Annotated in this window: 109 protein-coding genes, 1 tRNA gene, 1 pseudogene and 2 riboswitches (2 of these 113 cut by a window edge); of the genes and pseudogenes, 64 read left to right on the forward strand and 47 right to left on the reverse strand. The window is 69.2% G+C overall.

What is annotated here, in order from left to right:
- From GSE44_RS02720 to GSE44_RS02760, 9 genes are all read right to left on the reverse strand, one after another.
- Positions 1-1,062, reverse strand: partial view of an ABC transporter substrate-binding protein gene (locus GSE44_RS02720; RefSeq protein ID WP_201305905.1) — the 5' portion only. The gene continues 87 nt to the left of window position 1, outside the view; only the first 1,062 of its 1,149 coding nucleotides appear in the window; its start codon is at positions 1,060-1,062; its stop codon lies off the left edge, out of view.
- Positions 1,063-1,153: 91 nt separating this feature from the next.
- Entirely contained in the window at positions 1,154-2,221 is a 1,068-nt protein-coding gene (locus GSE44_RS02725; RefSeq protein WP_159347077.1) for an SDR family oxidoreductase, read from the reverse strand.
- Between the two features lie 9 nt (positions 2,222-2,230).
- Positions 2,231-3,205 carry a Bug family tripartite tricarboxylate transporter substrate binding protein gene (locus GSE44_RS02730; protein WP_159347079.1) on the reverse strand — a complete coding sequence of 325 codons (975 nt, stop codon included), beginning with the start codon at positions 3,203-3,205 and terminating at the stop codon, positions 2,231-2,233.
- Between the two features lie 46 nt (positions 3,206-3,251).
- Positions 3,252-4,025, reverse strand: a complete 774-nt coding sequence (locus GSE44_RS02735; RefSeq protein ID WP_159347081.1) for a tyrosine-protein phosphatase — start codon at positions 4,023-4,025, stop codon at positions 3,252-3,254.
- A gap of 2 nt (positions 4,026-4,027) precedes the next feature.
- Complete coding sequence (locus tag GSE44_RS02740; RefSeq protein WP_159347083.1) at positions 4,028-4,822, reverse strand: crotonase/enoyl-CoA hydratase family protein; 795 nt, start codon at positions 4,820-4,822, stop codon at positions 4,028-4,030.
- Positions 4,819-5,820, reverse strand: coding sequence for an acyl-CoA dehydrogenase family protein (locus tag GSE44_RS02745; protein WP_159347085.1), 1,002 nt, complete (start codon positions 5,818-5,820; stop codon positions 4,819-4,821). Before GSE44_RS02745 ends, GSE44_RS02740 begins: the two co-directional genes overlap by 4 nt.
- Positions 5,820-6,965 (reverse strand): acyl-CoA dehydrogenase family protein, encoded by a 1,146-nt coding sequence (locus GSE44_RS02750; RefSeq protein WP_159347087.1) that lies wholly within the window; start codon positions 6,963-6,965, stop codon positions 5,820-5,822. The genes GSE44_RS02745 and GSE44_RS02750 overlap by 1 nt, the downstream gene beginning before the upstream one ends.
- A gap of 4 nt (positions 6,966-6,969) precedes the next feature.
- A complete protein-coding gene (locus GSE44_RS02755) occupies positions 6,970-7,947 on the reverse strand; it encodes a tripartite tricarboxylate transporter substrate binding protein (protein ID WP_159347089.1) in 978 nt (325 codons plus the stop codon).
- Positions 7,944-9,239, reverse strand: coding sequence for a CaiB/BaiF CoA transferase family protein (locus GSE44_RS02760; protein ID WP_201305906.1), 1,296 nt, complete (start codon positions 9,237-9,239; stop codon positions 7,944-7,946). The genes GSE44_RS02755 and GSE44_RS02760 overlap by 4 nt, the downstream gene beginning before the upstream one ends.
- A 244-nt stretch (positions 9,240-9,483) precedes the next feature.
- On the opposite strand from GSE44_RS02760, the gene GSE44_RS02765 reads away from it, so the two are divergent.
- Entirely contained in the window at positions 9,484-10,275 is a 792-nt protein-coding gene (locus GSE44_RS02765; RefSeq protein ID WP_159347091.1) for an IclR family transcriptional regulator domain-containing protein, read from the forward strand.
- 693 nt (positions 10,276-10,968) lie between these two features.
- Positions 10,969-11,262 carry a hypothetical protein gene (locus tag GSE44_RS02775; RefSeq protein ID WP_159347095.1) on the forward strand — a complete coding sequence of 98 codons (294 nt, stop codon included), beginning with the start codon at positions 10,969-10,971 and terminating at the stop codon, positions 11,260-11,262.
- A gap of 64 nt (positions 11,263-11,326) precedes the next feature.
- Here GSE44_RS02775 and GSE44_RS02780 read toward each other — a convergent pair whose 3' ends face one another.
- Positions 11,327-11,650 (reverse strand): NIPSNAP family protein, encoded by a 324-nt coding sequence (locus GSE44_RS02780; RefSeq protein ID WP_159347097.1) that lies wholly within the window; start codon positions 11,648-11,650, stop codon positions 11,327-11,329.
- A 57-nt stretch (positions 11,651-11,707) separates the two neighbouring features.
- On the opposite strand from GSE44_RS02780, the gene GSE44_RS02785 reads away from it, so the two are divergent.
- Genes GSE44_RS02785 through GSE44_RS02810 form a run of 6 tightly spaced genes read left to right on the forward strand, consistent with a single transcriptional unit; the run spans position 11,708 to position 17,996 of the window.
- Entirely contained in the window at positions 11,708-12,463 is a 756-nt protein-coding gene (locus GSE44_RS02785; RefSeq protein ID WP_159347099.1) for a FadR/GntR family transcriptional regulator, read from the forward strand.
- A 30-nt stretch (positions 12,464-12,493) separates the two neighbouring features.
- Positions 12,494-13,633: a mandelate racemase/muconate lactonizing enzyme family protein gene (locus tag GSE44_RS02790; protein ID WP_159347101.1), complete on the forward strand. Its 1,140-nt coding sequence runs from the start codon at positions 12,494-12,496 to the stop codon at positions 13,631-13,633.
- A gap of 2 nt (positions 13,634-13,635) precedes the next feature.
- Positions 13,636-14,634, forward strand: a complete 999-nt coding sequence (locus tag GSE44_RS02795; RefSeq protein ID WP_159347103.1) for a hydroxyacid dehydrogenase — start codon at positions 13,636-13,638, stop codon at positions 14,632-14,634.
- Positions 14,631-15,806: a mandelate racemase/muconate lactonizing enzyme family protein gene (locus tag GSE44_RS02800; protein WP_159347105.1), complete on the forward strand. Its 1,176-nt coding sequence runs from the start codon at positions 14,631-14,633 to the stop codon at positions 15,804-15,806. The genes GSE44_RS02795 and GSE44_RS02800 overlap by 4 nt, the downstream gene beginning before the upstream one ends.
- The gene (locus GSE44_RS02805) at positions 15,803-16,942 is read left to right on the forward strand and encodes a mandelate racemase/muconate lactonizing enzyme family protein (RefSeq protein WP_159347108.1); all 1,140 of its coding nucleotides are present in this window, start codon (positions 15,803-15,805) and stop codon (positions 16,940-16,942) included. Before GSE44_RS02800 ends, GSE44_RS02805 begins: the two co-directional genes overlap by 4 nt.
- 58 nt (positions 16,943-17,000) lie before the next feature.
- A complete protein-coding gene (locus GSE44_RS02810; RefSeq protein WP_159347110.1) occupies positions 17,001-17,996 on the forward strand; it encodes a Bug family tripartite tricarboxylate transporter substrate binding protein in 996 nt (331 codons plus the stop codon).
- A 72-nt stretch (positions 17,997-18,068) separates the two neighbouring features.
- Here the strand turns inward: GSE44_RS02810 and GSE44_RS02815 are convergent, their stop codons facing one another.
- A complete protein-coding gene (locus tag GSE44_RS02815; protein WP_159347112.1) occupies positions 18,069-19,013 on the reverse strand; it encodes a 3-hydroxyacyl-CoA dehydrogenase in 945 nt (314 codons plus the stop codon).
- Positions 19,014-19,233: 220 nt separating this feature from the next.
- Between GSE44_RS02815 and ltnD the strand changes: the two genes are divergently transcribed.
- The 4 genes from ltnD to otnC all read left to right on the forward strand — a co-directional run bounded on the left by ltnD (position 19,234) and on the right by otnC (position 23,132).
- Positions 19,234-20,142: an L-threonate dehydrogenase gene (gene ltnD / locus GSE44_RS02820; RefSeq protein ID WP_159347114.1), complete on the forward strand. Its 909-nt coding sequence runs from the start codon at positions 19,234-19,236 to the stop codon at positions 20,140-20,142.
- A gap of 2 nt (positions 20,143-20,144) precedes the next feature.
- Entirely contained in the window at positions 20,145-21,398 is a 1,254-nt protein-coding gene (gene otnK / locus GSE44_RS02825) for a 3-oxo-tetronate kinase (protein ID WP_159347116.1), read from the forward strand.
- Between the two features lie 139 nt (positions 21,399-21,537).
- On the forward strand, positions 21,538-22,485 hold the full coding sequence (gene denD, locus GSE44_RS02830; protein ID WP_159347118.1) for a D-erythronate dehydrogenase: 948 nt from the start codon (positions 21,538-21,540) through the stop codon (positions 22,483-22,485).
- Between the two features lie 14 nt (positions 22,486-22,499).
- Positions 22,500-23,132: a 3-oxo-tetronate 4-phosphate decarboxylase gene (gene otnC / locus GSE44_RS02835; RefSeq protein WP_159347120.1), complete on the forward strand. Its 633-nt coding sequence runs from the start codon at positions 22,500-22,502 to the stop codon at positions 23,130-23,132.
- Between the two features lie 406 nt (positions 23,133-23,538).
- Here otnC and GSE44_RS02840 read toward each other — a convergent pair whose 3' ends face one another.
- Genes GSE44_RS02840 through GSE44_RS02855 form a run of 4 tightly spaced genes read right to left on the reverse strand, consistent with a single transcriptional unit; the run spans position 23,539 to position 27,186 of the window.
- A complete protein-coding gene (locus tag GSE44_RS02840; protein WP_159347122.1) occupies positions 23,539-24,210 on the reverse strand; it encodes an orotate phosphoribosyltransferase in 672 nt (223 codons plus the stop codon).
- The gene (locus GSE44_RS02845; protein ID WP_159347124.1) at positions 24,207-25,478 is read right to left on the reverse strand and encodes a Zn-dependent hydrolase; all 1,272 of its coding nucleotides are present in this window, start codon (positions 25,476-25,478) and stop codon (positions 24,207-24,209) included. The genes GSE44_RS02840 and GSE44_RS02845 overlap by 4 nt, the downstream gene beginning before the upstream one ends.
- On the reverse strand, positions 25,475-26,422 hold the full coding sequence (locus tag GSE44_RS02850; protein WP_159347126.1) for a dihydroorotate dehydrogenase: 948 nt from the start codon (positions 26,420-26,422) through the stop codon (positions 25,475-25,477). Before GSE44_RS02850 ends, GSE44_RS02845 begins: the two co-directional genes overlap by 4 nt.
- Positions 26,419-27,186 (reverse strand): dihydroorotate dehydrogenase electron transfer subunit, encoded by a 768-nt coding sequence (locus GSE44_RS02855; RefSeq protein WP_235924520.1) that lies wholly within the window; start codon positions 27,184-27,186, stop codon positions 26,419-26,421. Before GSE44_RS02855 ends, GSE44_RS02850 begins: the two co-directional genes overlap by 4 nt.
- Before the next feature lie 146 nt (positions 27,187-27,332).
- Between GSE44_RS02855 and GSE44_RS02860 the strand changes: the two genes are divergently transcribed.
- From GSE44_RS02860 to GSE44_RS02870, 3 genes are all read left to right on the forward strand, one after another.
- Positions 27,333-28,316, forward strand: a complete 984-nt coding sequence (locus GSE44_RS02860) for a LysR family transcriptional regulator (RefSeq protein WP_159347130.1) — start codon at positions 27,333-27,335, stop codon at positions 28,314-28,316.
- Between the two features lie 174 nt (positions 28,317-28,490).
- A complete protein-coding gene (locus GSE44_RS02865) occupies positions 28,491-28,814 on the forward strand; it encodes a hypothetical protein (protein ID WP_159347132.1) in 324 nt (107 codons plus the stop codon).
- A 16-nt stretch (positions 28,815-28,830) separates the two neighbouring features.
- Entirely contained in the window at positions 28,831-29,139 is a 309-nt protein-coding gene (locus GSE44_RS02870) for a winged helix-turn-helix domain-containing protein (RefSeq protein WP_328799051.1), read from the forward strand.
- Between the two features lie 147 nt (positions 29,140-29,286).
- Here GSE44_RS02870 and GSE44_RS02875 read toward each other — a convergent pair whose 3' ends face one another.
- Complete coding sequence (locus tag GSE44_RS02875; RefSeq protein WP_235924521.1) at positions 29,287-30,189, reverse strand: LysR family transcriptional regulator; 903 nt, start codon at positions 30,187-30,189, stop codon at positions 29,287-29,289.
- Positions 30,190-30,305: 116 nt separating this feature from the next.
- On the opposite strand from GSE44_RS02875, the gene GSE44_RS02880 reads away from it, so the two are divergent.
- The 6 genes from GSE44_RS02880 to GSE44_RS02905 all read left to right on the forward strand — a co-directional run bounded on the left by GSE44_RS02880 (position 30,306) and on the right by GSE44_RS02905 (position 35,174).
- Positions 30,306-31,073: a glucose 1-dehydrogenase gene (locus tag GSE44_RS02880; RefSeq protein WP_235924522.1), complete on the forward strand. Its 768-nt coding sequence runs from the start codon at positions 30,306-30,308 to the stop codon at positions 31,071-31,073.
- The gene (locus GSE44_RS02885; RefSeq protein WP_159347134.1) at positions 31,070-32,338 is read left to right on the forward strand and encodes an MFS transporter; all 1,269 of its coding nucleotides are present in this window, start codon (positions 31,070-31,072) and stop codon (positions 32,336-32,338) included. The genes GSE44_RS02880 and GSE44_RS02885 overlap by 4 nt, the downstream gene beginning before the upstream one ends.
- Positions 32,339-32,394: 56 nt before the next feature.
- Positions 32,395-32,886, forward strand: a complete 492-nt coding sequence (locus GSE44_RS02890; protein ID WP_235924523.1) for a cupin domain-containing protein — start codon at positions 32,395-32,397, stop codon at positions 32,884-32,886.
- A 66-nt stretch (positions 32,887-32,952) separates the two neighbouring features.
- Positions 32,953-33,852, forward strand: a complete 900-nt coding sequence (locus tag GSE44_RS02895; RefSeq protein WP_159347136.1) for an alpha/beta hydrolase family protein — start codon at positions 32,953-32,955, stop codon at positions 33,850-33,852.
- A 497-nt stretch (positions 33,853-34,349) separates the two neighbouring features.
- Positions 34,350-34,739 (forward strand): DUF202 domain-containing protein, encoded by a 390-nt coding sequence (locus GSE44_RS02900; protein WP_159347138.1) that lies wholly within the window; start codon positions 34,350-34,352, stop codon positions 34,737-34,739.
- Between the two features lie 99 nt (positions 34,740-34,838).
- A complete protein-coding gene (locus tag GSE44_RS02905; RefSeq protein WP_159347140.1) occupies positions 34,839-35,174 on the forward strand; it encodes a hypothetical protein in 336 nt (111 codons plus the stop codon).
- A gap of 67 nt (positions 35,175-35,241) precedes the next feature.
- On the opposite strand, the gene GSE44_RS02910 is transcribed toward GSE44_RS02905, so the two are convergent.
- The 8 genes from GSE44_RS02910 to cobD form a co-directional block, all read right to left on the reverse strand.
- Complete coding sequence (locus GSE44_RS02910) at positions 35,242-35,985, reverse strand: hypothetical protein (protein WP_159347142.1); 744 nt, start codon at positions 35,983-35,985, stop codon at positions 35,242-35,244.
- A 158-nt stretch (positions 35,986-36,143) separates the two neighbouring features.
- Complete coding sequence (locus tag GSE44_RS02915; protein WP_159347144.1) at positions 36,144-36,938, reverse strand: trypsin-like serine peptidase; 795 nt, start codon at positions 36,936-36,938, stop codon at positions 36,144-36,146.
- A 148-nt stretch (positions 36,939-37,086) separates the two neighbouring features.
- Positions 37,087-37,347: a hypothetical protein gene (locus GSE44_RS02920; protein ID WP_159347146.1), complete on the reverse strand. Its 261-nt coding sequence runs from the start codon at positions 37,345-37,347 to the stop codon at positions 37,087-37,089.
- 226 nt (positions 37,348-37,573) lie between these two features.
- On the reverse strand, positions 37,574-38,332 hold the full coding sequence (locus GSE44_RS02925) for an ABC transporter ATP-binding protein (protein WP_159347148.1): 759 nt from the start codon (positions 38,330-38,332) through the stop codon (positions 37,574-37,576).
- Positions 38,329-39,297, reverse strand: a complete 969-nt coding sequence (locus tag GSE44_RS02930) for a FecCD family ABC transporter permease (protein WP_159347150.1) — start codon at positions 39,295-39,297, stop codon at positions 38,329-38,331. Before GSE44_RS02930 ends, GSE44_RS02925 begins: the two co-directional genes overlap by 4 nt.
- On the reverse strand, positions 39,294-40,214 hold the full coding sequence (locus GSE44_RS02935) for an ABC transporter substrate-binding protein (RefSeq protein WP_201305907.1): 921 nt from the start codon (positions 40,212-40,214) through the stop codon (positions 39,294-39,296). The genes GSE44_RS02930 and GSE44_RS02935 overlap by 4 nt, the downstream gene beginning before the upstream one ends.
- Positions 40,211-43,102, reverse strand: a complete 2,892-nt coding sequence (locus GSE44_RS02940; RefSeq protein WP_201305908.1) for a TonB-dependent receptor domain-containing protein — start codon at positions 43,100-43,102, stop codon at positions 40,211-40,213. Before GSE44_RS02940 ends, GSE44_RS02935 begins: the two co-directional genes overlap by 4 nt.
- A 204-nt stretch (positions 43,103-43,306) precedes the next feature.
- Positions 43,307-43,555: riboswitch (cobalamin riboswitch) on the reverse strand.
- The gene (cobD, locus tag GSE44_RS02945) at positions 43,552-44,577 is read right to left on the reverse strand and encodes a threonine-phosphate decarboxylase CobD (protein WP_201305917.1); all 1,026 of its coding nucleotides are present in this window, start codon (positions 44,575-44,577) and stop codon (positions 43,552-43,554) included. Its footprint overlaps the riboswitch before it by 4 nt.
- Between cobD and cbiB the strand changes: the two genes are divergently transcribed.
- On the forward strand, positions 44,576-45,535 hold the full coding sequence (cbiB, locus tag GSE44_RS02950; RefSeq protein ID WP_159347152.1) for an adenosylcobinamide-phosphate synthase CbiB: 960 nt from the start codon (positions 44,576-44,578) through the stop codon (positions 45,533-45,535). The two genes, cobD and cbiB, sit on opposite strands and share 2 nt — an antisense overlap.
- A 9-nt stretch (positions 45,536-45,544) precedes the next feature.
- On the opposite strand, the gene GSE44_RS02955 is transcribed toward cbiB, so the two are convergent.
- The 3 genes from GSE44_RS02955 to cobU are packed head-to-tail and all read right to left on the reverse strand — an operon-like array spanning position 45,545 to position 48,131.
- Complete coding sequence (locus tag GSE44_RS02955) at positions 45,545-46,984, reverse strand: cobyric acid synthase (protein ID WP_159347154.1); 1,440 nt, start codon at positions 46,982-46,984, stop codon at positions 45,545-45,547.
- A gap of 17 nt (positions 46,985-47,001) precedes the next feature.
- Positions 47,002-47,607, reverse strand: a complete 606-nt coding sequence (cobO, locus tag GSE44_RS02960) for a cob(I)yrinic acid a,c-diamide adenosyltransferase (protein WP_159347156.1) — start codon at positions 47,605-47,607, stop codon at positions 47,002-47,004.
- Positions 47,604-48,131 carry a bifunctional adenosylcobinamide kinase/adenosylcobinamide-phosphate guanylyltransferase gene (gene cobU / locus GSE44_RS02965; protein ID WP_159347354.1) on the reverse strand — a complete coding sequence of 176 codons (528 nt, stop codon included), beginning with the start codon at positions 48,129-48,131 and terminating at the stop codon, positions 47,604-47,606. The genes cobO and cobU overlap by 4 nt, the downstream gene beginning before the upstream one ends.
- Before the next feature lie 81 nt (positions 48,132-48,212).
- A riboswitch (cobalamin riboswitch) is annotated at positions 48,213-48,413 on the forward strand.
- A gap of 103 nt (positions 48,414-48,516) precedes the next feature.
- Between cobU and GSE44_RS02970 the strand changes: the two genes are divergently transcribed.
- From GSE44_RS02970 to GSE44_RS03000, 7 genes are read left to right on the forward strand one after another with little or no spacing between them, the layout of a single operon-like run.
- Entirely contained in the window at positions 48,517-48,921 is a 405-nt protein-coding gene (locus GSE44_RS02970) for a DUF1636 family protein (RefSeq protein WP_159347158.1), read from the forward strand.
- Complete coding sequence (cobW, locus tag GSE44_RS02975) at positions 48,918-49,955, forward strand: cobalamin biosynthesis protein CobW (protein WP_159347160.1); 1,038 nt, start codon at positions 48,918-48,920, stop codon at positions 49,953-49,955. The genes GSE44_RS02970 and cobW overlap by 4 nt, the downstream gene beginning before the upstream one ends.
- Positions 49,956-49,958: 3 nt before the next feature.
- Positions 49,959-53,237, forward strand: a complete 3,279-nt coding sequence (gene cobN, locus GSE44_RS02980) for a cobaltochelatase subunit CobN (protein ID WP_159347355.1) — start codon at positions 49,959-49,961, stop codon at positions 53,235-53,237.
- Positions 53,234-54,454, forward strand: coding sequence for a precorrin-3B synthase (locus GSE44_RS02985; protein WP_159347162.1), 1,221 nt, complete (start codon positions 53,234-53,236; stop codon positions 54,452-54,454). Before cobN ends, GSE44_RS02985 begins: the two co-directional genes overlap by 4 nt.
- Positions 54,451-55,077 (forward strand): precorrin-8X methylmutase, encoded by a 627-nt coding sequence (locus GSE44_RS02990; RefSeq protein WP_159347164.1) that lies wholly within the window; start codon positions 54,451-54,453, stop codon positions 55,075-55,077. The genes GSE44_RS02985 and GSE44_RS02990 overlap by 4 nt, the downstream gene beginning before the upstream one ends.
- Complete coding sequence (locus GSE44_RS02995; RefSeq protein WP_159347166.1) at positions 55,074-55,808, forward strand: precorrin-2 C(20)-methyltransferase; 735 nt, start codon at positions 55,074-55,076, stop codon at positions 55,806-55,808. The genes GSE44_RS02990 and GSE44_RS02995 overlap by 4 nt, the downstream gene beginning before the upstream one ends.
- On the forward strand, positions 55,805-56,560 hold the full coding sequence (locus tag GSE44_RS03000; protein ID WP_159347168.1) for a precorrin-3B C(17)-methyltransferase: 756 nt from the start codon (positions 55,805-55,807) through the stop codon (positions 56,558-56,560). The genes GSE44_RS02995 and GSE44_RS03000 overlap by 4 nt, the downstream gene beginning before the upstream one ends.
- On the opposite strand, the gene GSE44_RS03005 is transcribed toward GSE44_RS03000, so the two are convergent.
- Positions 56,533-57,312, reverse strand: coding sequence for a cobalt-precorrin-6A reductase (locus GSE44_RS03005; protein ID WP_235924524.1), 780 nt, complete (start codon positions 57,310-57,312; stop codon positions 56,533-56,535). The two genes, GSE44_RS03000 and GSE44_RS03005, sit on opposite strands and share 28 nt — an antisense overlap.
- Here GSE44_RS03005 and cbiE point away from each other — a divergent pair.
- Genes cbiE through cobM form a run of 3 tightly spaced genes read left to right on the forward strand, consistent with a single transcriptional unit; the run spans position 57,311 to position 59,681 of the window.
- Positions 57,311-58,534, forward strand: a complete 1,224-nt coding sequence (cbiE, locus tag GSE44_RS03010) for a precorrin-6y C5,15-methyltransferase (decarboxylating) subunit CbiE (protein ID WP_201305909.1) — start codon at positions 57,311-57,313, stop codon at positions 58,532-58,534. The genes GSE44_RS03005 and cbiE overlap by 2 nt on opposite strands.
- Positions 58,531-58,929: a cobalamin biosynthesis protein gene (locus GSE44_RS03015; RefSeq protein WP_159347172.1), complete on the forward strand. Its 399-nt coding sequence runs from the start codon at positions 58,531-58,533 to the stop codon at positions 58,927-58,929. The genes cbiE and GSE44_RS03015 overlap by 4 nt, the downstream gene beginning before the upstream one ends.
- The gene (gene cobM / locus GSE44_RS03020) at positions 58,926-59,681 is read left to right on the forward strand and encodes a precorrin-4 C(11)-methyltransferase (protein ID WP_159347174.1); all 756 of its coding nucleotides are present in this window, start codon (positions 58,926-58,928) and stop codon (positions 59,679-59,681) included. Before GSE44_RS03015 ends, cobM begins: the two co-directional genes overlap by 4 nt.
- On the opposite strand, the gene GSE44_RS03025 is transcribed toward cobM, so the two are convergent.
- Positions 59,660-60,793 (reverse strand): cobalt-precorrin-5B (C(1))-methyltransferase, encoded by a 1,134-nt coding sequence (locus GSE44_RS03025; RefSeq protein WP_159347176.1) that lies wholly within the window; start codon positions 60,791-60,793, stop codon positions 59,660-59,662. The two genes, cobM and GSE44_RS03025, sit on opposite strands and share 22 nt — an antisense overlap.
- A 50-nt stretch (positions 60,794-60,843) precedes the next feature.
- Between GSE44_RS03025 and GSE44_RS03030 the strand changes: the two genes are divergently transcribed.
- From GSE44_RS03030 to GSE44_RS03045, 4 genes are read left to right on the forward strand one after another with little or no spacing between them, the layout of a single operon-like run.
- The gene (locus tag GSE44_RS03030) at positions 60,844-62,160 is read left to right on the forward strand and encodes a cobyrinate a,c-diamide synthase (RefSeq protein ID WP_159347178.1); all 1,317 of its coding nucleotides are present in this window, start codon (positions 60,844-60,846) and stop codon (positions 62,158-62,160) included.
- Positions 62,157-63,149 carry a nicotinate-nucleotide--dimethylbenzimidazole phosphoribosyltransferase gene (gene cobT, locus GSE44_RS03035; protein WP_159347180.1) on the forward strand — a complete coding sequence of 331 codons (993 nt, stop codon included), beginning with the start codon at positions 62,157-62,159 and terminating at the stop codon, positions 63,147-63,149. The genes GSE44_RS03030 and cobT overlap by 4 nt, the downstream gene beginning before the upstream one ends.
- Positions 63,146-63,913 (forward strand): adenosylcobinamide-GDP ribazoletransferase, encoded by a 768-nt coding sequence (locus GSE44_RS03040; RefSeq protein WP_159347182.1) that lies wholly within the window; start codon positions 63,146-63,148, stop codon positions 63,911-63,913. Before cobT ends, GSE44_RS03040 begins: the two co-directional genes overlap by 4 nt.
- Before the next feature lie 3 nt (positions 63,914-63,916).
- Positions 63,917-64,507, forward strand: a complete 591-nt coding sequence (locus GSE44_RS03045; RefSeq protein WP_159347184.1) for a histidine phosphatase family protein — start codon at positions 63,917-63,919, stop codon at positions 64,505-64,507.
- Here the strand turns inward: GSE44_RS03045 and cysG are convergent.
- Positions 64,479-65,819 carry a siroheme synthase CysG gene (gene cysG / locus GSE44_RS03050; protein ID WP_159347185.1) on the reverse strand — a complete coding sequence of 447 codons (1,341 nt, stop codon included), beginning with the start codon at positions 65,817-65,819 and terminating at the stop codon, positions 64,479-64,481. The genes GSE44_RS03045 and cysG overlap by 29 nt on opposite strands.
- 263 nt (positions 65,820-66,082) lie before the next feature.
- On the opposite strand from cysG, the gene GSE44_RS03055 reads away from it, so the two are divergent.
- Both GSE44_RS03055 and GSE44_RS26135 read left to right on the forward strand, forming a co-directional pair.
- On the forward strand, positions 66,083-66,406 hold the full coding sequence (locus tag GSE44_RS03055) for a hypothetical protein (RefSeq protein ID WP_159347187.1): 324 nt from the start codon (positions 66,083-66,085) through the stop codon (positions 66,404-66,406).
- Between the two features lie 155 nt (positions 66,407-66,561).
- Positions 66,562-66,696, forward strand: coding sequence for a hypothetical protein (locus GSE44_RS26135; protein WP_268893617.1), 135 nt, complete (start codon positions 66,562-66,564; stop codon positions 66,694-66,696).
- A gap of 67 nt (positions 66,697-66,763) precedes the next feature.
- On the opposite strand, the gene GSE44_RS03060 is transcribed toward GSE44_RS26135, so the two are convergent.
- The 3 genes from GSE44_RS03060 to GSE44_RS03070 all read right to left on the reverse strand — a co-directional run bounded on the left by GSE44_RS03060 (position 66,764) and on the right by GSE44_RS03070 (position 71,337).
- A complete protein-coding gene (locus GSE44_RS03060) occupies positions 66,764-68,593 on the reverse strand; it encodes a CocE/NonD family hydrolase (protein WP_159347189.1) in 1,830 nt (609 codons plus the stop codon).
- A gap of 69 nt (positions 68,594-68,662) precedes the next feature.
- Entirely contained in the window at positions 68,663-69,634 is a 972-nt protein-coding gene (locus GSE44_RS03065) for a Bug family tripartite tricarboxylate transporter substrate binding protein (protein ID WP_159347191.1), read from the reverse strand.
- Positions 69,631-71,337, reverse strand: coding sequence for an acyl-CoA dehydrogenase family protein (locus GSE44_RS03070; RefSeq protein WP_159347193.1), 1,707 nt, complete (start codon positions 71,335-71,337; stop codon positions 69,631-69,633). Before GSE44_RS03070 ends, GSE44_RS03065 begins: the two co-directional genes overlap by 4 nt.
- Before the next feature lie 119 nt (positions 71,338-71,456).
- Here GSE44_RS03070 and GSE44_RS03075 point away from each other — a divergent pair, with 119 nt between their 5' ends.
- A complete protein-coding gene (locus GSE44_RS03075; RefSeq protein WP_159347195.1) occupies positions 71,457-72,410 on the forward strand; it encodes a LysR substrate-binding domain-containing protein in 954 nt (317 codons plus the stop codon).
- Here the strand turns inward: GSE44_RS03075 and GSE44_RS03080 are convergent.
- The 3 genes from GSE44_RS03080 to GSE44_RS03090 form a co-directional block, all read right to left on the reverse strand.
- Positions 72,334-73,509, reverse strand: a complete 1,176-nt coding sequence (locus GSE44_RS03080) for a M20 aminoacylase family protein (RefSeq protein ID WP_159347197.1) — start codon at positions 73,507-73,509, stop codon at positions 72,334-72,336. The two genes, GSE44_RS03075 and GSE44_RS03080, sit on opposite strands and share 77 nt — an antisense overlap.
- A gap of 75 nt (positions 73,510-73,584) precedes the next feature.
- Positions 73,585-74,439, reverse strand: a complete 855-nt coding sequence (locus GSE44_RS03085) for an NAD(P)H-binding protein (protein ID WP_159347198.1) — start codon at positions 74,437-74,439, stop codon at positions 73,585-73,587.
- Complete coding sequence (locus GSE44_RS03090; protein WP_159347200.1) at positions 74,436-75,131, reverse strand: extensin-like domain-containing protein; 696 nt, start codon at positions 75,129-75,131, stop codon at positions 74,436-74,438. Before GSE44_RS03090 ends, GSE44_RS03085 begins: the two co-directional genes overlap by 4 nt.
- 251 nt (positions 75,132-75,382) lie before the next feature.
- Between GSE44_RS03090 and GSE44_RS03095 the strand changes: the two genes are divergently transcribed.
- From GSE44_RS03095 to GSE44_RS03125, 7 genes are all read left to right on the forward strand, one after another.
- Positions 75,383-75,751, forward strand: a complete 369-nt coding sequence (locus GSE44_RS03095) for a DUF4870 family protein (RefSeq protein ID WP_159347202.1) — start codon at positions 75,383-75,385, stop codon at positions 75,749-75,751.
- 223 nt (positions 75,752-75,974) lie between these two features.
- Positions 75,975-76,457: a 50S ribosomal protein L13 gene (gene rplM, locus GSE44_RS03100; protein ID WP_235924531.1), complete on the forward strand. Its 483-nt coding sequence runs from the start codon at positions 75,975-75,977 to the stop codon at positions 76,455-76,457.
- Between the two features lie 2 nt (positions 76,458-76,459).
- Entirely contained in the window at positions 76,460-76,954 is a 495-nt protein-coding gene (gene rpsI, locus GSE44_RS03105) for a 30S ribosomal protein S9 (protein WP_159347206.1), read from the forward strand.
- 127 nt (positions 76,955-77,081) lie between these two features.
- The gene (gene argC, locus GSE44_RS03110) at positions 77,082-78,050 is read left to right on the forward strand and encodes an N-acetyl-gamma-glutamyl-phosphate reductase (RefSeq protein ID WP_159347208.1); all 969 of its coding nucleotides are present in this window, start codon (positions 77,082-77,084) and stop codon (positions 78,048-78,050) included.
- Positions 78,047-78,568 (forward strand): gamma carbonic anhydrase family protein, encoded by a 522-nt coding sequence (locus GSE44_RS03115; RefSeq protein ID WP_159347210.1) that lies wholly within the window; start codon positions 78,047-78,049, stop codon positions 78,566-78,568. The genes argC and GSE44_RS03115 overlap by 4 nt, the downstream gene beginning before the upstream one ends.
- A 15-nt stretch (positions 78,569-78,583) precedes the next feature.
- On the forward strand, positions 78,584-79,129 hold the full coding sequence (locus GSE44_RS03120) for a hypothetical protein (protein WP_159347212.1): 546 nt from the start codon (positions 78,584-78,586) through the stop codon (positions 79,127-79,129).
- 52 nt (positions 79,130-79,181) lie between these two features.
- Positions 79,182-79,817, forward strand: a complete 636-nt coding sequence (locus GSE44_RS03125) for a hypothetical protein (RefSeq protein ID WP_159347214.1) — start codon at positions 79,182-79,184, stop codon at positions 79,815-79,817.
- 24 nt (positions 79,818-79,841) lie between these two features.
- Here GSE44_RS03125 and phaC read toward each other — a convergent pair whose 3' ends face one another.
- A complete protein-coding gene (phaC, locus tag GSE44_RS03130) occupies positions 79,842-82,082 on the reverse strand; it encodes a class I poly(R)-hydroxyalkanoic acid synthase (RefSeq protein ID WP_457852153.1) in 2,241 nt (746 codons plus the stop codon).
- 119 nt (positions 82,083-82,201) lie between these two features.
- Between phaC and GSE44_RS03135 the strand changes: the two genes are divergently transcribed.
- From GSE44_RS03135 to GSE44_RS03165, 7 genes are all read left to right on the forward strand, one after another.
- Positions 82,202-82,807 (forward strand): hypothetical protein, encoded by a 606-nt coding sequence (locus GSE44_RS03135; protein ID WP_159347215.1) that lies wholly within the window; start codon positions 82,202-82,204, stop codon positions 82,805-82,807.
- A 70-nt stretch (positions 82,808-82,877) separates the two neighbouring features.
- Positions 82,878-84,107: an LL-diaminopimelate aminotransferase gene (locus GSE44_RS03140; protein WP_159347217.1), complete on the forward strand. Its 1,230-nt coding sequence runs from the start codon at positions 82,878-82,880 to the stop codon at positions 84,105-84,107.
- A complete protein-coding gene (locus tag GSE44_RS03145) occupies positions 84,104-85,390 on the forward strand; it encodes a homoserine dehydrogenase (RefSeq protein WP_159347219.1) in 1,287 nt (428 codons plus the stop codon). Before GSE44_RS03140 ends, GSE44_RS03145 begins: the two co-directional genes overlap by 4 nt.
- A complete protein-coding gene (gene glpX / locus GSE44_RS03150) occupies positions 85,387-86,379 on the forward strand; it encodes a class II fructose-bisphosphatase (protein WP_159347221.1) in 993 nt (330 codons plus the stop codon). The genes GSE44_RS03145 and glpX overlap by 4 nt, the downstream gene beginning before the upstream one ends.
- Complete coding sequence (gene recJ / locus GSE44_RS03155) at positions 86,372-88,171, forward strand: single-stranded-DNA-specific exonuclease RecJ (RefSeq protein WP_201305910.1); 1,800 nt, start codon at positions 86,372-86,374, stop codon at positions 88,169-88,171. Before glpX ends, recJ begins: the two co-directional genes overlap by 8 nt.
- Positions 88,172-88,286: 115 nt before the next feature.
- Entirely contained in the window at positions 88,287-88,955 is a 669-nt protein-coding gene (locus tag GSE44_RS03160; RefSeq protein WP_159347223.1) for an outer membrane lipoprotein, read from the forward strand.
- Between the two features lie 73 nt (positions 88,956-89,028).
- A tRNA-Glu gene (locus GSE44_RS03165) sits at positions 89,029-89,104 on the forward strand.
- A gap of 988 nt (positions 89,105-90,092) precedes the next feature.
- Here GSE44_RS03165 and GSE44_RS03170 read toward each other — a convergent pair.
- The gene (locus tag GSE44_RS03170; RefSeq protein WP_159347225.1) at positions 90,093-90,530 is read right to left on the reverse strand and encodes a site-specific integrase; all 438 of its coding nucleotides are present in this window, start codon (positions 90,528-90,530) and stop codon (positions 90,093-90,095) included.
- Positions 90,527-91,420, reverse strand: a complete 894-nt coding sequence (locus tag GSE44_RS03175; RefSeq protein WP_159347227.1) for a tyrosine-type recombinase/integrase — start codon at positions 91,418-91,420, stop codon at positions 90,527-90,529. The genes GSE44_RS03170 and GSE44_RS03175 overlap by 4 nt, the downstream gene beginning before the upstream one ends.
- A 374-nt stretch (positions 91,421-91,794) precedes the next feature.
- Between GSE44_RS03175 and GSE44_RS03180 the strand changes: the two are divergent.
- Positions 91,795-92,545 (forward strand): annotated as a pseudogene (locus GSE44_RS03180) (IS5 family transposase).
- 175 nt (positions 92,546-92,720) lie between these two features.
- On the opposite strand, the gene GSE44_RS03185 reads toward GSE44_RS03180, so the two are convergent.
- The 5 genes from GSE44_RS03185 to leuC all read right to left on the reverse strand — a co-directional run bounded on the left by GSE44_RS03185 (position 92,721) and on the right by leuC (position 98,141).
- The gene (locus tag GSE44_RS03185) at positions 92,721-93,116 is read right to left on the reverse strand and encodes a (R)-mandelonitrile lyase (protein WP_159347229.1); all 396 of its coding nucleotides are present in this window, start codon (positions 93,114-93,116) and stop codon (positions 92,721-92,723) included.
- A gap of 870 nt (positions 93,117-93,986) precedes the next feature.
- A complete protein-coding gene (locus GSE44_RS03190; RefSeq protein WP_159347231.1) occupies positions 93,987-94,961 on the reverse strand; it encodes a Bug family tripartite tricarboxylate transporter substrate binding protein in 975 nt (324 codons plus the stop codon).
- A gap of 46 nt (positions 94,962-95,007) precedes the next feature.
- On the reverse strand, positions 95,008-96,087 hold the full coding sequence (gene leuB, locus GSE44_RS03195) for a 3-isopropylmalate dehydrogenase (RefSeq protein WP_159347233.1): 1,080 nt from the start codon (positions 96,085-96,087) through the stop codon (positions 95,008-95,010).
- 30 nt (positions 96,088-96,117) lie between these two features.
- Positions 96,118-96,717, reverse strand: coding sequence for a 3-isopropylmalate dehydratase small subunit (gene leuD / locus GSE44_RS03200; RefSeq protein ID WP_159347235.1), 600 nt, complete (start codon positions 96,715-96,717; stop codon positions 96,118-96,120).
- Between the two features lie 2 nt (positions 96,718-96,719).
- Entirely contained in the window at positions 96,720-98,141 is a 1,422-nt protein-coding gene (gene leuC / locus GSE44_RS03205; RefSeq protein ID WP_159347237.1) for a 3-isopropylmalate dehydratase large subunit, read from the reverse strand.
- Positions 98,142-98,450: 309 nt separating this feature from the next.
- On the opposite strand from leuC, the gene GSE44_RS03210 reads away from it, so the two are divergent.
- From GSE44_RS03210 to GSE44_RS03240, 7 genes are all read left to right on the forward strand, one after another.
- Complete coding sequence (locus tag GSE44_RS03210) at positions 98,451-99,494, forward strand: LacI family DNA-binding transcriptional regulator (protein ID WP_159347240.1); 1,044 nt, start codon at positions 98,451-98,453, stop codon at positions 99,492-99,494.
- 226 nt (positions 99,495-99,720) lie between these two features.
- Entirely contained in the window at positions 99,721-101,238 is a 1,518-nt protein-coding gene (gene pehA / locus GSE44_RS03215; RefSeq protein WP_235924525.1) for a phosphoric/sulfuric ester hydrolase PehA, read from the forward strand.
- Positions 101,235-102,863: an ABC transporter substrate-binding protein gene (locus tag GSE44_RS03220; protein WP_159347244.1), complete on the forward strand. Its 1,629-nt coding sequence runs from the start codon at positions 101,235-101,237 to the stop codon at positions 102,861-102,863. The genes pehA and GSE44_RS03220 overlap by 4 nt, the downstream gene beginning before the upstream one ends.
- On the forward strand, positions 102,863-103,849 hold the full coding sequence (locus GSE44_RS03225) for an ABC transporter ATP-binding protein (protein ID WP_159347246.1): 987 nt from the start codon (positions 102,863-102,865) through the stop codon (positions 103,847-103,849). The genes GSE44_RS03220 and GSE44_RS03225 overlap by 1 nt, the downstream gene beginning before the upstream one ends.
- Before the next feature lie 17 nt (positions 103,850-103,866).
- The gene (locus GSE44_RS03230; protein ID WP_159347248.1) at positions 103,867-104,895 is read left to right on the forward strand and encodes an ABC transporter ATP-binding protein; all 1,029 of its coding nucleotides are present in this window, start codon (positions 103,867-103,869) and stop codon (positions 104,893-104,895) included.
- On the forward strand, positions 104,895-105,830 hold the full coding sequence (locus tag GSE44_RS03235; protein ID WP_201305912.1) for an ABC transporter permease: 936 nt from the start codon (positions 104,895-104,897) through the stop codon (positions 105,828-105,830). The genes GSE44_RS03230 and GSE44_RS03235 overlap by 1 nt, the downstream gene beginning before the upstream one ends.
- On the forward strand, positions 105,830-106,723 hold the full coding sequence (locus GSE44_RS03240; RefSeq protein WP_159347250.1) for an ABC transporter permease: 894 nt from the start codon (positions 105,830-105,832) through the stop codon (positions 106,721-106,723). Before GSE44_RS03235 ends, GSE44_RS03240 begins: the two co-directional genes overlap by 1 nt.
- Positions 106,724-106,766: 43 nt before the next feature.
- On the opposite strand, the gene GSE44_RS03245 is transcribed toward GSE44_RS03240, so the two are convergent.
- The gene (locus tag GSE44_RS03245; protein ID WP_159347252.1) at positions 106,767-107,447 is read right to left on the reverse strand and encodes an LbetaH domain-containing protein; all 681 of its coding nucleotides are present in this window, start codon (positions 107,445-107,447) and stop codon (positions 106,767-106,769) included.
- Between the two features lie 449 nt (positions 107,448-107,896).
- Here GSE44_RS03245 and GSE44_RS03250 point away from each other — a divergent pair, with 449 nt between their 5' ends.
- Together GSE44_RS03250 and GSE44_RS03255 are read left to right on the forward strand one after the other, a co-directional pair.
- Positions 107,897-108,139, forward strand: coding sequence for a hypothetical protein (locus GSE44_RS03250; RefSeq protein ID WP_159347254.1), 243 nt, complete (start codon positions 107,897-107,899; stop codon positions 108,137-108,139).
- A gap of 468 nt (positions 108,140-108,607) precedes the next feature.
- Entirely contained in the window at positions 108,608-108,976 is a 369-nt protein-coding gene (locus tag GSE44_RS03255) for a hypothetical protein (protein WP_159347256.1), read from the forward strand.
- 56 nt (positions 108,977-109,032) lie between these two features.
- On the opposite strand, the gene GSE44_RS03260 is transcribed toward GSE44_RS03255, so the two are convergent.
- On the reverse strand, positions 109,033-109,272 hold the full coding sequence (locus GSE44_RS03260; protein ID WP_159347257.1) for a hypothetical protein: 240 nt from the start codon (positions 109,270-109,272) through the stop codon (positions 109,033-109,035).
- A gap of 183 nt (positions 109,273-109,455) precedes the next feature.
- Positions 109,456-110,046, reverse strand: a complete 591-nt coding sequence (locus GSE44_RS03265; protein WP_159347259.1) for a helix-turn-helix domain-containing protein — start codon at positions 110,044-110,046, stop codon at positions 109,456-109,458.
- A gap of 788 nt (positions 110,047-110,834) precedes the next feature.
- Between GSE44_RS03265 and GSE44_RS03270 the strand changes: the two genes are divergently transcribed.
- Positions 110,835-111,209 carry the 5' portion of a papain-like cysteine protease family protein gene (locus GSE44_RS03270; RefSeq protein WP_159347262.1) on the forward strand. Its footprint extends 219 nt past the window's final position, so only the first 375 of its 594 coding nucleotides appear in the window; the start codon lies at positions 110,835-110,837; the stop codon falls past the right edge of the window.

The following is a 111,209-nucleotide window of genomic DNA, read 5'->3' on the forward strand; positions in this document are numbered from 1 at the left end:
GCCGAAGACCGTCCCCTTGAACGATCCGCCACGGATGCGATTGGCGATCTTCTCGCGATCCAGCGTCTTCAGCTCATTCGCCGCCATGGCCCAGACCTGCAGCGAGGTGGCGCCGAGGGCCATGAACTTGTCCGGCGTGTAGCGAATCTTCTCCTCCGCCCGGCGCACGAAGTCCTGGTTCACCGGGTTGGAGGCGAAGGGCTCGACCTTCGGGAAATAGATGTCGGCGCCGGTGATGCCATTTGCCGCGTCGCCCGCCACCTGGATGACGCTAGGCGCCACGGTGCCGACCGCGGTCACCAGATCACCGCGAAGTCGCATCTGCCGGGCCTGGCGGAGCAGCGCGGGCAGGCCAGAGCCCTCATTGGCGTTGATTAAGACAATGGCATCGGCATTGGTCGAGCGAATGTTGGTCAGCGCCACGCGGAAGTCGGCCTGGGCGAAGGGGAAGCGCTCCTCCCCCACCTTGGTGTATTCATGGCCGATCGCCTTCAGCTCTGTCTCGATGGAGGCCTGGGCGCCGTTTCCATAGGCGTCGTTCTGGGTCAGGAAGGCGATACGCTTCGCACCCGTAGCCTTCAGGTGATCCGCGATGACACGCCCGTCCTGCGCGTTGGACGAGTTAAGCCGGATGGCGAGCGGATTGCCGCCGCCGGTCAGGATCTGATCGGCCTTGGAAACCGCGGTGATGTCGAGCACACCCGCCCGGGCGATCACCGTTTGCGTGGCCAGCGTCACCGGGCTGTTCCAGCCCTCGATGATGACCGAGACACCCTCACCGATCAGCTCACTGGCGCGGCTCACACCGACGGCAGGGGTCGATTCATCGTCGCGCCTGATCACCTGGATCGATCGGCCGATAACCCCGCCCGCATCATTCACCATGGCCGCGGCGATTTCGACTGCCTCGCAGACATGCTGGCCCTGGACGGCGGTGCCGCCGCTCAGCGGGAACATCGCGCCCACCTTGATCGGGTCGGCCGCCCGCGCGAGCCGCGGGGCCGAGAGTGCGACGGCACCGGCTGCCGTCATCCGCAGGAAGTCTTTGCGCGACATCGTCATCGGGACGTCCTCCATTGCCGCCATGCCTTCATGGTCGGTCGTTCGCCCGTCCGGAATCCGCGCCGGGCCCGCGGGGGAGAAGCGTGTCACATCATGGCGGCAGGATACGCTGGCGCTGCAGGTCGCGGAGCCACCAATCGAGCATGACAGCCGTATCGATGCAGTCGCCGAAGCCAGCCTGGCGGATCTTGATGGTGCTGAGCAGGGAGGCTGCCTGATCGTCACGGCTGAATGCGAAATCGGCAAACTGCCAGGAATCGCCGATCAGTTGCCGCAGGCTGTGGGGCTTCAGCCCGTGCCGCCGCACGATGGCCTGCCACACCGGCTCCTTGTCGACCATGATCGCCGGCAGAGACATGGGATGCGGGGCGCCCTGCTCCATGCCGAAGACGCGTGCGACGACCGGGAACAGCCCGCGCCATGTCATCGTGTCGCCGTTCGTGACATTGAATATCTGGTCCCGAGCGGCAGGCGACTGCCCGGCCCAGGCGATGGCCGATGCGAGCAGTCTGGCATCGGTGACCTCGGTCACGCGGTCACCGCGCCCCGGAAAGACCAGCGGAAGGCCCATGGCGCGGCTGATCGCGGCGTAGGCCCCCATTGCGGCCAGCATGTTCATGGCGCTGCCCAGGGCGAAGCCGACCACCGCCTGGGGGCGCAGCACGGTCCAGTGCCAGCTCCGGTCCCGCTGTCGCTCGCGGAGGTAGTCCTCCTGCAACCAATAGAAGTTCGGATGGATGTGGCGCGGCTCGCTTTCCTTACCTGGGATTGGCATCTGGCCGAGATGCACGCCATAGGCCTTCGTGCCCTGCAGCAGCGTGATGTGCCGGAGCGTGCCGCCCGCCGCATCCAGCGCCTCGACGCAATTCGCCAGCATCGCCCGGTTGGTCTCCATCTGCTCCGTGTCGAGCCATCCGGCACGAAGCTCCGGCTTCTCGAACAGGGCGCTGTAGACGAGATGGGTGGCGCCAAGGCCGGGCAGAGCGGCGCGGCAAGCGACAGCATCGGTCAGATCCACCGAGAGATGGCGTGCACCTGTCTCCTCCGGCGGCGCCCGACGGGACAAGCCCACCACTTCCCAGCCTTCGGCGACGTAGCGGTCGAGCGCCGCCCGCCCGACCAGTCCCAGTGCACCCGCGATGACGACCGTGCCCTTCACCTTCGGACCTCAGGCCTTGGCCAACCTGGCAACCAGATCGCGCCAGCGGTCGGCGTCGGCACGTAGATAGGCGGCATAGTCTTGCGGGGTGCCGCCCCGCACATACTGACCCTCGCTCAGCAGGCGCTGCCGGAGCTCCGGCGCCTCCATGGCCTTCAGTGCCGCCTCGTTCAGCCGCGCGATGGCGGCTGGAGGGGTGCGTGCCGGCGCGAGCAGGCCGAAATGCGTCTGGCACACCATGTTCGGCCCAAGCTCCGAGAAATTCGGGACGTCGGGGGTCACGGCCAGCCTCTCGTTTTCCCCGGTCCAGCCGATAATGGTGCCCCGGCCCGAGCGCATGGCGCCGAGTGCCGAGCTGCCCCCCACGACGATCACGTCGAGGGTGCCGGCCATCAGGTCGGTCAGCTGCTGTGCATCGCCCCGGTAGCCGATCTCCTGCATCTTGATGCCGAGACCCTCCATCACGACGACGGCGGCGATGTTGTTGAAGCTGGTCGGGCCGTTCGAGCCATAGTTGAGTTGGCCACCCCGCGACTTCGCGAGAGCAACGAAGCTCGGGATATCGGTGGCGAGCCCCTTTCTCACCACGACGGCGAAGGGCAGCGTGGTGACCAGCACGACCGGCGTGAAATCCTCGGCCTTGTAGGAGAGCTTCTCCGGCATCAGCGGGTTCAGCGTCATGGTCGTGCCCGACGCCATGAGGAGCGTGTGCCCGTCCGGCGCAGCACGAGCCGCGGCATCGGCACCGATGGACGTCTGGGCGCCCGGCTTATTGTCAACGATCACGGGCTGCCCGAGCAGCGGGCTCATCCGCTCTGCGATCGTGCGGGCTGCGACATCGGTCGCGCCACCTGGCGGGAAGGGCACCACCATGGTCACGGCACGCGTCGGGAACGGATCGGCGGCCCGGGCTATTGCGGGCATGCCGAGCGCGCCGGCGAAGGCCAGGCCCGAAGTGCTGCGCAGGAAGTGTCTTCTCTGCATCGGTGTTCCTCCCAGGTTGCGGCCGTTGGACCCGGCCGTTCGAGCGTTACTCCAGCAGGGCGTCACGCAGCGCGGCGAGCCGCGCCCCATCGAAGCCCAGCGCCCCGGCGAGGAAATCCTCCTCCGTGGCATAGCCGGTCATGGCGATTTCCAGGGCGCTCTCCAGCAGGCGCTGGTGCGCGCGGTTGAGCGTCTCCGCGACCTCGGGGGGCGTGCCTTCGGGCAGAGCGTGCTCGCGCCGCCAGAAGCGGTTCGTCGCGAGGTAATCTGTGACGATCTCATCCCGCTCGACGCCTAGGGCCAGGAGCAGGAGCGCTGTGCCAAAGCCGGTCCGGTCCTTGCCCGCCGTGCAGTGGAAGGCGAGGGGGCGCCGTGCCGGGTCCGCGATCAGCTCCAGCAGGGCACGGAATCGCGGCAGCTTCTCCGAGGCATAAGCGGCATAGGCTTGGCCGAGCAGCGTGAGCACGTCCTCGCCGGTGGCGCGACCCGTTGCGAGGATTTCGCGCAGTGAGCCACCCACCAGGGGCTCGACCGGCAGCGCCAGGACCTCGGGTGCCGGATTCGGCAGGCGGGTGGGGGCGCGGCGGCTCTCCTCCACCCCGCGGAGGTCAACGATGCTGCGCAGGCCCAATGCGCCGAGGGTGACGAGGTCCTCCTCGGTCAGCGAGGCAAGGGAGGCGGCGCGGAAGACCTGACCGAAGCGCAGGCGCCGGCCACCATGGCCGCGATAGCCGCCGAGGTCGCGCATGTTGGTGCAGCCGGCCAGGGCGATGCGGCGCGGCAGCCCGTCCGTCAGCTCGTCAAGCATCGCGGCCTGCATCGTCACCGCCCCTCGAAGACCGGCTTGCGCTTGTCGAACCAGGCGTTGACCGCCTCCTCATGGTCGCGCGTGTTATGTGCCAAGGCTTGGTAGGCCGCCGAAAGCTCGAGCAGCGAGGAGAGCCGCATATGCTGGCCCTCGCGCAGCAGGCGCTTGGTCATGCGCAGCGCCTGGGGCGGGTTGCGCGCGATGCGGCCCGCCAGCGACTGAGCCGCATCCATCAGCTCTCCATCGGGCACGACGCGGGAGATGAGGCCGCAGGCCAGGGCCGCCTGCGCATCGAGCCGGTCCCCTGTGAAGGCCATCTGGGCCGCCATGGACTGCCCGACGGCGCGCGGCAGCAGCCAGGCGCCGCCATCTCCCGGCACGATGCCGACGCTGACGAAGCTCTCGGCATAGGAGGAGCTTTCGCCGCCGATCCGGATATCGCACATGCAGGCCAGGTCCAGCCCCGCCCCGATGGCCGGCCCGTTCACCGCGGCGATGGTCGGCACGTCCAGCTCGTAGAGGGCGAGGGGGATCTTCTGAATCCCGCGGCGGTAGCTGTCCCGGATGTCGGCGGGCTTCATGCCGAACCGTTCCCGCATCGCCTTCAGGTCGCCGCCCGCCGAAAAGGCGCTGCCGGCGCCGGTCAGAATCACCGCGCGCACGTCCTTCTCGGCTGCGATGCGGGCGCAGGCCTCGGTGAAGGCCTCCGTGCTGCCGCCCTCGATGGACAGGGCGTTGCGCCGCTCGGGCGCGTTCATGGTCAGGGTGACGACGGGGCCGTCACGCTCGAAGAGAAGGAAGTCGCTCATGGGGTCGCCTCCGGCGCTACAGGGCCCAGATGCGCACGCACAAAGGCCAGTGTTTCAGTCGCATCGCCCGCCAGGTAGTGCCGGCCGAGCCAGGCAGCCCAATGTGCCTCGCCACCGAAGCGCATCCGCCCGATCCTGAGGAGGCTCGTCAGGAGATGCAGATCCAATTCCTCGGTGATGCCCATGGCGCCATGCACCGCATGGGCGATGACAGCAGCACGAACCGAGGCTTCGCCAATACGCAGCTTCGCCGCCGCGATGCGGGCGGGGTTTAATCCGGCAATGCCCTCGCCATCGGGTACGGAGGCAAGCTGGGCCGCCATGCGGCTGGCGAAGACGTCCTCGGTCAGCACGCTGAGCTGTTGCTGGACCGCCTGGAAGGCAGCGATGGGCCGGCCGAATTGCTGGCGGTCCCGGGCGTGGCGCACCGTGTCCTCCAGTATGCGCTCCATGGCGCCCGCCATGATGGCGGCTTCCGACCAGGCACCGGCGGCCAGGACGTCGGCGGCGGGAAGGGGACGCCCGGCGTGGTTGGGCCAGCGCAGGACATTGGCGAGGGGAGAACTGGCGTCGGCATCAGGCGTGGCGTCGGCGATGGGCAGAAGCACCGCCGCGCTGCCGCGCGACAGCAGAACCCAGTCGGCATGGCATCCTGGGGGCAGCCGCGCCGCGCTATCGCCAGCCGGCTCTCCCAGGGCGATGGCGCCTTCGGGGGCCGCCTCGCCCGCGGCGGCCAGGGCGGCGCGGGCCAACATGGTGTCGCCGATGGGCAGCGGCACGGCGAAGCGGCCCGCCGCTAACAACAGGGGCAGTGCCTCGGCCGGCCCCAGCCCGGCGCCGCCCGTATCCTCGGGCATCAATGCGTCGAGGAAGCCCGATGCCTCGATCTCGCCCCAGAGCAGGGTCGGCGAACCGCCGGCGCGGATGGCGCGCACCGCCTCGGAGGTCGCGTGGCGGGTGAAGAGCTCCTCGGCGGAGCGGACCAGCAGCCCGTCCATCAGCGCAACCCCATGCCGCGGGCGATCATGCCGCGCAGGATTTCCCGCGTGCCGCCCCGTAGCGAAAACGATGGCGCCATGGCAGCCGTATAGGCCAGGGCGCGCATCAGCGGCCCGGGTGCCAGATGGCCAGGCGAGGCCAGGATATTGGCGATTGCCGTCGGGATCAGCTGCTCGAACTCCGTGCCGAGGTCCTTGACCAGCGCTGCCTCGACGACCGGGCTCTCGCCCTCGACCAGCCGGCTGGTAACGGCGACCGACATGGCGCGCAGCACGGCCAGATGCGCGATCAACCGCCCAAGAAGCGCTTCGGCCGCGGTGTCCGCGCCCGCCTCGCGCAGCCATTGCGCCCAGCAATCCAGCAGCACGGCGGAGGAGAGAACGCGCTCCGGCCCACTGCGCTCGAATGCCAGCTCGGCATTCACCTGCATCCAGCCGGAGCCTTCCTCCCCTATCAGGGCGTCGGCGGGGAGCATGACATCCTCGAACACCACTTCTGAGAAGTGCGCGTCCCCGGCCAGATCCCGGATTGGGCTGATGCGGATGCCCGGCGCCTGCAGGCCGACGATGACCTGCGACAGGCCCTTGTGCCGGTCCTGGGGCGTGCCGGAGGTGCGGACCAGCGCGATCATGTATTGCGAGCGATGCGCGTTGGTCGTCCAGATCTTCGCACCGTTCAGCCGCCAGCCATCGCCCTCGCGCACCGCACGCGTCGTGACGCTGGCGAGATCGGAACCGGTATTGGGCTCGCTCATGCCGATGCAGAAGAAGGCCTCGGCGCGGCAGATGCGCGGCAGGTAGAAGCACCGCTGCGCCTCGGTGCCGAAGCGGTGGATCAGTGGGCCGCTCTGCCGGTCCGCGATCCAGTGGGCGGAGACCGGGGCGCCGGCGGCCAGAAGCTCCTCGGCCAGCACATAGCGGGCGAAGGGGCCGCGCCCGGCGCCGCCATATTCCTTGGGAAAGGTCAGGCCCAGCCAGCCCCGCTCGGCCAGCTTCCGGCTGAACTCCGCATCGAAGCCCATCCAGGATCGTGCGCGTCGCTCGGGCGGGATGGAAGGCACGGTCCCGCGCAGGAAGTCGCGGATCTCCGGGCGCAGGGCCTCGTCCTCTGGCGGTATGGCGGCGAGGGGGAGGGTACCGATCATGCGCTCAGTCCAGCTTCACGCCGTTCTCGGCGATCACGCGGCCCCAGCGCACGGTTTCGTCGCGCAGGATGCGCCCGTACTCATCGGGGGTGGAGCCGAGCGGCTCGGTACCCTGCTCGGCGAGCTTCGCCAGCACGGCCAGGTCGGCCAGCGCCTCCATGGCCGCGGCATTCAGCCGGTCGATGACGGCGCGCGGCGTCCGGGCCGGTACCATGATGCCCTGCCAGGCGCCCGCCTCGAAGCCGGGGATCAGCGTCTCGGCAATGGTTGGCACATCCGGCAGCGGGGCAAGGCGCTTGGAGCTGGTAACCGCAAGGGCGCGCAGCTTGCCTTCGCGGATCAGCGGCAGGGCGGAATTCACCGTGTCGGTCACGAACTGCACCTGGCCGGATATCGCGTCGATCAGCGCCGGCGCGCTGCCGCGATAGGGCACATGCACCGCCTCCAGCCTCTGCGAGCGCAGCAGCATGACGGCGGTGAGATGCGTGACATTGCCGGTCCCCGAGGAACCATAGGACAGCGCATTGGGCCGAGCCCGCAGATGCTCGACGAAGCCCCTGACGTCCCGGACGGGCACGGAGGGGTTCACCGCCAGTACCATTGGGATCGTCGCGGTCTGCACCACCGGCGCTAGGTCGCGCTGCGCGTCATAGGGGAGCTTGGCGTAGATCGCCGGGCTCAAGGCGATAGAGGAGGTGTTGTAGAGCACCGTGTAACCATCTGCCTCGGCCTTCGCGACGGCGTCATTGCCGATATTGCCGTTTGCGCCGGGGCGGTTCTCGATGATGAGCGGCTGACCCAGCGTGCGGGACATGCGTTCTGCCAGCACGCGGGCGACGATGTCGGTGGGGCCGCCGGGCGGGAAGGGAATGATGAGGCGGATGGGCCGAACGGGCCAGGGCGCCGCCTGGGCGAATGCAGCGGGTGCGGCCGCGAGGGAGGTGAGGGTCCCCAGCAGCATGCGACGATCCAGGATGCTCATGCTGCCGGCTCCTTTGTCTCGTCCCGTCCGTGCGGATCGGCCATCGCGACCACCCCGGCCGCGAGCAGCCGGTCGATCTCGTCTGCGGCAAGACCCAGTTCCGCCGCCAGCACCGCGCGCGTGTCCTGGCCGAGCCGCGGCGGCGCGAGGCGGTAGGAGGCGGGGCTGCGCGAAAGCCGCGCGGGGAAGGCGATCACCTGCACATTGGTGCCATCGTCCCGCCGCATCACGCGCAGCATCTCCCGCGCGACAATCTGTGGATCCTCGAGCACCTGGTCCACCGAGTTGATCGGCCCGCCCGGCACGCCCGCCTTCTCCATTGCCGCAAGCAAGTCGGCCGCACGCCACGGCGCGATGGAGCGCGCAAGCTCGACCTCCAGGCTGCGGCGGTCCCTGTTCCGGCCGGCATTGGTGCCGAAGCGCGGATCCGTCGCCAGGTCATCCCGGCCAAGCAGGCTACAGAGCGCGCGGAACTGGCTGTCGCTGCCGCAGGCAACCAGGATGTAGTCGTCGCTCGCCGCGAAGTCGCGATAGGGCACCACATTGGGATGCGCATTGCCGAGCCGGCGCGGCACGGCGCCCCCGACCAGGTAGTTCATCGCCTGGTTCACCAGCAGCGCCACCTGGCTGTCGAGAAGCGCACAGTCGATATGCTGCCCCTCGCCGCTGCGGCTGCGGTGGTTCAGCGCGGCCAGGATCGAAACCGTGGCATAGAGGCCGGTGAACAGGTCGCTGACCGGAAGGCCCACCTTCATCGGCCCTTCGCCCGGCTCGCCTTCCGGGCGGCCGGTGATGCTCATCAGCCCGCTCATGCCCTGGATTAGAAAGTCGTAGCCACCGCGTGCCGCATAGGGGCCGGTCTGCCCGAAGCCGGTAATTGAGCAGTAGATCAGCCGCGGATGGGCAGCGAGCAGGGAGGCCGCGTCCAGCCCGTATCTTGCGAGGCCGCCGGTGCGGAAGTTCTCCACAAGGATATCGGCATCCGCGGCCAGCCGGCGCACCAGCGCCGCGCCTTCTGGTCGGGAGAAGTCGATGGCGACCGAGCGCTTGTTGCGGTTGGCGCAGAAATAATAGGCGGCGTCCGGCCGGGCCGACCCGTCCTCGAGGAAGGGCGGGCCCCAGCCGCGGGTGTCGTCGCCATTTCCGGGCTGCTCGATCTTCAGCACTTCCGCACCGAGATCGCCGAGGATCTGCGTTGCCCACGGTGCAGCCAGCACGCGCGACAGGTCGAGCACCTTCAGCCCCGATAGGGAGCCCGCCTGCGCAGGGTCCGGAGGAAACGCCCCGGTCACGTCTGACGGGCGCAGAGCGGCGCCATCAGGGCAGATGCAGTCATTCCGCCGCCTCCTCCAACCTGCTCGGCCTGGCCTGCCCTGTTGTTCTGGCCGCCAATCCGCTCTGGACGTCGATCCATTCGGACCGTATTGCTTGGACGCAATTTCAACTCATGAAATTGCATTTCAACTACACTGTGGCATGGGACTCCGTGGATGAGAACCCGGAAATCGCGTCCACAATCGAAAGAGACAGCGCGCCATGCCCTCCTATGATCCGGTGACGGCACTCATGCGTGGGCTTGACGTGCTGCGTGCGGTCAACCGCCTGCCCTCGGCCGGGGTCAAGGATATCCATCGCCTTACCGGCATTAACCAGCCGACGGTGGTACGCATGCTCGAGACGCTCATCTATGCGGGCTTTGTCATCCGCCACCCGCAGCAGCCGGTCTATCTGCCCACCGGAAAGACGCTGGAGCTTAGCGCCGGCTATGTCCTCCACCGCGAGATCGGCATCCTGGCCACGCCAGTTCTGACGCGGCTACGCGCGGTTGTCGGATGGCCATCTGACGTCGGCGTGTTCGACGGCGATGCCATGGTTGTCGCCCATACCAGCCGCGGCGAGGGGCGCTTCCTTTTCGAACGCCGCACCGGCTTCCGCGCGCCGGTCTTCGCCACCTCGTTGGGCCGCGCCTATCTGGCCTTCTGCGGCGAAGCAGATCGCGAGCGCGCACTGGCCCTTGCGGCCCGCTCGCCGGAGCCGTGGAACGCCCCGGCCCATGACCCTGCCCGGGCAGCGAAGGATTTTGCCGCCATCCGCGCGGCCGGCTATGCCGCGATGGATGAAGCCTATGCATCCCGGGAGTATGGCGGGATGGCCAGCGCCATCGCCGTGCCCGTCCTGGCCAGCGGCGTCGCGGCGGCGTCACTGAACCTGATGTACCTGCGCGATGCGATTGATCAGGCGGCGGTCGTCGAACGGTTGCTGCCGGTGCTGCGCGAGGCGGCCTCCGAACTCGGCGCCGCCGTGGCGGGCCTCAGCCATGCGGCCTAACCTGCTGAGAGCAATCTCCCATCCCGTCCTGATCGTAGCGCCGCGGCCGGCATCGGGAGATCGGCTAAACTCAGCTTCGGCTGGGTCCGTGAGCCGGTCCACCTCGTCGGGCTGGCCCAGCCTGCCGCCCCGTCAGCGATAGCCGAGAGCCAAGGGCAGAGGAGCCCGACGGATCCGCGCCATGTCGAAGGGTGTCGATCGAACATCTGTATCTGTAAGCGTGCGGTCGTCCAGTGCCGCCAACTCGGCCGCGGCCCGCTGGTTCCGCCGATACCTGTCAAGGATGACAATCAGCCTTGTCCATGGCCCCGGCCGCCGACAGGGTGATGGCGCCTGGATGGATTGAGGCGGCATCTGGCCATGGAAGGTCTCTGGTGAGCGGTGCGTGTGAATGTGCATCGCGGTTCCCCGTGTGGACCGCGCCTGGGGGCACCAGTAAGGGCGCAGGTTCAGGCTGCGGCGACATGTCCGAAGGGACGAAAAGGGAAGGGATGAAAAGGGTTGCCCCTGTAAGCGCATCCCAGGAGGGCGATGCAGCTGCCCCGCCGGTCCACGATGCTCCGGCCGCGCAACGCCCTCCTTCTTCTGAGTCGTCGCTGTCACCGCAGGGCAACGCTGGATCACGACAATGCCGTGATGGCTGGCCGAGTCGGTCCGGACGGGCGATGATGCCTACCTCGGGGGGGAGGGCAGATGAGCGACCACACCAGGGTCGAGGTCAGGAACCTCGCAGCTGCCTTCCAGGAGTGGTTTCGCCAGAGCGGGGTGGAATTCTGGGAGGAGTGCGACGCAGCCGAGGAGCTGGCCGCGATCGCTGTCGGCGAGGTGGAGCGGCTGAGGGCCGGAATCCGGGCGTTTCTGGAAGGCGATTACGACAGCCCTGGCTCTTATCGGCCCGATGACTGCCCGCATGGCACGCCTTATGACCAGGGCTGCGCCGCCTGCGACTGCGAACACTTCGAACGGCTGCTTGCGAACGAGGAGTGAGGCAGGCCCCCCACTTCGGGCGCTTGCCAACAGCTCGGCCTAGCTGCAGGACCGTGGGGCGCCGCTACTCCTGCCAGGCGACTCGCATGAACGGCGCCGGCAGCAGAAGCTTGTTCTCCTGCGAAAGCACCATCGGGCGCACCTTGGCGGCATAGGCCCGCCAGGCCGGATCCGCCATTAGCTGAGCGCGGCGCTCGGTGCGTTCCGCCAGGTCCTCATAGGCCCACATATGCACCACCTGGTTCAACGGTCCGAACTCCGTGGCGTAATAGCCCACCATCCGGCCGAGGATGGGCTTCTGGATGGCCATGCCCTCCGCCTCGTAGGCGGCGATATAGGCGCCCGCCTGTCCTGCCTGCAGCGTGTAGATGCGTTCCTCGACGATCATCGATCCTCCCCCGGAAAGGCTCTTGCGCCCCGCCTATTCTGGTAATACCAATCTGGTATGACCAATTCTCGCGGCCGTCAAAGTGACATCTCCGAGGGCGCAGCCCCCGTCCTGGACGAGCGGGCCAATCTGATCGGCCGCCTGCTATCCTTCATTGCGCAGCGCCGCCTCGAGCCCGGGGACCGCCTGCCGTCCGAGCGGGAACTGGCCGAACGCTTTGCCGTCGGCCGAGGTGCCGTGCGGGAGGCACTGGCGGTGCTCGAGACGCTCCGCATGGTCGGGCGGCGCCCGAATTCCGGCATTTATCTGCGCCCTGTCGAGAAGCAGGGCTCCATCGAAGCCATCGTGCTGCAGGCCGAGCTCGGCATTCCGCTCACCGAGGCGGAGGTGCGCGAGGTGGTGGAGCTACGCCGCATCCTCGAGATGCAGGCGATGCGTCTGGCGGCCGAGCGCCGTGACGAGGACGACATCGCCCAACTGGACGCCATTCTGGCCGATGGCGACCGGGCCATCGCCGCCGGGGAGAACCTGGCCGACAATGATGCAGCGTTCCATCTCGCCATGGTGGAAGCCACCGGCAACCACGTCTTCCTGCGCGTGGTGAACGCCTTCTACCTCATGTCCCGCAACCGTCGCCGTCATTACTTCGCCGACGGCACGCGGGCGCCGCATTCCCAGGCCCAGCACAGGGCCATGCGCGATGCGGTGGAGGCTGGTGATTCCGACCGTGCCGAAGCCGCAATGGGCGGGCATCTGCGCGGGGTTGAGAGTTATTGGATCGAATTGCTGGAGCGCCGCGCACGAAGAGAATGACGCGTCGCCCACGAGGGGGAAACAACAAGAATGAAGGTTACCGACGTCATCTGCCATGTGCTGCAATCCAAGGTGGAGCAACCCTTCACCTCGGCGCGCGGCTGGCTCTACACCACGCGCGCGTCCTGCATCGTCGAGGTCAAGACCGATGAGGGCATCACCGGCTGGGGCGAATGCTACGGCCCCGCCGCGGTCAACAAGACCATCATCGAGACCCAGTATCGTCAAAGGGTGATCGGCCGCGACCCCTTCGATGTCGAGGTGGTATGGGAGGACCTGTACAACCGCATCAAGGATTACGGCCTGACCGGCATGACGATCGCCGCGCTGTCGGGTATCGACATCGCGCTGTGGGATATCATGGGCCGCGCTGTTGGCAAGCCGGTCCACAAGCTGATTGGCGGAGCGCATCGCACCGAGGTCACGGCCTATGCCACCGGCCTGTACTTCATCGACATGAACAGGCTGGTCGAGGAAGCGGTGGAGGAAGCGCAGGACTACGCGTCCCAAGGATTCCGCGCCATCAAGATGAAGATCGGGCTGGGCGATCCGAAGCTGGACCTGCGGCGCGTTGCCGCGGTACGCGAGGCGATTGGGCCCGGAGTGAAGCTGGCGGTGGATGCCAACCACTGCTTCACCGTGCCGCAGGCCATTCGCCTGGGCCGTGCCATGGAAGAGCTGGACATCCTCTGGTTCGAGGAGCCCATCAGCCCTGAGGATCATGACGGCTATGTCGAGGTCACGCGCGCGCTCGACATGGCCGTGGCCGGCGGGGAGAACGACTTCACCCGCTGGGGCTTTCGCGACGTGATCGCGCGCAAGGCGATGGACATCGTGCAGCCCGATGTCTGTGCTGCCGGTGGGATCAGCGAATGCCGCAAGATCGCCGCCATGGCATCGGCACATGGGGTGGAATGCGTGCCGCATGCCTGGGGCTCTGCAATCGGGCTGGCGGCGACGGTGCAGTTCCTTGCCGCCCTTCCGGATACGCCTCCAGCCTTCCGGCCGATGCCGCCCATGCTGGAATTCGAGCAGACGCCGAACCCGCTGCGCGATCATCTCGCGAAGGACCCGATCGTCCAGCGCGGTGGCATCGTGCGCGTGCCGGATGGCCCCGGTCTCGGCATCGAGGTCGATCTCGACATCCTCGCGCAATACAAGGTGGCCTGAGCATGCTGGTCGCGCTGACTGACCCCATCGATCCGAGCGGCGAGGCCGTGCTTCGCGCCGCCGGACATCAGGTGGAACTGCCCGGGGCAGACGGTCTTGGGCCTCTGCTCGCTCGCGCGGATGCGGTGGTGGTACGGCGCAAGCTGCCTGACGACCTCTCCGCCCGCGCGCCTCGCCTGCTCGCAGCGGTGCGGCAGGGTGTGGGCGTGGACATGATCCCGGTAGAGGACTGCACGACCCACGGCGTGCTGGTGGCTAATGTGCCGGGCGCCAATGCGGATTCCGTCGCAGAATTCGCCGTGGCGCAGATGCTTGCCATCGCCCGCGGCGCCCAGGCCATGCATGCCGCCCTGCTGACGGATGGCTGGGACCGCGCGCGGACCCGCACCTCCACCGCCTTCGAGCTGCGCGGCCGCACCCTCGGAGTCGTCGGTGTCGGGGCCATCGGGACGAGATTGGGGGAGATTGCAGGGGCGGGCTTCCGCATGCGCGTGCTCGGCTACCGGCGCAATGCGAGCGCGCTCCCCCCCAGCATCGCCTATGCCGATCTCGAAAGCATCTTCGCCGAAAGCGACTTCATCGCCCTGGCTTGTCCGCTGACGCCGGAGACACGAGGCCTCGCCTCGGCCGCTCGGATCGCCCTGATGAAGCCGGGGGCCTGGCTCCTCAACCTCGCGCGTGGGCCGGTGGTCGATGGCACTGCCCTGGTGGATGCCTTGCGCGACGGGCGGATCGGAGGCGCGGCGCTGGATGTGTTCGACGAGCAGCCACTCGCAACGGGCCATCCTCTGCGCAGTCTCCCCAACGTGCTGCTCACTCCGCATGCCGCGGGGCTGAGCGGCGAGGCGGTGGAGCGCATGAGCGTGGGTGCCGCCGAGGAGGTGGTGCGGATCCTGGCCGGCGGGCGCCCCCGGTCCTTCATCAATCCAGAGGCCTGGAAGGCATCGCGCAGGCGTCGCGACCTGCTCGGCCATCCGGTCCAGGAGGTTAATGCCGCATGAGGATTTCCCGTGTCCGCGCCACCTGGTGCCGTGTTCCCATCCCTTATGAGCGTCAGCACACCAGCGACTTCGGCCGCGTCCCCACCTTCGACTCCGTCATCGTGCGGGTGGATACCGAATGCGGCCTGACCGGTTGGGGCGAGGCGAAGGCCGGTGTCGGCAGCGCCGCCGCCTGCGCCGGCCTCGCCGCCATCGTGAATGACGATTACGCGCCGCTGCTGGTGGGGCAGGATCCGCGCGACATCTCCCGCCTTTGGGACGTGATGTACAACACACCGCGCGAAGGATACGCCGTTGCCGGAGGCTATGCGCTGCCTCAGGTCGGGCGTCGCGGACTTTCCATTTCTGCCTTGGCGGGCGTGGATGTCGCCTTATGGGATATCCTGGGCAAGTCGCTCGGCGTGCCAGTCTGGCGGCTGCTGGGTGGCAAGCGGGTCGAGCGCATGCCGGCCTATGCCTCGGGCGGCTGGGCGGATGCCGCGAATATCGGTGCACAGCTTCAAGGCTATTGCGACAAGGCCGGCTTCCGCGCGGTGAAGATGCGGGTCGGTGTGATGGATGGCTCCCCCGCGCGCTCGGCGGCGCGGGTGCGGGCGGCGCGGGTGACGCTCGGGCCTGACATCCGGCTGATGGCGGATGCGCATGGCACCTGGACCGTCGCCGAGGCGCGGGCGTTCGCGCGGATGGTCGAGGACTGCGACCTGTTCTGGTTCGAGGAGCCGGTCAGCGCAGATGACAAGGCCGGCATGGCCGAGGTGCGCCGTTCCTCCGCCGTCCCGATCAGCGCCGGCGAGAGCGAGTTCACTCGCCACGACTTCCGCGAGATTTGCGAGTTGCGGGCAGCTGATGTGCTGCAGCCCGATCTCGCCATCGCGGGGGGGCTGACGGAGGGGCTGCGGATTTCCGCCCTCGCCTCAGCGTTCAACCTGCGGCTGGCCCCACATCTCTGGTCCGGCGCACCCGCCTTCGCGGCGGGGCTGCATCTGGCAGCGACGCAGAGCGCGGGCTTCATCCTGGAATACTCGCTCGGCCATAATCCGATGCTGCACGACCTGATCGAGGAATCCTTCCCGGTGGAGGACGGTCACGTGGCCATCCCGGACCGCCCTGGGCTCGGGATCACCGTACGGGAATCCTTCCTGGAACAGTACGGGCAGGGGAGGGCGGCATGAGGATCGCATCCATCGAGGCCTTCCCGACCTCCTTCCCGGTTCCCGAGGGAGGTGGTGTCTCCCTCGGCGTCGGCCGTGCGGTGAAGCGTGACGCAGTGGTGGTGAAAGTCACCACTGAGAGCGGAATCGTGGGCTGGGGCGAAAGCCATCACGGCCGCGCCCACACGGCCGTCGCTGCGCTGCTGCAAACCACGCTGCGCCGGCTTGTGGTCGGCATGGAGGCCACCGACACGGTGGGCGTGTGGAACCGCATCTATCGCGGCCAGCTCGCCAGCCACGGCATGGGCGCGGGCTGCGCCCTCGCAATGTCCGGGCTCGACATGGCGCTATGGGATATCCGCGGAAAGGCGGTGGGTCTGCCGCTGTATCGCCTGCTCGGCGGCGCCTCCCGGGCTGTGCCAGCCTATGCGGGCGGCGTCGCGCTTGGCTACCAACCGCCTGCGGAGCTGGTGGAGGAGGCGCGGCCGCATATCGAGGCCGGCTACCGCGCCGTGAAGCTCCGGATCGGCGACACGGTGGGAAATGACATCACGCGCATGGAAGCGGTGCGGCACGCCTTCGGCGAGGGCATCGACATCCTGGCCGATGCCAACACGGCCTACAGCCTCGCGGATGTCCGCCGCGTCATGCCGGCGATGGATGCGCTCTCGATGGGCTGGTTGGAGGAGCCCTTTCCCCCGCATGACCACCGCGCCTATCGCGAGGCCCGCAGCTATGGCCGCACGCCGCTGGCGGCGGGGGAAAACCACTTCACCCGCTTCGAATTCGCACCGCTCCTGGCGGATGACAGCATCGGTATCTGGCAGCCGGATCTTTCGAAATGCGGCGGCCTCACCGAGGCGCTGCGGATCGCCGCCATTGCCTCCGCGCACAAGATTCCGGTGCATCCGCACAGCTCGATGACGGGGCTGAACCAGGCCGCGACGATCCACTTTCTCTGCGCGATCGACAATGCCGGTTACTTCGAAGCCGACGTATCGCGCGGAAACCTTTTCCGGGATGCGCTTGTCAGCGAGCCATGGCGGATCGGCGCCGACGGATGCGTTCGCCCGAGCGAGGCGCCCGGTATCGGCATAGAGCTGGATGAAGAATGGCTGCGGGCCCATCCCGCAATCGAGGGCCCCGGCTACGTGTGAGACCTGTTCCCGATGACTGCCCCGGAACGAGGGCGGCGCGAAACACAAGGAGGACTCCATGACCGATACCAACAGGCGCGGCATAGCCCGCAACCTCGCCGCCGCCGCACTCGCCGCCGCGGCCATCTTCGCCCCTGTAGAGTCACGCGCCGCCGACCCGGCCTTTACCCGCGATGTTCGCTTCCTCAACCCCTTCGCCCCGGGCGGTACCTCTGACCTGATCGGCCGCATCCTGGCCGAGCAGCTCGGTAAGCAGATCGGTCAGCAGGTGGTGGTGGAGAACCGCACCGGCGGCGGCGGCGTGGTTGCGGCGCAGGAGCTGGCGCGAAGCGCGCCTGACGGGCACACCATCCTGCTCGCCTCCATGGGCATCCTGACGGTGACGCCGCAGATGCAGCCACTACCCTATGACGTGGACAAGGACCTTGTTCCGGTCGTCAACATCGCTTCCGTCTACAACATCCTCGTCACTGGACCCCGCTCGCCGATCCGCAGCTGGAAGGACTTGGCGCAGCTGTCCAAGGATCGTTCCCGCACCACGACCTGCGCGACGGTTGGCGCAGGCTCTAGCCAGCAGCTCTCCTGCATCCTGTTCGCGGCGCTCACCGGCGGGCAGATCACCCAAGTCCCCTACCGTGGCGGCGCCCCGGCCATCCTCGACATTTCGACCGGCCGCGTGGACGTCATGTTCGGCAACATGCCGGAATTCATGGGCCAGATTCGCGATGGCGGGTTGCGGGCCGTGGCCTATGGCGCGGCCGAGGCCTCACCGCTTGTGCCGAACCTGCCCGTCATCTCGAAGGACGGGCTACCGGGATTCGTCATCCCGAGCTGGTTCGGCGTGGTGGTGCCCGGTCGCACGCCGGAGCCGATGGTGGAGCGATGGAATGCTGAGCTGAACCGCGCCATGCAGACGCCTGAGGTGCAGCGCCGCTTTACGGAGAACGGTCTGCAACGCCTGGGTGGTACGCGGGAGGACTTCCTCCGCCAGATCGGGGCCGATCGCCAACGTTGGGGGGCGGTTATCCGGGAACACAACATCCGGCCCGAATAACCGGTTACGCAGGGGCCGGCTCACCCTGCTGCGGCCGGCCCCCTGCAGCCCGCACCTTTCGCCCCGCACTTTTCAAGCCGTCTGTCCAAGTGCGAGGCGCTTGGCCTTGATCAGGGCAACAAGAATGCGGTCCCGCCAAGCCTTGCGGGCCTCCAGCGCCGCAGCCGGAAGTTGCTCGCGCCGTTGAGCCTCAACCTTCGCCACCAAGGCGTCGCCCCAGGCACGTGGATTCGCCTGCTCCCTGGCCAGATCGTAATACATGGGCCCGAGTTTTGCGCAGTAGTCCGCCAGGCCATCCTTGGCATTGAGGTCGATCGTCTCGAACGGGCCTATGAAGCACCAGCGCAGCCCGAGCCCGTCCGCCATGGCCGCATCCACGGCTGCCGAATCGCATATCCCGTCTTCCACCAGCCGGAAGGCCTCGGCCAGCACGGCGCTCTGCAGGCGGTTCGCGATGAAACCCCGGACCTCGCGGCTCAGGCGGATCGGCGATTGGCCCACCTGGCGCATCAGCGCTTCCGTGCGGTCCACCACCTCCGGACAGGTCCAGGGGGCCGGGACGAGTTCCACCAGCGGGATCAGATGTGGCGGGTTGATCGGATGGGAGACGAGGCAGCGCTCGCGCCCCTCGATATCGGCGGTGAAGGAGGAGGCCGGCAGCCCCGAGGTGGAACTGGCCAGGATCGCCCCTGGCTTCGCCAGCGGGGCAAGCTCCCGGTAAAGAGCCTGCTTGATCGGAAGCCGTTCGGGCGCGCTTTCCTGAACATAATCGGCATCCGCCACCGCCTCGGCCAGGCTTCCGGCGCTGCGCATCCTCCGCAGCACCTGCTCCGGCGTCTGGCCGTTGAGCAAACCCTGGCCGGCCAGCATGGGGGCCGCGGCGCGCGCGAGATCCAGCGCGGCGGTAACCGAAGCGGGCGACGGGTCGTAAAGCACCACATCAAGGCCCGCCCGAGCAAAGACGAGGGCCCAGGAGCCCCCGACCAGGCCACAGCCGACAACGGCGATTCTGTTCATGCGACGGTTCCGTTCCTCCGATTCCGTCCCTGCTCGGAAACCGCCTCAGGCTAGCGTTATCCTCCAGCACCTTCCATCGGCACTGCCGGGCCCGCACTCGCCCAGGGCGGTTCGAGCGGCTGGCGCCAACTGCCGTTTTGGTGTTCCCCTGCGATGACGGCGTGTCGTAGCGGCGGTATCCTCCGTTGACGATAGTGCCGTTCACATCGAGGGCGTTCGCATGAGCAGCAATCGGTACCGTGTCTGCGTGGTCGGTCTCGGTTCCATGGGCATGGGGGCGGCAAGATCCTGCATTGCCGCGGGGCTCGTCACCTATGGCCTGGACCTGAACCCGGTCGCCTGCCGCACCCTGGAGGAGGCGGGGGCGGAGGCCAGCGGGGCGGATGCGGGGGCATTTGCCGGCGAACTGGATGCGGTTCTGCTGCTTGTTGTGAACGCCGCGCAGTGCCGCGATGTGCTGTTCGGGCCGGCCGGGCTGGCGGCGAAGTTGCGGCCTGGCACCGGGGTCATGGTCTCCGCCACAATTTCCGCCTCGGATTCCCGCACCATCGCCGCAGAACTGGAACCAATGGGCCTGCTGATGCTGGATGCACCGGTGTCCGGCGGCGCCGCCAAGGCTGCAGCCGGCGAGATGACCGTCATGGCCGCCGGCCCGCCTGCTGCTTTCGAACGGCTGCGGCCGGTGCTCGATGCCGTGGCAGGCAAGGTCTATGAGATCGGCGGCGAAATCGGTCTCGGCGCCACGGTGAAGATCATCCACCAACTTCTCGCTGGCGTGCACATTGCCGCGGGGGCCGAGGCCATGGCGCTCGCGGCACGCGCCGGCATTCCGCTGGACACCATGTACCAGGTCGTCACGAACGCCGCCGGCAACAGCTGGATGTTCGAGAACCGCATGAAGCACGTGGTCGAAGGCGACTATACGCCGCATTCCGCCGTGGACATCTTCGTGAAGGACCTGCGGCTGGTGACGGAGACGGCACTTTCGCTGAACTTCCCGCTGCCATTGGCGAGTACCGCTTATGCCATGTTCGCCAATGCCAGCAACGCCGGCTTCGGGCGCGAGGACGACGCGGCGGTCATCAAGACCTTTGCCGGCATCGAATTGCCCGGCGTGACGGAGAAATGAGCATGCGCCTGGGCGTCATCGCCGACGATTTCACCGGCGCAACCGACATCGCGGGCTTTCTGGTTGCAAACGGACTGCGCACGGTGCAGCTCAATGGCGTCCCCCGGGCCGAACTGCAGCTGCAGGTGGATGCGGTGGTGATCAGCCTCAAGACCCGTTCCTGCCCGGTGGAGGAGGCGGTCTCGCAAAGCCTGGCCTCGCTCGAATGGCTGCGGGCACGCGGTTGCCCGCAGTACTACTTCAAGTATTGCTCCACTTTCGACAGCACGCCGCGCGGCAACATCGGGCCGGTAACGGATGCGCTTCTGGGGGCGCTGGACGAGGATTTCACCGTTGTGTGCCCAGCCCTGCCGGTGAACGGGCGCACCATCTACAACGGCTATCTCTTCGTGAATGGCGTGCCGCTGGAAGAGTCCGGCATGCGCCACCATCCGGTCACGCCCATGACCGACAGCAACCTCATACGATTGATGGAGGCGCAGTCTCGGGGCAAAGCCGGAAACGTGCCCAGCAACGTCATGGACCAAGGAGCGGAAGCGGTCGGCACGGCGCTCACGGCCTTGCGGAACGAGGGTGTCCGCTATGCCGTGCTCGATGCCCTGAATGATGCTCATCTGTTGGCGATGGGCCAGGCGGTGGCGCGGATGAGGCTGGTCACCGGCGGATCGGGGCTGGCGGACGGCATGGCGCGGGCCTGGGGCAGGGCCGCCGATACCGAGGCGGCCGCCGCCGAAGGCCGGCCGGCCAGGGGCCGCGCGGTGATCCTGTCTGGCTCTTGCTCACAGATGACCAACGCGCAGGTGGCCACCTATCGCGCCGCCGCGCCCGCGGTCGCAGTGGAAGTGGAGCGCTGCCTCTCCGATGCTGGCTATGCCGAGGAGTTGGCCACCTGGACGGCGGCACAGCCTGCCGATGGCCCGGCCCCGCTCGTCTACGCCACGACGGAGCCGGGGCAGTTGAAGGAGCTACAGACCCGCTTTGGCGCTGCCGAGGCGAGCGCGGCGGTGGAACGCCTCTTCGGCACGCTCGCCCTGAGACTGGAGGCGGCGGGCTTCAACCAGTTCATCGTGGCCGGCGGCGAGACCTCCGGTGTCATTACCCAATCCCTCGGGATCGGTGGATTCCATATTGGGCCGCAGATCGCGCCGGGGGTGCCCTGGGTGCGTGCGGTCGACAAGCCGCTGTCACTGGCGCTGAAATCCGGCAATTTCGGGCAGGAGCGCTTCTTCTTCGAGGCGCAGGTCCTGGCCTCCTGAATATGCCTGCCACTGTCGGCAATCTGCCCATGGCGACCTTCGGGCAGCGCTCGCGGTCGTATCGGTCCTTTCAATGCCACGCTGCTCAGGCCGCCATTCGAGATTGCGGCGAGCAGCGAGAGCCAGGGAGCAAACGTGCATGAAGATCATTGTCACTGGCGGGGGCGGCTTCCTTGGCAGCCGTGTCATCCGCGCGTTGTTGGCGCAAAGCGGTGTTCCAGCCTTCGACGGTATCGTCTCCGTGGACCTAGCCCCATGCCCCGTGGAGGATCCGCGCGTCACGTCACTGACCGGGGATATCGCGGATCCTGCTTTCGCGCGGCGTGTCGTGGGACCCGATACGGCTGGCGTTATTCATCTGGCGGCGGTGCTGAGCGGCCAGTCGGAGCAGGATTTCGATCTGGGAATGCGGGTCAATGTCGACGGCACCCGTGCATTGTTGGAGGCAGCACGCGCCACGGGCCATGCGCCGCGCTTCGTCTTCGCCAGTTCCGTCGCCGTCTTCGGCGGCGAGATGCCGGAGGTGGTGCCGGACAGTATGGCAGTGCTTCCCTCTTCCTCCTATGGCGCGGAGAAGGCGATCGGGGAGCTGCTGGTCAACGACTATTCCCGCAAGGGCTTCATCGACGGCCGCGCCTGCCGTCTGCCGACGATCGTGGTGCGACCTGGGAAACCCAATTCTGCAGCCTCATCCTTCGCAAGTGGTATCATCCGCGAACCGCTGGCGGGCGTCCCCGCAAACTGCCCGGTGCCGCCGGAGACGCGGATGTGGCTCGCCTCGCCAGACGTGGTGGTGACGAATCTGGTCCATGCCATCGCGGTGGATGGCGCGCGCATCGGTTCCTGGCGCACGCTGAACCTGCCCGGCATCTGCGTCACCGTGGCCGACATGCTCGCCAGCCTGGAGCGGGTGGGTGGAGCCGCGGCGCGCAAGCTGGTCAGCCTGGAACCGGAGCAGCGGATCATCGACATCGTCTGCTCCTGGCCTGGCGACTTCGATGTCACCCGTACCCTGGCCCTCGGCTTCACCCGCGATGGCGATTTTGATGCGGTGGTGCGGCAGTACAAGGATGAGTTCGTCCGGTGACTGGGAGTGAAGCGATGAATGAATCCGAGCTGCGCGGCCTTCTCGTCGAACTTGGCGCCAGCCTGTTCGCACGGGGATTCTCCGTCGGCAGCGCCGGCAACATCAGCGTCCGCCTGCCGGATGGATATCTGATGACGCCGACGAATTCGTCCTTGGGCCGTTTGCAAGCCGAGCGGATCAGCAAGCTCGACCTGGGCTGGAATCATGTGGGCGGCGACAAGCCCTCGAAAGAGGTCTTCATGCATCGCGCCGTACTGGATGCGCGGCCGGAAGCAGGGGCGGTGGTGCATCTGCATTCCACCCATGCCACCGCCATCGCCTGCTTGGCGGGCACGGAGGACGCCGGGCCGATCCCACCGCTGACGCCCTACTTCGTCATGCGTGTGGGGCGAAGGTTGCCTGTTATCCGCTACTACCGTCCCGGTGACGCGGCAATGGAGCAGGAGATACACGCCGCCGCCAAGCAGGCCCGGGCCATGCTGCTGGCAAACCATGGGCCCGTCGTATCCGGCAAGTCGCTAACGGATGCCGTCTATGCGGCGGAGGAGTTGGAGGAAGCTGCAAAGCTGGCCTTGCTGCTGCGCGGCCAGAGCGCGCGCGAGCTCACGCAGGAGCAGGTGGAAGATCTGCTTCGCACCTTCAGCTGACAATGGCTGCTGCGGTTTGAACGTCGGTGCGGCGCTAACCAGTGAATTCGGCCGCCGCGGTGGAGCCGTTCGGCGTAGAGGTCGCGCGGCGCCCCTCACCACGAAGCCCCTGCCGTCGCGCCAGCTACGGCATTCAGGGGGGGGGGCATGGCCGGCAGCGCTGCGGTCGGCGCGGCTGGCGTGACGGATGGCTCTAGCGGCCCCCGATCAATGCAGGCCGCCATCGTCGAGGCAGAGGCGGTCAATCTCAGGCGTGGTCGGCAGCGCCGCGCAGGAAGGAAGCAGCCGACACCGTCGCAAGCAGGCGCGCCACGATGCGGTGCTTCATCGTGCCATCCTCATGCCAGTGCATCGCGTCGGCCGGTGGAGCGCGGTGAAGCGTGTCTCCTTACACGCCGGGCCCTGCTCACAGGGCAGGCTTGGCGAGGGTGGCGCGGCCCCCATGCGCGGCCGACCAGGTCACGGGATCGGCCAGGAACTGCTCCAACGTCGCGCGCGCCGCCGGCTGTAGGCCGTCTTCCACGGCCAGCACATCGCGCCAGCTCGCCAAGGCGATCAGGGTCAGGCCCAGCTTTTCCATCCGCTCCGCACCGCCGGGGAAGGTGCCGTGGTGGAACAGGCAGAGGGCGTGGTCCACATGTGCCCCGGCCGAGCGCAGCCCGCGTGCGAAGGCGACCTTGCTGCCGCCATCCGTCATCAGGTCGTCCACCAGCAGCACGCGCTGGCCCTCCACCGAGCCGCCCTCCACCTGAGCGTTGCGGCCGATGCCCAGCGGGCGCTTGCGGACATAGCGCAGCGGCAGGTCCAGCGCCTCGGCCAACCAGGCGGCCCAGGGGATGCCGGCGGTCTCCGCCCCTGCGATCGCATCGGGCAAGGCGGCGCCGAAGTCGCGCCGGATGGCCTCGGCGGCCAGCGCGGTGGCGGCGCGGCGCAGGCGCGGCTCACCGATCAGCAGCCGGCAATCGACATAGGCCGGGCTGGCCCAGCCGGCCGCGAGGATGAAGGGCTGGCCGTCGCTCACCTGCACGGCCCCGGCCTGGAGCAGCAGCCGGGCCATGGCTTCGCCGGGCGTGGTCATGCCGCGGCCTCGCGCAGCGTGCGTCGCAGGAGTTCGGCGCCGATGAGGAAGTCCTCCATCTCCATCGCCTCCCGCGGGTTGTGGGAGCCGTGCTGGTTGCGGATGAAGATCATCGCGCTGGGGATGCCCGCCTGCGCAAAGACCGCGGCGTCATGGCCCGCGCCGCTCGGGATCGGCTCGTCCGGCAGGCCCATCTCGCGCAACCCGGCCCGCAAACGTGCGATCCAGCCTTCATCCATCCGCGCGGGCGCGGAATCAAGACGCCGGTCGAGACGGAACTCCACTCCCCGCTCCTCCCCGATGCCGGCGCACTCGGAAAGGAAGAGGTCATAGAAGGCCTCCAGCGTCTCCGGGCTCTGGCTGCGCGCCTCCATGGAGAAGCGGAGTCGGCCCGGGATGCGGGCCAGGGCGTGCTCCGCCGGGTCGGTGCCGATGACTCCGCTGGTCACCACCAGATCGCGCCCGCGTTCCAGCAGGGTCCGCCAGTGGCGGTCCAGCCGGGTGATCAGTTCGGCGGTGGCGAAGACCGAGTCGCGCCGCAGCCAGCGCGGGATGGTGCCGGAATGCCCGGCCTCGCCGATGCATTCGATCGAGCGGTGGCGGATGTTGCCCCGGATGCCGGTGACGATGGCGACCGGCAGGTCCCGCGCCACCAGCACCGGGCCTTGTTCGATATGGATCTCCAGCCAGGCGGCGATCCTGGCCGGATCCAGCAGCTTTTCCGCACGCGCCACGCGTTCCACATCCACCCCGGCATCGCGCATGCAGTCGATCAGCGGGCGGCCGGTAGCAACATGGGGGGTGGCGAGATCCTCCGCCGAAAGACGGCCGAACAGCGCGGCGGAGCCCATATAGGCACGGCCGAACCAGGCGCTCTCCTCGCCGCGAAGGGCCATCAGCGTGATGCCGCGCTTCGGCACGAAGCCTTCAGCCCGGAAGCGGGACAAGGCCATGAGGCCGGCGATCACCCCGGCCGCTCCATCGAAATTGCCGCCTTGAGGCACCGAGTCGAGGTGGGAGCCGCAGGCGATCACGGGCAGGGACGGGTCGCGTCCCGGCAGGGTGACGACCAGGTTGGCGCCGGCGTCGCGCGCGGTGTCCAGCCCCTGGGCGCGTGCTTCCGCCTCGATGATGTCGAGGGCAAGCGATTCACTGGCGCCGTAGCTTTCCCGGGTGATGCCGACGCCATCACCGGTCGCCTCGGCCAGGCGCGAAAAAAGGCGTTCAGCCAAGGCGCGGTCAGGCGCGGGGGCGAGGGTCGCGCTCATGTGGGTGGCTCCGCCCATTCGAGTTCGGCCTCGTCCGTCTCTTCGCGCTTCAGGGCGCCAGTCAGCTCGGCGACCCGAACGATGCCGCGCGCGGCGCAGAAGCGGGAGAGGCCGTCGATCACTGCCTCCATCGCTCCCGGATGCAGGAAGGTGGCGGTGCCCACCTGCACGGCCGTGGCCCCGGCGATCATGTACTCCGCAGCGTCCTCCGCGGTGGAGATGCCGCCGCAGCCGATCACCGGAATGTGGACGGCACGGGCACATTGATAGACCTGACGCAGCACGATCGGCTTGATCGCGGGCCCGGAGAGGCCGCCCATCACATTGCCCAGGCGAGGACGGAAGCTCGCCAGGTCCACGGACATCGCCAGGATGGTGTTGGCAACCACCAATGCATCTGCCCCCGCCGCCTCGGCCGCACGCGCCACCTCCGGCACCTCGCCCGTGTTGGGGGTGAGCTTTGCCCAAAGGGGTAGTGCCGTGGCGGCCCGGATCTGGCGGATCACCGCCTCGGTCGAGCCGGGGCGCATCGCAAAGGCGCGTCCGTCCTCCTCGATGTTCGGGCAGGAAATATTCGCCTCGATCGCCGCCACCCCGGGCACCGACACCTCCGCAGCGAGGCTGGCGAAACCCTCCGCCGTGGGTGCGGAGATGCTGACGACGAGCGGCGGCGCAAAGGCTCCCATCAGCGGCAGCGTATGCTCCAGGAAATAGGGCACGCCCTTGGAGGGGATGCCGATGGCGTTGAGCATCCCGCCCACCGTCTCCGCCACCCGGGGCAGCGGGTTGCCAGCGCGCAACTCCCGCGTGATCGTCTTGGTGACGAGCGCGCCCAGCCGGTTCAGATCCGCCGCGCGGGCCAGCCCTTCCGCGAAGGTGCCGGAGGCCGGCATCACCGGATTGGCCAGGGTCAGGCTGCCGATCCGCACGCTCATCTCGGTCATGCCACCGCCTCCAGCAGATCGAAGACCGGGCCGTCCCAGCAGACGCGCTTGTGGACGATCCCGTCACCCGAATGGAAGTCCCGCACGCAGCAGAAGCACATGCCCAGGCCGCAGGCCATCTGCTGCTCCAGCGCCACTTGGCCAGGGATGCCGAACTCCCGCGCCAGGCGCTGCAGCACGCGCAGGAGCCGGGCGGAGCCGCAGGTGAAGAATGCATCGCACCGCCCTTCGGCGATCAAGCCGCGCAGCAGGCGCTCCACATGGGCGGGTCCGCTCGTGCCCTCCTGGTCCGTAACAGTGAGGACCTGCGCCCCATGTTCGCGGAAAAGCGTGTCGGAGACGACCAGATCCGGCCGGCGCGCGCTGAGGAGGGCCGTTACGCCTATGCCCCTCGTTCCTGCGGCTCCGGCGAGAGGCGCCAGGGTGGCCAGCCCCGCCCCACGTCCGATGGCGACGACATGGTGCCAAGCCGAGTCGATGGTGAAGCCATGGCCAAGCGGACCGAAGACGTCCAAGGCATCACCCGTCGCAAGGATGGCAAGGCCGCGGGTGCCGGCGCCCGTGACCTTGTAGAGAAACTCGACCGTCCCAGCTGCCGCATCGGCCCCGTAGAGGCTCATCGGGCGCCGCAGGAAGGGTGCCTCCCCGGGCGGTGAGGGACAGAGGAGCTGGAAGAACTGGCCGGGCAGGGCGTGGCAGGTCGGCGCGCCGCAGCGGAGGACGAGATGGCGGTACTCGGCATTCACCGCCCGGTGCGACAGCACCTCCGCAAGCTGGGAGGCGGCTCCGGTTTCGGTCGGCTCGGACGGGGAAGCGACTTGGGGAATGGGAGGAATCCTGCGTAAGCGCACAGTGAAGGCCAGCTTGGCCACTCGCAAAAGCAGAGATTTTCGCGCAAGCTGATGCCGATATGGCATCACCCCGGCTTCCCCGCTCCCGCGGCCTGCGCATCCACGCCCCCGGCATCCAGTATTTCGACGCGGTACGCCGCGCAGGCTCCATCCGCGAGGCCGCGCGGCGGCTGAACGTCGCCTCATCCGCCGTGAACCGTCAGGTGCTGAAGATGGAAGAGGAACTCGGCGCCAGGCTATTCGAGCGCCTGCCGGGCGGGTTGCGCCTGACTGCCGTGGGCGAGGTGCTGGCCCAGCATGTCATGACGGTGCTGCAGGATGCGGAGCGTGCGCGGTCCGAGTTGGACGGGCTGCAGGGGCTGCGCACGGGCCATGTAGAGCTGGTGACGCTGGAAGGGCTCTGCCACCGCGTGGTGCCAGAGGCGGCGGCGGCGCTGGGGGCCCGGCGGCCCGGGATTACGCTCAGCACCGGCATCCTGGGCAGCGCGGAAATCCCGGACGCCATCCTGTCCGGCAGTGCCCATCTGGGCCTCGCCTTCGAGGTTCGGCGACGGTCCGGGCTCCGGCAGCTCGCCGTCGTGCGCCTGCGGCTGGGGGCGGTGGTCCCGCCGGATTCCCCCCTGGCCGGGCGGGCCTCGATCGGCCTGGCGGATTGCGCGGGCATGCCGCTGATCCTGCCCCGCGGCAATTTCGCCAATCGCGAGCAGATCGAGGCGCTGCTGGAGCGGAGCGGCACGGGGCTGCACGTGCAGTACGAAGCCGGCTCCGTGGAGCTGCTGAAGCAGATGGTGCTGCGCGGCCTGGGCATCACCTTCATGACCCGGGCAGGGCTGGAAACGGAGCTGGAGGCGGGGCGGCTGATGCATGTGCCCCTCCAGCAGGGCCGCTCCTTCGTGCATAGCGAATTGGGGCTCTATGCCCGGGCCGAAACCACGCTCCCCGCCGCGGCCGCGGCCTTTGCCGAGCAGCTGACGGAGGTGATGGAACACCTGGCCCTGCCGGGCGACAAGCGAGGCGGGGTTGCACGCCGCCTGAGCCGGTAGGGCCCGGCCAGCTGTCATGAAGCCGCTGCCAGCCGGGAGCCTCCGTCAGATGTCGGAAAGCGTGGCCGCGGCGAACTCGGTCGGCATCCACCGGTGCTTATGCGGACCTTCCTGCTGCTGCGCGCGGGAACGCCGAATGAGATGCCGCATGAGCGCGTCCTATGTGCGCTCCGGATGACCGATCTGCAGAACGCATCCTTGCAGCGTGACGCATCGCGGCTGCGATCCGGCCTCCTCACCGATCCCGATGCGCTCTCCTTCACGGCCCACTCCCTGCGCCCGGCCCTGCCCATCATGCTGATGACACGGCCCGAGGGCACCAGCGCCATCCTGCGCAGCAAGTCTAACTTCATTCGCGATGTCCTTCCGAAGCCGCTGCAGTCCAGGCGCCTCGGCGAATCACCGGGCCGGCACCGGGCGGACCGGGTCACGCAGCAGTCAGGAATACAGAGATGCCGACCTCCCACATCCTCGTCGCTGACGACGATGCGTCGATAGGCGCTGCGGCTCACCCGTGGGAAGTTCAACCTTCTCGGGGGCGATGCTGCGCGCCCCGCAGCAGATCCTCAGCCGCGCGCAGCTTCTGGCGGCGACCCGCGGGCATGATCAGGAGGTGTATGACCGGAGCATCGACGTGCTGATCCTCCGCCTGCGCCTAAAGCTCGGGCGTGACGCGTCCCAGCCGATGCTGATCAAGACTAGGCGCGGCCTGAACTACATCCTCACGGAGCCCGCCGAGGTGATCCGGGATACGGGCCAACGGCGAGTGGCGCGCGAGCCGGTGGATGCCGTACCGGAACTGGGGGCAGGCGCCCAGGACTGACGCGGCACCGGCAGTCCAGCCGGTGTGCTCATGCGGGACTGATGACAGGATCCATGCTTCAGCGGCGGCGCCATCATTCGAAGAGGGATGGGCGGACTTCGCACGGCGTCGGCTTGGGCCGCATGGCAGCGCGGTGGGAAGCTCGGTTCAGCGCTCCGCCAGCCGCTCCAGTTCCTCCACCAGCAACCACAGCCCGCGGTCGCGGGTCTTCTCCTTCCGTAAGATGATGCCAAGCCGGCGTGAAAGGCTGGGGCGCAGCGGCCGCCACACGGCTCCCGGCACCGCCGGGCCGGCGGACAAGGCGGGAAGCACCGAGCCGCCGAGGCCGCTTCCGACCAGCCCCTTGATGGCCTCGATGCTGCCCAGTTCCATCGCCAGGCGTGGCGTCACCCCCGCACGGGCGAACCAGGCATCGATCAGGCCGCGCATGGTGCCCCCGGACTCGTAGAGGATGAGCGGCACCCGGGCGAGGGCGGAGGCGCCGATCGCCCCGGTGCCGGGTGGCGCCGCAGCCTCCGGCAGCAGGGCCACCAGCGCATCCGTCAGCAACGGCGTGATGAGCAGCGACCGGCTGCGCGGCACCGGCAGCGTCGCCAGCGCAACGTCGAGGTCGCCATCCTCCATGCGGCGCACGATCTCTGGCGTGTTGCCGGTGGTGACCGTCAGCTCCAGGGCCGGAAGTCGGCGACGTACGGCGGCGAGCACGGGCGGCAGGAGGTGGATGCAGGCCGTCGCACCCGTGCCGAGGCGGACCCGCCCGGCCTGCCCGTCCCGATGCGCCGTGGCCACCGCTTCCACATCCTCCGCCGCGGCCAGGGCGCGGCGCGCGGGCGCGATCACGGCCTGTCCCGCCGCCGTCGGCAGCGAGCGTCCCGCGGCGCGCTCGAGCAGGCGCACGCCGGTGCGGCGTTCCATCTCCCGCAGTTGCTGGCTCGCCGCGGGTTGGGTCATGCCGAGAACACGCGCGGCGGCGGAGACGCTGCCGGTCTCGACCACCGTGAGATAGGTCCGCATCTGCCGCAGTGTGAGGGAAGGGAGAGGCATAGGCATAAGTTATCCGAATGCAGCGCATTGAAAACTTATTCTTCTGCCGGCGCGGCCTATGGCCCCATTGTTGCGCCAGTTTCCGGCGCCTCTCGTGCCGGCCGGGAGAGTTGAGGGCCCTGATGCAAGTACCCCCTGAAATGCCGCGGCGCGCCGTGATCGTCACCGGCGGCAGCCGCGGCATCGGGGCGGCCACGGCCCGGCGCCTGGCGGAGGCCGGCTATGGCGTCTGCATCGGGTACCGGCATGACGCCGAGGCTGCACGGGAGGTGGTGCGGCAGATCGAAGCCGCCGGCGGCCATGCCCTCTGCGTCCCGGCGGATATGTCGGCAGAGGCCGAGTTGCCGCGCCTCTTCGATGCAGCGGAAGCGGCGCTCGGACCGCTCCATGCACTCGTCAACAACGCCGGCATCACCGGCCCGCTTGGCCGCTTCGTGGAGCTGGAGGCAGTGGCGATGCGGCGCGTGGTGGAGGTGAACCTCACCGGCACCATGCTCTGCACGCAGGAGGCCCTGCGGCGTTTCGCCGCACGGCCGGATGCGCCGGGCCGCTCGATCGTCAACATCTCCTCGGTCGCGGCCGTGACCGGCAGCCCGGGGGAATATGTGCATTACGCCGCGACCAAGGCCGCGGTGGAAAGCTTCACCCTGGGCCTCGCACGAGAAGTGGCAGAGCAGGGCATCCGCGTGAACGCCGTGGCGCCGGGCACGGTGCAGACCGGCATTCACGCCGCGGCGGGCGATCCGGACAGGCCGGCCCGCGTCGCCCCGCGCGTGCCGATGCGCCGCGTGGGCCAGCCGGAGGAGGTGGCAGAGGCGGTGCTCTGGCTGCTCTCGGACGCGGCCTCCTACACCACGGGTGCCGTACTTCGGGTGACTGGCGGGCTGTGAGCGTGGAATCGGGGACGCCGGCCCTGCCCTGGCGCGTGGCCGCCGCGCTGGCGGTGACGCAGGTGATCCATTGGGGATCGCTGTTCTACGCCTTCTCCGTGCTGATGCCGGCCATGGTCTCGGAAAGGGGCTGGCGCGTGGAGTTGGTGGTCGGCGCCTTCTCCGCTGGGCTGCTGGCCGAGGCGGGGGCGGCGGTGCTGGTCGGTCTGCTGCTTGACCGGTTGGGCGCGCGGCGCGTGATGACGGCGGGTTCTCTCGCGGCTGGGCTCGGCCTGTGGCTCGCCGGGCGGGTGGAGATGCCGTGGCAGCTCTATGCCGTATGGATCGGCCTGGGTGCGACCATGGCAGCCACGCTCTACCAGGCCGCCTTCGCTGCCATCACGGCGGCTTTCGGTGCCCAGGCGGCGCGGCGCGGCATCGCGGTGGTGGCCTTCGCCGGCGGACTGGCCAGCACGGTGTTCTGGCCGCTGACGAGCCTGCTCGTGCAGAACTTCGGCTGGCGGGAAGCCTGCAGCATCCTCGCCTTGCTGAACCTCGCCTGCATCCTGCCGCACTTCCTCATGCCAACGGCGGTGCCCGCCCCGGCATCACCATGCGCAGCAGCGCCCGCGCCGGAATCACCGGGCGCACCGGCGCCCGCCCGGCTGTCACCGGGCACCCAGCCGGTCGCCAGCGCGGTGGCGCTGCGCATGCTGCTCCGGCAGCCGCGGTTCTGGAGCCTTGTCTTCGTCTATGCCGTCATTGGCGTGGCGAGTTCCACCGTGGCCGTCCATCTGGTGCCCTTTCTGCAGGAGCGCGGGTCGGGTGCTTCGGCTGCGGCCATTGCCTCGCTGGTCGGTGTGGCGCAGGTGGCCGGGCGGGTCGTGGAGTTCACCCTTGGCAGCCGCATGTCACTGCGGACGATCGCGCTCGGCTCGCTCGCCCTGCTCAGCACCGTCTTCGCAATCCTGACCATAGGCGGCGGCGCGGTGTTGCTGGGACTGGCGATGCTGCTCTACGGCGCGGCGAATGGCGTGCTGACCATCATGCGCGGCGCACTGCCCGCCTTCCTGTTCGGCACGGCCGGCTATGGCACGATCACCGGTGTCCTCTCTGCCGCCAGTTCCCTGGCTCGGGCGGCCGGGCCGATCGGGATGGCCTGGATGTGGCAGCGGATGGGTGGCTACGGTCCCGGCATGGCGGCCATCGCCATCCTGTGCCTCACGGCCATTCTCGCCCTCGCGGCCGCAACGCGAAGCACGCATCATGCGGAGGAGCCCCGGTGATGCGGGCACGGATGGCAGCCCGCATTCGGCGTGCACCGGAGAAGGAGCTTCCCATCATGATCGATCGTCCGAAGGGAGAAATGGCCGAGCCTGTTGCCGTCATCGCCGAGGACGTGCCGCCGCGCACCAAGCCCTCGAACTATCCCGCCGTCTTTGCCGAGAGAATGGCGGGGCGGGTGAAGCGCCCGCTCGGCGATGTCTTCGGCCTCCACAACTTCGGCGTGAACCTGACGACGCTGGAGCCTGGCGCTGTCTCCGCCCTTCAGCATTCGCACAGCCGGCAGGATGAGTTCGTCTATGTACTGGAAGGCGAGGTGGTGCTCGTCACGGGAGGGAAGGAGACCATCCTTCACCCGGGAGCCTGCGCCGGTTTCAGGGCAGGGGGCACCGCTCATCATCTGGAGAACCGCTCAGGCGCGCCCGTTCGGTACCTGGAAATCGGCGACCGTAGCGAGGGCGATGAGGTCTCTTATCCGGCGGATGATCTCCAGGCTGTCCGCGAAGACGGCGCCTGGCGCTTCCGGCACAAGGACGGCTCGCCCTATTGAGCCGGATTTGGGGACGCGCAGGATGAACTGGGAAATGCTCATAAGCAATCCGGGCGGATCTCTCCGATGACGGGAGAGCGGGCCGTGGAGATCATCTGCCAGGATGGCGTCCGTCTCGGTGGCCATTTCTGGCCGGCCGCGTCCGGACCCGTCTACGGCGCGGTCGTCGTGAATGCGGCCACCGGCGTCCTCGCCCGCTACTACCACCGCTACGCGCGCTTCCTCGCGCAGCATGGCTTCAATGTGCTCACCTACGACTATCGCGGCATCGGCGCATCGCGCCCATCAAGTCTGCGCGGCTGCAAATTCCGTTGGCGCGATTGGGGCGAGCTGGATTTCGACGCCGCCCTCCGCTTCCTGCAGGGCGAGGCAAGAGGCGGCCCGCTTCTCGCCGTCGGCCACAGTATCGGCGGCTTCCTTCCGGGCCTCGCAGAGAGCGGGTCCTCGCTTTCGCGCATGCTCACCGTTGGGGCGCAATATGCCTATTGGCGGGATTACGCCGCGGACCGGCGCCGGGAGTTGTTCCTGAAGTGGCATGTCGCCATGCCGGCCCTGACTGCCCTCTGCGGCTACTTCCCCGGCCGCCGCCTCGGCTGGCTGGAGGACCTGCCCGCGGGCGTCGCCAATGAATGGAGCTTCAGGCGCGCACGGATGGAACTCAGCCATCCGGCCGAGCGGCGGGACGAGGTTCTCTCCCGTTTCGCGGCCGTCACTGCCCCGATCCTGGCCGTCTCGGTGTCGGACGATGAATTCGGCACGCCGGAGGCGGTCCGTCGGGGCCTCGGCTATTACCGCGCGGCGCGGAAGGAGCAAGTCCTCCTGGCGCCCGACGATCTGGGCCTTCCGGCCATCGGCCATTTCAGCCTGTTCCACGCCAGGCACGAGCACGGCTTCTGGAAGGATACGCTGCTCTGGCTCCGGCAGGGCGTGAATCCCTGGGCAGGGAGGAGCCTCGCTTCGCCATGACCCCGTTGCGTGGGTTCAAGGCCCTGCGATCAGCCGCGGCCAAGTCATATAGGGGAGCGGCCCCTTGGGGACTGGCTTGCGGGGCCCACCTTCGGACCCACCGCGGCAACTGCAGACCACACCCGGTGAATGCCGGATCTGACGATTCTTGTTCTTCCGAACTCCCGCTCCCGGAGGTCGAGGGGAGCGGGAGCCACGATCGGAAGCGGCGCGGTACCCACCCGGCGCCGGGATTAACCTAAGATAACTCTGCTGGCCAGCACAACCCTCACGTGTATGTGTCCGGATAAGTCCTTGGTATCTCGAATGTGTGGCCGGGAAGGTTTGATCCTTCCGCTGCGGCGCCGGCGGAATCGGTGCGTTCCTCTCGGCCGCGAAGGGGAGGCCAACTGCCAATGTCTGGCCATTCGCGAGTTGTGCGGCTGGCGTGGGGCGCCTCTCCCTAAACCCGTCTCCGACAATCCCGTTCCTGCACCACCCGGCCCCGCGGAGACGCCATGCCAGACACAGGATCGCAACAGGCGGAAAGCGCCGATCGCCGGACCGAACTCGCGGCCGACCGGACCGTCCTTGCGGCAGAGCGCACCTATGCGGCCTGGGTCCGCACGGGCCTTGCGGCCCTCGCCGCCGGAGTGGGCGCGAAGAAGGTTTTGGGCGGCGTGATGCAGGAATGGGCCGTGCTCGCCACCGGATCGGTCCTTGTGCTCTTCGGCGCCTTCTGCTTCGTCGCGGCGGTCTGGCGCGAGTTGCGGGCTGGCGCGCCGCCACCGCAGCCCGATATCAGGCGCCTTCCGCGCGCCGCGCTCATCGGCGTCAACGGGTTCCTGGTGCTCGTTTGCCTCGGGGCTTTGCTGGGGGTCTGGTTCGGCGAGACCGGCGGCGAATAAAGGATCGGCCCCCGTGCCTCGTGTAGCAGGCGGGGGCGCAAGCTGGAGGGTCCGCATGGACTTCATTTCCCCTGACGGGCTTCCGCGGATGTTGCGGGCATGAGCCGGCGGCCACAGAAGGGGCCGAAAGGCCGGAACCGCCGCCGCGTTGACGCCGAGGCCCAGGCCGAGGTCGCGCAACTGCGGCAGGAATTGGCGGAGGCGCGCAGGATGTTGCGCCAGGTCGAGGAAGCCGGCTCCGACGCCTTCCTGTCCCGGCGCCTTGCGGCGCTGGAGGAAGGCCAGCAGGTGGCTCGCGGCCAGGCGCTCGAGGCGATGGCCGCGCGCACCCGGGCCGAGGGGGAATTGCGCGCGCTTCAGGACGCCATCGGCAAGGCGCCGGGCCTCGGCGGGTGGCTGCTTCGAAGGGCGCAGAGGCGCCTGCTGCCGCGCTGAAGCCGGACGCGGCGGATCACCGCAGGGCAGGGGCGATCCGTCGCTCCGGGGCGGAGATCGGCCCCGGCTAGAACCGGCCGCCGATATTGAAGGTGATCCGCCTCTCGCCATCCAGCCCGGGGCAGGTGGCGCCAATATGCAGCGGCGCCATGGCTAACCGGGTGAGCTGAAGCGTCAGTTCGCAGCTCGAGGAGGATGCGGTCTCGTCGATGCCGCGGGAGAGGAGGCGGGTGGTGACGAGGTGAAGGTCGAAGCGGGTCTGCGCGTCGCCGAGCGGGCGAAGGCTGCCGGAAAGCCCCGCCTCGCCCCGGAACGCCAGGCCCGTGACACCGGCGGGGTTCGGGGCGGACAGCCCGATGGGATCGCCGAATCCCGTCTTGGCATTGAACCGCAACCCTGCCGGGAGGGGCACAGCCAACTCCTGCAGGATCGCCGCCCCGAGCTTCGGCTGTGCCTCGGCATCGGCATGCCAGCCAGCCTCCGCGCGGATGAGCGGGACCATGGTCAGTGTGACGCCGCCGCGACGGAACACTTGCTGCCGGGAGCCGGCAGTCCCCCAGGCACTGGCGGAGACGATGTTCCCTGAGGCATCGCGCGCGGGCTCGGGGCTTTCTCCCGCCAGCCAGAAGACCTTGTCGGGCGGATTCCAGCTGAGGCTCAGCGGTCGCCGTGGAAGGATCGGCTCCGGGGCTGGGATGCCAGAATACCAGGATTCAACGGTCATTTCCGGAGCAGCAATGGCGGGCAACCCGGAGAGGCAGCAGGCCAGCACGGCCGCCCCAAGGAGCAAGAGGGTACGACGCAGGTTCATGTCAGAATTGGGGCAAACATGGCGAAATCATGTCTTTTGTTAAAACGCCACGCCTGCAAGCTCAAGCAAACTATCAAGGACGTTCAAACCTGCGCAGCGGAATGTTGCGCCGCAGCATCACCTGGACCGGGCCCCGGTAAGCGGATATCTCGGCCGCCCTAATCGGCGCTCTGTTCCCGATCCTGGCGTACCGCGATCGCAGGCACGGCCACCCCCAGCGCTTCGCGCCGTGCCATGGCCACTGCGACACCCGCCACCGCCCATCCTCCGCCGGGATCCCGCGCGAGAAGCGGAGCACCGCTGGCCCCCCGCGTGCCGCCGCAGCTATGGACCAGCAAAATCCGGTCATCACGCCGCATCATCCCCAGCGCACGGCACTCGATATCGGCCATCAGCAGTTCCGGGCGATCCTGCTGGTAGCCTCCCAGCATGAGCGGGGTCTGTGGCGGGATCTCGCGCAGGAGGGGAAGCCTGCCCTCTGCCCGGCCAAGCGAGGTGTCCAGGGTGAGAAGTGCCCAGTCGGCCCCGTGTGGCAGGCGTGTGCGAGCGTCGAAGCCGGGGCCGATCTGCATGGCGACGGCCCGCGCCTGCGCCTTCCAGCTCCCTTGCCGGTAACCGAGGAGGAAGTGGACCGATGATGGCTGCACGAACCTGTTCGAGCGGGGCGCAACCAGGCAATGGGCAGCCGTCAGCACGGTCCGGGGCCCGATCAGCGTGCCGGTGCAGCGAAGACCGAGCTCCGTCTGCACGCGCCCCAGCGCCGCCCAGGGCATGGCGCTGCCATCGACCGGGCCCCTGGGATCCTGCGGCCCAAGGCCGGGAAGTTCGGACAAGGGAATGGTCGGCTCCCGCGCCGCCGCCATGCCCCCGGAAAATCCCAGAAGGGCTAGGGCGATCGCAGCCAGCAAGCCGGATGAGGGCAGTCCAGTCTCGCGCCGCCTCGAATTGCTCATTCGCCGACTCCCTGGAACCAGCCGATGCGCCTGGTCAGGTCCAGAACGCGGCCCCGTCACCTGGGCCCTCACGGGTGCTGGGGCAGGGGAGGCGAGGTTCGAGCACGCTCGGCCCGGACGCAAGGAACGGACCCCCGGATGCAGCCGGTCAGGCCTCCGGGTCCTCCCCGGCGATTTCGCGGACGGCGGCATCCAGCGCTGCCGCCATCAAGGCGCGATAGGCGGTTTCGCCGACGGGTGTCGGACCGAGCGGGGAACTCTCAAGGAGTTCCCCCAACTCGCGGCGGATCTGCAGGAGTGCCTCGGTGCGCGTGGCGGCCGGGTCTGGAAGGCTCGTCCTTCGTGCCTGCAAGGCCTGCCGTAGCGCCACTTTCATGGCGGGAACCAGAATTCGGAGAAGGTCCGACAATGCTCCATCCCGGGATTGGGCGACGTGCCCGGGGGCCGTCCGCGTCATGAATTGAGATCGCGATAATCTCCGGCCCCTTCACAGGACTTCATGGCGAAAACGTGCGTTTCATCAGACGATACTGCCTTGATTGCGCCTCGGGCCCCCTGGCGGGCGGACGGCCTCCAAGAAGGGCCGGCTTGGGCGATGCTTTCCGCTTCGAACGGCCTGCACCGCAGGATCGGCCTCAGCCCGGCGACAGACCTGCGGTGGGGATAACCAGCAGTTCCCCGTCAGGCATCCGGACCCGTTCCAGCCGCGCGCCGAAGGCCTCGTCCAGGGTCCGATCCACCAACACCTCGCCCGGTGTTCCATCCAGTTCGATCCGCCCTTCCACGAGAAGGATCAGCCGGTCGCACCAGCGAGCCGCCAGGTTCAGTTCATGCAGCGCGACCACGATCGCAGCCCCCGCCACCGCGCGCCCCCTGAGTTGCGCCATCAGGGCTGCCGCCTGGCCAATATCGAGCGCGGCTTCCGGTTCGTCCGCCAGCACCACCGGCGGGTCGGGCGCCAGGACCATGGCTGCCAGGACCCGGGCGCGCTCACCGCCCGAAAGGTCTGACCAGCGCCGTTCCATCAGCATCCCCAGCCCGAAATGTGCCGCCAGCAAGGGAAGGGGGACCGGTCGGAGGGCGCGCTCCAGCCCCAGGCGCAGCATTTCCGAGACACGCCAGTCCCAATGCGGCGCGAAGTGCTGGGGAAGGTAGCCCAGCCGGGCTGCGCGTTCCCGCGCCGTCCAATCCTCCATCCGCTGGCCGACCAGCGTCACCCCGCCGGCATCTGGCGGCGCCAGCCCCGCGAGCAGCCGCAGCAGCGTCGATTTTCCCGCGCCGTTCGGGCCGATGAGACCCACCATCTCGCCCGCCCGGAGCGAAAGGGAGATACCATCCAACAGCACGGCCCCACGCCGGACCAGGCGCAGCCCATTTGCTTCCAGCACGCTCATGCGCGGCGCAACTCGCGCCAGAGGACGAAAAGGAAGAAGGGCCCGCCGATCAGCGCGGTGACCAGGCCGAGCGGGATCTCCGCCGGCGGCAGCACGGCGCGCGCTACCCCATCCGCCAGCATGGCCAGCCCGGCCCCAGCCGCCGCGGCACGTGGCAGCAGCCCCGCATGGCCGGGGCCGTGCCGCCAGCGCGCCAGATGCGGCGCCATCAACCCGACAAAGCCAACCAGACCGCCCCAGACTACCGAGACCGCCACCACCAGCGCGCCCGCCAGCACCGCCAGCGCCACGAAGCGCGGCACGCGCAACCCGAAGCTGGCGGCGACCGTCTCCCCCAGCCCCAGAAGGTCCAGCCCATGGGCCAGGGCGCGGCAGAGCAGCAGGGCGCCGAGGGTGAGCGCCCCCAGCACGCCCAGCTCCGGCCAGGACGGCGTCTGCACGCCACCCAATGTCCAGGACAAGACGGCCTGCAGGCTCACCGTCTCGTCCGAAAGGGCCATCATCAGGAAGGAGCGCGCCGCCCCCAGCACGGCCGCGACTGCGACCCCCGCCAGCAGAAGCGCCATGATGGAGCCCGGCCCCGCAAGCCCGCCCAGCCCCAGCACGGCCCATGAGGCCGCCCAGGCCCCGCCGAAGGCCAGGAGCGGCAGCGCCCAGCCCGATGGAACTGGCATGGGAACGAGCAGCGCCACCGTGGCACCCACCGCCGCACCGCCGGCGGCGCCGAGCAGATAGGGTTCGGCCAGCGGGTTGCGGAACACGCCCTGGAACACGGCACCGCCCAGTCCCAGCAGCGCGCCGACGCAACCCGCCCCCAGCACCCGCGGCAGCCGCCAGGCGATGATGAGCCGCGACAGCGGCGCCGCCGGGTCCTGGATCAACGCCAGCATATCGCCAGGCGACAGGATTTCGGCGCCCAGCCACAGGCCGGCGAGCAGACCGAGGATGGGAAGGAGAAGCGTCATCCGAAGGCCTCCGGATGCAGCAGCCGCGCCACCTGCTCCGCCCCTTCCACCACCCGCGGGCCCGGAATCAGCAGCCCAGGGCGAGAGACGGGATGCACGCGCCCCTGCCGCACGGCGCGCAGCCCGGCGAAGCCGGGGCGGCCAGGCACCTCCGCCGCCTGATCGGGTCGGCCGGCCAGCAAGTAGACGGCCGGGTCCGCACGGAGGATCGCCTCCCCTGAAACCTGGGCCGGGGCAGCGTCAGGCAGGTCCGGAAAGGCCGGGGCACCGCCGGCGCGCAGCAGGATGTCCTGCGTGTAGCTGCGCGGGCGGGCCGTGCCGAAGGCGCCGCGGCCGTTGCTCGAAGTTTCCAGGAACAGGCTGACCGGCGGCCGCCCGGCCAGCCGGGCAGAGAGGGCGCCGAGCCGCTCGCACAACCGGTCCGCCAAGGCCTCGGCGGGTTCCTCGGTGCCGGTGGCGCGGCCGAGCAGGGCGATATTGTCGAACACCCCCGGCAGGTCGCGATGGATCACGACAAGGGTGGGAATGCCGATGCGCGCCAGCGGCTCCGTCAGCAGATGCGCGGCGCCGCGCGCCGGCGTCATCACCGCGAGATCGCAGCCAAGCCGCGCGATCGCCTCCGCCGAGAAGCCCAGCCTACCGCCGACCAGCGGCTTGCCGGCGACCTCGGGCGGGAAGCGCGTATAGGCCTCGATGGCGGCGATGCGGTCCACCAAACCGAGCCCCGCCAGCATTTCGACATTCGATGCGAAGATCGCCGCGATCCGCTGCGGCGGCGCGGCAATCTCCACCCGGCGGCCCAGTCCATCCACGAGCACGCGAGGCCAGGGCGGCGCCGCATGGGCGAGCGCTGGCATGGTCAGGAGCGCGCGGCGGCTGAAGCCTTCGGCCGCGCGCAGGATCGGCGAGGCGTTCAAAAGCTTGCCCGCAAACCGGCGATGAATTCCCGCCCCGGCGCGCTGTTGCCGCGCCCGCCATTCGAAAAGCGCGGATCGGACAGGTAGGGCCTGTCCTCCGTCGCGATGAACAGCGCGTGGTAGTTTCGGTCCAGCAGGTTGTTGATGGCGCCGAAGACACGCAGCCTCGGTGCGCTTTCCGGCAGGATCTGCACGCTGCCGCGCAGGTTCACGAGGCCGTAGGTACCCTTGCGGTGGATATGCTCGCGATTGGGCTCGGCTGCGGGGATGAGCAGGTTCTCCTCGCTGTTGTAGAAGACCTCGCCGCGCAGGATGCCCTGCACCGTCACGTCCCAGCGGTCGCCCTGGCCGAAGGTGGTGCCAATGCCGGCCTGCCAGCGATACATGCGCTCCACCACATGCCGGTTGGCGCTGGCGGCCGCGCCGCGATCCTGCATGTCGAAGTTCCATGCGGCATTGGCGGTGCCGCGCCAGCGCCATTCGGTCCAGCCGAGCCAGCGCGCGAAGTCCAGCTCCGCCTGGGCTTCCAGCCCGCGCACCAGGATGTCCCCCGGATTGTTGGCATAGTCGCTGGTGTTCGCGACGCCGGAGCGGAGCTGCGTCGTGATGCGGTCATGGATCGTGTTGTGGAACAGGGCGAGGTCGAGGCGCAGCCCGGGCCGGTACAAGGCAGCACCAATCTCGTATTGCTCGTTCGTCTCCGGCTTCAGATCGGGGTTGCCGAAGGTGCGCCCGCCGCCCAGCGCGGTGAAGTCCGCCGCCAGTTCGGTCGCGGTCGGCGCGCGGAAGCCGGTGGCGGCATTCGCACGCAGCACGAGGCTCGGCAGCAGGCGGAAGGTTGCCCCGGCGCTCCAGGTCGTCGCTTCATAATCCACGTCACGCGAGCGCTGGAGCGCGAGGTTCGGCGTGGAATCGAAGGAGGTGGTGCCGTAGGTCCGGCGCACCCCGCCGCGCAAGGTCAGGCGGTCCCCGATGAAGCGCTGCGACAGCTCCGCATAAAGCCCGGCATTGCGGTCGGTCTGGTTGTTGTCGATCGGCGGCACCTGGGCCGTCGGGGCGCCGGGCGCCGCGATGCGGTAGCGGTCGGAGCGCAGCGCCGAGTATTCGAGGTCGAGCCCCACCAGCAGCTCGCCGCCACTCCAGGGGCGGAGGACCGGCTGCAGCCGTGTGCCGATGATGTCGAGCGTCCGCTCATTGCTGTCGAGCAGGGTGCCCGGTGCCGGAAGCCCCGTGCCGCCGCGCGTGATCGGGGAGTTCCAGTGGAAGTCGTCCTGGTCCCGCACCGCATAGGCCTGGAGGTTCCAGGACAGGAGCTTATTCGGCAGCGCGCCGTTCAGCGTCAGGTCGGCGGAGTGGTTGCGGCGGTCATCGTGGTTGAAAAGGTTCCAACCGCTGCCGCGGAAGCCGGCATCATAGATGCCGTCGCTGCGTGCAGAGAGGCCGAGATAACCAAGCGCGCCGATCTCCCCGCCGAAGGCCGTCGCGAAGCCGCGGTGCTGATAGGCCGTGTTTCCAAGCCGTGCGCCGCCGCCGACGCGGTAGTCATCCTGCATGCTGCCGGAGAGACCCGCGTAATAATCCAGCCCCCGCGCCGTGCCGCCGTAGCGGGCGCGACCTTCCGCCAGGCCCCACGAGCCGGCGGCGCCTTCGACGAAGCCGCCTGGGGAGCTTCGCGCGTCACGCATGATCAGGTTGATCACTCCGCCGATCGCCTGGCTGCCATAGACGACGCTGGCCGGGCCACGAACGACCTCGATGCGCTCGACTTCCGAGGGCGACAGCTTGGAGAGATTGGCGGTGCCGGCGCGGCGACCGTTCACCAGCACCAGCACCTGGGAGCGGAAGTCGCGCCCCTGCCCATCCGTCGCGCCCCCGCGGATGTTGATGCTGGTCTGCCCAGGCGACCATTCGGAGAAGAAGCTGACGCCTTGCTCTGCCAGCAGGTCGGTCAGGTTCCGCGCGGTGGAGCGCCGGATCGTCTCCTCGTCCACGACCTGCACCGTGCCGGCGATTTGGCTGCGCGGTTCGGGGCGGCTGGTGGCGGTGACCACTACCTCGTCCACCGCGACAGGCGCGGTTTGCTGGGCACCCGCCGTGGCGGGTGAAAGCAGCGCGAGTGCCAGCGCTCCCAACTTCCAGACAAGCAGGGCGGAGCGCTTCGGCGCCGCGAGTCCCACGCCGCCCTCGGGAAGCGCCCGCGCCGTCTGCGCGACATGGTCGCGAATGGCGGCGCGGCGGGAATCGCCGGAGGGCAGGCGCAGGCGGTCCGCACAATAAGCCTCGGCGGCCGCGTGATCGGCAAAGTTCGCGCGGAAAGTCCATCCGAAGCTGGTGATGCTGGTTGGCGCGTCGTCTCCAAGGGCGGCCAGCACCCGTTCGACGGCGGGAGTTTCGTCCTCGCCGTGCAGCGCGGCAGGCAGGGCGCCGGACAGGCACCAGCGCTTCGGACCATGCTGGGCTGGAACCACCCAGATGACAGCCCGGCTGGCACGGGAGCGCATAGCGGCGAGCAGCGCCCGCGGGGCTTCCAGTGTGGCACCGATATTGGCAGCGAAGGCGAGTTCATGCAGGCCGAAGCGAAACAGGTCCTGCCAACCTTGCGCACAGGGGAGCAGGCCCGGCCTGCCGGTGCGGGCGAGGCGGCTGAGCCGCGCCCGAAGGTAGCGGTTCGGCTCCAAGGCCGTCCATCGCGCCTCCGGCGGCAACCAGTCCAGCAGCGGATGGCCGGCGCCGGCACCGATATCGAGCAGGCTTGCGGGCGGCGCCAACACGGCGGCGAGGGCGGTTCCGGCGGCGCTGCGGTAATCGGACTGGTCCAGGGCGAGGGCGTAGAACCGTGCCTCCCTGTCCGACCAGACGGGCGCGAAGTTCTGCGTCGGTTCGTTCATACCATCCGTTATGTTATAACATAGCGGATCGTGCAATCCCGGTTGGGATGGAAGGCCACGGACGCGCGTCTGCGTGGAGGCACCGTGATGTGCTGGCGTCGGAAGGGGAGCGATGGGCAAATGGGGACGCAAGGTTTCACCGAATCCGGTGCACCCCGCCCGGACCAAGAGTGTGGCGGCGCCGTGCAGGATCCCTCGGATCCCGCACGGTCATCGGCGAGGGCAGGTCTCCTGGCTTGCGGGTCCTCGCTGCCGGCCATGGCCTTCCCGTGTCGCACCCGACAGGCGATCGCCTCATGGGTGCCCTACAGTGGCCCGCCCCGGGATCGGGGCGCCTGACCGTCAACTCTCCGCCGACAGTTGCGGGGGCAGCCGCCGACTTGCCCCGTTCCCGGCGGCTCACGGCGTTCCCTTTTCATCCACTCGCGTGGAACCTTCGCATTCCCAGCCTAGAGGGGGTGCAGGGGGCTTACAACCGCCTCCAGGGCCCGATCCAGCCGGCCCAGGGCAGGATCGTCCGGCGGCAGGCCAAAGCGGAGCAGCCCAGGGCGGTCCGGGAAGGCCCGGACCAGGATGCCCTGGCGGCCCAACCCTTCGTAGGTGCCGTCCGGACAGCGCGCCAAGCGGAACAGCGGCGTTCCACCCAGCACCTCGAGGCGGTGGCGCCGCAGCACTTCGTCCAGTCGCGCTGCGGTGCTGCGCAGGACGGTGCGCGTCGCCTCCGCCCATTCCTCATCCGCAAGCGCCGCCGTTCCATGCGCGACCGCCGGTCCCGTCACCGCCCAGGGGCCGAGAAGGGCGCGCAGCGGCGCCAGGGTTTCCGGCGCGGCGATGGCAAAGCCCAGCCGCAGCCCCGCCAGCCCGTGGAACTTGCCGAAGGAACGGAGAACGATCAGCCCCGGACGGTCCGCCTCTGGCGCCATCGATGCGGCCTTCGGGCCGACCTCCATAAAGGCCTCGTCCACCACCAGCAGCCGGACGGCGCCGGCGACGGCCAGCAGCGCCTCGCGGGAGACGATCCGCCCATCCGGGTTGTTCGGGTTAACCACAGTGGCGATCGCCGCTCCATGCAACTCGGCGACCTCCGCCACCTCCACCGCCACATGGCCGGCCAGGGCGGCGGCGCGACGGTGCTCGGCATAGGTGGGGGCAAGGATGCGGGCCGCGCCGCGCGGAACCAGCCCGGCGACGAGCGGCAGCAGCAGCTGCGTGCCCGGCGCGGCGAGAACATGGTCGGGGGAGGGGGCTTCGTAGCGGGCGGCGGCCACCGCCTCCAGCGCCCGGATCGCATCCGGCTCCGGCAGGCGGGTGAACGCCTCCGGCGGCAGCGGCGGCAGCGGCGCCGGGTCCGGCCAGGGGCGGGGGTTGATCCCGGTGGAGAGGTCGAGGAAGGGTTCGGGCGCGTCCGGGAATCGCCGGCGCGCGGCTCCCAGGTCGCCCCCATGCGGCAAGCCGCCCACCCCGCCGGAGACCATGACCCTCACCCTCGCAGCCCTCGCCCTGTTGACCGAGGCCGCTTTCGGATACCCGGACCGGGTCTTCCGGTCCATCGGCCATCCCGTCACCTGGATCGGGTCGTTGATCGCGGCGCTGGACCGCTGGCTGAATCGTCCGGGCTGGGACGACGCGGCGCGTCGGGCGGCGGGCGTTGCGACGCTGCTGCTGCTGCTCGCGGCCACCATCCTGCCGGCGCTGGCACTGGAGACGGCGCTGCGGAGCCTGTCCTGGGGACTACTGCCCCTGGTGGTGCTGGCCTGCACCCTTCCGGCTCAGCGTAGCCTCCACGATCATGTCGCGCGGGTGGCCGCGGCGCTGGAGCGGGACGGACTTGAGGCGGGGCGTGTGGCGGTGTCCCACATCGTCGGCCGTGACACGGCGGTGCTGGACGAGGCCGGGGTCGCGCGGGCCGCCATTGAAAGCCTGGCCGAGAACGCCTCGGACGGGGTGGTGGCGCCCGCCTTCTGGCTGGCGGCCTTCGGGCTCGCCGGCGGTGTGGCTTACAAGGCAGTGAACACGGCCGACAGCATGATCGGCCACCGCACGCCGCGACATGCGTCCTTCGGCTGGGCGGCTGCCCGGTTCGACGACCTGGTGAACCTTCCCGCCTCGCGCCTTTCGGCGGCGCTGGTCATTGCCGCCGCGGCGATCCTGCCCGGCGCGGACCCGCGTGCCGCATGGCGGGCCGTGTGGCGCGATGCGCGGCACCACCGTTCCCCCAATGCAGGCTGGCCGGAGGCGGCGATGGCAGGGGCGCTGGGCCTGTCCCTCGCCGGGCCGCGCCGCTATGGCGGGGTGATGGTGGTGGATGCGGCCATGGGGGATGGCAGGCGAGAGGCGGATGCCGCCGATATTCGCAAGGCGCTGCGGCTGTTCCGCGTGGCGGATGCGCTGCTGGTGGGCGGGCTGGTCCTGCTGGCCTGGATCACGGCCTGAGGCGCGGCGTCAGCGCGCGAGGGCGAGCAGATGGTCCAGGTCCAGATGCGCTTCCAGGTGCCGGGCCAGCGCGTCCAGCGCCGCCTCCACTCCGGCTTCGTAGGCCAGTTCGGAAGGCGGGCCGCCTAGCCGGGTAAGCCAGGCGCTGCGCTGCCGGTCATCGGTGAAGAGACCATGGACATAGGTGCCGGTCACGCGCCCATCCGGCGATGTCGCGCCTTCGGCGCCGCCCGGTTCGAGCTGCGCGAAGGGGCGGGCGCGGTCCGGGCCCTCCGTGCGGCCCATATGCATTTCGTAGCCGGCGAAGGGGATGCCCTCCGCCCGGCCCGAGACGGCGGAGAGCCGCTTCTCGCCGATCAGCTCCGTCTCGACATCGAGCAGGCCAAGTCCTGCCACGCTGCCGGCCGGGCCCTCGACGCCATCGGGGTCGGCGATGCGGCGCCCAAGCATCTGGTAGCCGCCGCAGAGACCCAGCACGCGCCCACCGCGCCGGATATGGGCGGCGATGTCCGTGTCGAATCCGGCGTCGCGCAAGGCGGCAAGGTCGGCGATCGTGGATTTGGAGCCGGGCAGGATGATGAGGTCCGCATCGCCCGGCAGGGCGGCACCGGGGCGCACCCGCACCAGATCGACCGCCGGCTCGGCAGCGAGCGGGTCGAGATCGTCGAAATTGGCAATGTGCGGCAGGATCGGCACGGCGATGCGCAGCCGTGCGCCAGGGCGGCGCGGAGCGGCGTGGTCGAGCGCAAGCGCATCCTCCGCCGGCAGGCGCGCGCAATCCAGCAGATGCGGCACCAGCCCCAGCGCCTCCCAGCCGGTACGCGCAGCGATCAACGCCATGCCATCCGCGAAGAGTGTCGGGTCACCGCGGAAGCGGTTGACGATGAAGCCGCGAATCATCGCGGCATCTGCCGAATCGAGCACGGCCTGCGTTCCGACGAGGCTGGCAATGACGCCGCCGCGGTCGATGTCGCCGATCAGCACCACCGGCACCTCCGCCGCCCGGGCGAAGCCCATATTGGCGATGTCATTGGCGCGCAGGTTCACTTCGGAGGCGCTGCCCGCACCCTCCACCAGCACGAGATCGGCCTCGGCGGAAAGGCGGCGGTGGCTGTCGAGCACGGCGGGCATCAACCCCGGCTTCATGTGCTGATAGGCGGCCGCCCCGGCCTGGCCCGTGACGCGGCCCTGCACCACCAGCTGCGCGCCCGTCATGGATTGCGGCTTCAGCAGCACGGGATTCATGTGCACGCTCGGCGGCACGCGCGCGGCGCGGGCCTGCAGAGCCTGGGCGCGCCCGATCTCCCCGCCATCCACCGCGACGGCGGCGTTGTTCGACATGTTCTGCGGCTTGAAGGGCCGCACCCGCAACCCGCGGTCCGTGAAGGCGCGTGCCAGGCCGGCGACGATCACCGACTTCCCGACATCGGAGCCCGTGCCCTGGAACATCAGGGACAGCGCGCGGGTCAGAACTCGATCCCCCGTTGCGCGCGCACCCCGGCGGCGAAATGATGCTTCACCGCTCCCATCTCGGTGACGAGATCAGCCGCCTCGATCATGGCGGGCTTCGCATTGCGGCCGGTGACGACGACATGCAGCCCTTCCCGCCGACCTCGCAGCGCGGCGATGACCGTGTCGGGATCCAGGTAGTCATAGCGCAGCGCGATGTTCAACTCGTCCAGCACAACCAGATCCAAGGTGGGATCGGCGAGCATCGCGGCCGAAACTTCCCAGGCCCGCGCGGCGGCGGCGCGGTCCCGCGACAGGTCCTGGGTTTCCCAGGTGAAGCCCTCGCCCATGCTGTGCCATTGCACGCGCTCACCGAAAGCGGCGAAGGCCGTGCGCTCTCCCGTGCTCCAGGCACCCTTGATGTATTGCACGACGCCGACGCGCCCGCCGGTGCCGAGCATCCGCAGCGCCAGGCCGAAGGCCGCTGTGGTCTTCCCCTTGCCCGGGCCGGTATGCACCAGCAGCAGCCCCTTTGATTCGACGGTCTTGGACGCGACCTCGGCATCCTGCACGGCCTTGCGGCGCGCCATCTTCGCGGCGTGGCGATCCTCTTCCTCGGTCATCTTATCCTCAGGGGCAGCCCGGCGACGACAAGCTCGACACGCTCGGCCATCGCGGCAACGCGCTGGTTCAGCCGTCCCTGCGCATCGCGGAAGCGGCGGCCAAGCGGCGTTGCGGGCACGATGCCGGAGCCGACTTCGTTCGAGACAAGCACGGTGGGTGCTGTGCGGCGGGCGAGGGCGGCTTCCAGCGCCACGGTGGCGGCCTCGGTATCGGCCTCCGCCAGCATCAGGTTGCTCAGCCACAATGTGAGGCAGTCCACCAGCACGGGGGCGGCGGGGGCGGCGTCCAACACGGCCGGCAGGTCGCGCGGGGCGTCCAGGGTCGTCCAACGCGCGTCGCGGCGATCACGGTGTTCGGCGATGCGGGAGGCCATCTCGTCGTCGAAGGCCTCGGCGGTGGCGATATAGGTCCAGGGCGGCGGCAGCAGCGCGATCAACGCTTCCGCCCGGCGGCTCTTGCCGGAGCGGGCGCCGCCCAGCACCAGGTCAATGCCGGTCGGCGCATCGGGTGGCGGGGCGTGCATGTGGGCGTTGTGCCGCCGGGCCACGGCGGCAACAACCCCCGGCATGGTGGCCCTCGTTGACAGCGGGCGGCGGCCAGGGGTCTAACGGCGGCGTTCCAGGGTTCCTCCGGGAGGAGGATGAAAAGGGAACGCGGAACCGCAGCCCTCTACGGAAGCCGCGGCTGCCCCCGCAACTGTGAGCGGTGAGCCGGCGCCGGATGCCACTGCCCCGAAAGGGGACGGGAAGGCGGCGCAGGGCTGCGATCCGCGAGCCAGGAGACCTGCCAGGGAACCGAGGCCGTGCCGGGCGGGGTGCCCTGGTGCGATCGCGATCCTGGCGTCGCCGCGCGGTCCCGCGCGGCGCGTCGCACCCCCTTCGCCCGGGCCACCGGCAGGAGGGAGCCCCATGTCCGACGACCTGGCCGAGCAACCGATCTTCGGCAGCCACGTCACCCTTCACGTCTGCACCACCTGCCGCCACGAGGGCGACGCGGAAGATGCCCCGCGCGCCGGCGCCGGCCTCGCCGAGGCAGCCATGGCCGCGGCGCCTCCCGGCGTCACGGTGGTGCCGGTGAAATGCCTGGCCGCCTGCAAGCGCGGCCCCGCCGCCGCCCTCTCGCGCCCTGGCGCCTGGAGCTATGTGATCGGCGGGCTGTGCATGGAGGAGGCGGTGCCGGCGCTGATGGAAGGCGCGCGCCTCTATGCCGGCGATCCGGGTGGACTTCTGCCCTGGCGGGGCCGGCCCGAGCCACTGAAGCGTGGCCTGATCGCCCGCCTGCCACCCATGCCCCTTCCGGAGACCGCGCCATGAGCCAAAGCCTGGCCCGAACGCCCTGCACCGTTGTCACCGGCTTCCTCGGCGCGGGGAAGACGACACTGATCCGTCACCTCCTGGAAAATGCCGGCGGCAAGCGCCTGGCGGTGATTGTCAACGAGTTCGGCGATGTCGGCGTGGATGCCGAGATCCTGCGGGGCTGCGGCATCGAGGCCTGCGACGAATCCTCCATCGTTGAGCTGGCCAATGGCTGCCTCTGCTGCACCGTGGCCGATGACTTCGTGCCGGCCTTGGACGGGCTTCTCTCCCTTGACCCGCCGCCGGACCACATCCTGATCGAAACCTCGGGTCTCGCTTTGCCGAAGCCGCTGGTGCAGGCCTTCCACTGGCCGGCGATCCGCGGCCGGGTGACGGTGGATGGCGTGGTGGCGGTGGTGGATGGCGCCGCCTTGGCGGAGGGCCGCGTCGCTCATGACCTCGAGGCGCTGGCGGCCCAGCGCGCGGCCGATCCCGCCATGGAGCATGAGGACCCGGTGGAGGAGGTCTTCGAGGACCAGATCGCCTGCGCCGACCTGATCGTGCTGACCAAGTCCGACCTGCTGGACAAGGCGGGCGACGCGCTTGCCCGCGCCAGGCTCGGCAAGGCGCTGGCGCGCCCCGTGGGCATCGTCACGAGCAGCGAAGGCCGGATCGACCCGGCGGTGATGCTCGGCCTCGGCATCGGCACCGAGCGGGACATCGAGAACCGCCGCACGCATCACGATGAAGAGGCAGATCACGACCATGATGATTTCGACACGGTGGTGCTGCCCCTGCCGGCGGCCGCCGATGCTGCCTCCCTCGCATCCCGGGTGACGGAGGCGCTGTCGGTGCCCGATGTGCTGCGCGCGAAGGGTTTCGCTGCCGTCTCGGGCAAGCCGATGCGCCTGCTGCTGCAGGGCGTCGGGTCGCGCGTGACGCATGGCTTCGACCGCGCCTGGCGCGACGGCGAAGCGCGCGAAGGGCAGATCGTGGTGATCGGGTTGAAGGGCTTCGACCGCGGGGCGGTCGAGGCGGCGCTGGCGGGGTAGGCCCTGCACCTCCTCAACACCAGTTCGGCGACACTGGACGGGCTTTCCGAGCCCGTTGACCTGCGCCAGGCGCCTGCGCCCATGGCGGTGCTGTCCTTCACGGACAGCGACCTGTCGGGGCTCGGCGCGGCATGGGCGGCGGAGCGTGCAGTGCTGCCGGATCTGCGGCTGGTGCCGCTGCGTGTGCTGCGCCACCCGATGTCGGTTGACCTGTGGCTCGACCGCACGGGTGCCGGTGCGCGGGTGATCCTGCTGCGTCTGCTGGGCGGGCTGGATTGGTGGCGCTACGGGGTTGAACAGCTTTCGGCTCTCGCACGGGCGCGCGGAATCGCGCTCGCCGTGCTTCCGGGCGAGGACCGGGATGATCCGCGCCTCTTCGCTCTCGGCACATTGCCGGTGGAGGAGCAGGCAGCGCTGCTCGGCTACTTCCGTGACGGCGGGGCGCGAAACCTGCGCGCGCTGCTGCGCCGTCTCTCGCGCCATGCCGGCACCGCGCTCGACGCGCCGCCGCCGCAGGCGCTGCCACGCGCGGGCTTCTGGCGGCCGGGATGTGGCGTGGTGACGCTGGATGCGCTTCGTGCCGCATTGCCGGCAGGGCCAGTGGTGCCGGTGATCTTCTATCGCTCCATGCTGCTCGCCGAGGACATGGCGCCGGTCGCTGCGCTGGTGGAGGCGCTGGAGGCGCGCGGAGTGGCGGCGGCGCCGGTCTTCGTCGCCAGCCTGAAGGATGCCGCCTCCCTTTCGGTGCTGCGCCCTGCCCTTGCGGCGCTCGAGCCGGATGCAATCGTCGCCACCACCGCCTTCGGCGCGGGCGAGGCGGAACAGCCTGCCCTTTCCGCGGCGGGCGTGCCGGTCCTGCAGGCGGTGATCGCCACGACCGCGCGGGAGGCCTGGGCCGGCGGCGCACGCGGCCTGGGCGCCGCGGATCTTGCGATGCATGTCGTCCTGCCGGAGCTGGACGGGCGCGTCCTGGCTGGCGCGCTCTCCTTCAAGGCGCCGGAGGTGCCGCCGGACGGGCTGGACTTCGAGCGACAGGGCAATCGTGCCGAGCCTGATCGCGTGGCGATGGTCGCCGAGCGTGTCGCGGCGCTGGTCCGGCTACGGCAGACGCCACGCGGCGAGCGGCGCCTTTGCCTGCTGCTGCCCGATTACCCCGGCGCGGGTGGGCGCACCGGCTATGCCGTGGGGCTGGATGGACCCGCGAGCATTCTCGCGCTGCTCGATGACCTGCGCGCTGCCGGCTACATGGTGGACAAGCCGCCGGCTACGTCGCGCGAGCTGGTGGCGATGCTGGATCACACCATTCCGGGCATGGCGCTGGCCGATCACATGGTGCCGGAACCGGTGCGCGCCGCCTGGGGTGCGCCCGTCGGCGATCCCGATATGCAGGATGGCGTCTTCCGGTTCCGCGCGCTCCGTTTTGGAAACATCACCGTCGCCGTGGCGCCGGATCGCGGCCTGTCCGCCAATCGTCGGGCCGACTGGCACGATCCCGCCCTGCCGCCGCGCCATGCGCTGCTCGCCTTCGGCGCCTGGCTGCGCAGCGGGCTGGATGTTCATGCTGTCGTGCATATGGGTGCGCATGGCGCGCTGGAATGGCTGCCGGGCAAGGCGGTGGCGTTGACGCGCGACTGCTTCCCCGAGGCGGTGCTCGGCGCGCTTCCCGTCTTCTATCCGTTCCTCGTCAGCAATCCGGGCGAGGCAGCGCAGGCCAAGCGGCGCATTGCGGCGGTGACGCTCGGCCATCTGTCGCCCGAACTCGCCGCACCCGAACTCTCCGGCCCGATGCGGGAGCTGGAGCGGCTGCTGGATGAATACGCGGCTGCTGACGGCCTGGACCGCCGCCGGCGAGAACGCTTGGCGCAGCTGATCCTGGACGCTGCCACTCGCGCCGGGACGCTGCCGCCCGGAACGGCACCGGATGAAGCCTTGCGCCAGGTGGATGCCTGGCTCTGCGATGTGAAGGAGCTGGCGATCAAGGACGGGCTGCATGTCTTCGGGCGCGCCTCGCCTGGAGATGCGCCGGACCGTGCCGCCAGCGCCGCCGCCGAGCGCGCAGCGCTGCTTGCGGCGCTGGATGGGCGCCACATCCCGGCCGGCCCCGGCGGCGCCCCCGCGCGAGGGCGCCGGGACGTGCTGCCGACCGGCCGCAACCTGCATGGTGCCGACCCGCGCGGCCTGCCGACTGAGACCGCGATGGACTTCGGCCGCTTGGCCGCCGAGGAAGTGCTGCGCGCCTATCTGCGCGAGCACGGCGAGATGCCGCGTGCCATGGTGCTGGACCTCTGGGGCAGCGCCACGCTGCGCACGGGGGGCGAGGAACTTGCGCAGGGGCTGGCGTTGATGGGCTGCCGCCCGCTCTGGGATGCCGGCACCGGGCGCGTGACGGGGGTGGAGGTGCTGCCCCCCGCCGTCATGGGCCGGCCGCGCGTGGACGTGACCTGGCGCCTCTCCGGCCTGTTCCGGGACCTGTTCCCGGCCTCGGTGGCACTGCTGGACGCCGCCGGGCAGGCCGTGGCGGCGCGCGACGAGAGCGATTCCGAGAACCCGCTGGCCGCCGCCCGGCGTGCCGGCGCCAATCTGGCGCGCGTGTTCGGAACCGCGCCGGGCGCCTATGGTGCGGGGCCGGAGGCGCTGCTCGCCAGCGGCGATTGGTCGGCGCGGGAAGAATTGGGTCGGGCCTATCTCGCCGCCGCGTCCCATGCCTATGGCGGCGCGTCCGGGGAGGGGCTGCCAGCGCCGGAGGGTTTCGCCGCGCGGGTGGCGGCGGCGGATGCACTGCTCCATGCCGGCGACGATCCTGGCCGCGATCTGCTCGAGGGCAGCGCCGATGTCGCGCATCTCGGCGGCTTCGCGGCCGCGGCGGCGCTGCTGGGCCGCGAACCCGCGCTGCTGACCCTCGACACCACCGATCCCGCACGGCCCCGTGCGCGGCCGCTGGCGGAGGCGCTGTCCCGCCTCGTGCACGGACGCGCGACCGATCCGCGCTTCATCGCGGGAATGCTGCGCCATGGCCCGCGTGGCGCCGCCGAGCTCGCGGAGACGGTGGATCGGCTTGTCGCCTTCGCCGAGACCACGCACGCTGTCCCCGATGCGCTGCTGGACGCGGTCCATGATTGCTATCTCGGCGATGGCGAGGTGCTGAATTTCCTGCTGCGGGAGAATCCGGCCGCCGCCCGTGCGATCGCCGCCCGCCTGAGCGCCGCACGCCGGCGCGGCCTTTGGCACCCGCGCCGCAACGGGATTGATGATGCGCTGGCCGCGCTGCTGGAGCGTCCATGAGCATCCGCGGCGCCTGCCCCAGCCTTGCCGCCCCCATGGAGACTGGGGACGGGCTACTCGTGCGGCTCGGCGGCGGACCGCATTGGACGCCGCCGGCGGTGCTGCGATTGACGGAGGCGGCGTCCCGCTGGGGCAATGGAAGGTTGGAAGTGACGGCGCGCGGCAGCTGGCAGGTGCGCGGCCTGCGGCCGGATACGGTGCAACCCTTCGCGGCTGCGATCGCCGATCTGTACGCCGATGCCCGAATCACCGTCGGACCGCTCGTCGGCGCGGATCCGGCCATGGTGGATCCCTCGCTAGTCGCCGCGGCGATCGGAACCAGGCTGGCTTCCGCGGCGCCGAAGTTGTCGGTGGTGGTGGATGGAGGCGGCGTCATGCATCTGGACGCCTTGCCCGCCGACCTCCGGCTGGCGGCCGATGATGGCGGCTGGCGGCTGTCCCTCGCGGGTGATGCAACCGGCGCTACCGTGCTCGGGTTGGTGAAACAGGGGGCCGAGGCAGCGCTGCGCGTCCTGGCCTTGTTGGGACGGCTCCGGGCCCGCGAACTCCTTGCGAAAGCTGGGACAGCACCGTTCCGGGCCGTGCTGCAGGATCTGTTGCAGCCGGCCACAGCAGCGCCGGCAAGACCGCATGCGGAGGCGGTGGGGCCGCATGCTCTCGGATGCTCCTTCGCGCTCGGCGTCGCGCCGGCCTTCGGCGGCATGGAGGCGGCCGCCCTGGCGGCGCTGGCCCGTGATGCGGAGGCCGAGGGCGCCACGGGCCTGCGCCCCGCTTCGCGGCGCGCGCTGTTGCTGACCGGCCTTGTGGAGACGGCAAGGCTACGCGCCGCCGCCGATGCCCTCGGCTTCGTCACCGACCCGGCGGATGTGCGGCGGCGGATCGCGGCCTGCGCTGGCGCCCCAGCCTGCGGCTCCGCCCAAATCGCCACGCGTGCGATGGCTGCCTGGCTCGCTGGGCAACTGGACTTGCCACCGGGGCGGATCGGGCTGCATGTCTCCGGCTGCACCAAGGGTTGCGCGCATGCCGGCGTTGCGACGGTCACGCTGGTGGGTGGACCGGAGGGCATCGGCCTGGTGCGCGACGGCACCGCGCGCGATGACGTTGCCAGTTGGCATCAAGCGGAGGATGTCCCAGCGCTGCTCCGAGCGTTCCGGTCGCCGCAGGACCCCAACCACACGCCACCCGTGCCAACCACAAACATGAGGCCGTTTCCGTGAGTGACTACATCCGAGACGGCGCTGCCATCTACGAGCGCTCCTTCGCCATCATCCGGGCCGAGGCGGACCTCTCCCGCTTCACGCCGGAGGAAGTCGATGTCGCGGTGCGCATGATCCATGCCTGCGGGCTGGTGGAGGCGGCGGGCTCCATCGCCTTCTCGCCGGATCTGGTGGTCTCCGCGCGGGGCGCGCTGCTCGCCGGCGCGCCCATCCTCTGCGATGCGGAGATGGTGGCGCATGGCGTCACCCGCGCCCGCCTGCCCGCCGGCAACGAGGTGATCTGCACGCTGCGCGACCCGCGCGTGCCCGAACTGGCGGCGGCACAGGGCAACACGCGCTCCGCCGCCGCGCTGACCCTCTGGGGCGACCGGCTGCGCGGTGCGGTGGTCGCCATCGGCAATGCACCGACGGCGCTGTACCATCTGCTGGACATGCTGGCGGCTGGCGCGCCGCGCCCGGCGGCGATCCTCGGCATGCCGGTGGGTTTCGTCGGGGCAGCGGAGTCGAAGGAGGCCCTGGCGGCCTCGGGTCTCGGAATTCCCTGGGCAATTGTGCGCGGCCGGATGGGCGGCAGCGCCATGACGGCGGCTGCGGTGAATGCGCTGGCGAGGCCGGGACTATGAGTGCAGGAGGAACGGGCCGTCTGCTCGGCATCGGCGTCGGCCCGGGCGATCCCGAGCTACTGACGCTCAAGGCGGCGCGGTTGCTTCGTGAGGCGCCGGTCGTCGCGCATTTCGCCAAGGCGGGGCGGGCCGGCCGGGCGCAGGCCACCATCGCCGCGCTGCTGCGGCCGGATGTGGTGCTGCTGCCATTGCTCTATCCGGTGACGACCGAGATCCCGCATCACCATCCGGATTATCGCGCGCGCATCGAAGCCTTCTTTGACGAAGCCGCCACCCAGGTCGCGGCGCATCTGGATTCCGGGCGCGACGTCGCGGTGACGAGCGAGGGCGATCCGCTGTTCTATGGTTCCTACATGCATCTGCATGCGCGGCTCGCGCCGCGCTACGCGGCGGAGGTGGTGCCGGGTGTCACCGGCATGTCGGCCTGCTGGTCCATGGCCGGAGTGCCGATCGCCCAGGGCGAGGACGTGCTCTCGGTGCTGCCTGGCACGCTGGATGAGGCGGAGTTGGCTCGCCGGCTGCGCGACGCGGATGCGGCAGTGATCATGAAGGTCGGCCGCAACCTGCCGAAGATCCGCCGCGCCCTCGCACAGGCAGGGCTGTTGGACCGCGCAATCTATGTGGAGCGCGCGACGATGCCGGAAGGCCATGCCATGCCGCTGGCAGCGCGGGACGATGCGCCCGCGCCGTATTTCTCCATCGTGCTGGTCCCGGGTTGGGCCGGGCCATGACGGGCGGGCTCGTCGTTGTGGGGCTGGGCCCTGGTTCTCCAGGCCTGCTGACGCCGGATGCGGCGGCGGCGCTGGCAGCGGCCGATGCGCTCTATGGCTACGGCCCCTATCTGGATCGCGTGCCGGTGCGGGAAGGGCAGGCGCGGCATCCCACCGACAACCGCGTGGAGATCGACCGTGCGCGCGCGGCGCTGTCGGCGGCCGCAGATGGCGCCTCGGTTGTCATGGTCTCGGGCGGTGATCCGGGGGTTTTCGCCATGGCCTCGGCCGTGTGCGAGGCGGTGGAGCACGGGCCGGAGGCGTGGCGCGCGCTGGACCTTTCTGTGCAGCCGGGCGTGACCGCCATGCTCGCGCTCGCCGCGCGCGCCGGGGCGCCGCTGGGGCATGATTTCTGCGCCATCTCGCTTTCGGACAACCTGAAGCCCTGGCCACTCGTGGAACGCCGTCTGGCCGCGGCTGCCGGGGCGGGCTTCGTCATCGCATTGTACAATCCGGTGTCGCGCGCGCGGCCTTGGCAGCTCGGCGCCGCCTTCGCATTGCTGCGCGACCATCTGCCGGGTGCGACGCCGGTGCTGTTCGGTCGCGCCGTGGCGCGCGCGGCGGAGACGGTAACGGTGGCCCGCCTGGATGATGCGGCGGAAGTCGCGGCGGACATGGCCACCTGCATCATCATCGGTAGCCCGGCAACGCGGATTGTCGAGCGGCCCGGCCGTCCGCCGCTGGTCTATACGCCGCGGAGCGTTGGCGCGTGATCCAGCCAGCCCAGCGCCGCTTCCACCGTCTCCACGGCGGGTACCTCCGGCAGGACCGGGCGGCGGAGCAGGATCATCGGCAGGCCGAGCGAACGTGCCGCCGCGACCTTGCCGTAGGTGGCGGTACCGCCGCTGTTCTTCGCGACCAGCACCTCGATCCGGTGCTCCTGCAGCATCGCGCATTCGGCTGCTTCCTCGAAGGGCCCGCGCGCCAGGATGGTGTCGGCTTGCGGCACGGCGAGGGGCGGCAGGATCGGGTCTACGCTGCGGATGAGATAGGTGTGATGAGGTGCCGCCTCGAAGGCACGCGCCTCCTGACGGCCGAGCGCGAGGAAAACGCGGCGTGGCACCGGGCCGATGGCCGCGGCCGCGGCAGCGGCGCTGTCCACCTGCGTCCAGCAGTCACCAGGTTGCGGAAGCCAGGGCGGCCGACGCAGCGCGAGCAGGGGAATGCCGGTCGCGCGCGCGGCCTCTGCGGCGTTCGCAGAGATGGCGGCGGCATAGGGGTGGGTGGCGTCCAGCAGCACTTCGACGCGCGCAGCGCGCAGATGCTCCGCCAGCCCCGCCGCCCCGCCGAACCCGCCGGTGCGCACCGGCACCGGCTGCGCCACAGGGAAGGCGGTGCGCCCGGCCAGGGAGAGGGTGACATCAAGGTCGCACCGCCCCGCCAGGCGCGCGGCGAGCGCCCGCGCTTCCGTCGTGCCGCCGAGGATGAGGATTCGTCGCGCCATGCCGCCCGGGGGTGAAGCCATGCCGGAAACTGCGTCGCTTGGCCGGTGGTTGTCCATCATCGGCATCGGGGAGGATGGTATCGCCGGCCTGCCGCCGTTGGCGCGCGAGCTGGTGGAGCAGGCGGAACTCGTCTTTGGCGGTCAGCGCCATCTGAACCTGGCGGCGCCGATCCTGCGCGGCGCCGCGCAGCCCTGGCCTAGCCCCTTCGATGTTTCACCGGTGCTTGCCGCGCGCGGCCGCCGGGTGGCGGTGCTGGCCTCGGGCGATCCCTTCCTGCACGGGGTTGGCAGCGTGCTGCTGCGCCATGTGGTGGTGGAAGAGGTGCTGTCGCTGCCGGCGCCGTCCGCATTCAGCCTTGCCGCATCGCGCCTGGGATGGGCGTTGCAGGACGTGGTCACCCTGTCGCTGCACGGGCGGCCGGTGGAGCTGATCCGGTCCCATCTGCACCCGGGCACGCGCCTGCTGGTGCTCACCTCCGATGCAGCCGGGCCCGGAGACATCGCTGGGCTGCTGCGGCGGGAGGGCTTTGGGAAGAGCCGTGTCGCCTTGCTGGAGGCGCTGGGCGGGCCTCGCGAAGGCATCCGCCGCTTCATCGCGGAGGAGGGTGCGCCGGACCGGCCCGATCCGTTGAACCTGCTGGCGATCGAGGTGGCGGCATCGCCCGGCGCCCGGATCCTGCCCTTCGCGCCCGGCCTGCCCGATGATTGGTTTGAGCATGACGGGCAGCTCACCAAGCGCGCAGTGCGTGCGGTGACGCTCTCGGCGCTCGCGCCACGTCGCGGCGCGCTGCTTTGGGACGTGGGGGCGGGGGCCGGTTCCATCGGAATCGAATGGATGCTCGCTGATCAGTCCTTGCGCGCCGTGGCGGTGGAGTCGCGCGCGGATCGCGCCACGCGCACCCGGCGTAATGCCCTTGCCCTCGGTGTGCCGGGCCTGCGCGTGGTGGAGGGGGAAGCACCCACCGCATTGGAGGGGCTCCCCATACCGGATGCAATCTTCCTCGGCGGAGGCGCGAGCGATCCGGGCGTGCTCGATGCCGCACTGGCGGCCCTGCGCCCGGGCGGGCGTTTCGTCGCCAATGCCGTGACACTGGAGACGGAGGCGCTGCTGTTGGCGCGTCGTGCCACGCTGGGCGGGGAGATGCTGCGGCTGGCAGTGAGCCATGCGGTGCCGGTCGCAGGAATGACGGGATGGCGGGCGGCGATGCCGGTCACGCAATGGGTGTGGGACAAGCCCGCATGATGGTCGCCGGAATCGGATGCCGTCGTGGGGTTTCGGCGGAGGCGGTGCTGTCCGCTATCGCCGCGGCCCTGCAGTCGGCGCGGCGCGGTGCAGGTCCTACCCTGCTGGCAACCATCCCGCGCCGGGCGGAGGAGAGTGGCCTGCGCGAGGCGGCACACACGCTCGGGCTCGCGTTGGTCGTGCCGGAGGAGGCCGCGCTGCTGGCGGCGGCACCACATTGCCTGACCCGTTCCGAGCACGCGCTGGCGCTGACGGGCCTGCCATCCGTCGCGGAATGCGCGGCACTGGCAGCGGTGGCACCGCATGCGCGGCTGTTGGGCGCGCGCGTGATCCTGGGCGGCGTGACCTGCGCCCTGGCCGAGCAAGAGATGGCAGTTCGGGAGACGCCCGCATGACCGTGCATTTCATCGGCGCGGGGCCGGGCGCCGCCGATCTCATCACCCTGCGCGGGCGGGACCTGCTCGCGGCCTGTCCAGTCTGTCTTTACGCCGGTTCCATCGTGCCGCCGGCGCTGCTGGCGCATTGCCCCCCTGGCGCGAGGCTGGTGGATACCGCGCCGCTTTCACTCGATGCTATCGAGGCGGAATGCGTTGCTGCGCACGAGGCCGGTCAGGACGTGGCGCGGCTGCATTCCGGCGACCTGTCCATCTATTCCGCCGTGGCCGAGCAGCGGCGGCGGCTGGAGCGGCGTGGCATCCCCTGCACATTCACCCCGGGCGTCCCGGCCTTCGCAGCGGCCTCAGCGGCGCTGGGGCGAGAGTTGACGGTGCCGGAGGTGGCGCAGAGCCTGGTGCTCACCCGCGTTTCCGGCCGCGCCTCCGCCATGCCGCCTCGCGAGAGTCTGGACGCCTTCGCGGCGACGGGCGCGACGCTTGCCATCCATCTGGGCGCCACGGCGCTGGAACGAACCGTCACCACGTTAATCCCGCATTACGGCGCGGATTGCCCGGCTGCGATGGTGGTGCGGGTGAGTTGGCCGGAGGAACGCCTGCTGCGCGGCACGCTCGGCACCATCGTGGCGCTCTGCGAAGGCGTGGACTGCATGGCGCTGCTGCTCGTGGGCCGCGTGCTCGATGTGGAGGATTTCCGCGAGAGTGCGCTGTATTCGGCAGATTACGTGCGGCGCTACCGCGGGAGTGGCGCGTGATGCAGCGGCGCGAAGGGCGCGCGGCCCATCAGCCTGCCGTCGCGATCGAAGACCACGACCTCCAGCTCCGTCGCCGCCGGAAGCAGCACCGCGGCGGCGTGGCGCCAGGCTTCTCGCGCGACGAGGTCGCCCAGGGGAAGACCGGCGGCACCGGCCTCGGCGAAGGCCTCCGCGACAGTATTCGCCTCGCGCAGCCGCGCGGCCAGCGCAGCATCGGCGCCGGCCGCCAGGGCGGTTGCGGCCAACGCGTCGAGATCCGCCGCGCCGCGCTTCGAATGCAGGTCCAGCATTCCCTGCGCCAACTTCGTCATCTTCGCGACGCCGCCCGCAATGGTGACGCGTGGCACCGGATGGCGGCGCAGGTATTTCAGCATCCCGCCGACGAAATCGCCCATCTCGATCAGCGCCGTCTCCGGCAGGCCATGCAGCTTCTGCACGGCGGCCTCGGACGCGGAGCCGGTGGCGCCGGCAACATGGGCCAGCCCCATGGCGCGCGCCACGTCCACACCGCGATGGATGCTGTCGATCCATGCCGCACAGGAATAGGGGATCACGATCCCCGTGGTCCCAAGCACGGACAGCCCGCCGACGATACCCAGGCGGCCGTTCAGCGTGCGCAGCGCGATTTCCTTGCCGCCGGGAATGCCGATTTCCACCTCCGCATCCACGGGGCCGCCTGCCACCTCCGCCAGTGCGTCGGCGATCATGCGGCGGGGACCTGGATTGATGGCGGGCTCGCCGGGTGGAAGGGGAAGGCCGGGACGGGTGACGGTACCGACACCGGGGCCGGCGCGGAAGCGCAGCCCGGTGCCAGCGGGCAGGGGGCGGGTGGTGACCAGCACCAATGCGCCATGCGTCACATCGGGATCATCGCCGGCATCCTTCACGATGCCAGCCATGGCCCAGCCGGGGCCGACTTCCGTGCGGGCCAGGGCGAAGGCCGGCGTCTCGCCGCCGGGCAGGCGGATGGAGACCGGATCGGGGAAGTCACCTTGGCGAAGGGCAGTGAAGGCCGCCTTGGCAGCGGCCGCTGCGCAGGCGCCGGTGGTCCAGCCCCGGCGCAGCGGACCCGCTCCTTCCGGCGGGCCATCGGAGTGATGGGGGGCTTCCATCCGGGCAGTCTAGCGCGGCATGGGCAACCGTCCCATGGCGGCGGCGCGCGATGAAGGCGCGCGGTCTGATGGTGGCGGCGCCCCGCTCCGGAGGGGGCAAGACCACGGTGACGCTCGGCCTGCTGGCGGCGCTCAGGCGGCGAGGCGTTGCGGTGCGGGCGGCGAAGTCCGGGCCGGACTATATCGATCCGGCCTTCCACGCCGCGGCGACCGGCCGGGAAGGCCGCAATCTCGACAGCTGGGCCATGCCGCCCGCCCTGCTCGACAGGATGCTTGCCGAGGCTGCCGGGGAAGCCTCGCTCCTATTGGTCGAAGGGGCGATGGGGCTGTTCGACGGCATCGGCGGTGCGCCCGGCCGGAGCGGCGCCCCCGCGGACCTTGCGGGGCGCTGGGGGCTGCCAGTGCTGCTGGTGCTGGACGTGTCCGGCCAGTCGGGCTCGGCGGCGGCCGTCCTGCGCGGCTTTGCCAGCCATGATGCGGCGGTGCGGGTGGCGGGTGCGGTGCTGAATCGCGTCGGCAGCGACCGGCACCGGCGGCTGGTTGAGGAGGCGATCACACCGCTCGGCATTCCTGTGCTCGGCGCCCTGCCGCGCGATGCGGTGCCGGTCCTGCCCGAGCGACATCTCGGTCTGGTGCAGGCGGAGGAGCATCCGGCGCTGGAAGCCGCGCTCGCCGCGCTGGCGGAGATGGCTGAGCGGTATATCGATGTGAATGCAGTGTTGGCGCTTGGTGCACCCTTGCCGGTCGGCGCTCCGGCGCGGCAGGTCCCGCTGGCGCCGCCGGGACAGCGGATCGCCCTCGCGCGCGATGCGGCCTTCAGCTTCCTCTATCCGCATGTGCTGGCGGGATGGCGCGCGGCGGGGGCGGAAATCCTGCCCTTTTCTCCCCTGGCCGATGAGGCTCCGTCCGCGGACTGCGATGCATGCTGGCTGCCCGGCGGCTATCCGGAACTGCATGCCGGGCGACTGGCGGCAGCCGCGCGGTTCCTGGGCGGCCTCCGCACCTTCGCGACTAGGCGGCCAGTGCATGGCGAATGCGGCGGGCACATGGTGCTGGGCCAGGGGATTGTGGATGCGGAGGGTGCGCGCCACGCCATGGCCGGATTGCTCACCCATGCCAGCTCCTTCGCGCGCCGGCGGCTGCATCTCGGCTATCGCCGCGCGACGCTGCTGGCGGACGGGCCGCTCGGCGCGGCCGGTACGGTGCTGCGCGGCCATGAGTTCCACTACGCGACGGCCGAGCCCGGCGCGGATGAGCCGCTCGCCGCCGTGATGGACGGGGAGGGGCGTGACCTTCCGCCGATGGGCGGACGTCGCGGATGGGTGAGCGGCAGCTTCTTTCATGTCATCGCAAGGGAAACCCCATGAGCGGCGCGAGAGCCCAGGCGCGGCTGGATGCGCTGGCCAAGCCGCCGGGCAGTCTCGGGCGGCTCGAGAAGCTGGCGGCCCGGCTGGCGGAGACCCAGGGCCGCGAAGACCCGCGCGCCGCACCGCGCCGCCTGGTGGTTTTCGCTGGCGACCACGGCGTGGTGGCGGAGGGGATCGGGCTCTGGCCGAGCGAGGTGACCACCGCGATGATGCGGCTGATCCGTGCCGGCCGCTCCTCCAGCGCCGCCCTGGCACGGGCATCGGGGACGGAATTGGTCCTGGTCGACGCCGGCTCCCGCACCCCGCTGGACGGAGGGGGCGACCTTCGGGTGGGGCCGGGTACGAGGAATCTGGCGCACGGCCCCGCAATGGAGCCGGCACAGCTGGAGGCCGCGCTCGCCCTTGGCGCACGAACCGCTCGGCAAGCCGCAGCGGAAGGCATCGCGGTGCTGGCGCTCGGCGAGATGGGCATCGGCAACACCACCGCTGCTGCCTGCCTCACCGCCCTTCTGACGGGCGCCTCCGCCGAGGCGGTGGTGGGGCCCGGCGCCGGCGCGACGCCCGAAACCCTGGCGCGCAAGCGCGCGGTGGTCAGGGAGGCCGTGGAGCGCGCGCGCCCGCTGCTGCACACCGATCCACGCGCGGCAATCGCCGCACTCGCCGGATTCGAGATCGCCGCTATCGCTGGCTGCGTCACGGAGGCAGCGCGGCTCGGGATCACGGTGGTGCTGGACGGCTTCGTTGTCGGCGCCGGCGCGCTGGTGGCGCAGGCGCTGGAACCGGATTCCCTGCGCTCCGCCATCGCGGCACATCGAAGCGCGGAGCCCGGGCATGCGGTCGTCCTCGCCGCACTGGGGCTCGATCCCTTCCTCGAATGGGAGCTGCGGCTCGGGGAGGGTACCGGCGCGCTGCTGCTGCTGCCGATGCTGGATTCGGCGGCCGCCCTGCTGCGTGACGTCGCGACGCTGGAGGAGGCGGTCGGCGGATGATGCGGGATTGGGGGCACGCCGCGGCGCTGGCGGTGCGCTTCCTCACCCGCCTTCCCGTGCCGGGGGAGGATCCGGCTCGCTTCGGCCAGGATATCGGCCGGGCCCTGCCGCTCTTTCCCTGGGTCGGCGCCCTCGTCGGGGCGCTGGCGGCGGTGCCGCTGCTGCTTGGCGCCATGCTTTGGCCACTGCCTGTCGCCGTCCTTCTGGCCCTGGCGCTGGAAGCGCGGCTGACCGGCGCGCTGCATGAGGATGCGGTGGCGGATCTCTGCGATGCGCTTGGCGGCGGGCGCAGCCTTGAGGACCGGCTGCGTATCCTGAAGGACAGCCGGGTGGGCAGTTATGGCGTGCTGGGGCTTGGGCTGGCGGTGGCGCTGCGGGCCTCCGGGCTGATGGCATCCGGGGAAGCTTGGCGCGCGGCCGCAATTCTCGTGGTGGCAGGAGGCTTTGGGCGGCTGTTGATGCTCGCCACGATGGTGGCCGTACCGACCGTACCGAACCGGACGAGCCTGGCGGCGGGAGTAGCGCCGCGCGCCGGTTGGGGCGGCCTTTTGCTCGCCATGCTGCTGTTCCTGCCGCTGCTCGCGCTCGGGGCCTGGATTTCAGCCTGGGGGATGCTGGTAGCCTTCGGGCTCGGCGCCGGCTTCCTGCTGTGGTTCCGCGGGCTTCTGCTACGGCTGCTGGGCGGTAGCACGGGGGATACGCTTGGCTTCGCCGCCTATGCCGGGATGCTGATCGCGACCCTGGCCCTCGCGGCAAGGCTCTGAGCTATGCGACGGGTGCTGCTGCTGCGCCACACGGCCGTCGCCGCGCATCACCGCGGCATCTGCTACGGCCAGCGGGACGTGGGCTTGGGCGCCGAGGGCTTCCGCGCGGCGCGGGAGCTCGCCAGGGCCGTTCCGGCCGAATCCTTCCAGATCATCATGGCCTCCCCTCTTCGGAGGGCGCGCTGGCTTGGCGGCCTGCTGGCGCGTGGTGGGAAGCGGGCGCTGGTGGTGGAGCCCTCCCTGGCGGAGCGGGATTTCGGCCGATGGGAGGGGATGGGCTGGGACGCCGTCTGGGCCGTGGAAGGGGATTCGATGAACGGTGTCCTGGACGCACCGGACCGCTACCGCCCCGGCGGCGGCGAAACGACGGCGGAGTTGGGTCGCCGGGCATTGGCCTGGTTCGAGGCCCTGCCGGCTGACGGATCGGTGCTGGCCGTGGCGCATGGCGGCCCGATCGGGGCGCTGGCCGGGATGCTGCGGGGGGAGGCGCCGCGCGGCTGGCTGGCCCATGTGCCGCGCGAGGGGGAGGGGCTGCTGATCGAGCATCCGGCGGGCGCTGCGCCTGTCATCTCCCCATGGTCTGCTCGGCGCTGAGAGCGGGCAGGGCCTCCGGGGAGGCCCGGCCAACCACCTCCCCCAGGATCAGCAGCGCCGGTCCGCCGGCATGCCAGGCCGGCACGTCGTTGACGACACTCTCAAGCGTGCCGCGCAGCACGCGCTGGTTTGGGGTGCCGCCGGCCTCGATGAGGGCGGCGGGGGTGGCGGGATCGAAGCCCTTGGCGGCGAGGCCGTTGCGCAGGGCGGGCAGGGTGGAGACGCCCATGTAGATGGCGAGCGTCTGGCCCGGGCGGGCGAGGGCGGTGAAGTCGAGGTCCAGCCGCCCCTCCCGCGTGTGGCCGGTGGCGAAGGTCACGGCGCGGGCATGGTCGCGATGGGTGAGCGGGATACCGGTGGCGGCCGCGCAGGCGAGGGCGGCCGTGACGCCCGGCACCACCTCGCAGGCGATGCCGGCGGCCTGGCAGGCTTCCATCTCCTCGCCGCCCCGGCCGAAGATGAAGGGGTCGCCCCCCTTGAGGCGGACCACGCGCCTGCCCTGCCGGGCGAGGCGAATGAGGAGGGCGTTGATCTCCTCCTGCGGCAGGCAGTGATGCGCGCGGCGCTTGCCGACATAGATGCGCTCGGCGTCGCGCCGGGCGAGGTCGAGCACGCCATCCCCGACCAGCCGGTCATGCACGATGACATCGGCCTCGCCGAGCAGGCGGAGGGCCCGCAGCGTCAGCAGGTCGGCAGCACCCGGGCCGGCGCCGACAAGATGGACGATGCCGGTCGGGGCGGTGTCCGCCTGCCCGAGGGCATGGGCGAAGGCGGCTTCGGCCTCGGCCGCCCGCCCGGCAAGCGCCAGATCGGCGGCAGGGCCGGTGAGGGCGGCATCGAGGAAGCGGCGGCGGGCGGAGAGATCGGGCAGGGCATGGCGGAGGGCCGCCTTGAATCGCTCGGCCAGGTAGGCAAGCCGGCCAAGCGCCGGGGGCAGGATGCTCTCGATCCGGGCACGGAGGAGGCGGGCCAGCACCGGGGCGGCGCCGCCGGTGGCGATGGCGATGGTGACTGGGTCACGATCCACGATCGCCGGCGTGATGAAGGAAGAGAGCGCCGGGCGATCGACGATGTTCACCGGGATGCCGCGTGCTTGGCAGAGGCGCGAGAGGGCCTGGAGATCCTCCTCCGGCGCCCCGGCACCGATGGCGATGGCGCAGCCTTCGGGGAGCACGCCATCAAAGTGGGGAGCGCGGTGCAGCACGGCCCCGGCGCGAGCCAGCAGCCCTGCCTTCATCTCCGCCGCCTCGCCCCCGCCCAGCACAAGGGCAACGCGGCCGGTCAGATCGAGAAAGGCAGGGAAGTGACGCATCAGGCGGAGTGATAGGCGCCCCGCCGGATGAAGCGAAGCCTCAAACCAGGCTGCGCGTGGCGCGGAATGCTTTGCCGGCACCGCCGCCCCGGGGTGCAGCCCGCGCTGCCGGAAAGGCAGGATGGCCTGAGCCGTGTTTCGCTCGCGCTGACGGGAACACGGCCCCGGGAAGCGCAGCCGCGGGAATGGCGCGAAGCTCGGCACCGGCGGCATGTGCCCCGTCCGGTGTCCGTTCTTGCCTCACGCCGCGCTCGGACCATAAGGTGGGGCGCCACTTCGCGCGGGAGTTGTACGTGCCGCTGAACGATCGTGTGCCGGAGGCCGAGGACGAGCCGGAAGGCATTGGCATGCGCCTGCTTGTGCTGGAGATGACGGTCGCGGCAATCGCGGCGCGGCTGCCGCAGGCGGATTTCGAGGAAGTCGTATCGATGCTCGTCTTCGTGGCGAACAGTTCGCAGGCGGCACGCGACCTCGAGGGACTCGACATGGATGCGCCGCGCCTGGCCGATGCCGGCCGCTACGCCACGGATATGCTGGACCGCATCGCGCAGTCACGGCGGTCGGAACGGTCCTCCGGCCAGCACTGAGCCGCGGGACTCAGCCCGGGCGCCGGAGGGGGAGCGTGCCAAACGGCGAGGCGGAATTGCGAACGAGGCCTGGACGGATGCGCTTCGCAGTACTGGCGGCTTCCCTTTGGCTCATCATGGCAGATAGCAGCAGCGCCGCAGCACAGGAACGCTCGGTGCCTTCCGCCACCGGGTTGCAGTGCCATAAGGAGGTCGAGCGCCGCCACCTTCCGGGCTCGCTGTCACGCGCCCGCGGCGAGCGGCAGAAGTTGATCGAGGCTTGCATTGCGAATGGCGGCCGGCTGCCCTGACCCGGCCGTATCGCGCGTTGCGCAGCCCGAAACTGTTCTCCGCTGCGAGCAAACCAAAGCGGGCGGGCTAACCTCGCGCCAAGGCCCGCATTGGCAGTTCCAGTGCGGAAGCCCTGTCGCCGCCGCGCAGCAGCGTCAGGCGTGGTGGCCGGCCATGCGGCACCTGGGCGCAATGGTCGGCATCGGCGCCTGCAATCGAAAGCCGGATGCGGCTGCCGGTCCTGAAGACCCAGGAGGTGGGCAGGAGCGGGATGCGAATGCGCTCCGCCTGTCCCGGGACCAGCGGTGCGGCATCGGGCCGGTGGAAGGAGCGGAAGGGCCAGGTGGTGCGGTAGCGCTCCGGCGCCGGGCTTTCCTTCCGGTGCAGCGCGCGCAGCAGGCCTTCGGTGACGTAGCGGATGCTGCCATCCGCCTCGACCTCGGAGAGGTAAAGGAAGAGGCCGGCATCGGGCTCGCTGGATTCGATCCAGAGATCGGCAATGCCGTGGCCGGTCATCTCCATGTCCCGTTCGACAGGCGCGGAGGTGTAGGAGAGCAGCCCCGCCTGCCGCTCCGCCCAATCGGCGTAATAGCTGGTGCTGTTGATCCCGGCGATGCGCTCGTAGCGCGTGCCATGGCCGGAACCGCCGGCGAAGTCGGCACGGGTTTCGTCCCGCCCGGCTTCGGCAGGGGTATCGGCCAGCGCCTGTTCTGCTGACAGGCCGAGGCGGCGGGCTGCGGCAACCGGGGGCCAGGAGGCGGCCGACTGCCAGGTCTCCGCATGGAGGCTGAAGTAATGAACCGGGGCCTCGGCCGGCAGGCCGGTCTCGCGGCCCATCAGATAATGGTCGAAGAAGCGCAGCAGCTCTCCCAGCAGGTCGAAATCCGGCGTCACGTCGCGCCGCCAGGGGGAGACGTTGCAGCGCGCCCCGTGGTCCCAGGGGCCGAGCAGCAGATGGACCGGGTTGTCCTTCAGCGTCAGGAAGCGGGAGATCGCGCCATTGGCGTAGCCCGCGCCATCCATCCAGCCGGAGACGGCCAGCACGGCGACATCCGGGCGAATGCCCGCGCTCACGGAATAGGGGCTGAAGGAGGCCGAGCTGAAGGAGGGATCATAGGGCAGCGGATCTTCGCGGAAGCGGAACTCGCCCATGAAATCCGGCTGCCGGAAGTTGCCGAGATGCTCGTGGATCGCCTCTGCCAACAGCGCGCCGTCCGGGTCTTCGTCCACCGGATGCGGTCCGGCGAGGTCTGGATTGGCGTAGTAGACATAGTTGCGCAGCAGGTCGCGCCGGTCATGGTCCATCGCGACCATGAGCTCGTCATAGGAGCGCGCCAGCTCCTTCAGCAGGATGCCGCCCGGATAGTAGTTATCCGTGTAGGTGTCCCAGACCGCGAAGAGCGGGGCGATGGCCTTCACCGCCGGATGGCCGGTGCTGGCCAGGAAGTCGGAGGCCGCGCCGGGATAGGAGATGCCCGTCGCGCCGATCCGCCCGTCGGACCAGGGCTGCGCCACCATCCAATCGGCGATCTCTCGGCTGTCCTCGCGCTCCTTCGGGGAGCGGAAGCTGTCGCGCGTGCCGAAACTGGCACCGGTGCCGCGCACGTCGACGACGATCACGGCATAGCCGCGGGGAACGAGGAAGCGGACGAACTTGCCCGCATTGGGGATCGCATCGCCCGTACCGCCCTCCCGCAGCCGGAAGCGGCGGTAATAGGGGGTGAGGATGAGGATGGCCGGCACCGGGCTGGTGGTGCCCTCCGGCAGCCAGGTATCGATGGCGATGCGGCAGCCGTCCCGCATCGGCAGGTAGCGCGAGAGCGGCGCCGCCGGCAGGGCGAAGGGCGCCTCGCGCCCGGCCGAATAGGCGCTGGGCGGAACCGCCCAGGCCGTGCTTCCCGAATCGCCGTCCGACATCGCGATCATTCTCCCGGGTACGGGGCGCCATGCCCTGCCTGATTGCGATGCCGCCCGGCGGCCGCCCCGTCAATCCGCGCGCAGATTGGCCTCGCGGATCACCCGGGCCCAGCGCTCCGTCTCCGTGGCCATGAGCCTGATCAGGGCTGCGGGCGCTAGGTCTGGGGCAAGCTGCATGCCCTGGCTCTCCAGGAACTTCCGCATCTCGGCTTGGGCAAGGGAGGCGGTGAAGGCGGTGCGCAGTCGCTCCCGCATCGGCTCCGGTGTCCCGGTGGCGACCACAAGGCCGAAGAAGACCGAGGCGTCGTAGCCGGGCAGCCCCTGTTCGGCGACGGTGGGAAGGTCCGGCAGGACGACGGAGCGTTCCGCCGTGGTGATGCCGAGGGCGCGCAGGCGGCCGCCTTGGACATGCGGCAGGGCGGTGAGGACATCGGTGAAGACCATGGCGATATGGCCGGCCAGCAGGTCATTCAGCGCGGGGCCGGTGCCGCGATAGGGAATGTGCTCGATCTGCGTGCCGGCCATGGTGTTGAACAGCGCGCCCGCGAGATGCGAGGAGGCGCCGTTGCCCGAGGAGCCGAAGGAGAGGCGCTGCTTCTTCGAGAGGGCGATCAGCTCCTGCACGTTGCGCGCGGGCACTTCGGCATTCACTGCCAGCACGTTGGGAATGCGGCCCAGCGGCGCGATCGGCGCGAAATCCCTCATCGGGTCATAAGGCTGGCCGGGATAGAGCATCTTGTTGATGGCGAGCGGCCCCGAGGTCCCGAAGAGGATGGTGTGGCCATCCGGTGCGCTGCGGGCGACGAATTCGGCGCCGATATTGCCGCCGGCACCTGCGCGGTTCTCCACCACCACGGTCTGCCCAAGGCTATCGCCCAGGCTCACGGCAAGGCGGCGGGCGATCAGGTCGGTCGGCCCGCCCGGGGAGAAGGGAACCACCAGCAGCACCGGCCGTCCGCCGGGCTGGGCAAGGGCCGGGCGCGTGAGCGCGGCGACGGCAGCGCCGAGAAGGATGCGGCGGCCGAGCGTGAGTTCATTCATGCGGTTTCTCCCTGATTCGCGCCGGGATCGTTCAGCATGTCCCGGAGCGTTGCGGCGTCGTCCGACACCGGATCGAGTGGATCGCGCGGCAGCACGCGGTGGCGCAGCGTCAGTCGCGCGAGTTCCAGCCGCTCGGGCAGGGCGAGGCGCGCGGCCTCCCAGGCCAGGGCCGCGGCGGAGGTGACGTGGTAGAGGGCCGAGGCCGCCTGTCGGGCCAGCGCCGGGTCCGCCTGAGCGGCTTCGGCGAGGGCGATGGCGCGGTCCAGCGCCGGCGCGGCCTCCGGCAGCGTCTCGCTGTTGCCGAGTAGCCTGCGCACATGGTCTCGCAGGATCGGCAGCGAACCCTCGCGCGTCGCGGCGCGCAGCACGTCGAGGGCGACGATGTTGCTGGTGCCCTCCCAGATGCTGCCGAGATGGGAATCGCGCAGCAGCCGCGCATCCGACCATTCCTCGATGTAGCCGCAGCCGCCGCGCACCTCCATGGCATCGCCGGTCACCTTGCGAGCGTCGCGGCAGGCGCGGAACTTGATGAGCGGCGTGAGGATGCGCAGCAGCGGATATGCGCCTTCCTCTCCGGCGTCCGAGCGGCGCAGCGCCTCGGCCGTCTGGAAAACCATGCTGCGCGCCTGCTCGGTGGGCACCAGCATCTTCGCGAGCTGGCGGCGCATCAGCGGCATGTCGATCAGCCGCTTGCCGAAGGCGGTGCGGCGATGGGCGATGAACAGCGCCTCGGTGGTCGCGCGGCGCATCATGCCGGCGGCGCGCACGCCATTCGAGAGACGGGAGTTGTTCACCATGTCCGCCATCTGGCGGAAGCCGGCCTCGGGCTCGCCCACCAGCCAAGCGATGGCGCCATTCATCGTCACCTCGCCGCTCGCCATGGAGCGGGTGCCGAGCTTGTCTTTCAGCCGGACGATGCGGTGGTGGTTAGGCGTGCCATCCGGCAGGGTCCGCGGCAGGAGGAAGAGCGAGACGCCCTTCAGCCCTGGTGCGCCGTCTTCCCGGCGGGCGAGGACCATGGCCAGCTCGGCATCCGGGTTGGAGCAGAACCATTTGTCGCCCGAAAGCGCCCAGGTCCCGTCCTCGCGCGGCGCGGCGGAGACGACGGTCGCCGCAATATCAGAGCCGGCGCCCTGCTCGGTCATGAACATCGCGCCCTGGTGCAGCGCATCGAGGTCCTGGCTGGTCAGGGCGGGGAGGTAGCGCGCGACGAGCTCCGGATCGCCGAACTTTCGAAGCGTGCGCGCCAGGCTGTCCGTCATGCTGACAGGGCAGCAGAGGCCGAATTCCGCCTGCACGAAAAGATAGGTCAGCAGGTATTTCGCGGCCGGCGGCATGGGCTTGTCCCAGCCCAGCACGCCGCCGCGATGCGACAGGGCGGCGAGGCCGAACTCGCCGAAGGCCAGCCGCTCCATCTCGCGATAGGCGGGGTGGTACTCGATGCTTTGCACATCCTCGCCGCGGCGGTTGCGGTGGTGCAGTTCGGGCGGGTGATGGTCGGCCGAGGTGGCCAGCGCGTCGAGCGTGCCGCCGGCCAGGGCGCCGAGGCGATCGAGATGCGGGGCCAGATGCCCGGCGAGGTCGGGCGGCAGGTAAAGCGTGGCGAGCCGTGCCAGCACTGGGTCGGCGCGGAACAGGTTCAGGCCGTGGCTGTCCGGAATCGCGGCGGCACCAGCCGGCGGGCCGGGGGGGCGGACATGCATGGGCGCGCTTCCTCGTTTCCTGGGCCGTCGAGGCCTGGCTGGCATGGGGAAGCTGATCGGGCGCGGCTCGGCTGCCAATCGATTTGTTCGGCGGCGGTATTGAGCTAAACTCAACGCCGATGACCTACCGACGCCTGGCCTCCCTGGTCGGCCTCCGCAGCTTCGAGGCGGCGGCGCGGCACCGCAGCGTGACCCGTGCGGCGGGTGAGCTGGCGGTGACGCCGGGCGCTGTCAGCCGTGCGGTGCGGGCGCTCGAGGAGGAGCTGGGGGTGGCGCTGTTCACCCGCAGCCCCACCGGCTTGGCGCTGACGCCGGCGGGGGAGTCGCTGTTCGCCGCCACGCGGGATGGATTGGACCGGATCGCAGCGGGCATTGTCGCCATGCGGCACGCCGCGCCGATGCGGCGGCTGCGGGTGGGCGCCTACACGCTCTTCGCCAGTCGCTGGCTCATCCCGCGCTGGAACCGGCTGCGGGAGCAACATCCGGAGTTGGAGATCGAGCTGCAGACGAGCGCGGATCCGCTGGAGCTGGTGCCGGGCGCCTTCGATGCCGTGGTCGCGGTGGCCGATTCACGGCCACGCCCCGGTCTGAGTATGCTGCCGCTCGTGCCCATCGAGATGATTCCGGTCTGCGCCCCGCGCTTGATCGGGCCAGGCGGCTTTGCATGGCACGGGCAGCCGCTGCTGCATTCGCGGCAACGGCCGGATGACTGGGCCCGTTGGCTCACCGCCGCCGGGATCAGCGGCGTGGATGCATCAACCGGGCCGCGTTTCGAAAGCATCGCGCTGGCGCTGGATGCGGCGGCGGAGGGGCTGGGCGTGGCGCTGGCCATCCGGGCGCTGGTCGGACAGGACCTGGCGGTGGGGCGGGTGGTGGCGCCGCATCCCTTCATCCGCGTGACGACGCGATGCTTCACCCTGCTGCATGACGCGGAACGGGAAGGCGACCCGGCGCTGGCCGCCCTCCGTGGCTGGCTCGCGGCCGAAGCCGCGGGCTTCAGCCCTTCCGCGGAAGCTGCCGCTCCACCAGGGTCGCCCACCAGGACGCGCCGAGCGACAGCACGTTGTCGTTGAAGTCATAGCGCGGGTGGTGGACCTGCGGGTCCTGCGCCGTGCGGCCGGCGCCCAGCATGAGATAGGCGCCGTCCTTGGCGTTCAGCATGAAGGAAAAGTCTTCGCCGCCCATGGTGGGCTTGGGCAGCAGCTCCACCTTCGCATCGCCCGCAACCGCACGGGCAGCCTCGGCGGCGAGGCCGGTGCTGGTCTCCTCATTGATGGTGGCGGGGTACATGCGGTCGAACTGGACCTCGGCCTTCGCACCGAAAGCGGCGGCGATGCCGGTGGCGAGGGAGCGGACCTTGCTCTCCAGGATGTCGCCGACCTCCGGCAGGTACCAGCGGGCGGTGCCCCGCAGGTTCACCACCTCGGGGATCACGTTGAATGCCAGGCCGCCCTCGATCTGGCCGATGGTGACGACCGCGCCCTCCACCGGCTCCACGTTCCGCGCCACGATGGACTGCAGCGCGGTGACGATCTGCGCGGCGATGACGATCGGATCGTTGCCCTGATGCGGCATGGCGCCATGCGCGCCCTTGCCAGTGACCGTGATGCGGATATCCGCGACCGCCGCCATGACCGGGCCGACGCGCCACAGGAAGGTGCCCTCCGGCGCGCCCGGCCAGTTGTGCAGGCCGAACACGCGGTCCATCGGGAAGCGCTCGAACAGCCCTTCCTTCACCATCACCTCGCCGCCGCCCCCCATCTCCTCGGCGGGCTGGAAGATCATGTAGGCGGTGCCGGAGAAGTTCCGCGTCTCGGACAGGTAGCGCGCGGCGCCAAGCAGCATGGTGGTGTGGCCGTCATGGCCGCAGGCATGCATCACGCCCGGGGTGAGGGAGGCATGGGGGACGCCGGATTCCTCATGGATCGGCAGCGCGTCCATATCGGCGCGCAACCCGATCGCGCCGCCCTCGCCGCGCCCCTTGATGACGCCGACCACGCCGGTGGTCGCAATGCCGGTGATCACCTCGTCACAGCCGAATTCACGCAGCTTCTCGGCGACGATGCGGCTGGTGCGGACCTCCTGGAAGTTCAGCTCTGGGTGCTGATGGAAGTCTCGACGCCACGCAGTCATGTCGTCGTGGAACTCGGCGATGCGGTTGATGATGGGCATGGATACCTCAATGCGCGAAGGGGCAGATGGTGATCGTGGAGGGGCTGGGTGTGAAGCCCCTCAGGGCGCATTGCCTCAGGGTGCCTTGAAGGTCAGGGCGAGCCCTTCGTCCAGCCCGATCGGCTCCACCCCGAGCAGGGTGCGCATCGGCTCGATGTCGAAGGCCTTGTCCTCCGTCAGGCGCCGAAGCTCGGCCGCGCGGATGCGGGGAAGCCGGGGAACCAGGCGCAAGAGCGGCGCGGCGGCGATCAGCGGCGCCAGCGGCAAGGGCACCACCCGAGGCGGGGCGAAGCCGGCGGCGCGGCAGACGGCGCGGAGGAAATCCACGTAGCGCACCGGCTCCGGCCCGGCGACCACCACCGCCCGCGGGCCGTCCCAGTCGCGCCGCAGGGCGGAGATCAGGGAGCGGGCGACGTCGGACTGGTGGATCGGCTGCACCAGGGAGCGCCCGCCACCGGGGAGGGGGGCGAAGGGCAGGCGGCGGAGCAGGGCGGCGAGGCGCTGGACGTTGTCCTCACCCTGGGCGCCATAGATCATGGTGGGGTGGAGGATGACGCCGGGCCGGCCGCTTTCGAGCAGCGCCGCTTCGCCGCGGCGGACACCATCGCCATGGTCGTCGCGCCATTGGGAGAAGCGGCGGGTGCTGCCCATGAGCACCAGCGGGACTCCCGGCGGGGCGGTGGCGAGGATGGCCGGGGCATGGCGGGCATGGGCGCAGGAGGCAACGCGCCCGGCACCTTCCAGCGCCACGCGCAGGGCCTCGGGGTCGCGCAGATCGGCGAGGCGCGGCTTGCCGGGCAGGCCGGTGGCGGCCCAACGACCGGCGTCCCGCACCACCGCTCGGAAGGGCATGCCCTCGGCAAGCAGCGCGCGGCAGAGGGACTGGCCGGAGCGGCCGGAGGCGCCGATCACGGCGACGGGCTGGTTCATCGGCAGGTTCCCCAGCCTCCTCGGTCCAGGTGGAAATGGTCGCGATGGGCGGCGTTGTAGTCTGGGCCGAGCACCGCGCCGAAGACCCGGCAGGCGGCGTCCCGCACCGCCCGCAGGAAGTCGCCGGGCGGGCCGGGGGAGTCCCAGTCCCGCGGCAGGGCGATGCTGCGGCCATCGGCCAGGGTGAAGCCCGCCAGGTCCAGCGCATCGGCGGTGGCATGCCGGCTTCGGCGCCCGCCGGCCCGGTGATAGAGATTCCGGCAGTTGTAGGAGCCAAGGTGGCGCACTCCCGTCACTCGCTGGCCGAATTCCTCCTGCGCGGCCGGCTGCAGGCCATGGCGCTCGAAGATCACCCAGGCGGCCGCCAAAGGACAGTTCACCACGGGTGGGCTAGGGGAGACGCGCAAATCACTCGGGAGGCGGACCGGCTCGGCGATGCCGCAGCCATCCCGCAGCGGCTGGGGCGGGAGGGGTTGGAGGGGAATGCCCGAGAGGGCGAAGGAGGCGGCGCAAAGCCCCGGCTCCCGCGCCATGCGAGAGAGCTTGTAGCGGGTGAGCAACCCTGGTGGCTCCCGCAGGTCCAGCGGGGCCGTGGGATCCCAGGCGGGGGGAAGCACGACCGCGCGGGGCAGCAGGACAAGGAGAAGGGCGAGGACCGGAAGGAGGAAAAGGAGAAGGGCCAGGCGGCGCATGAGGGAAGCAGATAGGGGCGGCTCAGCGGAGAGTACATCTGGAATGCGGACCCATGGCTGGGTCGAAGCGGCAGGCCGGACGAGGCTCGCGGCGGCTGTTTCTGTCCCCCGGTCGGACGAGCCGCTTCTTGGGGTGAGTGGTTCGTGCGCGGAGAGCGATGTGACAAGAACGGACCGAAGTAACGTTGCCGAAATGGTGCCGGTGGACTTATTGATGCGGCTCCGTCACGATTCGAGGAGTAAGCGTCGGCATGAGCGACGTGGCAGCGCCTTCCCAGCCAAGCGAGATCAGTAGCCTCCGCAACACCGCCATCATGGTCCACGGGATGATGGCGGCCGGCATGCTCTTCTTCGGTATTCCCACCCTGGTCGGCCTCGTGATCGCTTACATGAAGCGCAAGGATGCCGCCGGATCAATCTACGGATCCCACCTGACCTATGCGATCCGCACCTTCTGGATCGGGCTGGCGCTGAGCTTCGTGGGGAGCCTGTTGCTCTTCCTGTTCGTCGGGCTTCCGATCCTGATCTTCACCGGTGTGTGGTTCATCGTCCGGATCGTCCGGGCCATCCTGGCCTGGCTCGACAACAAGGCAATCGACAATCCGGCACGCTTCTTCTGAGGCATCGGATCGGAAGCCGGGCGGCCAGCGATCGGCCGCCTGGTGCCCCGGCCCATGGACCAATGCACGCTGGCAGTTCCTGTGGGCGGATACCTTGCATGAAGCCCGATCTTTCGGGCCTTCCCGAGGTGTGGTAAAGCAATACCACACATCTTTTCCTTGACCTTGGCGTATCCTGCGGGCATATGCCGCACCGCAATACCGAATGAACTGACGGATCATGCTGAAAACAGAGACCCGCTCGATCAAGCCTGCGGACGTCCAGAAGAACTGGATCCTGATCGACGCCGACGGCCTCGTCCTGGGCCGCCTGGCCACGGTCGTCGCCAACCTGCTGCGCGGCAAGCACAAGACCACCTTCACCCCGCATGTCGATTGCGGCGACCATGTCGTCATCATCAACGCTAAGCGGGTGCAGCTGACCGGCAACAAGGCCGAGCAGAAGGTGTTCTATTGGCACACCGGCTATGCTGGCGGCATCAAGGAGCGCACCGCGCGTGAGGGCCTCGAGGGCCGCTTCCCCGAGCGCGTCCTCGAGAAGGCCGTGGAGCGCATGATCACGCGCAACAACCTCGGCCGCCAGCAGATGCGCAACCTGCATGTCTATGCCGGCGCCGAGCACCCGCATGCTGGCCAGTCGCCCAAGCCGCTCGATGTCGGCTCGATGAACCGCAAGAACGTCGCCGCCGCGAAGAAGGCCGCCTGAACATGAGCGAGCAGACCACCGCCACCTCGCTGGCCGACCTCAAGGATCTCGTCGCCGGCACTCCCGCCAGCCCCGAGGCCGCTGTCACCCGTGAGCCGAAGCGCGACTCCCTGGGCCGCGCCTATGCCACCGGCCGCCGCAAGAACGCGATCGCCCGCGTTTGGATCAAGCCTGGCAAGGGCACGGTGACGATCAATGACAAGCCGGCGGCGAAGTATTTCGCCCGCCCGGTGCTGCGCATGCTGATCGCGCAGCCCTTTCTGGTGGCCGACCGCTACCAGCAGTTCGACGTGATCTGCACGGTTGTCGGCGGCGGTCTTTCCGGCCAGGCCGGCGCGGTGCGCCACGGCCTGTCCCGCGCCCTGACCAACTATGAGCCGGGCCTGCGCCCGATCCTCAAGAAGGCCGGGTTCCTGACCCGCGACCCGCGCGTGGTCGAGCGGAAGAAGTACGGCAAGCCGAAGGCCCGACGTTCCTTCCAGTTCAGCAAGCGCTGACGCTGGCGGGCCGGCGTCACGCCGGTCCTGCATCCAGGATCGAGATCAGGAGGGGCGGCCCGCAAGGGCCGCCCCTCTTGCGTTTCAGCAACTTCGTGCCCCTATTTGTACCCCTGAGGAGAGCCAGATGGCCCACGGCAGCAAGTCCGGCAGCATTCCAAGCGTCTTCATTGATGGCGAGGCCGGCACGACCGGCCTGCAGATCATTGAGCGCCTGCAGGGCCGAGCCGACATCACCCTGCGCTCCCTGCCCGCCGAACGCCGGAAGGACCCCGCCGCCAAGCGCGACATCTTTGCCGAGGTGGATGCGGTGGTGCTCTGCCTGCCCGATGACGCCGCCAAGGAGGCCACGGCCCTGGCCGCCAGCCTCGGAGCACAGGCCCCGAAGCTGCTGGATGCCTCCACCGCGCACCGGGTGGATCCGGATTGGGCCTATGGCTTCGCCGAACTGGCGCCGGGCCAGGCCGCGGCCATCGCGGCGAACCCCCGCGTTTCCAATCCCGGCTGCTATCCCACCGGCGGAATCGCCCTGCTGCGGCCGCTGGTCGAGGCCGGGATCCTGCCGAAGGACTATCCGGTCACGGTCAATGCCGTGTCGGGCTTTTCCGGCGGCGGCAAGTCCATGATCGCGGCCTTCGAAGGGGAGGGGGCTCCGGCCTTCGAGCTCTACGGCCTTTCCCTGGAGCACAAGCACCTGCCGGAGCTGCAGCTCTATTCCGGCCTTTCCCGGCGGCCGATCTTCGTGCCCAGCGTGGGTGACTTCCGGCAGGGGATGCTCGTCTCCATTCCGCTTCATCTCGACATGCTGACGGGCAACCCGGATCCGGCAGAGCTGCAGGCGGCGCTGGAGGCGCATTACCGCGGCGCCGAATGGGTCCGCGTGATGCCGCCGGAGGCGAATGGCAAGCTGGAGCCCGAGGCGCTGAACAACACCAATGCGCTGGAACTGCGCGTCTTCGGTAATGCGAAGCGGCGGCAGGCGGTGCTGGTGGCGCGACTGGACAACCTGGGCAAGGGTGCCTCGGGCGCGGCCGTACAGAACCTGGAGCTGATGCTGGGGCTCCGCGCCGCCAGCCGGATGGAGCAAGCAGCGTGAGTGGTCCCCTCTACCCTTTCAAAGGCCAGTGGCCGAAGTTGCATGAGAGCGCCTTTGTGGCGCCCTCTGCCTCCGTGATCGGCGATGTCACGCTCGAGGAGGATGCGAGCGTCTGGTACGGCTGCGTGCTTCGCGGGGACACGAACTTCATCCGCATCGGCGCCCGCACCAACGTGCAGGACGGCACGATCGTGCATGTGAATGCCGGCACCATGCCGGCGGTGATCGGCGCCGATGTCACCATCGGCCATGCCTGCATCATTCATGCCTGCACGCTGAAGGACCGCGCCTTCGTCGGCATGGGCGCGACGGTCCTGGACAAGGCGGTGATCGAGGAGGGGGGGATGCTCGGTGCCGGAGGGCTCCTGGCGCCCGGCAAGCGCATCGGGCCGAATGAGCTTTGGCTCGGGTCGCCCGCGCGCCTCGTGCGCGTGATGTCGGCGGAGGAGCGCGCCGATTGGGACAAAACGGCGGCTCACTATGTAGCGCTGGCGAAGGAGCATCGCGCCAGCCTCTGAGGACACCCCCCTGTTATGATCAGACCGATCGCGCTTGTCCTGGCCCTCGGGCTTGCGGGCTGCGCCGCCCAGACCGAGGCACCGCCCGTGCCTCCTCTGGCGGCGCAGGGCAACCGTACCCCGGCCTACAATGCCATCGAGGGCGCCGCCGAGGCCTTCGGCAACCCGGCCAGCCTACAGGGCCGCCCGGCCCTGGCGGCGGTGGCCGTCAGCCGGCTCGAATGGTCGGCAGAGGCGGTTGCGGCGGACCGCAGCTTCTACATATTCAGCGCGGTGACCGCCCCAGCCCTGAGCGCTGCGCGCTGGGAGGTACGCCACGCGCTCGGCATCTCGACCGATGCGCCGCCCGCCGTGGTGATCGCGGGCATGGAGCAGGCTGCGGCCGCCCTGAATCGGGGCGACAGCGCTGCCGCCGCGGCGGCGCTGCCGCCACCGGTCTTCAGCCCGGACACCCTCGCGCGCCTCGCCAACATGCCGCGAATGCCCCAGGCCAACCTCGCCACGCGTCGGGCGCAACGGGATATCGAGTTCGGTCGGCAGGAGGATTGGGACTTCCCGTGACGCCGGGCCCCGGCCGGGGCATGTTGCGCGGCCCATGGCACCGGACCATTCGATGACGCGACGCCGCGCCCTGCTCTCCCTCTTTGCCCTGCCGCCCCTTGGCGCCTGCGACGAGTTGCGGCGGCCGAACCTGCCGTGGCCGGCGCCAGCCGGGCTGCTGCCGACCGGGGTGGACCCCGGCCGTGCCGCAGTGGCTGCGTTGGCCGAGTCGCTGCAGGGCGCGAATACGGGCATCTCCGGTCATCCCGCCCGCGTCGCCCGGGCAGCCGCGCTGCTGGAATGGCTGGCGGTGGAATTGATGAGCCAGCCCCGATGGGCGCCGCTTCCCCGCGGCACGCGAGAGGCCATCGGACTCGCGCGGGACGAAATGCGCGGGGCCCTGGGCGCTGATCCGCTGGCACCCTCGCCGCGCATGGCCGCCACCCTGGCCGAAGCCTATCGCGCACTGCAGGCCGGTAACCGCACGGCAGCAGCTGCGGCACTGCCCACGGCCCTCTTCCCCCGCGGGGGGGAGGCGGCGCTGGCGCGCCTTTCCGATCCGGGGCCACTGCCGCAGGGGGAGATCGCAGCCAGCGCCCTGGCCGGCCAGGTGCGGAGCCTCGACGAGACGAATGGCTGGGCACAGGATTTCGACACCCCTGTCCCGGCCGACCGGGGCGGGAGGGGGCCGATCCCCTTCAGCATCTGACCGGAAAAGGTCCTGGCGGGGGCCTCAGTCCCCCGCCATGACCTTCACATAGCTTCCCGGCGCATCCTCCAGCGCAGGCAGCCTGCCGTCGCCGGGTTGGCGCGCAGGCACCATGGTGCGGTCCTGCGCCGTGACCCAGCGCTGCCAGTCCGGCCACCAGGAACCGGCGAATTCGGTCGCGCCCTCGAACCACTCGGCCGGCTGGGGCGGCGCCTCGCCATTGCCGACCCAGTAGCTGTACTTGCCGCTGTCGGGCGGGTTCACCACGCCGGCGATATGGCCCGATGCCGCCAGGACGAAGCGCACCGGGCCGGAGAAGATCTGCGTGGCCCGGTAGCTGCTCTTCCAGGGCGCGATGTGGTCCTCCCGCGTCGCGAGGACATAGGTCGGCAGCTTGATCTCGCGCAGGTCGAGCGGCACGCCGTCCAGCTCGATGGCGCCGGGCTTCACCAGATCGTTCTGCTGGTACATGCGGCGCAGGTAGAAGCTGTGCATCTTCGCCGGCATCCGCGTGGAATCGCCGTTCCAGAAGAGCAGGTCGAAGGGGAAGGGCTCCTGCCCGAGCAGGTAGTTCTGCACGACGAAGGACCAGATCAGGTCGTTGGCCCGCAGCATGTTGAAGGTATCGGCCATTTCCGATCCCTCGAGGAAGCCGCGCTGGCTCATCTTGGCCTCGAGTGCCTGGAGCTGCTCCTCGTCGATGAAGACGCCGAGTTCGCCCGCTTCCTCGAAATCCAGCATGGTGGTGAAGAAGGTGGCCGAGGCGATGCGGTCGTCGCCCTTTTTCGCCATATGCGCCAGGGTACTGGCGAGCAGCGTTCCCCCAAGGCAGTAGCCGATGGCGTTCACCTGGCGCTCGCCCGTCGCCTGCTCGATGGCATCGAGTGCCGCATAGGGCCCCAGGCGCATGTAGTCGTCGAAGCCCATCTCGGCGAGCGTCTCATCCGGGTTCACCCAGGAGCAGACGAAGACCGTATGGCCCTGGCTGACCGCCCAGCGGACGAAGGAATTCTTCGGCCGCAGGTCCAGGATGTAGAACTTGTTGATCCAGGGCGGCAGCAGCAGCAGCGGGCGCTTGAGCACGGTTTCCGTGGTGGGGCTGTACTGGATCAGCTCCATCAAGGCATTGCGATACACCACCTTGCCCGGGGTGACGGCGATGTTCTCGCCGATCGAGAACTTGCTTTCATCCGTCATGTTGATGCGCAGCTTGCCGCGCCCGCGCTCGAGGTCCGAGAGCAGGTTGGATAGGCCCTTGAGCAGGTTCTCGCCGCCTGTCTCGGCCGTCTTGCGCAGCACCTCGGGATTGGTAAGCCAGAAATTGGTCGGGCTCATCGCATCGACGAATTGCCGCGTGTAGAAATCGACCTTCTGCGCGGTCTTGGGCGCGAGCCCCTCCGCCCCGTTCACCACATTGGTGAAGTAGCGGGAGGAGAGCAGGTAGGACTGCTTGATGAAGTCGAAGACCTCGTTCTCGCGCCAGGCATCATCCTTGAAGCGCTTGTCGCCCTTGCGTTCCGCGATCACCGGATCGACCTGCACGCCCATCATGCGACGCGCGGTGTTCTGCCAGAGCGTAAGGTAATCCTGCCAGAACCCGATCTGCGCCTGCATGATGCGGGCGGGATTGGCCATCAGCCGCGCCGTCATTTCCAGGAAGGCGCCGCCGATGTGCAGCGGATCCGGATTGGGTGGCGCGTCGGCGCCACCCTGGCGGCGCAGGAAGTCGCCGACGATGCGCTGACCGCGTTCCGCCACATCGGCCATGGTGCGGCTGACGACGCTGGGATCAGGGAGGCGAAAGCCGGGTAGCTCCTGCGCAGCATTCGAGGCAGGGGAGGGCGGGGCCGCATCCTCCGAAGACGGTGAAGCCGCCGGGGACGTGTCCTTCGCCGGAGCGCCAACGGCTTCCTGGGCGGGTTCCTTGGCCGCCATGCCGTTCACGGTTTCGCCATGGGCCGGCGCCGGCCCCGGCAGAGGGGAGGAGGAGGCGATGGCCATGGCCAGGCGGGAGGCTTCAGGCTCGGCGGCCGGCGTGCTCGCGCGTGGCGGCGTGGCGCGCACCATCGGCGCCTGTTCGTGGCGCGAGAAGGGTGCAGTTTGCGCCCCCTTGCCCCCTCCGGCCTTGCCAGCCGGCTGATCCTGGCCCTTGCCGGCGGCCTTGCGCGGGGCGGGGGGGCTGCCTTCCTCCGGCCCGCCGAGCGCCGCGGCTCCAGACCGCGCGACCTCCGGCGGCGTACGGCCGCTCTCCCGCTTCTGACTCATCCGCGCGTCCTCTCCCCATTCCTGCCCGGCAACTGGTGCGCCGGCTTACCCGGCTTCCGGCTCGGTGGCTTCCGCCGCTCGCCATTCTGCGGCAAACCCCCGGTGGAGAGGAGCGTGCGATGCGAAAGCAGGTCATGCCGTTCCGGCCGGACTTCATCCGGTTCGGGGAAGCTAGGGACCGGGATCGGACGAGACAAGCGCGCCCGGCTGTGGCGGCCTTGCTCGTTTCGGTCGCGCTGCCACTTGTGCTGGGCGGCTGCGTCGGCTCGCCCGGCGAAAGCCCCTGGGAATTTTATCGCCAGCTCACGGGCGAAGCGCTGGAGGGCCGGCCGCTGCCGCCCGGTATGGCCGAGGCCAGCCCCAACCTGGCGACCATCCCCCAGCGCCCCTCCCGCGGGCCGGCCAGCGCCCGCGCGGAACTGTCCTCGATGCTGGAGGCCAACCGCGCCGCCGCCGCCAACCCGCAGCTGCCGGGCAGGCCCCTGCCGGAGCGCCCCGCCACCGAAGGCCTGGCCGTGGTGCCCGCGGCCCCGCCCGAGTCGCCGCGCCTGGCCGCTGCGCCGCGCATCGGCACCGGCCCCGCGACGCTGCTCCTGCCCGGCACGGACGCCCCTCGGATGGAGGACGCCGCACCGGCCGCGCCCCCGCCCGAGATGAGCGCCCCGCCGCCGCCTGACTTGGCCGCGCCGCCCAGCTTTCCGCCGATCGCGCCCCGCGGCCTCTGACCGCTGCCCTCTCCCCCGTGCTATCCTCCTGACCTGCTCTCCCGAACGAAGAAACGCCGAGCACCGCATCATGACCGACGAGTTCCACCGAATCCGACGCCTCCCACCCTATGTCTTCGCGGAGGTCAACGCCGCCAAGGCCAAGGCACGGGCAGCCGCCGAGGATGTGGTGGATCTCGGCATGGGCAATCCCGACAGCCCCACGCCGCCGCATATCGTGGCGAAGCTGATCGAGGCGGTGCAGGACCCGCGCACCCATCGCTATTCCGCCTCCAAGGGCATTCCCGGCCTGCGGCGGGCGCATGCCGCCTATTACGCGCGCCGCTTCGGGGTGAAGCTCGATCCAGAGACGGAGGTGATCGCCACCCTCGGCTCGAAGGAAGGCCTGGCGAACCTGGCCCAGGCCATCGCCTCGCCGGGCGACACCATCCTGGTGCCAAACCCATCCTATCCGATCCACCAGTTCGGCTTCCTGATCGCCGGCGCCAGCGTGCGTTCCATCCCCTACACGCCCGATGACGAGATGCTGCGCGCGATCGACCGCGCTGTGCGGCACTCCGTGCCCAAGCCGACGGCGGTGATCGTCAACTTCCCGTCCAACCCGACGGCACTGACGGCGAGCATCGAGTTCTACCGCGAGTTGGTGGCCTTCTGCCGCAGGCACGAGATCTTCATCCTTTCGGACCTCGCCTATGCGGAGCTGTATTACGGCGATACGCCGCCGCCTTCGGTGCTGGAAGTGGAAGGTGCCAAGGATGTGGCGGTGGAGTTCACCTCCATGTCCAAGACCTACAACATGCCGGGCTGGCGCATGGGCTTCGCGGTGGGCAATCCGAAGCTGATCGCGGCGCTGACGCGGGTGAAGTCCTATCTCGACTACGGCGCCTTCACGCCCATCCAGGTGGCGGCGACCGCCGCGCTGAATGGGCCGCAGGACTGCATTGCGGAGATGCGGGCGCTCTATAAGGACCGGCGCGACGTGCTGGTGAAGGGGCTGAAGCAGGCCGGCTGGGATGTGCCCTCGCCGGATGCGTCCATGTTCCTCTGGGCACCGATCCCGGAGCGTTTCAGGCATATGGGCAGTGTCGAGTTCTCCAAGCTTCTGCTGGCCCGCGCGAAAGTGGCTGTCGCGCCGGGCATCGGCTTCGGCGAGCATGGCGACAATCATGTCCGCATCGCGCTGGTGGAGAACAACCACCGCATCCGGCAGGCCCTTCGCGGGATCAAGACCTTCCTGCAGGGAGACAATGCCGCGCCTCCGATTGAGGACCGCGCGAAAGAGGACATCGTCGGCGCATGACCCGTCCTCTTGCAGTTGCGGTGGCCGGTCTCGGCACGGTCGGGGCCGGGGTTCTCGGCCTGTTGCGGCAGAATGCCGAAATCATCGCGGCGCGGGCCGGACGGCGCATCGCCGTCACGGCCGTCTCCTCGCGGGACCGCACGCGGGATCGCGGCATCAGCCTGGAAGGGCTGCGCTGGTATGATGACCCCGTCGCCCTTGCGAACGACTCGGCCATCGACGTGGTGGTGGAGACCATCGGTGGCAGCGAAGGGTCGGCGCGCGCGTTGATCCAGGCGGCACTGGCGGCCGGCAAGCCGGTGGTCACGGCCAACAAGGCGCTGCTGGCCGTCCATGGCGCGGAGCTGGCAGAGCTGGCGGCGAAGGCCGATGTGCCGCTGGCTTTCGAGGCCGCCGTCGCGGGTGGCATCCCGGTCATCAAGGCGATCCGCGAAGGGCTCGCCGGCAATCGCATCACGCGCGTCACCGGCATCCTCAACGGCACCTGCAACTACATTCTGACGCAGATGCGCGAGCGCGGCCGCGAATTCGCGGAGGCGCTCACCGAGGCGCAGAAGCTCGGCTATGCCGAGGCTGACCCGACCTTCGACGTGGATGGCATCGACGCCGCCCACAAGCTGGCCATCCTGGCGGCGCTCGCCTTCGGCCGGCCTGTCGATTTCGGCGCGGTGCATGTGGAGGGCATCCGGGCCGTCTCCGCGCTCGACATCAAGCTGGCCGAGGAGCTGGGCTACCGCATCAAGCTGCTCGGCATCGCCTCCTGCAGCGATGCCGGCGTCGAGACGCGGGTGCATCCCTGCATGGTGCCGGTCTCGCACCCCATCGCCACCGTGGACGGCGTGTTCAACGCGGTGGTGGCCGAGGGCGACCATGTCGGCCGCGTGGTGCTGGTCGGGCGCGGCGCTGGCGCCGGGCCGACCGCCAGCGCGGTGGTCTCCGACCTGGTCGACATCGCCCGCGGCCGGCACACGCCGGTCTGGGGCGCGGATTCCTTCTCCGCCCTGCCGTCGGTCGGCATGGAGCGGCATTCCGGCGCCTATTACCTCCGCCTGATGGTGGTGGACCGGCCCGGCGTGATCGCCGATGTCACCGGGGTGCTGCGGGATGCCGGGATCAGCCTGGAATCCATGCTGCAGCGTGGCCGCGCGCCCGGCGAGGCCGTGCCCGTAGTCCTTACCTCCCATGACGCACGCGAGTCCGCGATGCGCGAGGCCATCGCGCGCATCGCGGCGCTCGACGCCGTGCTCGAACCCCCCGCCCTCATCCGGATCGAGAACCCATGAGCATCAATCCCAACGAGCCGCTCCAGAGCGACCGCAACCTGGCGATGGAGCTGGTGCGCGTGACCGAGGCGGCGGCCCTCTCCGCCTCCCGCTGGATCGGGCGCGGCGACAAGAACAGCGCCGATGGCGCCGCGGTGGACGCCATGCGCCGCGCCTTCGACAGCGTCGCGATCAGCGGCACCGTCGTGATCGGCGAAGGTGAGATGGACGAAGCGCCGATGCTCTACATCGGCGAGAAGGTCGGCGCCGGCGGGCCGCAGATGGACATTGCGGTGGACCCGCTTGAGGGCACGTCCATTTGCGCCCGCGGCATGCCAAACGCCATCGCCACCCTGGCGGTGGCGGAGAAGGGCGGCTTCCTGCACGCTCCCGACATCTACATGGACAAGATCGCGGTGGGCCCCGGCCTGCCGCCGGGCGTCGTGCATCTGGATGCCAGCCCGAAGGAGAACCTGAAGAACCTTGCGCGGGCGAAGAACGCCGAGATCGAGGATCTCGTGGTCTGCATCCTGGACCGCGACCGCCACAAGGACATCATCCGTGCCTGCCGCGAGGCCGGGGCGCGGATCATGCTGATCCCGGATGGTGACGTCGCTGGCGTGGTCGCCTGCTCCCAGCCCGAGGCCGGGGTGGACATGTATCTTGGCTGGGGCGGCGCGCCGGAGGGTGTGCTGGCGGCCGCCGCACTGCGCTGCATCGGCGGGCAGATGCAGGGGCGGCTGATCTACGAGAACGACGAGCAGCGCGAGCGTGCGAAGTCCATGGGGATCACCGATCCCGAGCGGGTCTTCAACGTGGATGACATGGCGAGGGGCGACGTGATGTTCTCCGCCACCGGCGTCACCACCGGCGCTATGCTGCGCGGCGTGCGGCGCCATGCCGCCGGCGCGGTGACGCATTCCATCGTCATGCGCAGCAAGACCGGCACCGTCCGCTACATCGAGGGCCACCACAACTTCGCCACCAAGCCGACTGCGTTCATTGCCTGACACCGGTCTCCTGGACGCCGAGGCCGCCTCGGAGGCGGTACTCGGCGTTTCGCGCAGCGCCACTGGTCGCCGCTGGGTCTGGCGGGAAGCGGATGCACGCACCGGGCTTGCCATCGCGCAGCGGCTGGAGGTGCCGGAGCTGGTCGGCCGCCTCCTCGCCGCGCGCGGCGTGGGGGTAGAGTTGGCGCAGGATTTCCTGGAGCCGCGGCTGCGGGCGTTGATGCCCGACCCATCCTGCCTGCGGGACATGGACCCGGCCGCCGAACGGCTGGCCAAGGCCGTGCGGGCAGGGGAGCATGTGGCGATCTTCGCCGATTACGATGCCGATGGCGCCTGCGCCGGGGCGCTGATGACGAAGGTGCTGCGCGACCTCGGCGCGCGGGCAACCCATTACGTCCCGGACCGGATCAAGGAAGGCTACGGCCCCAACGCGCCGGCCATCGCGGCGCTGTGCGAGGCCGGGGCGACGCTCGTCGTCTGCGTCGATTGTGGCATCGCCGCCCATCAGGCGCTGGAGGCGGCCCGCGGGCGCGCCGATGTGGTGGTGCTGGACCATCACAAGGCCGAGGGGCCGCCGCCGGCAGTTCTCGCGACGGTGAACCCCAACCGGCTGGACTGTGATTCCGGCCTCCGCACCCTCTGCGCGGGCGCCGTCTGCTTCATGGCGGCCGTTGCCCTGCACCGCACGCTGCGCCGCTCTGGCTTCTTCGAAGGACGGGCCGAGCCGCCGCTGCTGGATTTGCTGGACCTCGTCGCCATCGCCACCGTCTGTGACGTGATGCCGCTGACGGGCCTGAACCGCGCGCTCGTTTCTCAGGGCCTGCGGGTGATGGCGCGGCGCGGGCGCCCCGGCGTCGCGGCCCTGCTGGAGGTGGCTGGGGTGAAGGATATTCCCACCGCTCATTCGCTCGGCTTCGGCCTCGGGCCGCGCATCAACGCCTCGGGCCGGATCGGGGAGAGCGATCTGGCGCTGCGGCTGCTGCTGGAGACCGATCCGCTCGAGGCCCGGGCCATGGCGGAGCGGCTCGACACCACCAACCGGCGCCGCCAGGAGGTGGAGGCGGAGGTGATGGGTACCGCGCTGAGCATGGCCGAGCAGGCGGTCGCCGCCGGCCATCCGGTGCTGCTCATCTGCGGGGAGGGGTGGCACCCAGGCGTGGTCGGCATCGTCGCCGGGCGTGTGAAGGAAAAGTTCAACCGGCCGACGCTGGTGGCGGGGGTCTCGAACGGGCTGGCGAAGGGTTCCGGCCGCTCGGTGCCCGGGATCGACCTCGGCGCCGCCATCATCGCGGCCCGTCAGGCTGGGCTGCTGGAGACCGGGGGCGGGCATGCCATGGCGGCCGGCTTCGGCTTCCGCGCCGAGAAGCGGGAGGCGCTTCAGGCCTTCCTGAACGAGCGCCTGGCCCGCGCCTCCGAGCTTCCGGACGCGGCAGCGCTGGTGGTGGAGGGCACGCTCTCGGTCGCCGCGGCCAGTGCCGCGCTGGCGGAGCAGGTGGGGCGCCTGGCGCCCTTCGGCACGGGCAATGAGGAGCCGGTCTTCGCCCTGCGGCGCGCCCGGGTCGTCCGCGCCGACCGTGTAGGGAAGGAGGGCGCGACCATCCGCATGTTCCTCGAGGGGGAGGGGGGCGGGCGGCTGAAGGCCGTGTGCTTCCGCGCCAAGGAGGGCCCGCTGGCTGAATTGCTCCTCGGCGCGCGGGGGATGCCACTGCATCTCTGCGGCACGCTGCGGGCGGAGAGTTGGAACGGCGAAGTCTCGACCTGCCTGCATGTGCAGGATGCGGCACCCGCCTGATTTTTCCCGGGTTGTCCTGGGCGGCTGCTCGTCCTAACTCGCGGCGCTGAGCCCCGGACTGGGCCCTCCGGTCCCATGCAAATCCCGGCTCTTCCGGACAGATCGCGGAGTTCCCATGCCGCCCAGCCGTTTCCTGATCCCTCTCCTGCTGCTTGCCGCCTGCGGCAGCAACTATTCTGCCGACACCTATTCCACCCGCGCGGTACAGCAGGCGAACCCGGTTCAGCAGGGCGTGATCATCGGCGCGCGGGAGGTTGCTATTACATCGGACGGGGCAACCGGCGCGGCGGTGGGCGCGGCGGCCGGCGGGATCGTCGGTGGGTCCACGCCCGGCAGTGGCTTGACCTCCGCCCTGGCCGGCGTGGGTGGCGGGCTGGTCGGCGGGTTGTTCGGATCTGCCGCCGAGCGGGTGGTGAATGACAATCGTGGCACCGAATATATTGTGCGGAAGACAAACGGGGAGCTGGTGAACGTCACCCAGCGGGACGTGCCGCCGCTGCCGCTCGGGCAGAAGGTTCTGGTGATCGCCGGTGCCCAGGCGCGAATCGTGCCGGACTACACGGTGGCCGAGGTGCCGACTGCCGAGGGCCAGCAGCCCGCACCGGTGCAGGCTCCGGTCCGGGCTGACCCGCCGGCCGCCAGTTCGGCGGCCCAGGGCACGCCGCCAGGCCCTGCGGAGGCGCCTGTACGGAGCGAGCTGCCGCCGGCCGCGCCGGCTTCGGTCGAGGCACCGCCCTCACCGCGGAGCCCGCTGGTCCCGCCTGAGGCGCCGCTCGCATTGTGACGCGCCGTCTGGACGAAGAGCTCCGGGCGTTGTAGTGACCGCCCGCCCCTGCCGCTTTGGCAGGGTCCGGCCTGTCCCGTTCGTCTAGAGGCCTAGGACGCGGCCCTTTCAAGGCTGCAACACGGGTTCGAATCCCGTACGGGACGCCAATGCCCATTGAAACCATTGGGTTTTTGATGGTTTCTGCTCTCCCACCCCACAATTACCCCCACACTCAGAACTGCCTGGACGCGTAGGGCGTTGGAAGCAGCGATGACGACCCTATCCAGCATCCAGCCCGCACGTTCCGTCCCAGAGATCGTCGTGGAGCGCAGAGGCCCAGGCTCCGCAGGCTGGGGCTGGCGCCTGACCAGGGTTGATCAGACCTTCAGGACTAGTGCTAGGAGCTACCGCAGCGCCCAGGATGCCTATGAGCCTGCCCAGGCAGAACTCGGGCGAGGTCCGCGGCGGCGCTAGGTGGCGGGTCAGGTGGAGCGGGACATAGTGTAGGCCTCGGCACCGGAACAAGCCGTTGCCGCCAATGCGCATCAAACAGCCCGAGCTCCTTAGCGCTCCACTTACCGAGCCACGGGCACCCCTAGAACCCACAAAGCGCCCCACCAAAGAGAGCCGCTGGCGAGGAAGAGGAAAATGACCCGGGCTGGGGCGGGGAGATGCATCCGAGCTCCACGGCGAGCTGGTGGTCACGTCAGGACTAGACGCCCGGAGCATGCCAAGCGCTACCGAGCCTCTGACGGCAACCATGACCCGCACAAAGCAGCCGGCAGCCGAAGCCGCCGAGTTGAAGGGGAAAACGTCCAGGATGACGGCAGACCTACAGCCGCAGGTTGTTGCCACGCGCAGAATGCACACATCACGGACGCGTGAACAAGCGAAATGTAGGGGCGTCCGCAGAATACGATCGGCGTGATGCGTGGCCGCGTTCCCGTGCCTTCCGGAACCGCTACACGGCACCCCGCCTCATCCCTCCAGGGTCCCAGTAGCCGGAAAGAGGCCCCCCACTCCTTCTTTCCCCCCTGCCCCGACCGTCCCGACCATGTCCCACCGGTCGGGACGCCGAAAACCCCTGTAAACATTGGCTGTCCCGACCGTCCCGACCGGAAAACACAGGGTGGGGGTGAAAATGAAGTTTTGGGGCTAGGCGGTGCCCTGCTTGAGGGCGGCTCCGGTGCAAAATTTGCCCCATGCCTCCATCAATGGCCGGCGCTGCTCGAGCATGTCGGATCCGCGGTAGGCAGCGCGGACCGTGTTCTCGTCCTCATGGGCGAGAGCCTTCTCGGCCGCTTCGCTGGCTTCCGGCCGGGTGTCATCCACCCAACTCCGAAAGGAGCGGCGGAAGCCGTGCGGAGTAGCGGCTCGGCCGTCCACGTCCTGCCACGGGAGCGGGCCACCCTCGGGTGCGCCCTCGTTCATGCGGCGGATGCAGGCGCCGAGGGCGGCGTCACTAAGCGCCACGCCAGTGGGGGAGGGGAAGATCAGGGCAGGGGCTTTCAGTGCCGCCTGGGCGGGCAGATCCTCCGGCTTCTCGATCTCTCCGGTGAGGTGCACCGCGGCGAGTGCCAGCACCTCCATCATCGGTGCGGTGATCGGCACCCGGTGTGGGGGAGGGCGCGGGCGCGGCCACCCTTCATGCGCTCGGCCGGGATGGTCCAGATCCGGGTGCCGAAGTCGATCTCCGACCAGCGGGCATGACGCACCTCGGCTGAGCGGACGGCGGTCAGGATCGCGAAACGGAGGGCGAGGGGCGCGGTGCCATCCATCGTTCCGACAGTGCTGACAAAGGCAGGCGCCTGCTGCCAGGGCAGCGAGGGCTGCTTCTGCTCCAGCGGCTGCTTCGGCAGGGACTTGGTCAGCCGCAGGACGCGGCCTGTGGCTGGGTTGTCGGTCGAGCGCCAGCCATGGGCGGCTGCGTAGTCCAGCACCGATGCCAGGCGGCGCTGCAGCTTTCGGGCTGTGGCAGGACGGGTGGTCCAGACAGGGGTGAGGGCCGCCACCACATGCTCCCGGGTCACGTCGGCGATGGGGACGTCACCGATCGCGGGATAGGCGTGGCGGTCGAGGGTGAGGCGCCAGCTCGCCAGCGTCTTGCCGCTGGTCCAGCCGGGCGTCTGCGCTTTCACCAAGCCCTCGGCCACGTCCCGGAAGGTTCGGGCTTGCCGGCCCTCCTCCTGGACTTCCCTGGCGGCTTCTTCGCGGGCCAAGGTGTCCCGGGCAACGATTGGGTCAGTGCCCTCCTCCACCAGGTCCGCGGCATCGCGTGCCTTCTTCCGGGCTGCGGCCAAGCCGACCTCAGGATAGGCGTCCAGCCCCATACCGCGGCGCCGGCCCGAGAGCATGAAGCGGTACAGCCAGGCCTTACCGCCGGCGGGGCGCACCTCGAGCAGCAGCCCATTGCCATCGGAGAGCCGATAGACCTTCTCCCGAGGCTTCGCTGAGGCGACGGCACGTTCGGAAAGCTTAGGCATTTCAGACCTCCACCGAAGTGGAAGCACAACTCAGCCACCCCCACAATCACCCCCACAATGCGACAGCAACGCACCCGAACGGGGGCGGACGCCGGTGGACACTCGATTGCACAAGCCATTGAATTTGCGGGCGTGCCTGAACGTCACCGGACGCGACCGAACACTGATCACACTCCCGTACGGGACGCCACTCCGGAAAATTGCCCGTAAGTTTTTGTATTGTCTGGCTTCTGCCTGAGGACGTAGCGGTCGTTCCCCACATGGTTGGTGTGCTTCGCGGGCAGGCATCTAACGGCTAGGGGGAACCCAAACGCCTCTCGGGGTTTGCTGACGTTTTTACCTCCTGATCGGGTTTGGTTGATCAGGAGGCTGAGATGGCGCGTCTGTTCTGGCCTTCGGATGAGGCCTGGGCGGCCATCGATCTGCACCTTCCGCGCGGCAGGCCGGGCAAGCCGCGGGTCGACGACCGGCGGGTGATCAGCGGGATCCTGCATGCGCTCAAGACAGGCTGTCGCTGGCGCGATGTGCCGCCCGAGTACGGCCCGCCCACCACAGTCTAAACCGCTTTAACCGTTGGTCCCAGCGCGGTCTCTGGCAGCGCCTGTTCGAGAAAGTAGCGGCGGTAGGCGAGGTCCCGCAGGAACTCAGCCTCGGCAGTTCGCATGTCAAAGCCCACCGCTCGGCAGCAGGCGGAAAAGGGGGGGGACGAAGGCGGTCGGACGCTCGCGTGGCGGCCGCGCCTCGAAAATCCATTGCCTGGCCAATGATCGTGGCCAACCGGTCGCCTTCGCGCTGACGCCCGGCAACACCGCCGACATCAGCATGGCCCTGCCACTGCTCCAGTCCGTGGCACGCCCCGGACGTCTTCTCGCTGACAAGGCCTGTGACGCCGAAAGCCTCCGCCGTTGGCTGAAGGACAGGCGCATCAAGGCCGTTATCCCGTCCACTGCCACCCGCACGGTGCCCTACCCACTCGACCACCGTGCCTACAAGCGCCGCAACGTTCTCGAGCGTCTGTTCTGTCGCCTCAAAAACTGGCGGAGACTGGCCACACGATACGACCGCCTCGCCCGGAATTACCTGGTCAGCCTCGCCCTCATCGCCACCGTCAACGAGTGGACCTGAATGAGTCCCCTACCTAGGGCGCGGACGAGGAAAATCGCATTTAGGCCGCGCAGAATTGCGACCAGACATTGGAGCCGGGCGAGCGGTCCCAAGCTCCGGGTCCAGGTCCAGGCAGGCGGTGCAGGCGCCAACAGCCAGTCCGTGGCTTTCCAGCGATGCCGGGTCACCGCCAGCCTCAGTGCCCGTACTGCTCGTCCGTGACGTGCTCCATCCAATCCACGGGGGAGCCGTTGGACTTCTCCTGGATGGCGATGTGGCTCATGGCCGTAGTTGCCGTGGCACCATGCCAGTGCTTTTCCCCGGGGGGAAACCAGACCACGTCGCCGGGACGGATCTCCTCAACCGGGCCGCCCTCGTGCTGCACCCAACCGCAGCCCGCGGTGACAATCAGGGTCTGCCCTAATGGATGCGTGTGCCAGGCGGTACGCGCGCCGGGCTCGAAGGTGACCAGGGCGCCAGTGACGCGGGCCGGGTCCGGCGGGCTGAACAGCGGGTCGATGCGGACGATGCCCGTGAACCAATCGGCCGGTCCTTTGCCGGACGGCTCCGTCCCCGCGCGCTTGATATCCATCTTACCTCTCCTCGTACTTCAGGATCCAAGCGACCTTACGGTGAATCGTGGCAATCCTGCTGAAGAGTTAGTGGATGAACACCAGCTGGATCAGTGAGTAAAACGGATATGGACTTATAAGGCTCATTTCTGAGTGGCAGGCTTGGGACTGCTATCGTATTCGTCCTCGATCACATGGGCATCGGTCTGGCACGCCCATGCGAGAAGCTCCCGCCGCCACCCGTCGCACCGGACTGCTCGAGATAGGTCTGGGTCGCGGTCTTGCCGGCAAGCGGCGTGTGGCCGTTCTTCCGCGTCAAGGCCCTGACGGCGGTCGGGCCGGGGACAGGGTGGCCAAGGCGCAGCCGCTGACGAGTGGGCTCAGCAGAGAGCCGCGAGGCAGAAGGTCTGGAGGATCTTGAGGACGCAGAAGGAAGACATGGCTTCATCCTGTCCTATGGCGGCGGCACGATGTCGGCGTCTTGGCGAGCAGCCATATGTGCGGTGGGGCACAGCTGATCCAATGCACCAGACGTATGGTTCCATTCTCCCCGTATGTGAGGATCAACCTTCCTCCCTGAACTCTGATCTTTCGGCAAACTTGCACCGCGTCATGGGGGTTGCCGGAGGGGCAGCGGACGCCTATCTCGGCGCGGTGGCAGCCAGTCTTCTATGTTGCCGCTTTCTTGGACGTTTCCTCCCAAACTCGGCGGGACCTTAGGGTCCCGCCCTTCTTTTGTGGCATGAGTCGAAATGCCAGCTGTTTGGGGTCCTCTTCAACCAGACCGCCAAAGCGGCGAAGTATGGCATTTCAACCTCCCGCGGCACGTCCGCTCAGCAGCGCGTCCGGCAACCACGATATCGCCCCTTCCAAGCAGCTCCACGCTGGGCCTATCCGATCGTAATGCCTCCATCGTCGATGACCTTGACCAGCAGTCCACGCTGCCGGTTCAGAAAATCGGCAAACTCCGGCATCGTGCTGCCCAGCACTTCGGCCCCCAGCGGTTCGAGACGCCCTCGGACGTTGCGGTCTCGTGCAGCCTCCGCCACCGCCGCCGACATGCGCTCGATGATCGGTCGTGGCGTGCTCGCAGCGGCGAAAAGGCCGCTCCAGTCATTAATCTCGAAGCCTTCCAGCCCGGTCTCGATCAGCGTTGGTGCGTCAGGATAGGCGGCTGAGCGATGTGTGCTGGTCACAGCCAGGACGCGGGCGCGCCCGCTCTCCACCGGCGGCCTGATGGAGGAGGTGGTGATTATCGCCGCGTCCACCGTGCCCCCGGTGATGTCGCGCGCGGCATCGGCGCCGCCGCGATAGGGAACATGCACCAGCCGGATCCCCGTGCGTTGCTGCAGCAGTTCGCCGGCCAAGTGCCCCGTGCCGGCTGCCGGCGGCGTGCCGTAGCTGATGGCTCCGGGGTGCTTCTTCGCGTAGTCGATGAACTCTCGAATGGTGCGTGCCGGGAAGTCCGTCTTCACTGCGACGACCTGTGGGAAGTTCACGAACTGCGAGACCGGAACGAAGGCCGTGCTGTAGTTGAAGGGAAGATTGGGCATCAGCCGCGGGTTGGTCACCTGGTTGGCGGCATCGACCAGGAAGGTATAGCCATCCGCCGGCGCCTGCAGCGTGGCATTGGCCGCGACGAGGGCGTTCCCCCCGGTCCGGTTCTCCACGATGATCGTCTCGCCGAGCATCTCGCCCAGCTTCGCACCAAAGGCGCGCGCCACAGTGTCGGCGGCACCACCGGCCGCGAAGGCGACGATGAAGCGGATAGGCCGCGCAGGCCAGGCCTGCCCCCGGGCACTGTGCCCGAGCATAGGCATTGCGAGTGCCGCACCGATCAGGGCGCGCCGGTTCGTCTGGACCATTTATTTTTTCCTCCCGTGCAAACCTCCCCGGTGCTCCGATGCCGGGCTAATTCCTTATGCGGCCAACAGCCGCAGCGACCGCATCTCCCATCTCGGCCGTGCCGACACGGCGGGCGCCGTCCTGCATGATGTCCGGGGTGCGGTAGCCCTCCGCGAGCACGTGGCGCACCGCCGCCTCGATGAGGCGCGCACCCTCCTCGTGCCGTAGCGAATGACGCAGCATCATCGCGGCGGACATGATCGACGCGAGCGGATTTGCGAGGTCCTGCCCTGCGATATCGGGCGCGGATCCATGAACCGGCTCGTAGAGGCCATTCCCGGAAGGGCCGATGGAGGCTGAGGGCAGCATGCCGATCGACCCCGTGAGCATGGCCGCGGCATCCGACAGGATGTCGCCGAACATATTGCCCGTGACCATGACGTCGAAGTCGCGGGGGCGGCGGATCAGGTGCATGGAGGCCGCATCCACATAGAGATGCGTCAGCTCGACATCGGGGTATTCCTGCCCGACCTCCGTGACAACCTCACGCCACAGCACCATGGTTTCCAGTACATTGGCCTTGTCCACGGAGCAGACCTTCCGGCGGCGCCCCCTCGCGGCGCGAAAGGCGCAATGCGCGATGCGGCGGATCTCTGACTCCCGGTAGTGCATGGTGTTGATGCCATAGCGTTCACCGGATTCATCCCGGTGCACGCCGCGGGGCGTGCCGAAATAGATGTCACCGGTCAGCTCGCGCAGCACGATGAGGTCCACGCCCTCGACCACCTCCCGGCGCAGCGTCGAGGCGCCGATCAGCTCCGGAAAGGCGAAGACGGGCCGGAAATTGGCATAGAGGTCCAACGCCTTGCGCAGGCGCAGCAGCCCATGGCCGCCGCGCTTCTCCGGGGGCAGGAGATCGCTCTCATAGGTCCCGGCGGCGCCGAAGAGGATGCCGTCGGCGCGACGGGCCGCGTCCAGCGTCGCATCGGGCAGGGGGTCCCCTTCGGCGTCCAGCGCAGCATCGCCGATCAGTCCATCCGCGATCTCGAACTGGGGTCCGTTGGCGGCGACGGCGCGCAGCGCCTTGAGCGCCTGTGCCGTCACTTCCGGGCCGATCCCGTCCCCTGGCAGAACCAAAATCCTCACGCGCGTCTCCTTTTCGGCCGGGGCCGGATGTCAGCGGTTTTCCCTGCCGTAGCGGTTCATGAAGGCGTCGATCTGCGGCGCCAGTTCCTGCGTGTAGGCAAGCTCGTCGATGCCGTTCAGCAGGCAGTGGCGGGAGAAGGGATCAACCTCGAAGCGGTGCACGGTGCCATCCGGGGTCGTGACCGTCTGCTCCTCCAGATCAACCTGCACACGGGCGCCGGGCTGCTCCTGCAAGGCAGCAAGAAGGTCGGTCACGACGGGCTGCGGGAGCACCACGGGCAACAGGCCGTTCTTCAGGCTGTTGGAAAAGAAAATATCGCCGAAGCTTGGCGCGATGGCCGCCCGGAAGCCGTGATCATGCAGCGCCCAGACGGCGTTCTCGCGCGACGAACCGCAGGCGAAGTTGCGATCGGCGACGATGATCCTGGCCTCGGCGAATGCCTCCTGGTTCAGCGGAAACGCCGGATCCGGCGTGCCGTCCGCCCGCCGGCGAACATCGTGGAACAGATAGGTCCCGTGATTGTCGCTGCGCGGCTTGTGCAGGAAGCGCGCCGGGGTGATCTGATCCGTATCCACATTCGGCCGGTCGATCGGCATGGCCGCGGCATCCAGACGGCGGAAGACCTCCATGCTCAGCCCTCCAGCCGGCGTATGTCGGTGAGCCGGCCAGTCACGGCCGCCGCAGCCGCCATGGCGGGCCCCATCAGATGAGTGCGGGCCTTCGGCCCCTGCCGCCCGACGAAGTTTCGATTGGAAGTCGAGGCGCAGCGCTGACCCGGCGCCACGATCTCCCCATTGGTGCCCAGGCACATGGAGCAGCCCGCCTCCCGCCATTCGAAGCCGGCTTCGAGGAAGACGCGGTGCAGCCCTTCGGCCTCGGCCTGCTCCCGAACCAGGCCGGATCCGGGAACGACCCAGGCCTGGACGCGCGGGGCGACGCGGCGGCCGCGCACCACGGCGGCCGCACTGCGCAGATCCTCGATACGGCCATTGGTGCAGGAGCCGATGAACACGCGGTCGACAGGAATGTCGGCGAGCGCGGTGCCGGGGCTCAGGCCCATATAGTCCAGCGCCCGCTCCATCGCGCCGCGCCGCTCCGGGTCCGGCGTGTCCGCAGGATCGGGTACGGTGGCGCTGATCGGCAGAGCATCCTCTGGCGAGGTGCCCCAGGTAACCATGGGTTCGATGGCGCCGGCATCGAGTGTGACCTCGCGGTCGAAGACTGCGCCGGGGTCACTGGGGAGGGCGCGCCAGCGCGCCAGGGCGGCGTCCCAGTCGCGGCCTTTTGGCGCGTAAGGACGGCCGGCGAGATAGGCGTAGGTGGTCTCGTCCGGTGCAACCATCCCGGCGCGCGCGCCTGCCTCGATCGACATGTTGCACAGGGTCAGCCGGCTTTCCATGGACAGGCCGGTGATGGCCGAGCCGGCATATTCGATGACATGGCCGGTCGCCCCTGCCGTGCCGATCTGCGCGATGATGGCCAGGATCACGTCCTTGGCGCCGACGCCGGGACCCAGCTCTCCTTCAACTGCGATCCGCATGGTCTTCGGCTTGCGCTGCCACAGCGTCTGGGTCGCAAGCACATGCGTGGCTTCCGTCATGCCGACACCGAAGGCCAGGGCACCAAGCGCTCCATGGGTCGAGGTGTGGCTGTCGGCACAGACGATCAGCAGCCCGGGTTGGCTGAGCCCTTCCTCCGGGCCGATGACGTGGACGATGCCCTGGCGGCGGTCTTCGAGGCCGAACAGGGTGATGCCATGGGCCGCGGTGTCGCGCTCCAGCGCCTCCACCATGCCGCGCCGCTCGGCGTCCGCAATCTGAGCGACCTTGCGATGATCGGTCGGAACATAATGGTCTGGCGTCGCGAAGATGCGGTCCGGCGCGCGTGGAGCGATGCCGCGCTGACGCAGCGTGACGAAAGCGGGCGCCGTGCCGTCGTGGATCAGGTGTCGGTCCACGAACAGCAGCACTTGGCCGTCTTCACGCTCGAGAATGCGATGGCGATCCCAAATCTTTTCGAACAGGGTGCGTGGCGGGGAGGCCGTGTCGCTCATGCCGGAAATCCCGCCGAAGTCCGCGCCGTTTCACGGGATGCCGCTCCGCACATCGAATGATCTTCCTCCCTCCTAATGCCATGCCGTCATTTCGTGCGGGGCGCGGCTGATCCTGGACGTTAGGGAGCGTCTGGAGGCGATGTCCAGCAAAATCGTGCACACGGTTGCATTGTGGCCGCAGCAGCGTTTCTACAGAATCAGGAGAACCCCCGGTGGTTATTCACTCACTCCTAGCCCCTGTGCGTAATATTAGTGCAAACGTACGCATGATGCGGTTTCCTGCGATCGCTGCTGCTGTACAAGGCGGCCATGGACACCGCGCCGAGCCGCCGATCCGACCCGCCGCATGAGCGGCCGACCGTGCGGACCTTGGCGCGGATGGCGGGGGTCGCCGTCTCCACCGTGTCGCGGGCCCTGAAGAATGATCCGCGGATCTCGCCGGATGTGCGCCGGCGCATCGCGGAGCTGGCGCAACGGGCAGGCTACATGCCCAATGCCCTGGCCCGTACTCTGTCGGGCGGACGAAGCGGGCTGATAGGCTTCGTGCTGGGCTCCATGCACAATCCCTTCTACGCGGAAATGCTGGAGCAGGCCGTCGCACAGGCCGCCGAACGCGGCCTGCGGCTGCTGATCGTCCATGTGGGCCCGGGCCCGATCGAGGAAACCACCTCCAATGCCCTGTTGCAGTACCAGGTTGATGGTTGCCTTATCGCCTCCGCGGAGCTGACATCCCGCGCGGCCGATATCTGCGCGGCCCGGGGCGTTCCCGTTGTCATGGTCAACCGCGTGGCCCGGCGCCACGGCAGTTCCGTATCCTGCGACAACACTGCCGGGGGCCGAGAGGTCGCAGCCTTCCTGCTGGCAGGCGAACATCGGCGCTTTGCCATCGTGCACGGCACTGTCGGCGTCTCGACCACCGACGACCGCGAGCGCGGCTTCTGCGCTGGCCTCGCCGAAGCCGGTCTCCACCTGAGTCAACACCTCCCGGGAAACTCCACCTATGAGGGAGGATACGCCGCCGGCTGCCATATCGCGCAGCTGGGCGATGCGGAGCAGCCCGATGCTGTCTTTGCCCTGAATGATATCATGGCGATGGGCGTGCTCGACGCGTTGCGTGCTGCGGGAGCCCGGGTGCCGGAGGAAGTATCCGTCATCGGCTTCGACAATGTCCCGGCCTCGGGGCGGCCCGGCTATGCGTTGACGACCCTGGGCCAACCCTTGGGGCTCATGGTGCGCCGTAGTCTGGATCTTCTGACCGCGCGGATCGAGGACCCTGCACTGCCCGAGGAGACGGTCGTGCTGCGGGGGCAGCTGATCGTCCGCCGGTCGGCCCGATTGCCCTCCACGGCGTAGCCGGGCGGCACGTTGTTCCGGATGCGGCAAGGGGCACCGGGCGCATCAAGGGAAGCAGCCGCTATTCCTTGCCCTTTCCGAAGGTGAAGCTGGCTCCGATCGCTGTCATCGAAGAGCAATCAAACCGCCCTCTCCATGTAGCACCCCGGCACTAAGGCGTCCCCACACCAAGGGACCCGCCTCGACTGACATGCCAGCTGCCCCATCCAGATCCAGTCGCCGTAACGTGCTCCTTATCGTTGTCGATCAGTGGCGCGCCGATTTCGTCCCGGCTCTCGGTGCCGGCTTCCTCAAGACGCCGAACCTGGACCGCCTGTGCCGGGAAGGCGTCACCTTCCGGAACCACATCACCAATACCGTTCCCTGCGGACCAGCCCGCGCCAGCCTGCTGACCGGGCTGTACCTGATGAACCACCGGGCGGTGCAGAACACCGTGCCGCTGGATGCGCGCCATACCAATCTGGCGAAGGAGCTGCGGCGGATCGGCTACGACCCGGCGCTGATCGGCTACACCACCACCACGCCTGATCCCCGCACGACCGGCCCGCTCGATCCACGCTTCACGACCCTGGGCGACCTGATGGAAGGCTTTCGCGCCGTGGGTGCCTTCGAGCCCACGATGGACGGCTATTTCGGCTGGCTCGCGCAGAAAGGCTACGAACTGCCGCCGAACCGCGAGGACATCTGGCTGCCGGAGGGCGCGGACCATGTGCCCGGCGCCACGGACCGCCCCAGCCGCATTCCGGCGGAACTGTCGGACACATCCTATTTCACGGAGCGTGCGCTCACCTACCTCAAGGGGCGCAACGGCAAGCCCTGGTTCCTGCACCTCGGCTACTATCGCCCTCATCCGCCTTTCATCGCGCCCGCTCCCTACAACGCGATGTACCGGCCGGAAGACATGCCCGCCCTCCGCCGGCAGGACAGCTGGCAGGAAGAGGCGAAGCAGCATCCGCTGCTGGACTTCTACCTGCACGGCATCAGCCAGGGATCCTTCTTCCACGGCGCCGGCGGCGCCGCGACCGAACTGGATGCCGGCGCGGTGGCGCAGATGCGCGCGACTTATTCTGGCATGATTTCGGAGGTCGATGCCGCACTCGGTCAGGTGGTTGCCCATCTCGACGAGACGGACCAGTGGAAGGACACGCTGGTCATCTTCACCTCGGACCACGGAGAGCAGCTCGGCGATCACTACCTGCTGGGCAAGATCGGCTACCATGATGAGAGCTTCCGCATTCCGCTGGTGATCAAGGACCCGGATGCACCCGCCGATGCCGCCGGGCGGATCGAGGATGCTTTCACTGAGAGCGTGGATGTCATGCCCACGATCCTCGACTGGCTCGGCGGAGACATCCCCCGTGCCTGCGACGGCCATTCCCTTCTGCCTCTCGTCTCGGGCGAGAAGCCAGAAGATTGGCGAACCCATCTCTTCTACGAATACGACTTCCGAGATGTCTTCTACTCGCGGCCGCAGTCTGCCCTCGACATGCCGATCGATGATTGCTCGCTCTGTGTCGTGCAGGATGCGAACTGGAAATACGTCCATTTCGCCGCGCTTCCACCCTTGCTGTTCGATCTGCGGCGGGACCCCCACGGCTTCGACAACCTGGCCGAGGATCACGCCTATGCCAGCGTGGTGCGTGACTACGCGCAGCGCGCCCTGTCCCACCGCATGCGCCATGCCGAGCGCACGCTGACCCATTTCCGCGCCACCCCTCAGGGCCTCGAGGAACGAATCCCATGATGCTGTCCCGCCGTCCCCTTCTGCTGGGCGCCGCAGCCGCTGCCGCTCTCCCGCGCTTCGCGATCGGCCAAACCGACCAGCGGCCGTCCATCTCGATCGCGGTCCAGAAGATCACCAACTCCAATACGCTCGAGGTGCTGCGCGAGCAGTCGAATGTGGGCGAGCGGGTGTTTTTCTCCTCCCTTTGGGAAGGGCTGATCAGCCGCGATTGGCTGAACGGGCTGGGCCCGGTTCCGGGCCTCGCCACCGAATGGCGCCGCATCTCCGACAGCGTGGTCGAGCTGAAGCTCCGCGAGGGCGTCCGCTTCCACAACGGCGACGTGATGACGGCCGAGGATGTGGCCTTCTCCTTCGGGCCGGAGCGCATGTTCGGCACCACCCAGCCGACCGCACAGGGCCGCACCATCGCCGTGCGCGGCGACATCATCCCGTCCCCTGCCGCGCGTGAGCTGCCGGTGGAGGTGACAGGCGTGGCCCGCCGCGCCTGGCCGGCCCTGGAACGCGTCGAGATCGTGGACAAGAACACTGTCCGCTTCCACAACGCAACGCCGGACGTGACGCTGGAAGGCCGTATCTCGCGGTCCGGCAGCGAGATCATCTCGCGCCGTGCCTATCAGGAGGCGAACGGTTGGTTCGACTGGGCGCGGAAGCCCGTGCTCACCGGCCCCTACAAGATTATCGAGTTCCGTCCGGACCACTCCCTGACGCTTGCCGCGCATGATGAGTATTGGGGCGGCCGTCCGCCGCTGCGGCAGATCCGCTTCCTGGAGGTCCCAGAGGTTTCGGCCCGCATCAATGCACTGAAGACTGGCGAAGTGCAGTTTGCCTGCGACATTCCGCCCGACCAGATCGGCGGCATCGAGCGCGACCGCGCCTATGAGGTGCAGGGTGGCACGATCCTGAATCACCGCCTGACCTGCTTCGACAAGAACCACGCGGCGCTGACCGACGCCCGCGTGCGCCGCGCCTTCACCCACGCAATCGACCGCAAGGCGATCGTGGACAGCCTCTGGGGTGGCCGGACCGTCGTCCCCCGCGGACTGCAGTTCGAGTATTTCGGGGACATGTTCGTCTCCGACTGGGAGGTGCCGCGCTATGACCCGGCCGAGGCGCGCCGCCTGCTCAAGGAGGCGAATTACAAGGGTGACGCGATCCCCTATCGTCTGCTGAACAACTACTACACGAACCAGACGCCGACGGCGCAGATCCTGGTCGAGATGTGGCGCCAGGTCGGGCTGAACGTCTCGATCGACATGAAGGAGAACTGGTCTCAGATCCTGGAGCGCGGCGATAACCGCGCGGTGCGGGACTGGTCCAACTCGGCGCCCTTCAACGACCCGGTTTCCTCCCTCGTCGCGCAGCATGGGCCGAACGGGCAGCAGCAGCAGGTCGGCGAGTACGCGAACGAGGAGCTGAACAAGCTCGCGGTCGAGCTGGAGACGAGCACGGACCGTGCCCGCCGAAAGGTGGTGTTCCGCCGGATGCTGGAGATCGCGGAGCGCGAGGACCCTGCCTATACGGTGCTGCACCAGAACGCGACCTTCACCGCCAAGCGCAAGGATATCCGCTGGAAGGCCTCGCCCGCCTTCGCGATGGACTTCCGGCAGGGCAACTGGGGCGCTTGATGACGCCGCTGGTGGAAATCCGCGGCCTTGCCGCCGCCTTCGACGATGTGCCTGCCCTGCGAGGGGTGGACCTCACCGTCGGGCGCGGCGAGGCGGTGGCGCTGGTGGGAGAGTCCGGCTGCGGCAAGTCCGTGACCTGGCTCGCGGCCCTTGGGCTGCTGCCGGCGAAGGCAAAGGTGTCGGGCAGCGTGCGGCTGGACGGGCAGGAAATCCTGCACGCCCCGCCGGCGATGCTGGACCGGGTGCGGGGTGGCCGAGTGGTCATGATCTTCCAGGATCCCGCCAGCAGCCTGAACCCGGTGCACCGGATTGGACGCCAGGTCGCAGAGGCGCTGCGCCTTCACCGGGGCCTGTCCGGCGCCGCCGCGCGTGCGGAGGCACGGCGGCTGCTGGACCGTGTGGGCATGCCCGATGCGAGGCGTCGCCTGGATGCCTATCCGCATGAACTGTCCGGCGGACAGAACCAGCGCGTGATGATTGCCATGGCGCTCGCCGGTTCGCCCGAGCTTCTGGTCGCCGACGAGCCGACCACGGCGCTCGACGTGACCATCCAGGCCCAGATCCTGGAACTGCTCGGCGAAATCCGGCGGGATACGGGGATGGCCCTGGTGCTCATCTCCCACGACCTCGGCGTGGTGGCCGAGACCTGCGATCGGGTCTGCGTCATGTATGCGGGCCGGATCGTGGAGGAGACGGCCTCGACTGAACTCTTCTCCGCCCCGGCGCATCCCTATTCCGCAGGGCTCCTTGCTGCCTTGCCGCCGATTGACGGGCCGCGCCAACCGCTTGCCGCCATTCCGGGCAGCGTGCCGGAGCCTTGGGCCATGCCGGCCGGCTGTCCCTTCGGTCCGCGCTGCTCGCATCACGTGGCGGATTGCGATGCCGCAGCGCCGTCCCTCGCCGCCGTCGCTCCCGGCCACCGCGCGGCCTGCATCCGCCCGGTTCACCACGCCCGGGCGGCGGCTTCCATGCTTCTGCCGGCATGACCGGTCTTCAGGATACCATGGCCGAACCGCTGCTTCACGCCCAGGATCTCGTCCGGCGCTATGCCATGCGCCAGGGCCTCTTCGCCCGCCCGGCCGAGGTGCGCGCGGTGGATGGGGTGTCCCTGACCCTGCATCGAGGGCGGACGCTCGGCCTCGTGGGTGAATCCGGCTGCGGCAAGTCCACGACCGGTCGCATGGTGCTGGGGCTGGAACTGCCGGATTCCGGCGGCGTCGCCTTCGCCAATGAGCGCATGCCCCCGCCGGGCACGCCGGAATGGCGCCGCCTCCGAGCCCGGATGGCGATGGTCTACCAGGACCCGGTGGGCGCGCTGGACCGGCGCCTGAGCATCGGTGCGCAGGTGGCGGAGCCGCTGGAGATCCACGGCATCGGCACGCGGGCGGATCGCACCGGTCGGGTGGAGGCCCTTCTGCGCGACGTGGGGCTGCGTCCGGACCATGCCGGACGCTACCCGCATGAGCTTTCGGGCGGGCAGCGCCAGCGCGCCGTGCTGGCGCGGGCGCTTGCCACGGGGCCGGACCTGCTAGTCTGCGACGAGCCAATCAGTGCGCTGGACGTCTCCATCCAGGCGCAGGTGATGAACCTGCTGGCCGAGGTGCAGTCGCGCACCGGCATCGCCATGCTCTTCATCTCCCACGATCTGCGCGCGGTGCGGCAGATGAGCCACCGCGTGGCCGTGATGTATCTCGGGCGGGTGGTGGAGGAGGGGGAGCCGGACGCCGTTCTGCAGGACCCGGCCCATCCCTATGCGCAGGCCCTCGTCTCCGCCATCCCGCATCCCGGGCGGCGCGGCGGCCGTATCGTGCTGCGCGGAGACCCACCCAATCCCGCCGCCCGGCCCTCAGGCTGCGCCTTTCATCCGCGCTGCGCCGCTGCCTTGGCCCGCTGCGCGCAGGAGGCTCCCGCGCTCAAGCGCCGCGCCTCTGATGGACGGCTGGTGGCCTGCCATGTCGCCCATGGCGATGCGGCGCCGGGTACGGGCGTGGCGACCGCTCCTATCCCTGCCCAGACGCGCGAGGCTGCCTGATGCTCCGCTTCTTTGGCATCCGCCTCGCCCGTGCCCTGCTGACGCTGGTGCTGGTGGTGACCTTCGCCTTCGTCGTCCTGCGCCTCTCCGGCGACCCTGCGCTGCTCATCATGTCGCCCGATGCGCCTCCCGAAGCGATCGCGGCCTTCCGCAAGGCCTGGGGCCTCGATGACCCGATCTGGCAGCAGTACCTTCGCTATTTCGCGGCTATCTTCCAAGGCGACCTGGGCCTGTCCATGCGCGATGGCCGCCCGGCGATCGCACTGGTCGCCGAGCGCATCCCCGCGACCCTTGCGCTGACCTTGCCGGCGCTTGCGATCAAGATCGGCCTGGGCATTCCCGCGGGCGTCTATGCGGCGCTGCACCGGAACTCCTTCGCCGATCGCGCCGTGATGCTGCTGGCGGTGGCGGGCTTCACCGTGCCGTCCTTCGTGCTGGGATTGCTCCTGGTGCTGGTCTTCGCGGTGCAGCTTGGCTGGCTGCCCTCTGGTGGGCAGGAAAGCTGGCGGCATGCGGTGCTGCCGGTGCTCACCCTGGGCATCGGTGGCGCGGCGGTGCTGGCGCGCTTCACGCGCTCGGCCATGCTGGAGGTGCTGGGGCAGCCCTATATGCGGACGGCCCTCGCCAAGGGCGTGCCCTGGGCCGTGGCCGTGCGCCGCCACGCCCTGCCGAACGCGGCCATCCCAACTGTGACCATCGTGGGCTTCATGGTCGGTAGCCTGCTCGCCGGCGCCGTGGTGGTGGAGAGCGTCTTTTCCTGGCTCGGGGTCGGGCGGCTGCTGGTGGTGGCGGTGGCAAACCGGGACCTCGCCGTGGTGCAATGCATCCTGCTGCTCGTCGCGACCACCATGGTCATTGCCAATCTCGTGGTGGATCTTCTTTACGGCGCCCTGGATCCACGCCTGCGCGTGGCGCCGAAGGGAGCGACGGCCTGATGTCGGACACCACACTCGATCCGGCGGCGATCGCATCGCCTGTGGTCGTTACCCCGCCAGCCCGCAAGCGCCTCCGTGTCCCGCCGCTGGTGATCCTCGCCATCCTCTGGCTGGCGTTGATGCTTTTCACGGCCTTCGCGGCGGAGCTGATCAGCCCCTTTTCCTTCACGGCCATGGATCTGCGGAACCGCCTGTCGCCACCGATCGGCCTGGGCGGGGAATGGTTGCACCCGCTGGGGACCGATGAGCTGGGGCGCGACGTGCTCTCTCGCCTCATCACGTCCATCCGCATGAGCCTGCTGATCGCCTTCGGGGCGACCGTCATCTCTGCCGTTCTCGGTGTCTCGCTGGGCTTCCTCGCGGCCCATTTCCGCGGACTGGTGGAGCAGGCCGTGCTGGCCCTGGTGGATTTTCAGGCCGCCATGCCCTTCCTGATCCTGGCGCTCGCGGTGCTGGCCTTCTTCGGGAACTCGCTGCCCCTCTTCATCTGCCTCCTGGGCCTGAACGGGTGGGAGCGCTATGCGCGGATCGCGCGTGGTCTGGCAGTCAGCGCCGGGGCGCAGGGCTATGCGGCGGCGGTACGGCAACTCGGCGCCTCACCCTGGCGGGTCTATGGGCGGCATGTGCTGCCGAACATCGCCTCGACCCTGATCGTCTCGATGACGCTCGCTTTCCCCGAGATCATCCTGCTGGAAAGCGGGCTTTCCTTCCTGGGTCTCGGTGTGCAACCGCCGATGACCTCCCTGGGCAACATGGTGGGCTATGGCCGGGAATACCTGACCCGGGCGCCGTGGGTCCTGCTGGCGCCCTCCGCGATAATCGTCCTGACCACGCTCTCGGTCAGCCTGTTGGGCGATTGGCTGCGGGACCGGCTGGATCCCACGCTCCGCTGAGGGGAGGGGGCTTCCGTCTTCCGGGAAGCCCCCTTGTCCCGACCTAGCCAGGTAGGCCCGGGTCATATTTCGCACAGAAGGTCTCGGCACCCAGCGCACGGAAGTCCTGCAACGCCTCGCTCAACCGCTCATCCGGCCAGTCCCACCAGGCGATGCGGAGCAGGGAGGCGATGACCTCGGGCGCGAAGCGGGCTCGCAGCACGCGGCCAGGCACCCCAACCACGATCGCGAAGGCCGGAACGTCCTTCGTCACCACCGCTCCCGCACCGATCGCCGCCCCCGCGCCTATGGTCACGCCGGGAAGGAGGATCGCGCCATGCCCGATCCACACATCCGGCCCGAGCGTCACCCTATGCCCGCGGCGCCATTCAAAGAACGCGGCATCGTCACCGCCGAGGCCATAGGCGGAGGAGCGATAGGTGAAGTGGTTGAGCGCCACCCGCTCCAGCGGATGGTTGCCCGGATTGATCCGGACCTGCGAGGCGATGGAACAGAAGCGCCCAATTTCCGAATAGATGATGTCGCTGTCATTCGCGACATAGGCGTAGTCACCGAAGCAGCTTTCCGCCACCTGGCTGCGGGCACCCACCTCGCACCAGCGGCCGAAGCGGCTGTCCCGGACACGAGCAGTGGGATGGATGGAGGGCGCATCGCCTAGCCTCTTGCCCAATGTGTCCGGATCGTTGGCTGGCGCTGGCGGAATGCTGTTCGTGGCGTCGGTCATGAAGGTCCTCGCAGTTGCGGGCGCCGATGATTCAGGACATCCGAATGATTTTCTCCCATGCCTGGATGACATTCCCTGTAAGGATCGATGACGGAGTTCCTGGCTTCATTGGGGCCTTGGAGGAAGTGGCATCAGGAGCCGATATCCTGACTGGCATCGAGGTTTCCTAGATCATGGGCCTGCTGGTCTTCGGCACGGAATGAGATGTAAGGAGGTTCCCTGCCATGGCCCCTATGCCAGGCATGGCAATTCGGTTCCTGCCCCTGGCGCCTGGGGTTTCCCGCGCTGCGGCCAAAATGTTGAGCGGTTGGCTTCTGGGCCTCTGGCGCAAGTTCAAATCTGTGCCGCGCGTGGCGCCGGCATAATTTGAGGGCAGACGCAGGGCCGCGGATCGGGCCGCGTTCATCACGGAGAGCGGCAATGGGCCGATGGGGACTAGGGAAGGATTGATGTCAGCAAAGCTTTGGTCCCTGGGCGTCTTCCTCGTGGCGCTGGGGGTGGCTGCCCATGTGGTGGGGTGGGAAGCCCTGCTTTGGCTGCCCAGGGTTGCCATGGATTCGCTTCTTTGGGCCCCGGCGGCGTTGGTTGACCTCATCCGCTCGGCGCCTGCCACCTTCGGGGTGATCGCACTGGGCGTGGTGCTGATGGTGGTCGCGCGCCTGATGGGGCGTCGGAAGGATCGCGGCGGCTAGGCCGCCGTGGCGCCGGGTGGATGCGAGTTCGTTCCGGAGCATCGGATTCGGCTCGGAACGCCCTGAGGAGGATCCACACCGCCGGCGCCTTGACCGTCAGCGGGACGAGATGAAGATAAGAACTGCCGTCGTCACGCCATATGCGGGAGAAGCCGCCGCGACGCTGTCGAGATGCTGCACCAGCGTGCAAGCGCAATCCTATCCTTGCACGCGTATCCTGGTTGCGGATGACTCTACGAGTGCCGAAACCTAGCGATGGACCGAAGATCACATCATCCTGCCAAGAGTGCACCGCGACCACAGCAACACCCCCCGTGCTTCGGCGCGATCTCAGCTTGAAACCAGGGCGTCGACGCTGTGGCCTGTCTCGACGCCGATAACTGATACGCCCCTGATCGCATCGCCAGCCTCGTCGATCTGTGCAGGCTCCAGGATCCTCACGCAACGTTCAGCGAGCAGCGCATCGTGATGCAGGGTGACACGATCCTGGCGATCCCGGATTCGGATGACGCAGCGCGCATCCCCGCGGACACCAACTGCATGTTCTTCACGTCGAAAGCTGCGCACGTCACCATAGCCTGGGCGATGATGGATCAGTCCCTGTCGCCCATCTGCGACCGCGTGAGCTACATCCTCATCCGCAAGCTTGGCCTGCCGCGTGGTTGGACGGACCTGCATACCGTCTACTTCTGGCCCGTATATTCCCACCATCATACATTGGCCGGCAGGCTTGCGCCCGAAGTGACGCATGACATGAACCTGCCCGCCATCCGGCGCGACTACTCCCGCGAGCGATGCGCAGACCGGCCTGGCTTCGTGGCCCAGATCAGTTCCTGAGGGCTCTCCCGGACACAGCCTCACGCGCTGCGCCCCGGGCCGGCCCCTGGGGCAGCTTACGCCTGGTCTTCGGCGATGGCTGTTGCGGCCGGCAACGTCCGGGCGGCCTGCCACTGCCGCTGTACCTCCGCATTCACGGCCTCCGCCGTCTGGCCGGGGAATACAATCACTTCCGCGCCATTCAGGCGGAAGCGGTGCGGCAGTTGATGGCGGTTCGCCTTCTCGAGACATCGCGCGATGACGTGCGGCAGGTAGTCCGTCGGCAGGGTCGGGTAATCTTCAACACGGTCTGTCATGGCCGCCTCCCTCTTGCTTTGGCACTAGCCTAGGCAGGACGGGCCACGCGGTCACCCAGCGCTTCTGTAGCGGTTGCGTGATCTGGATTTGTGCCGCCTTCTCCTGGCGGACAGGAGAAAGGGGAGCGCTGCGCCGCAGCGAGGGCCACTCTCAGTCGTCTTTGGCCAATATGAACAGCGCCGCTAAGCCGCCCGAAACGCCTGAATGTTCCGGTAAAGGGCGAACTCCTCGGAGAGCGCCCTGTCCACCACCTCAAGGCCGTCGTCGGTCAGGCGAACATGCACTCGCCGGCCGTCAGTCCCGTGCTCATAGCGCTGCACGAACTCGGCTCGCTCCAGGGCGGCCAGCTTGCGAAGGGCCGTGCTCTGAGGCGCTCCTGAGGAGATGCAGACCGAAGAGACGGAGACGTGGCTCTCATCGGCCCTCACGGCTGCGAGATCGAGCAGTATGTCCCAGGCCGGCCAGTCAAACAGGCCCTCCAGGAATGTGCGACGACGCGCCGCCCGAAGCTTGAGCAGTTGCCGTACGCCCGAGGCGAACCCAGTGCTGCTCGGGGGTTCGGACGGAGTAGCGGCCTCCGGTGTGCCCGACTGCCCCTGTGTCGGCAGAGCGAAATCGCTTTCCCGGGCGAACACCTCGAAGAGCCGCCCAGAGGTTCTGGTCAGCTTCCTCAGGAGCGTCACTTGCTCGGCGCGGAAGCCGGACACCTCCGCCTGGGCGGGGCCGGTTTTACGATGATCACCCAAGGCGGGCGAAGCAAACCGCGAAGACATTCGCGCAACCTCCTGAACCGGGCAACTCGCCTTGCGGCTTATGCTCCGGGAGCCGCGACATCACCCGCCGAAGGACTCTCCGGCGGGTGACTTCCCAGCACGGTGGGTCTCCGTGCCAGCCATGCAAAAGACCCGGTAATGTGTCCAGAGTTCGGCTCGAATTTGCTGTCTTGCCTCAGTTATGGCCATTGCGTGGCCCTCGGGTTTGCGGTCACGCCACCGCCTGGCGTGCTGTGTCAAAGGTATGGCACCCTCCGCGGCCCCTCGCCTTAAGGGCTTCGGCCACTGGTGAATGTACCGGAATGGGCATTCCGCCAGCCCCTCAACCGCCATGCGTGCATCCAAGCTGGATGCAGATGCCTGTCTCCACGAACTAAACTGTACCCCTGCGGGATCGCTTCATGACGTAGGCTTTTACATGGAAGCTGTGGTGGGCCCAGAGGTGGGCTCCGCAAGCCGGTCCCCAAGGGGTCAATCGCTCCCCTATACGACCCCGCCACAGCATCCACTTAAGGCGAGCCGCCGGCGCTGCCGTTCCCATGGCCGGACCAGCGCGCTCGCATGTCGCGCAACATGTCGCGGCAACTGAATGACAACGTTCCTCGGCGAAAGAAGGGAGCCTTCACAAGCCTCGCAAGCGCCGCTGCAAGAGAATTTAACCCGGCGTTCCTGTCGCCGGCCGAGCCGAAAAGCCAGTACGGCTTGCCGAAGCGGATCAGGGACTTGTTGACTCCTTGCACAGGCAATGCGCCTCATCCGTATACCGAAACCATTGGGCGTAGAAAGACATGAGCGTCTATCTCGATGTGCCCTATGTCTCCCAGCTGAATTTCGGCGGTGGCCTGAATGATCCCACAGGATGCTGGTACTGCAGTGCGATGATGCTCGCGTATCATTTCGAGGCGGGGCCGCGGCTAGGCGTACCGGAATTCTATGGACCTTCCGGCCATATGGCGACGGGCAGCAGCGGAACGGCCCAGACAGCCGCCCGCGCCGCCTTGGCCGCAAAGGGCTTCATCAATGAACACGAGGCGCTGGCAACCCGGGAGCACCTGGCCTCTGTTCCGGAATGTCAAACCAATAAGACCTTCTCCGTCTCGGAATTGGAGATCCTCCTGCGTAGGGCCGGCCCTATCTTTTTCTATTGGATGAAGACCAGCAAA

Source organism: Muricoccus harenae (assembly GCF_009848505.1).
Classification (GTDB): domain Bacteria; phylum Pseudomonadota; class Alphaproteobacteria; order Acetobacterales; family Acetobacteraceae; genus Roseomonas; species Roseomonas harenae.

Coding starts and splice junctions, on each gene's coding strand:
- GSE44_RS02730 (WP_159347079.1), bottom strand. CDS start 3,205: ATGCAGAGAAGACACTTCCTGCGCAGCACTTCGGGCCTGGCCTTCGCC.
- GSE44_RS02735 (WP_159347081.1), bottom strand. CDS start 4,025: ATGCAGGCCGCGATGCTTGACGAGCTGACGGACGGGCTGCCGCGCCGC.
- GSE44_RS02740 (WP_159347083.1), bottom strand. CDS start 4,822: ATGAGCGACTTCCTTCTCTTCGAGCGTGACGGCCCCGTCGTCACCCTG.
- GSE44_RS02745 (WP_159347085.1), bottom strand. CDS start 5,820: ATGGACGGGCTGCTGGTCCGCTCCGCCGAGGAGCTCTTCACCCGCCAC.
- GSE44_RS02750 (WP_159347087.1), bottom strand. CDS start 6,965: ATGATCGGTACCCTCCCCCTCGCCGCCATACCGCCAGAGGACGAGGCC.
- GSE44_RS02755 (WP_159347089.1), bottom strand. CDS start 7,947: ATGAGCATCCTGGATCGTCGCATGCTGCTGGGGACCCTCACCTCCCTC.
- GSE44_RS02765 (WP_159347091.1), top strand. CDS start 9,484: ATGCCCTCCTATGATCCGGTGACGGCACTCATGCGTGGGCTTGACGTG.
- GSE44_RS02775 (WP_159347095.1), top strand. CDS start 10,969: ATGAGCGACCACACCAGGGTCGAGGTCAGGAACCTCGCAGCTGCCTTC.
- GSE44_RS02780 (WP_159347097.1), bottom strand. CDS start 11,650: ATGATCGTCGAGGAACGCATCTACACGCTGCAGGCAGGACAGGCGGGC.
- GSE44_RS02785 (WP_159347099.1), top strand. CDS start 11,708: ATGACCAATTCTCGCGGCCGTCAAAGTGACATCTCCGAGGGCGCAGCC.
- GSE44_RS02790 (WP_159347101.1), top strand. CDS start 12,494: ATGAAGGTTACCGACGTCATCTGCCATGTGCTGCAATCCAAGGTGGAG.
- GSE44_RS02795 (WP_159347103.1), top strand. CDS start 13,636: ATGCTGGTCGCGCTGACTGACCCCATCGATCCGAGCGGCGAGGCCGTG.
- GSE44_RS02800 (WP_159347105.1), top strand. CDS start 14,631: ATGAGGATTTCCCGTGTCCGCGCCACCTGGTGCCGTGTTCCCATCCCT.
- GSE44_RS02805 (WP_159347108.1), top strand. CDS start 15,803: ATGAGGATCGCATCCATCGAGGCCTTCCCGACCTCCTTCCCGGTTCCC.
- GSE44_RS02810 (WP_159347110.1), top strand. CDS start 17,001: ATGACCGATACCAACAGGCGCGGCATAGCCCGCAACCTCGCCGCCGCC.
- GSE44_RS02815 (WP_159347112.1), bottom strand. CDS start 19,013: ATGAACAGAATCGCCGTTGTCGGCTGTGGCCTGGTCGGGGGCTCCTGG.
- ltnD (WP_159347114.1), top strand. CDS start 19,234: ATGAGCAGCAATCGGTACCGTGTCTGCGTGGTCGGTCTCGGTTCCATG.
- otnK (WP_159347116.1), top strand. CDS start 20,145: ATGCGCCTGGGCGTCATCGCCGACGATTTCACCGGCGCAACCGACATC.
- denD (WP_159347118.1), top strand. CDS start 21,538: ATGAAGATCATTGTCACTGGCGGGGGCGGCTTCCTTGGCAGCCGTGTC.
- otnC (WP_159347120.1), top strand. CDS start 22,500: ATGAATGAATCCGAGCTGCGCGGCCTTCTCGTCGAACTTGGCGCCAGC.
- GSE44_RS02840 (WP_159347122.1), bottom strand. CDS start 24,210: ATGACCACGCCCGGCGAAGCCATGGCCCGGCTGCTGCTCCAGGCCGGG.
- GSE44_RS02845 (WP_159347124.1), bottom strand. CDS start 25,478: ATGAGCGCGACCCTCGCCCCCGCGCCTGACCGCGCCTTGGCTGAACGC.
- GSE44_RS02850 (WP_159347126.1), bottom strand. CDS start 26,422: ATGACCGAGATGAGCGTGCGGATCGGCAGCCTGACCCTGGCCAATCCG.
- GSE44_RS02860 (WP_159347130.1), top strand. CDS start 27,333: ATGGCATCACCCCGGCTTCCCCGCTCCCGCGGCCTGCGCATCCACGCC.
- GSE44_RS02865 (WP_159347132.1), top strand. CDS start 28,491: ATGACCGATCTGCAGAACGCATCCTTGCAGCGTGACGCATCGCGGCTG.
- GSE44_RS02875 (WP_235924521.1), bottom strand. CDS start 30,189: ATGCCTATGCCTCTCCCTTCCCTCACACTGCGGCAGATGCGGACCTAT.
- GSE44_RS02880 (WP_235924522.1), top strand. CDS start 30,306: ATGCAAGTACCCCCTGAAATGCCGCGGCGCGCCGTGATCGTCACCGGC.
- GSE44_RS02890 (WP_235924523.1), top strand. CDS start 32,395: ATGATCGATCGTCCGAAGGGAGAAATGGCCGAGCCTGTTGCCGTCATC.
- GSE44_RS02895 (WP_159347136.1), top strand. CDS start 32,953: ATGACGGGAGAGCGGGCCGTGGAGATCATCTGCCAGGATGGCGTCCGT.
- GSE44_RS02900 (WP_159347138.1), top strand. CDS start 34,350: ATGCCAGACACAGGATCGCAACAGGCGGAAAGCGCCGATCGCCGGACC.
- GSE44_RS02905 (WP_159347140.1), top strand. CDS start 34,839: ATGAGCCGGCGGCCACAGAAGGGGCCGAAAGGCCGGAACCGCCGCCGC.
- GSE44_RS02910 (WP_159347142.1), bottom strand. CDS start 35,985: ATGAACCTGCGTCGTACCCTCTTGCTCCTTGGGGCGGCCGTGCTGGCC.
- GSE44_RS02915 (WP_159347144.1), bottom strand. CDS start 36,938: ATGAGCAATTCGAGGCGGCGCGAGACTGGACTGCCCTCATCCGGCTTG.
- GSE44_RS02925 (WP_159347148.1), bottom strand. CDS start 38,332: ATGAGCGTGCTGGAAGCAAATGGGCTGCGCCTGGTCCGGCGTGGGGCC.
- GSE44_RS02930 (WP_159347150.1), bottom strand. CDS start 39,297: ATGACGCTTCTCCTTCCCATCCTCGGTCTGCTCGCCGGCCTGTGGCTG.
- GSE44_RS02940 (WP_201305908.1), bottom strand. CDS start 43,102: ATGAACGAACCGACGCAGAACTTCGCGCCCGTCTGGTCGGACAGGGAG.
- cbiB (WP_159347152.1), top strand. CDS start 44,576: ATGACCCTCACCCTCGCAGCCCTCGCCCTGTTGACCGAGGCCGCTTTC.
- cobD (WP_201305917.1), bottom strand. CDS start 44,577: ATGGTCTCCGGCGGGGTGGGCGGCTTGCCGCATGGGGGCGACCTGGGA.
- GSE44_RS02955 (WP_159347154.1), bottom strand. CDS start 46,984: ATGTTCCAGGGCACGGGCTCCGATGTCGGGAAGTCGGTGATCGTCGCC.
- cobO (WP_159347156.1), bottom strand. CDS start 47,607: ATGACCGAGGAAGAGGATCGCCACGCCGCGAAGATGGCGCGCCGCAAG.
- cobU (WP_159347354.1), bottom strand. CDS start 48,131: ATGCACGCCCCGCCACCCGATGCGCCGACCGGCATTGACCTGGTGCTG.
- GSE44_RS02970 (WP_159347158.1), top strand. CDS start 48,517: ATGTCCGACGACCTGGCCGAGCAACCGATCTTCGGCAGCCACGTCACC.
- cobW (WP_159347160.1), top strand. CDS start 48,918: ATGAGCCAAAGCCTGGCCCGAACGCCCTGCACCGTTGTCACCGGCTTC.
- GSE44_RS02985 (WP_159347162.1), top strand. CDS start 53,234: ATGAGCATCCGCGGCGCCTGCCCCAGCCTTGCCGCCCCCATGGAGACT.
- GSE44_RS02995 (WP_159347166.1), top strand. CDS start 55,074: ATGAGTGCAGGAGGAACGGGCCGTCTGCTCGGCATCGGCGTCGGCCCG.
- GSE44_RS03000 (WP_159347168.1), top strand. CDS start 55,805: ATGACGGGCGGGCTCGTCGTTGTGGGGCTGGGCCCTGGTTCTCCAGGC.
- cbiE (WP_201305909.1), top strand. CDS start 57,311: ATGCCGGAAACTGCGTCGCTTGGCCGGTGGTTGTCCATCATCGGCATC.
- GSE44_RS03005 (WP_235924524.1), bottom strand. CDS start 57,312: ATGGCTTCACCCCCGGGCGGCATGGCGCGACGAATCCTCATCCTCGGC.
- GSE44_RS03015 (WP_159347172.1), top strand. CDS start 58,531: ATGATGGTCGCCGGAATCGGATGCCGTCGTGGGGTTTCGGCGGAGGCG.
- cobM (WP_159347174.1), top strand. CDS start 58,926: ATGACCGTGCATTTCATCGGCGCGGGGCCGGGCGCCGCCGATCTCATC.
- GSE44_RS03025 (WP_159347176.1), bottom strand. CDS start 60,793: ATGGAAGCCCCCCATCACTCCGATGGCCCGCCGGAAGGAGCGGGTCCG.
- GSE44_RS03030 (WP_159347178.1), top strand. CDS start 60,844: ATGAAGGCGCGCGGTCTGATGGTGGCGGCGCCCCGCTCCGGAGGGGGC.
- cobT (WP_159347180.1), top strand. CDS start 62,157: ATGAGCGGCGCGAGAGCCCAGGCGCGGCTGGATGCGCTGGCCAAGCCG.
- GSE44_RS03040 (WP_159347182.1), top strand. CDS start 63,146: ATGATGCGGGATTGGGGGCACGCCGCGGCGCTGGCGGTGCGCTTCCTC.
- GSE44_RS03045 (WP_159347184.1), top strand. CDS start 63,917: ATGCGACGGGTGCTGCTGCTGCGCCACACGGCCGTCGCCGCGCATCAC.
- cysG (WP_159347185.1), bottom strand. CDS start 65,819: ATGCGTCACTTCCCTGCCTTTCTCGATCTGACCGGCCGCGTTGCCCTT.
- GSE44_RS03060 (WP_159347189.1), bottom strand. CDS start 68,593: ATGTCGGACGGCGATTCGGGAAGCACGGCCTGGGCGGTTCCGCCCAGC.
- GSE44_RS03065 (WP_159347191.1), bottom strand. CDS start 69,634: ATGAATGAACTCACGCTCGGCCGCCGCATCCTTCTCGGCGCTGCCGTC.
- GSE44_RS03070 (WP_159347193.1), bottom strand. CDS start 71,337: ATGCATGTCCGCCCCCCCGGCCCGCCGGCTGGTGCCGCCGCGATTCCG.
- GSE44_RS03075 (WP_159347195.1), top strand. CDS start 71,457: ATGACCTACCGACGCCTGGCCTCCCTGGTCGGCCTCCGCAGCTTCGAG.
- GSE44_RS03080 (WP_159347197.1), bottom strand. CDS start 73,509: ATGCCCATCATCAACCGCATCGCCGAGTTCCACGACGACATGACTGCG.
- GSE44_RS03085 (WP_159347198.1), bottom strand. CDS start 74,439: ATGAACCAGCCCGTCGCCGTGATCGGCGCCTCCGGCCGCTCCGGCCAG.
- GSE44_RS03090 (WP_159347200.1), bottom strand. CDS start 75,131: ATGCGCCGCCTGGCCCTTCTCCTTTTCCTCCTTCCGGTCCTCGCCCTT.
- GSE44_RS03095 (WP_159347202.1), top strand. CDS start 75,383: ATGAGCGACGTGGCAGCGCCTTCCCAGCCAAGCGAGATCAGTAGCCTC.
- rpsI (WP_159347206.1), top strand. CDS start 76,460: ATGAGCGAGCAGACCACCGCCACCTCGCTGGCCGACCTCAAGGATCTC.
- argC (WP_159347208.1), top strand. CDS start 77,082: ATGGCCCACGGCAGCAAGTCCGGCAGCATTCCAAGCGTCTTCATTGAT.
- GSE44_RS03120 (WP_159347212.1), top strand. CDS start 78,584: ATGATCAGACCGATCGCGCTTGTCCTGGCCCTCGGGCTTGCGGGCTGC.
- GSE44_RS03125 (WP_159347214.1), top strand. CDS start 79,182: ATGACGCGACGCCGCGCCCTGCTCTCCCTCTTTGCCCTGCCGCCCCTT.
- phaC (WP_457852153.1), bottom strand. CDS start 82,082: ATGAGTCAGAAGCGGGAGAGCGGCCGTACGCCGCCGGAGGTCGCGCGG.
- GSE44_RS03135 (WP_159347215.1), top strand. CDS start 82,202: ATGCGAAAGCAGGTCATGCCGTTCCGGCCGGACTTCATCCGGTTCGGG.
- GSE44_RS03140 (WP_159347217.1), top strand. CDS start 82,878: ATGACCGACGAGTTCCACCGAATCCGACGCCTCCCACCCTATGTCTTC.
- GSE44_RS03145 (WP_159347219.1), top strand. CDS start 84,104: ATGACCCGTCCTCTTGCAGTTGCGGTGGCCGGTCTCGGCACGGTCGGG.
- glpX (WP_159347221.1), top strand. CDS start 85,387: ATGAGCATCAATCCCAACGAGCCGCTCCAGAGCGACCGCAACCTGGCG.
- GSE44_RS03160 (WP_159347223.1), top strand. CDS start 88,287: ATGCCGCCCAGCCGTTTCCTGATCCCTCTCCTGCTGCTTGCCGCCTGC.
- GSE44_RS03170 (WP_159347225.1), bottom strand. CDS start 90,530: ATGATGGAGGTGCTGGCACTCGCCGCGGTGCACCTCACCGGAGAGATC.
- GSE44_RS03175 (WP_159347227.1), bottom strand. CDS start 91,420: ATGCCTAAGCTTTCCGAACGTGCCGTCGCCTCAGCGAAGCCTCGGGAG.
- GSE44_RS03185 (WP_159347229.1), bottom strand. CDS start 93,116: ATGGATATCAAGCGCGCGGGGACGGAGCCGTCCGGCAAAGGACCGGCC.
- GSE44_RS03190 (WP_159347231.1), bottom strand. CDS start 94,961: ATGGTCCAGACGAACCGGCGCGCCCTGATCGGTGCGGCACTCGCAATG.
- leuD (WP_159347235.1), bottom strand. CDS start 96,717: ATGGAGGTCTTCCGCCGTCTGGATGCCGCGGCCATGCCGATCGACCGG.
- leuC (WP_159347237.1), bottom strand. CDS start 98,141: ATGAGCGACACGGCCTCCCCGCCACGCACCCTGTTCGAAAAGATTTGG.
- GSE44_RS03210 (WP_159347240.1), top strand. CDS start 98,451: ATGGACACCGCGCCGAGCCGCCGATCCGACCCGCCGCATGAGCGGCCG.
- GSE44_RS03220 (WP_159347244.1), top strand. CDS start 101,235: ATGATGCTGTCCCGCCGTCCCCTTCTGCTGGGCGCCGCAGCCGCTGCC.
- GSE44_RS03225 (WP_159347246.1), top strand. CDS start 102,863: ATGACGCCGCTGGTGGAAATCCGCGGCCTTGCCGCCGCCTTCGACGAT.
- GSE44_RS03230 (WP_159347248.1), top strand. CDS start 103,867: ATGGCCGAACCGCTGCTTCACGCCCAGGATCTCGTCCGGCGCTATGCC.
- GSE44_RS03235 (WP_201305912.1), top strand. CDS start 104,895: ATGCTCCGCTTCTTTGGCATCCGCCTCGCCCGTGCCCTGCTGACGCTG.
- GSE44_RS03240 (WP_159347250.1), top strand. CDS start 105,830: ATGTCGGACACCACACTCGATCCGGCGGCGATCGCATCGCCTGTGGTC.
- GSE44_RS03245 (WP_159347252.1), bottom strand. CDS start 107,447: ATGACCGACGCCACGAACAGCATTCCGCCAGCGCCAGCCAACGATCCG.
- GSE44_RS03250 (WP_159347254.1), top strand. CDS start 107,897: ATGTCAGCAAAGCTTTGGTCCCTGGGCGTCTTCCTCGTGGCGCTGGGG.
- GSE44_RS03255 (WP_159347256.1), top strand. CDS start 108,608: ATGCAGGGTGACACGATCCTGGCGATCCCGGATTCGGATGACGCAGCG.
- GSE44_RS03260 (WP_159347257.1), bottom strand. CDS start 109,272: ATGACAGACCGTGTTGAAGATTACCCGACCCTGCCGACGGACTACCTG.
- GSE44_RS03265 (WP_159347259.1), bottom strand. CDS start 110,046: ATGTCTTCGCGGTTTGCTTCGCCCGCCTTGGGTGATCATCGTAAAACC.